Origin of the sequence: uncultured Aquimarina sp. (assembly GCF_947496855.1) — a bacterium.
Taxonomy (GTDB): Bacteria; Bacteroidota; Bacteroidia; order Flavobacteriales; family Flavobacteriaceae; genus Aquimarina.
In genome coordinates this window covers 288,356-403,698 of record NZ_CANMED010000003.1, presented here as the reverse complement: position 1 = coordinate 403,698, position 115,343 = coordinate 288,356, and the positions used below count along the sequence as shown (strand labels likewise).

At 32.3% G+C, this 115,343-nt stretch carries 92 protein-coding genes (1 of these 92 cut by a window edge); 24 read left to right on the top strand and 68 right to left on the bottom strand.

Going from position 1 to position 115,343, the window contains the following annotated elements; genetic code table 11:
• Positions 1–235 carry the 5' portion of a YdeI/OmpD-associated family protein gene (locus Q0921_RS11195; RefSeq protein ID WP_299256793.1) on the bottom strand. Its footprint begins 248 nt before the window's first position, so only the first 235 of its 483 coding nucleotides appear in the window; its start codon is at positions 233–235; its stop codon lies beyond the left edge, outside the window.
• A 501-nt stretch (positions 236–736) separates the two neighbouring features.
• Here Q0921_RS11195 and Q0921_RS11190 point away from each other — a divergent pair.
• Complete coding sequence (locus Q0921_RS11190) at positions 737–3,937, top strand: M36 family metallopeptidase (RefSeq protein ID WP_299256791.1); 3,201 nt, start codon at positions 737–739, stop codon at positions 3,935–3,937.
• A gap of 132 nt (positions 3,938–4,069) precedes the next feature.
• Here Q0921_RS11190 and Q0921_RS11185 read toward each other — a convergent pair whose 3' ends face one another.
• Entirely contained in the window at positions 4,070–4,525 is a 456-nt protein-coding gene (locus tag Q0921_RS11185; RefSeq protein ID WP_299256789.1) for a GNAT family N-acetyltransferase, read from the bottom strand.
• A gap of 67 nt (positions 4,526–4,592) precedes the next feature.
• The gene (locus tag Q0921_RS11180) at positions 4,593–5,453 is read right to left on the bottom strand and encodes a hypothetical protein (RefSeq protein WP_299256787.1); all 861 of its coding nucleotides are present in this window, start codon (positions 5,451–5,453) and stop codon (positions 4,593–4,595) included.
• A gap of 183 nt (positions 5,454–5,636) precedes the next feature.
• Between Q0921_RS11180 and Q0921_RS11175 the strand changes: the two genes are divergently transcribed.
• Positions 5,637–7,919 carry a fibronectin type III domain-containing protein gene (locus Q0921_RS11175; protein ID WP_299256785.1) on the top strand — a complete coding sequence of 761 codons (2,283 nt, stop codon included), beginning with the start codon at positions 5,637–5,639 and terminating at the stop codon, positions 7,917–7,919.
• A gap of 160 nt (positions 7,920–8,079) precedes the next feature.
• Positions 8,080–8,478: a hypothetical protein gene (locus tag Q0921_RS11170; RefSeq protein WP_299256783.1), complete on the top strand. Its 399-nt coding sequence runs from the start codon at positions 8,080–8,082 to the stop codon at positions 8,476–8,478.
• A gap of 100 nt (positions 8,479–8,578) precedes the next feature.
• Here Q0921_RS11170 and Q0921_RS11165 read toward each other — a convergent pair whose 3' ends face one another.
• The 5 genes from Q0921_RS11165 to Q0921_RS11145 form a co-directional block, all read right to left on the bottom strand.
• Positions 8,579–9,082 (bottom strand): MepB family protein, encoded by a 504-nt coding sequence (locus tag Q0921_RS11165; RefSeq protein ID WP_299256781.1) that lies wholly within the window; start codon positions 9,080–9,082, stop codon positions 8,579–8,581.
• Between the two features lie 40 nt (positions 9,083–9,122).
• Positions 9,123–10,334 (bottom strand): bifunctional alpha/beta hydrolase/OsmC family protein, encoded by a 1,212-nt coding sequence (locus Q0921_RS11160; RefSeq protein ID WP_299256779.1) that lies wholly within the window; start codon positions 10,332–10,334, stop codon positions 9,123–9,125.
• Between the two features lie 207 nt (positions 10,335–10,541).
• The gene (locus tag Q0921_RS11155; RefSeq protein ID WP_299256777.1) at positions 10,542–12,212 is read right to left on the bottom strand and encodes a SulP family inorganic anion transporter; all 1,671 of its coding nucleotides are present in this window, start codon (positions 12,210–12,212) and stop codon (positions 10,542–10,544) included.
• A 144-nt stretch (positions 12,213–12,356) separates the two neighbouring features.
• Positions 12,357–12,671, bottom strand: a complete 315-nt coding sequence (locus Q0921_RS11150; protein ID WP_299256775.1) for a hypothetical protein — start codon at positions 12,669–12,671, stop codon at positions 12,357–12,359.
• A 171-nt stretch (positions 12,672–12,842) separates the two neighbouring features.
• Positions 12,843–13,433 (bottom strand): aspartyl/asparaginyl beta-hydroxylase domain-containing protein, encoded by a 591-nt coding sequence (locus Q0921_RS11145; protein WP_299256773.1) that lies wholly within the window; start codon positions 13,431–13,433, stop codon positions 12,843–12,845.
• 468 nt (positions 13,434–13,901) lie between these two features.
• Between Q0921_RS11145 and Q0921_RS11140 the strand changes: the two genes are divergently transcribed.
• Positions 13,902–15,044 (top strand): N(5)-(carboxyethyl)ornithine synthase, encoded by a 1,143-nt coding sequence (locus tag Q0921_RS11140; protein WP_299256771.1) that lies wholly within the window; start codon positions 13,902–13,904, stop codon positions 15,042–15,044.
• A gap of 54 nt (positions 15,045–15,098) precedes the next feature.
• Here Q0921_RS11140 and Q0921_RS11135 read toward each other — a convergent pair whose 3' ends face one another.
• From Q0921_RS11135 to Q0921_RS11110, 6 genes are all read right to left on the bottom strand, one after another.
• Complete coding sequence (locus Q0921_RS11135; protein ID WP_299256769.1) at positions 15,099–15,560, bottom strand: hypothetical protein; 462 nt, start codon at positions 15,558–15,560, stop codon at positions 15,099–15,101.
• A 94-nt stretch (positions 15,561–15,654) separates the two neighbouring features.
• Complete coding sequence (locus Q0921_RS11130) at positions 15,655–16,113, bottom strand: hypothetical protein (protein WP_299256767.1); 459 nt, start codon at positions 16,111–16,113, stop codon at positions 15,655–15,657.
• Positions 16,114–16,411: 298 nt separating this feature from the next.
• On the bottom strand, positions 16,412–16,948 hold the full coding sequence (locus tag Q0921_RS11125) for a hypothetical protein (protein ID WP_299256765.1): 537 nt from the start codon (positions 16,946–16,948) through the stop codon (positions 16,412–16,414).
• A 163-nt stretch (positions 16,949–17,111) separates the two neighbouring features.
• Positions 17,112–18,239 carry a helix-turn-helix transcriptional regulator gene (locus tag Q0921_RS11120; RefSeq protein WP_299256763.1) on the bottom strand — a complete coding sequence of 376 codons (1,128 nt, stop codon included), beginning with the start codon at positions 18,237–18,239 and terminating at the stop codon, positions 17,112–17,114.
• Between the two features lie 107 nt (positions 18,240–18,346).
• Positions 18,347–18,952 carry an SMI1/KNR4 family protein gene (locus tag Q0921_RS11115; protein WP_299256761.1) on the bottom strand — a complete coding sequence of 202 codons (606 nt, stop codon included), beginning with the start codon at positions 18,950–18,952 and terminating at the stop codon, positions 18,347–18,349.
• 256 nt (positions 18,953–19,208) lie between these two features.
• Positions 19,209–20,303, bottom strand: coding sequence for a serine hydrolase (locus Q0921_RS11110; RefSeq protein ID WP_299256759.1), 1,095 nt, complete (start codon positions 20,301–20,303; stop codon positions 19,209–19,211).
• A gap of 457 nt (positions 20,304–20,760) precedes the next feature.
• Here Q0921_RS11110 and tssD point away from each other — a divergent pair, with 457 nt between their 5' ends.
• The 8 genes from tssD (at position 20,761) to Q0921_RS11070 (ending at position 30,044) form a co-directional block, all read left to right on the top strand.
• Positions 20,761–21,459, top strand: coding sequence for a type VI secretion system tube protein TssD (tssD, locus tag Q0921_RS11105; protein ID WP_299256757.1), 699 nt, complete (start codon positions 20,761–20,763; stop codon positions 21,457–21,459).
• Between the two features lie 3 nt (positions 21,460–21,462).
• Entirely contained in the window at positions 21,463–23,364 is a 1,902-nt protein-coding gene (locus tag Q0921_RS11100; RefSeq protein ID WP_299256755.1) for a hypothetical protein, read from the top strand.
• A gap of 7 nt (positions 23,365–23,371) precedes the next feature.
• Positions 23,372–24,283, top strand: coding sequence for a hypothetical protein (locus Q0921_RS11095; protein ID WP_299256753.1), 912 nt, complete (start codon positions 23,372–23,374; stop codon positions 24,281–24,283).
• Positions 24,284–24,558: 275 nt separating this feature from the next.
• Positions 24,559–25,602: a hypothetical protein gene (locus Q0921_RS11090; RefSeq protein ID WP_299256751.1), complete on the top strand. Its 1,044-nt coding sequence runs from the start codon at positions 24,559–24,561 to the stop codon at positions 25,600–25,602.
• 143 nt (positions 25,603–25,745) lie between these two features.
• On the top strand, positions 25,746–26,453 hold the full coding sequence (locus Q0921_RS11085) for a hypothetical protein (protein WP_299256749.1): 708 nt from the start codon (positions 25,746–25,748) through the stop codon (positions 26,451–26,453).
• Between the two features lie 61 nt (positions 26,454–26,514).
• Positions 26,515–27,462: a tetratricopeptide repeat protein gene (locus tag Q0921_RS11080; RefSeq protein WP_299256748.1), complete on the top strand. Its 948-nt coding sequence runs from the start codon at positions 26,515–26,517 to the stop codon at positions 27,460–27,462.
• A gap of 6 nt (positions 27,463–27,468) precedes the next feature.
• On the top strand, positions 27,469–28,320 hold the full coding sequence (locus tag Q0921_RS11075) for a hypothetical protein (RefSeq protein ID WP_299256746.1): 852 nt from the start codon (positions 27,469–27,471) through the stop codon (positions 28,318–28,320).
• Positions 28,317–30,044, top strand: coding sequence for a hypothetical protein (locus tag Q0921_RS11070; RefSeq protein WP_299256744.1), 1,728 nt, complete (start codon positions 28,317–28,319; stop codon positions 30,042–30,044). Before Q0921_RS11075 ends, Q0921_RS11070 begins: the two co-directional genes overlap by 4 nt.
• A gap of 157 nt (positions 30,045–30,201) precedes the next feature.
• Here Q0921_RS11070 and Q0921_RS11065 read toward each other — a convergent pair whose 3' ends face one another.
• Positions 30,202–30,867, bottom strand: a complete 666-nt coding sequence (locus tag Q0921_RS11065) for a hypothetical protein (protein WP_299256742.1) — start codon at positions 30,865–30,867, stop codon at positions 30,202–30,204.
• Positions 30,868–31,122: 255 nt separating this feature from the next.
• Complete coding sequence (locus Q0921_RS11060) at positions 31,123–31,818, bottom strand: hypothetical protein (RefSeq protein WP_299256740.1); 696 nt, start codon at positions 31,816–31,818, stop codon at positions 31,123–31,125.
• Positions 31,819–31,906: 88 nt separating this feature from the next.
• Between Q0921_RS11060 and Q0921_RS11055 the strand changes: the two genes are divergently transcribed.
• The gene (locus tag Q0921_RS11055) at positions 31,907–32,326 is read left to right on the top strand and encodes a helix-turn-helix domain-containing protein (RefSeq protein WP_299256738.1); all 420 of its coding nucleotides are present in this window, start codon (positions 31,907–31,909) and stop codon (positions 32,324–32,326) included.
• Between the two features lie 112 nt (positions 32,327–32,438).
• Here the strand turns inward: Q0921_RS11055 and Q0921_RS11050 are convergent, their stop codons facing one another.
• The 12 genes from Q0921_RS11050 to Q0921_RS10995 form a co-directional block, all read right to left on the bottom strand.
• Positions 32,439–32,822 (bottom strand): hypothetical protein, encoded by a 384-nt coding sequence (locus Q0921_RS11050; RefSeq protein WP_299256736.1) that lies wholly within the window; start codon positions 32,820–32,822, stop codon positions 32,439–32,441.
• A 65-nt stretch (positions 32,823–32,887) separates the two neighbouring features.
• Positions 32,888–33,454, bottom strand: coding sequence for a Crp/Fnr family transcriptional regulator (locus Q0921_RS11045; RefSeq protein WP_299256734.1), 567 nt, complete (start codon positions 33,452–33,454; stop codon positions 32,888–32,890).
• A gap of 221 nt (positions 33,455–33,675) precedes the next feature.
• Positions 33,676–33,948, bottom strand: coding sequence for a hypothetical protein (locus Q0921_RS11040; protein WP_299256732.1), 273 nt, complete (start codon positions 33,946–33,948; stop codon positions 33,676–33,678).
• A 362-nt stretch (positions 33,949–34,310) separates the two neighbouring features.
• Complete coding sequence (locus Q0921_RS11035; protein WP_299256730.1) at positions 34,311–34,820, bottom strand: hypothetical protein; 510 nt, start codon at positions 34,818–34,820, stop codon at positions 34,311–34,313.
• A gap of 29 nt (positions 34,821–34,849) precedes the next feature.
• On the bottom strand, positions 34,850–35,248 hold the full coding sequence (locus tag Q0921_RS11030; RefSeq protein WP_299256728.1) for a hypothetical protein: 399 nt from the start codon (positions 35,246–35,248) through the stop codon (positions 34,850–34,852).
• 56 nt (positions 35,249–35,304) lie between these two features.
• Positions 35,305–37,392, bottom strand: coding sequence for an acylase (locus tag Q0921_RS11025; protein WP_299256726.1), 2,088 nt, complete (start codon positions 37,390–37,392; stop codon positions 35,305–35,307).
• Positions 37,393–38,216: 824 nt separating this feature from the next.
• A complete protein-coding gene (locus Q0921_RS11020; protein ID WP_299256724.1) occupies positions 38,217–38,795 on the bottom strand; it encodes a cysteine hydrolase family protein in 579 nt (192 codons plus the stop codon).
• 23 nt (positions 38,796–38,818) lie between these two features.
• Positions 38,819–40,543 (bottom strand): FAD/NAD(P)-binding protein, encoded by a 1,725-nt coding sequence (locus tag Q0921_RS11015; protein WP_299256722.1) that lies wholly within the window; start codon positions 40,541–40,543, stop codon positions 38,819–38,821.
• A 230-nt stretch (positions 40,544–40,773) separates the two neighbouring features.
• Positions 40,774–41,451: a DUF2490 domain-containing protein gene (locus Q0921_RS11010; RefSeq protein WP_299256720.1), complete on the bottom strand. Its 678-nt coding sequence runs from the start codon at positions 41,449–41,451 to the stop codon at positions 40,774–40,776.
• 25 nt (positions 41,452–41,476) lie between these two features.
• Positions 41,477–43,426: a S9 family peptidase gene (locus tag Q0921_RS11005; protein WP_299256718.1), complete on the bottom strand. Its 1,950-nt coding sequence runs from the start codon at positions 43,424–43,426 to the stop codon at positions 41,477–41,479.
• Positions 43,427–43,437: 11 nt separating this feature from the next.
• Positions 43,438–46,671, bottom strand: coding sequence for a hypothetical protein (locus Q0921_RS11000; protein ID WP_299256716.1), 3,234 nt, complete (start codon positions 46,669–46,671; stop codon positions 43,438–43,440).
• An 18-nt stretch (positions 46,672–46,689) separates the two neighbouring features.
• Positions 46,690–47,463, bottom strand: a complete 774-nt coding sequence (locus Q0921_RS10995) for an MBL fold metallo-hydrolase (protein WP_299256714.1) — start codon at positions 47,461–47,463, stop codon at positions 46,690–46,692.
• 114 nt (positions 47,464–47,577) lie between these two features.
• On the opposite strand from Q0921_RS10995, the gene Q0921_RS10990 reads away from it, so the two are divergent.
• On the top strand, positions 47,578–47,811 hold the full coding sequence (locus Q0921_RS10990; protein ID WP_299256712.1) for a hypothetical protein: 234 nt from the start codon (positions 47,578–47,580) through the stop codon (positions 47,809–47,811).
• Positions 47,812–47,820: 9 nt separating this feature from the next.
• Here Q0921_RS10990 and Q0921_RS10985 read toward each other — a convergent pair whose 3' ends face one another.
• From Q0921_RS10985 to Q0921_RS10975, 3 genes are all read right to left on the bottom strand, one after another.
• The gene (locus tag Q0921_RS10985; RefSeq protein WP_299256710.1) at positions 47,821–48,174 is read right to left on the bottom strand and encodes a hypothetical protein; all 354 of its coding nucleotides are present in this window, start codon (positions 48,172–48,174) and stop codon (positions 47,821–47,823) included.
• Between the two features lie 269 nt (positions 48,175–48,443).
• Positions 48,444–49,589: a serine hydrolase gene (locus Q0921_RS10980; protein ID WP_299256708.1), complete on the bottom strand. Its 1,146-nt coding sequence runs from the start codon at positions 49,587–49,589 to the stop codon at positions 48,444–48,446.
• A gap of 24 nt (positions 49,590–49,613) precedes the next feature.
• Positions 49,614–51,080 (bottom strand): M28 family peptidase, encoded by a 1,467-nt coding sequence (locus tag Q0921_RS10975; RefSeq protein ID WP_299256706.1) that lies wholly within the window; start codon positions 51,078–51,080, stop codon positions 49,614–49,616.
• A 219-nt stretch (positions 51,081–51,299) separates the two neighbouring features.
• On the opposite strand from Q0921_RS10975, the gene Q0921_RS10970 reads away from it, so the two are divergent.
• Both Q0921_RS10970 and Q0921_RS10965 read left to right on the top strand, forming a co-directional pair.
• Positions 51,300–52,430, top strand: a complete 1,131-nt coding sequence (locus Q0921_RS10970; protein ID WP_299256704.1) for a VWA domain-containing protein — start codon at positions 51,300–51,302, stop codon at positions 52,428–52,430.
• Between the two features lie 38 nt (positions 52,431–52,468).
• Positions 52,469–53,932 (top strand): magnesium chelatase, encoded by a 1,464-nt coding sequence (locus tag Q0921_RS10965; protein ID WP_299256702.1) that lies wholly within the window; start codon positions 52,469–52,471, stop codon positions 53,930–53,932.
• Positions 53,933–54,006: 74 nt separating this feature from the next.
• On the opposite strand, the gene Q0921_RS10960 is transcribed toward Q0921_RS10965, so the two are convergent.
• The 10 genes from Q0921_RS10960 to Q0921_RS10915 all read right to left on the bottom strand — a co-directional run bounded on the left by Q0921_RS10960 (position 54,007) and on the right by Q0921_RS10915 (position 68,527).
• Positions 54,007–54,828, bottom strand: a complete 822-nt coding sequence (locus Q0921_RS10960; protein ID WP_299256700.1) for a DUF1853 family protein — start codon at positions 54,826–54,828, stop codon at positions 54,007–54,009.
• An 8-nt stretch (positions 54,829–54,836) separates the two neighbouring features.
• The gene (locus Q0921_RS10955) at positions 54,837–56,897 is read right to left on the bottom strand and encodes a transporter substrate-binding domain-containing protein (RefSeq protein ID WP_299256698.1); all 2,061 of its coding nucleotides are present in this window, start codon (positions 56,895–56,897) and stop codon (positions 54,837–54,839) included.
• A 3-nt stretch (positions 56,898–56,900) separates the two neighbouring features.
• Positions 56,901–58,991: a transporter substrate-binding domain-containing protein gene (locus tag Q0921_RS10950; RefSeq protein ID WP_299256696.1), complete on the bottom strand. Its 2,091-nt coding sequence runs from the start codon at positions 58,989–58,991 to the stop codon at positions 56,901–56,903.
• A gap of 136 nt (positions 58,992–59,127) precedes the next feature.
• Positions 59,128–60,138, bottom strand: a complete 1,011-nt coding sequence (locus tag Q0921_RS10945) for a pirin family protein (protein WP_299256694.1) — start codon at positions 60,136–60,138, stop codon at positions 59,128–59,130.
• A 3-nt stretch (positions 60,139–60,141) separates the two neighbouring features.
• Positions 60,142–61,641 (bottom strand): carboxypeptidase, encoded by a 1,500-nt coding sequence (locus tag Q0921_RS10940; protein WP_299256692.1) that lies wholly within the window; start codon positions 61,639–61,641, stop codon positions 60,142–60,144.
• Positions 61,642–61,653: 12 nt separating this feature from the next.
• Positions 61,654–63,099 carry an amidohydrolase family protein gene (locus tag Q0921_RS10935; protein WP_299256690.1) on the bottom strand — a complete coding sequence of 482 codons (1,446 nt, stop codon included), beginning with the start codon at positions 63,097–63,099 and terminating at the stop codon, positions 61,654–61,656.
• Positions 63,074–63,532, bottom strand: a complete 459-nt coding sequence (locus Q0921_RS10930; RefSeq protein ID WP_299256688.1) for a DUF3291 domain-containing protein — start codon at positions 63,530–63,532, stop codon at positions 63,074–63,076. Before Q0921_RS10930 ends, Q0921_RS10935 begins: the two co-directional genes overlap by 26 nt.
• A 30-nt stretch (positions 63,533–63,562) precedes the next feature.
• A complete protein-coding gene (locus tag Q0921_RS10925) occupies positions 63,563–66,859 on the bottom strand; it encodes an amidohydrolase family protein (protein WP_299256686.1) in 3,297 nt (1,098 codons plus the stop codon).
• Positions 66,860–66,954: 95 nt separating this feature from the next.
• Complete coding sequence (locus tag Q0921_RS10920) at positions 66,955–67,533, bottom strand: YdeI family protein (protein ID WP_299256684.1); 579 nt, start codon at positions 67,531–67,533, stop codon at positions 66,955–66,957.
• Between the two features lie 124 nt (positions 67,534–67,657).
• Positions 67,658–68,527: a hypothetical protein gene (locus Q0921_RS10915; protein ID WP_299256682.1), complete on the bottom strand. Its 870-nt coding sequence runs from the start codon at positions 68,525–68,527 to the stop codon at positions 67,658–67,660.
• A 384-nt stretch (positions 68,528–68,911) separates the two neighbouring features.
• On the opposite strand from Q0921_RS10915, the gene Q0921_RS10910 reads away from it, so the two are divergent.
• Positions 68,912–70,549: an ABC-F family ATP-binding cassette domain-containing protein gene (locus tag Q0921_RS10910; RefSeq protein ID WP_299256680.1), complete on the top strand. Its 1,638-nt coding sequence runs from the start codon at positions 68,912–68,914 to the stop codon at positions 70,547–70,549.
• A 7-nt stretch (positions 70,550–70,556) separates the two neighbouring features.
• Here Q0921_RS10910 and Q0921_RS10905 read toward each other — a convergent pair whose 3' ends face one another.
• The 19 genes from Q0921_RS10905 to Q0921_RS10815 all read right to left on the bottom strand — a co-directional run bounded on the left by Q0921_RS10905 (position 70,557) and on the right by Q0921_RS10815 (position 88,668).
• Positions 70,557–71,465, bottom strand: coding sequence for a DJ-1/PfpI family protein (locus Q0921_RS10905; protein WP_299256678.1), 909 nt, complete (start codon positions 71,463–71,465; stop codon positions 70,557–70,559).
• Positions 71,466–71,709: 244 nt separating this feature from the next.
• Complete coding sequence (locus Q0921_RS10900; RefSeq protein WP_299256676.1) at positions 71,710–72,693, bottom strand: DJ-1/PfpI family protein; 984 nt, start codon at positions 72,691–72,693, stop codon at positions 71,710–71,712.
• A 56-nt stretch (positions 72,694–72,749) separates the two neighbouring features.
• On the bottom strand, positions 72,750–73,280 hold the full coding sequence (locus Q0921_RS10895; protein ID WP_299256674.1) for a CIA30 family protein: 531 nt from the start codon (positions 73,278–73,280) through the stop codon (positions 72,750–72,752).
• A 33-nt stretch (positions 73,281–73,313) separates the two neighbouring features.
• Entirely contained in the window at positions 73,314–73,481 is a 168-nt protein-coding gene (locus tag Q0921_RS10890) for a Lacal_2735 family protein (protein ID WP_299256672.1), read from the bottom strand.
• Positions 73,482–73,635: 154 nt separating this feature from the next.
• Positions 73,636–74,139: an endonuclease V gene (locus Q0921_RS10885; protein ID WP_299256670.1), complete on the bottom strand. Its 504-nt coding sequence runs from the start codon at positions 74,137–74,139 to the stop codon at positions 73,636–73,638.
• A gap of 7 nt (positions 74,140–74,146) precedes the next feature.
• Positions 74,147–74,443, bottom strand: coding sequence for an ankyrin repeat domain-containing protein (locus tag Q0921_RS10880; protein ID WP_299256668.1), 297 nt, complete (start codon positions 74,441–74,443; stop codon positions 74,147–74,149).
• 11 nt (positions 74,444–74,454) lie between these two features.
• Positions 74,455–75,261 carry an arginase family protein gene (locus Q0921_RS10875; RefSeq protein ID WP_299256666.1) on the bottom strand — a complete coding sequence of 269 codons (807 nt, stop codon included), beginning with the start codon at positions 75,259–75,261 and terminating at the stop codon, positions 74,455–74,457.
• 11 nt (positions 75,262–75,272) lie between these two features.
• Complete coding sequence (locus Q0921_RS10870) at positions 75,273–76,913, bottom strand: M1 family metallopeptidase (protein ID WP_299256664.1); 1,641 nt, start codon at positions 76,911–76,913, stop codon at positions 75,273–75,275.
• 11 nt (positions 76,914–76,924) lie between these two features.
• Positions 76,925–77,863, bottom strand: a complete 939-nt coding sequence (locus Q0921_RS10865; protein WP_299256662.1) for an alpha/beta hydrolase-fold protein — start codon at positions 77,861–77,863, stop codon at positions 76,925–76,927.
• Positions 77,864–77,907: 44 nt separating this feature from the next.
• On the bottom strand, positions 77,908–79,248 hold the full coding sequence (locus Q0921_RS10860) for a M28 family peptidase (protein WP_299256660.1): 1,341 nt from the start codon (positions 79,246–79,248) through the stop codon (positions 77,908–77,910).
• Positions 79,249–79,531: 283 nt separating this feature from the next.
• A complete protein-coding gene (locus tag Q0921_RS10855; RefSeq protein ID WP_299256658.1) occupies positions 79,532–80,059 on the bottom strand; it encodes a hypothetical protein in 528 nt (175 codons plus the stop codon).
• A gap of 144 nt (positions 80,060–80,203) precedes the next feature.
• Entirely contained in the window at positions 80,204–80,503 is a 300-nt protein-coding gene (locus tag Q0921_RS10850) for a hypothetical protein (protein ID WP_299256656.1), read from the bottom strand.
• Positions 80,500–81,174 carry a hypothetical protein gene (locus Q0921_RS10845; RefSeq protein WP_299256654.1) on the bottom strand — a complete coding sequence of 225 codons (675 nt, stop codon included), beginning with the start codon at positions 81,172–81,174 and terminating at the stop codon, positions 80,500–80,502. Before Q0921_RS10845 ends, Q0921_RS10850 begins: the two co-directional genes overlap by 4 nt.
• Entirely contained in the window at positions 81,174–82,397 is a 1,224-nt protein-coding gene (locus Q0921_RS10840) for a PAAR-like protein (protein ID WP_299256652.1), read from the bottom strand. The genes Q0921_RS10845 and Q0921_RS10840 overlap by 1 nt, the downstream gene beginning before the upstream one ends.
• Positions 82,394–83,341: a hypothetical protein gene (locus Q0921_RS10835; RefSeq protein ID WP_299256650.1), complete on the bottom strand. Its 948-nt coding sequence runs from the start codon at positions 83,339–83,341 to the stop codon at positions 82,394–82,396. The genes Q0921_RS10840 and Q0921_RS10835 overlap by 4 nt, the downstream gene beginning before the upstream one ends.
• 16 nt (positions 83,342–83,357) lie before the next feature.
• Positions 83,358–85,139: a phage baseplate assembly protein V gene (locus tag Q0921_RS10830; RefSeq protein WP_299256648.1), complete on the bottom strand. Its 1,782-nt coding sequence runs from the start codon at positions 85,137–85,139 to the stop codon at positions 83,358–83,360.
• 187 nt (positions 85,140–85,326) lie between these two features.
• Positions 85,327–85,776, bottom strand: coding sequence for a GNAT family N-acetyltransferase (locus Q0921_RS10825; protein WP_299256646.1), 450 nt, complete (start codon positions 85,774–85,776; stop codon positions 85,327–85,329).
• Positions 85,777–85,871: 95 nt separating this feature from the next.
• Entirely contained in the window at positions 85,872–87,095 is a 1,224-nt protein-coding gene (locus Q0921_RS10820) for a tRNA modification GTPase (protein ID WP_299256644.1), read from the bottom strand.
• Between the two features lie 391 nt (positions 87,096–87,486).
• Positions 87,487–88,668: a nuclear transport factor 2 family protein gene (locus Q0921_RS10815; RefSeq protein ID WP_299256642.1), complete on the bottom strand. Its 1,182-nt coding sequence runs from the start codon at positions 88,666–88,668 to the stop codon at positions 87,487–87,489.
• Positions 88,669–89,153: 485 nt separating this feature from the next.
• On the opposite strand from Q0921_RS10815, the gene Q0921_RS10810 reads away from it, so the two are divergent.
• The 5 genes from Q0921_RS10810 to Q0921_RS10790 all read left to right on the top strand — a co-directional run bounded on the left by Q0921_RS10810 (position 89,154) and on the right by Q0921_RS10790 (position 97,070).
• Positions 89,154–89,903 carry a hypothetical protein gene (locus tag Q0921_RS10810; RefSeq protein ID WP_299256640.1) on the top strand — a complete coding sequence of 250 codons (750 nt, stop codon included), beginning with the start codon at positions 89,154–89,156 and terminating at the stop codon, positions 89,901–89,903.
• Positions 89,904–89,907: 4 nt separating this feature from the next.
• Positions 89,908–92,676, top strand: a complete 2,769-nt coding sequence (locus Q0921_RS10805) for a carboxypeptidase-like regulatory domain-containing protein (protein ID WP_299256638.1) — start codon at positions 89,908–89,910, stop codon at positions 92,674–92,676.
• A gap of 34 nt (positions 92,677–92,710) precedes the next feature.
• On the top strand, positions 92,711–93,916 hold the full coding sequence (locus Q0921_RS10800; protein ID WP_299256636.1) for a DUF4249 domain-containing protein: 1,206 nt from the start codon (positions 92,711–92,713) through the stop codon (positions 93,914–93,916).
• A gap of 80 nt (positions 93,917–93,996) precedes the next feature.
• Positions 93,997–95,232, top strand: coding sequence for a DUF4249 domain-containing protein (locus Q0921_RS10795; protein ID WP_299256634.1), 1,236 nt, complete (start codon positions 93,997–93,999; stop codon positions 95,230–95,232).
• Between the two features lie 53 nt (positions 95,233–95,285).
• The gene (locus tag Q0921_RS10790) at positions 95,286–97,070 is read left to right on the top strand and encodes a hypothetical protein (RefSeq protein WP_299256632.1); all 1,785 of its coding nucleotides are present in this window, start codon (positions 95,286–95,288) and stop codon (positions 97,068–97,070) included.
• A 13-nt stretch (positions 97,071–97,083) separates the two neighbouring features.
• Here Q0921_RS10790 and Q0921_RS10785 read toward each other — a convergent pair whose 3' ends face one another.
• Both Q0921_RS10785 and Q0921_RS10780 read right to left on the bottom strand, forming a co-directional pair.
• The gene (locus Q0921_RS10785; RefSeq protein ID WP_367183342.1) at positions 97,084–98,202 is read right to left on the bottom strand and encodes an MFS transporter; all 1,119 of its coding nucleotides are present in this window, start codon (positions 98,200–98,202) and stop codon (positions 97,084–97,086) included.
• Positions 98,203–98,257: 55 nt separating this feature from the next.
• Positions 98,258–100,462 carry a bifunctional alpha,alpha-trehalose-phosphate synthase (UDP-forming)/trehalose-phosphatase gene (locus Q0921_RS10780; RefSeq protein WP_299256630.1) on the bottom strand — a complete coding sequence of 735 codons (2,205 nt, stop codon included), beginning with the start codon at positions 100,460–100,462 and terminating at the stop codon, positions 98,258–98,260.
• Positions 100,463–100,554: 92 nt separating this feature from the next.
• Here Q0921_RS10780 and Q0921_RS10775 point away from each other — a divergent pair, with 92 nt between their 5' ends.
• Entirely contained in the window at positions 100,555–102,360 is a 1,806-nt protein-coding gene (locus Q0921_RS10775) for a glycoside hydrolase family 15 protein (protein ID WP_299256628.1), read from the top strand.
• A gap of 112 nt (positions 102,361–102,472) precedes the next feature.
• Here the strand turns inward: Q0921_RS10775 and Q0921_RS10770 are convergent, their stop codons facing one another.
• The 6 genes from Q0921_RS10770 to Q0921_RS10745 form a co-directional block, all read right to left on the bottom strand.
• On the bottom strand, positions 102,473–103,792 hold the full coding sequence (locus Q0921_RS10770; protein ID WP_299256626.1) for a DUF4302 domain-containing protein: 1,320 nt from the start codon (positions 103,790–103,792) through the stop codon (positions 102,473–102,475).
• A gap of 19 nt (positions 103,793–103,811) precedes the next feature.
• The gene (locus Q0921_RS10765) at positions 103,812–104,738 is read right to left on the bottom strand and encodes a substrate import-associated zinc metallohydrolase lipoprotein (RefSeq protein ID WP_299256624.1); all 927 of its coding nucleotides are present in this window, start codon (positions 104,736–104,738) and stop codon (positions 103,812–103,814) included.
• 8 nt (positions 104,739–104,746) lie between these two features.
• Positions 104,747–106,225 carry a RagB/SusD family nutrient uptake outer membrane protein gene (locus Q0921_RS10760; protein WP_299256622.1) on the bottom strand — a complete coding sequence of 493 codons (1,479 nt, stop codon included), beginning with the start codon at positions 106,223–106,225 and terminating at the stop codon, positions 104,747–104,749.
• 11 nt (positions 106,226–106,236) lie between these two features.
• The gene (locus tag Q0921_RS10755; RefSeq protein WP_299256620.1) at positions 106,237–109,686 is read right to left on the bottom strand and encodes a SusC/RagA family TonB-linked outer membrane protein; all 3,450 of its coding nucleotides are present in this window, start codon (positions 109,684–109,686) and stop codon (positions 106,237–106,239) included.
• Between the two features lie 628 nt (positions 109,687–110,314).
• Entirely contained in the window at positions 110,315–111,109 is a 795-nt protein-coding gene (locus tag Q0921_RS10750) for a sugar-binding protein (protein ID WP_299256618.1), read from the bottom strand.
• A gap of 227 nt (positions 111,110–111,336) precedes the next feature.
• On the bottom strand, positions 111,337–113,625 hold the full coding sequence (locus Q0921_RS10745) for a starch-binding protein (RefSeq protein ID WP_299256616.1): 2,289 nt from the start codon (positions 113,623–113,625) through the stop codon (positions 111,337–111,339).
• Positions 113,626–114,405: 780 nt separating this feature from the next.
• Between Q0921_RS10745 and Q0921_RS10740 the strand changes: the two genes are divergently transcribed.
• Positions 114,406–115,197, top strand: coding sequence for a hypothetical protein (locus Q0921_RS10740; RefSeq protein ID WP_299256614.1), 792 nt, complete (start codon positions 114,406–114,408; stop codon positions 115,195–115,197).
• The last annotated feature ends 146 nt before the right edge of the window (positions 115,198–115,343 follow it).

Here is a 115,343-nt window from a genome sequence, read left to right as displayed (position 1 = left end):
GAAAATAATCACTTGGAAAAACTCCCAATTGTTTTTGATATTTCTTGCTGAACATTACTGAGAATAGCTCTTTTCTTTTTTGTAATGCTGCGTGAAACTGAACAGACTTATTCTGATATTGTGCTTGAACAACAACTCTTTTATGATTTTGATTTATAAAAGACTCAGCAATTTCAGCCGGAATCAGTATACTATGTATAGATTGTAAGGAAGTTTCAAAAACAGGGCTTTTCATGTATTCATTTTTCTAGTTGTTTCGGATTTGGATAGGAGCCTTTTATTATAAATTGAATTAGCACTAAATCAATAGTGATATTTATTTTATAAACTCAAAAATATAGAAAAATTTTAAGCTAAAATATTTCCTACTTAGAATAAGTTGTTTAATCATTTCACCTATTTATTAATCAAAATATGCATAAATGACCTCTGGAGGTTATTTTTTTTGAAAAAATTAAGAAAAAATTCTACAGGTATACCGTAATCATAAAAAGGGATAGTTATTATTCTGATTTTCAGAACTCCAAAATAATCGGATAAAAATATTTTCTAAACTCTAGTGTTCATGTAGGTTAACTAACAATTGGTAGTTTGATGTTTTTCATTTGTTTTTGATGTTGAAAAATATTCACTTAAAATGTGAAATGATTGAGTTTTGTTTAGTGATATAAGATTTATGTAATAGATACTTCTGATTTTGTTAAATTTAGTTAACACAAATTCAAAATTTATATATATGAAAAAAATGTACTCGTTTGTCTTATTTACTTTGTTAATGGGACAGGCAATGTTTGCACAAAACATCATGGATGGTATTGTTAAAAACCACCTAAACGAAACAATCACTAAATCTGCTCTGACAACAGAAGACGTATCAGAGTGGAAAGTAACAAATGTAGTTCCTTCATTAAATCCTGCGATACAACACGTGTATGTTCAGCAGTATTTTCAGGGAATTCCAATACAGTATGCGACTTATAAACTTACTGTAAAGAACAAAGAGAAAGTAACTTGGGAGATTGATCAATTCATAAAAGATGTAAAATCCAAAGTTACTTCTGCAAAATCATCTTTATCAGCAGAAAGTGCGATAATGAATGTAGCAAGAGCTCATAATTTACAATCTCCACAATTAGTTAGAGCGAAAAGTAAAGCTGATGGAGTATTGGTATATGAGAATTCCGGAATTACTTTGGAGCCTATAGAGGCTAAACAAGTATATATCAAACAAGATGATAAACTGGTATTAACTTGGAGAGTAAGTTTATACCAGAAAGATGGACAGCATTGGTGGAATGTTAATGTTGATGCAACATCAGGAAAAATTTTATACACAGAAGATTGGGTGATTACGTGTAATTTTGGAACTCCAGACCATGAAACTCATAATCATGGAGAGTCTGTATTATTTGATAAAGATATTCCTACGGTTCCAACTAAGGCAGAAGCTTCTGCTGCACTAGCACCAGATTCTTATAATGTTTATGCGATGCCAATAGAAAGTCCAATTCATGGTAGTCGTTCGATAGTAACTGATCCTGCAAATACTGCAGCATCACCATTTGGATGGCATGATACGAATGGTAGTGCTGGGGCTGAGTTTACAATTACTAGAGGTAATAACGTTTGGGCTCAGGAAGATAGAAATGGTAATAATGGTACCGGTTTTTCTCCAAATGGAGGAGCAAGTCTTGATTTTAATTTTCCAATTGATCTTAGTCAAGGACCATCAACATATGATGACGCAGCAATAACCAATCTTTTCTACTGGAATAATATTATGCATGATGTATTTTATCAATATGGTTTTGATGAGGCAAGTGGAAATTTCCAAGAAAATAACTATGGAAATGGTGGAGCAGGAAGTGATTCTGTAAATGCAGATGCGCAAGATGGAAGTGGAAGTAATAATGCAAACTTCTCAACACCAGGTGATGGAGGAAATCCTAGAATGCAGATGTTCCTTTGGACAAGTCCAAATCCTGATAGAGATGGAGATTTAGATAACGGGATCATTGCTCATGAATATGGTCATGGTATCTCTATCAGATTGGTTGGAGGACCTTCTTCTAATAATTTAGGTGGTTCTGAGCAAATGGGTGAAGGATGGTCTGATTGGTTTGGATTAATGTTGACTATGAAGGCTGGTGATTCTGGAACAGATTCTAGAGGAATTGGTACATACGCACTAAATCAACCAACTACTGGTAATGGTATTCGTCCGACTCCTTATTCTATTGATAGATCTGTAAATAATACTGATTATGCAGATATAGGAGGATTAGCAAGACCACACGGAGTTGGATATGCATTTGCTACTATTTTATGGGATATGACTTGGGGATTGATGGATGTCGAAGGTTTTGATCCAGATTTCTACAATGGAACAGGTGGAAATAATATTGCCATGGCTTTAGTAATAGAAGGATTGAAAAATACAGCGAACAACCCAGGATTTGTATCTGGTAGAGATGGTATCCTTCAAGCAGACCAAGATTTATATGGAGGTCAGTACGAATGTGTAATTTGGAAAGCATTTGCTGATCGTGGCGTTGGTCAAGACGCTAATGAAAATAACAATGGTGGAACTAATGGACAAACTGATCAAACAGTATCATTTGTTAATCCTTGTGATGGCGGTGGACCTGGACCAGGTGGAGATGAATGTACAGGTGATATAGCATCATTCCCGTATAGTGAAAGTTTTGAAGGAAATATTGGAGATTGGTCTCAAGATTCTGGAGATGATTTAGACTGGACAGTAGATTCTAACGGAACTCCTTCTACAGGAACTGGACCAACTGGTGCTGTTGATGGTACTTCTTATATTTATGTAGAAGCTTCTGGAAACGGAACAGGATTCCCAAACAAAAGAGCTATCTTAAATTCACCTTGTTTAGACTTTAGTGGATTAACTTCTCCAACATTAAGTTTCCAATACCATATGGTAGGTAGTGCGATAGGGACTTTTGATGTAGAAGCAAGAACAGATAACACAGGAAACTGGACAAGTGTATTTAACAGGACTGGAGCTCAGGGAACTGATTGGAACACTGCTAGTGTTGATCTTTCAGCATATGCAGGAAATGCTAGTGTACAATTACGTCTTAATACAGTTACGGGAGATAGCTGGCAAGGTGATGTTACTATCGATGGTTTAAGTATTACTAATGGTACAACGGATCCAGGACCAACTTGTGATGCAATCGATTTTAATACTTTTTCAATTAATCCATTTGCTACTCAAGATTCTGTTGGTGACTTCTCTATTGTAAATGGTGGAGCTGGACTATCAATGTCTAATAATACTTGGAAATATATTCCATTAAGTTATACAGTGACTGCCAATACGGTTATAGAATTTGATTTCAGTAGTACTGCTCAAGGAGAAATTCACGGAGTTGCTTTTGAGAATGATAATACGTTAACTTCTACAAGAGTTTTCAAAGTTCACGGTACTCAGAATTATGGAGTGACTAATTTTGATAATTATTCTAGTGGAACAACTACATATGTAATTCCAGTAGGTAATTTCTACACAGGAAGTATGGATCGATTAGTATTCATTAATGATAATGATGCTGGATCAGGAAATACTTCAGTTTTCTCTAATGTTAAGATTTATGAAGGATCTTGTAATGGATCGGCTGTAGTAGCTGATTTCGGACCTACAGTACCTATCTTAGGAAATGAAGATGAAGAAGGTGTTTCTGCTTTCACAATTGCACCAAACCCATTAAAGAGTGGTGGTTTATTGCAAATTTCTATGAAAGACTCTAAGAATTCTGATAATGTGTATTCTATTATGAATATGGTAGGACAGATTGTTGGGCAAGGAACCATAAGTGGTAGCAAAACTATCAACGTTGGTAATCTTGAAGTAGGTATGTATTTACTAAAAGTTCAAGGAGAGACAAAACGATTTATAATCAAATAAATAAGATTATATACAAAGTTTTTATCAAGGAGGTTATCTGTTAAGGATAACCTCCTTTATTTTATGATTATTAAGCTTTTGTTGACGAAGTTATTATAGAAGAAGTAAGTTTATTTTCGAAGTTGATAGTTTTTATTCAAAATGTATTTTCATTCCTTCATGAGAATCTTTAAAGCCTAATTCTTCATAAAATTTAATTGCTTCGGGTCTTCTTTTATCAGTAGTTAATTGAAGTAAATGAGCATTTCGCTCTTTCGCCCGATTCATTGCCCAGATAAACATTGTTTTTCCGATTCCAAATCCTCTCTTATCTTTTCTAATTCTTACAGCTTCAATTTGAGCTCTTATTCTACCTTGATATGTTAAATATTGAATGAATGTTAGTTGTAATGTCCCGATAATTTCAAAATCCTCATTTTCAACTACTATCAATTCTTGGTTTTTATCTGAGTCAATCTCTTCAAAAGCTTTTAGATATTCCTTCGGTAAAGGAATTTGGAAGTTTTCTCTTGTTTTTCCAAGTTCATCGTCAGCAATCATTTGTACAATTGATATTATATCTTTTTTTATTGCTTTTCTAAACTTCATATGATATGTTTTTCGTTATTACAGGATAACTCTCTATATGTTATTGCTCGTCAAGAAAATTATCGAACTAGGCAACTTTTTTTATTTTATAGATACTGTTTTTAAGTAAAAGAATAACTAATAAGGGAGTTAATCCATGTGGAATTCTATATAAAACTTCGTGTAAATTCTGATGAATAGATTGTAAAGGAAAATCCCAATAGAAATTAGCAACTATTCTTGCCATAGCTGTTAATAACCCCCACAGCAAGGCATACCATAATCCATATATCTGAACTTTAGGAATAAAAATAAGAATAGCAAGTATAAAGTCCAAAATGCCAACTACATATAAAAAAGATATGGCAGTAGCTTCAGTAAATCCAAAGATTTGTATAGTCATGTCTATAAACTTTCCGGGAACAGGATAAAATCCAAAAGCATATAATCCGTGAGAAAAAAAGGTGAAAGCTATCAGAATTTTTAAAATAAAAATCAAGCTTTTATAATGTGATTTTTTGGAATAACTATATAACAATATAAATGGTAATCCGAATTGAATGCTGTGTTCAAAAAATTGAGCTGTATGGTAAAATTTTTCTTTTGTAAGTAATATGGTTAATATTATCAAACTGCAACCTCCTAAAAATATAGGAATACGAAACCACCTAACAGTAGTCTTTTTTATTACTAAGGTAGAAATGGCTGCAATAAGATATAAAAAACCATTGATTTTAATACCATTTTGTATCATTTGATCAGTACGATCACTAGTGGCATATTCTTGCCATGAAGTATTAAAAATTCCTTCAATTATAGGTCTTAATAAAGATTCATCCCAAAAAAAAGATCTATATGGAGCATCCCAAAAGAGATGTTGCCAAGCTCTACCAATGAAAATTAAAAATACTGATATTTTAAAAATAAGTTGAGTTTGTTCTTTAATCATAATGACAAAATAAAAAGGAATATTGTTAACTGATTACAAATTCAATATTATTTTATCTATAACATATAGTAAAAAATATTAATTCTTAATTAAGAATTAGTTAGAGTTGTTTTTTTATTCAATTAATGGACTAGTTTTATTTATTATAAACTAACTTTATAGAACCAACTTAATTATTTTTTCATGAAAAGAATACTAACCCTTCTTGTAATTTTTATAGGATTACAAGTTACCGCTTCCAATGACAAATATCGACTATCCCTAAGAGGAAATCCAGCAACCTCTATAGTAATAGGGTGGAATCAAATATCTGGTAGTAATCCTACTGTCTATTATGGAACAATCGATTATGGAACCAATTACAGTAATTATCCTAATGCTAAGTCACCAGATAGAACGGTTTCATACAAAAGTATGAATAATACCTTTGCAAGATTAACTGGATTACAACCCAATACAGCATATTATTTTGTAGTAAGAGATAGTCAAGGTACCAGCGAACGGTTCTGGTTTAAAACAGCGTCTGCTGATAAAAGTAGACTATCTTTTATAGCAGGAGGTGATTCTAGAAATAATAGGACACCAAGACAAAATGCTAATCGTTTGGTAGCTAAATTAAAACCACATGCGGTTTTATTTGGTGGAGATATGACAGATAGTGATTCTAGTAGTCAGTGGCAAACTTGGTTTAACGATTGGCAGTTAACTATAGCTGCAGATGGTAGAATGTTTCCGATTATTGCAGCACGGGGAAACCATGAGGATAGTAATAATAGTATATATAATCTTTTTGATGTGCCATCATCCAGTGTGTATTATGCGATCACTTTTGGAGATAATCTTGTAAGAACCTATACGTTAAATACGGAAATTTCAATTTCTGGTAATCAAACTACTTGGTTACAAAATGATTTGAATTCAAATAGCAACGTGTTATGGAAAATGGCTCAATACCATAAACCCATGCGTCCACATGTGTCTTATAAATCTGAGGGAAATAGCCAATATAGTAACTGGGCTCGGCTATTTTATGATAAAGAAGTGAAGCTGGTAATCGAGTGCGATGCACATACCGTAAAAACTACTTGGCCGGTGAGACCTTCTACAGGATCAGGAAGTGATGAAGGTTTTATTAGAGATGATCAAAACGGAACTGTATATGCTGGAGAAGGGTGTTGGGGAGCTCCTCTAAGATCTAACGATGATAATAAAAACTGGACACGGAACTCTGCAAGGTTTAATCAATTTAAGTGGATCTTTATCGATGAGGATAAAATCGAAACAAGAACCATCAGAGTAGACAATGCATCTCAAGTAGGATCTGTATCTAATAATAATGTATTCCAAATTCCTTCTAATTTAGATATATGGAATCCTTCTAACGGAAGTGTAGTGACTATTAATAAAGGAACAACGGTAGATCCAGATCCTGATAATGGTAGCATAAATGTAGCAATCATAAGTGGTGATGATGATGTAGAAGAAGCACAAGATGGAAGCTTGTATACCAATAGCAGTGATTTAGAATTGGTATATGATAGTAATGCTAATGCAGGAAATCAGATAATAGGATTGCGATTTAGGTCTTTGAATTTGCCTAAAAATGCAACAATAACCAATGCTTATTTACAATTTACAGCAGATGAAAGTAATAGCGCGAATGCAGCATTAGAAATTTCACTTCATAACAGTAGTAATTCTTCAGCATTTACGACTAGCGCTAACAATGTTTCTAGTAGACAAGTGTTTTCAAGTAAGGTTCTCTGGAATCCTAATTCTTGGTCTAGTGGACAGAGTAGTAATGCACAACGTACGCCAAATTTGAAAAATATGGTGCAAAGTCTAGTAAACAAAAGTAATTGGGCATCGGGTAATAACGCTTCTTTTATTATCAGAGGGAAAGGAGTAAGTTTAACTAATACATCAGCAAAAAGAGTAGCGGATTCTTACGAAGGAGGTGCAGGAAAAGCGACAAAACTTATCGTAAACTATACGACAGATGATAGTATTCCTGTTGATATTTGTTTAGGGATTTCTCCTTGGCAAAGCGGTATCAGTTATGTTACAGGAGATAAAGTAACATATCTAGACTATTTATACGAGCGTACATCATCAGGTTGGTCAAACTTGGGAGCTTGTGGAACATTACGCAGTAATGTAGATGTATCTAAAATACAGGCACCACCGTTAGAAGAGTTACAGAACGATTTGTTTTTTGTTATATCACCTAATCCTTTTACGGATCAGATTAGTATAAAAACCTCTTTATTTGAACCTAATAAAAAATATACAATTAATGTTTATACTCTTACAGGAAGAGTAGTTCATAAAGAAGATGTTTCCTCTAGACTAAAGAGTACTCCTATTAAATTGACTCCGAAGATTATACAAACGGGAATTTACCTGCTTTCTATTAAAGATGAAAATGGAAAGACCATACATACCAAAAGATTGGTGAAACAATAAGAAACTCCCTAATTGTTTTGAGCAAATAGCTTTAAAACCGTTAGCCAGTTATATGTTAACGGTTTCTATTTTGTTTATATAACATTTTGATAATCATTAGGTAAAGCGTATTCCAGTATTAATTTGGAAATTTAGATAATATTCTTAAAACCATAATTATATGAAACTGATAAAAAAAATTATACTGTTATTCATACTTTGTTTTTCGTTTTCATGCGAAACAGAAATTGACAGTATAGAGAATCAAACATCAACAGTTCAAGAAAAAAGTCAGGTAAGCTTTGATGTTGTGATTAAGTTAGTAGATGAATGGTCTGGTCAGGAAATTCCGGCAAGTACATTACCAGGATATGGAGCTACAAATATAGATACAGGTGAGATTTATTTTGACTCTCGATATGAAGTTGGACTTTTCGAAAGCCTTCCGGTAGGAACATATAGATTTGATGCTCGCGATGGATATTTTGATGGAGCATCTTCTGCAATTATTACCGTAAGTTCAGAAAATGAAACTCCAGAAGGTTGGATTGAAGTGACTTTGAAATATTGGTCAGAATAATAAGACCAGAAGATTTTATATACTTTTCATAATGATAAAAGGGAAGCATTAAGTCCTGTATAGCTTCCCTTTTTGACATGTATTAATATAAGAATTGGTATTACTCTTTTGAATATAGCTTTTGAGCAAGTTCAATATTTAGTGAATCATCTATCTGTAGAAAGTAATTCAGTTGCCATTTTTGAGTTCGTATAGCTTGAATGTTTTTAGCAGTATACCAAGGCGGATATACTCTAAAAGCTCTTTTTCCTTCTTTTTTATCTGTAGAAATAATTCCTTTTTCAATCAATTTAGATTTTGGAAAAACAAATTGACCAAGATGATCATCATGTTTTACATTTACTATAAAGTAATCTATTAAATCCGTTTCTTCAAAAGGTTCAATAGGACCCTTGTTTTTACGTTTCCAAAAGGTTACGAATTGCCCCACTTTTTTTGGCGTTATTTTAGCACTTCTACAAACAATTTTCAGATCATTTAAATGAAAATTACAGGCTTTATATTCTTTACTTTCGGACTCTAGGCTAAATTGTTTAATCATTAGCGCACATGGATCAAAGACTGATTGTTTTATATCTACAAGTTCTTTAGGAATATCGTTCAAGTGATTGGTATTAGGAGCATAACATAATTATAAACTTATTTTAAATCAATTTAGTAATCACTTGCGTTTCGCTATGTAATGTTTTATGAACAGGACATTTATCCGCAATCTGAAGGATTCTTGTGATTTGTTTTTCATCTAGATTTCCTTCCAGTTTAATTTCTCTTTCGAAAGTATCTATTTTGGCACTTGGATTTTCACAATTCTCACAATCTTCCATATGCTTTTTATCATAACTGGTATGTACTTCTACATTTTGTAAATCCCAATCCTTTCTGGCTACATACATTTTAATTGTCATAGCCGTACAAGCTGATAATCCTGCGGATACTAGTTCATATGGAGAAGGTCCAAAATCGTGACCGCCTACACTTTCAGGTTCATCTGCCACCATATAGTGATTTCCTACCTTCATTTGGGTAGTATATCCTTCATCATTCCCTAAAGTGGCTACCACATGATGTTGGCTTTTTAACCTGGTTTCTTCAGGAATATCAACATATCGAGATGACCAACCGGCAATTACCTTACCAGTATAGATAGAATCTTCTTTTTTCATTAATAAATGATCAGCTCCATCTAAAGTTACAAAACTTTTAGGATGTTTTGCAGCGTGATAAATTTCTTCAGCATTTCTAATACCTACTGTAGTGTCTTGTGGAGAATGCATCACCAATAAGGCTTTGTTTAAGTTTTTTGCTACTGTCGGTAATGATTTGTTCTCTAGATCATCTAGGAATTGTTTCTTGATAGTGAAATCTCTTCCGCTGAGGTTTACTACTGCTTTACCGTTCGCTTCAATTTCTTCTAGACCACTTCGTAATAAATGTTGTACGTGAGTAGGATCAGAGGGTGCACCTACCGTAGCTACAGCTTTTATAGAATTGATTTCTGCAGCTGCAAATATAGCGGCTGCACCACCTAGAGAATGTCCAATCAATAGAGAAGGAGCCTGATATTCTTGTGCTAAAAAATCAGCAGCAGCAATTAAATCCTCCACATTTCCTGAGAAATTAGTATCTGCAAAATCACCTTCACTTTCTCCCAAACCTGTAAAATCAAATCGTAAAACACCAAATCCTTGAGAAGTAAGTGCACGACTAATATTACGAACTGCTCCAAGGTTTTTATTGCATGTAAAACAATGTGCAAAAAGCGCAAAGTTATGTGGATGTTGATCCGCAGGTAATTCTAAACGTCCAGAAAGTGTTTGACCCTCTGCGTTGGTAAATGTAATTTTAGAAAGACTCATGTGATTCTTGTTTTTATTAAATGTCGTTTTTTTTGAGCTTTTCTAACTTTTTTATAAGGTTAAAAATGTGTTAAAGCAGATTCATGAACATTATCTGATCGATTTTAAGTTTTTTATAATTTTATTAAAAAACTAATTAGACTAGTTACTTAAAAGCACAAAATATGTTTTCTTTTTTATTTTGGATAACATATTTACTGTTCATAATTAAACAGTAGCAGAACGCTGTTTGAATTTCTCTCGTAAATAAGTGAAACTATCTTCGATATTTTCAAACAGATCATCTTCGGGAACAAGATCAGGGATAATATCTACAGCTCCCAGCATATCTTTGGGTTGTTCTTTCAGCCCTACAAGTATCACTTCAATATCTTGTTCTCTAAGATCAAAAATAATATCCTCTAAAGTGTAAATACCTGATTGATCTATATAAGGAACCCGATCCATTCTTAGGATAACTGCCCTAACATCATCTGGTAATGCTTTAATTTGATCCTTAAAATAAGAAGTGAAACCAAAGAACAATGGGCCATACAAATGTTTGATGATGACTTTATCTTTGTAGGTATTATAGAAATCGATTTCGTCTTGCCAAGGTTTTGAACCATCAAAATCGGCGATGTCTCCAACTTCCATTCCCTGTTCGCTTAAATCTCCAGCCTTTTTCATAAATAGTAAACAGGCTAATGCAACTCCAATACCAACAGCTTGTATCAAGCTTCCGAAGGTAGTAATGAATAATACCAGAATTAGCACAACGGCATCAGCTCGGGGTACTTTTAATAGGTGTTTTAAGCCTTTGAAATCTACTATTTTAAAACCAATAGGTATAAGTAAACCGGCCAATACGCAAAGGGGAATATGTGCTGCCAATTTTCCTAAACCTAATAATACAGCTAACAGAAATAGGCCGTGTAAGATTCCAGATAATTTAGTTCTTCCACCTGCATTGATATTCACTACTGTTCCTTTGGTAGCTCCCGCACCTGGAATACCACCAATAGCAGCGGCAAGCATATTACCTATTCCTTGGCCTATTAGCTCCCGATTACTATTATGACGGGTTTTAGTCATGTTATCCGCAACTACAGAAGTTAATAAGGAATCAATGCTTCCTAGAACAGCCAGTACGACACCATATTCTATAATGATTCCCAAAGCACTGGAATCTATAGCAAAAATACCATCTAACCGAAGTGAAGGTAATCCTGAAGGGATTTCACCAATTAAGGGTACATCTATTTTCATAAAATAAGCTACTAATGAAGCAGCGATTAAGGCTACCAAAGCACTAGGTATCGCTTTAGTTATTTTTGGGAAAAGATAATAAACAGCAATTGTAATACCCCCTAGTAATAAGGCATAAGGATTGGCTTCAGAAAAAAGCCTTGGTAAATCCTGCATAACTGATGTAGTAGATTTGGCCGAACCTAAACCGGCAAAAGGAAACAATTGAAGAATCACAATGATTAGACCTACACCACTCATAAAACCTGATACTACAGAATATGGAAAGTATTTTACATAACTTGCGATGTTCAAAAAACCAAATAGAATCTGAAAGAGTCCACCCAATAAGAAAGTGAGTACTATGATGCTCATCGCATTTTCTAATGAACCATTCATCTCTATTGCGGCAGCTATTAGGGTAGCAGAAACTACTGTCATTGGGCCTGTTGGACCACTTGCTTGAGTTTGTGTGCCTCCAAATAAAGCGGCAAAAATACCAACAGCTATAGCTCCATACAGTCCTGCAGTAGCCCCCATTCCTGATTGTACTCCAAAGGCTAATGCAAGCGGTAAAGCAACCACACCTGCGACAAGTCCACCTGTAAAATCACCTTTTAAATTTTTTATGTTATAGAATTTAGACAACATATGATTCTAATTAGTTTATGAAGCGTTAAATATACTTCATTTACCTTAAAATTGTGTGCGTTTTTGATTTAGGTTTAAGATCTTTAAAAGGAAGGTCATAGTAATTCTTAGTGGCACTTTGTAAAAGATTTTTTATTCTATTTTTCAGGTATTCTGTGTGTCATACTTTATGGATTCCACCATTCCATCTTTAAAATGAATAGAAATAGAACCATTTCCTTCCAAAGGATATACATAAATAGATGTGCCATCAGGTAAGGTAATTTGAAAATTTAATAGCTCTTTTGATTTTTGTTTCGGTCGTAGTTTCGAGATTATCCACTTTACAGAATTTGTAATTACATCATCAACTAATTTTTCTACTAATTTTTCTCCCAAATATTTTAGTCCTGGAACAAAGGCATAATTAAAAACATTAAGCAATGCATCTTTCCTATTATTATGAAGCTCTAATGCCATTTCCGAATCGTCGCTTATCTCTAGTGGACGATTATCTAATCTGCGATAGACTCCTAAAGTTAATTGATGTTCCTTATTATTAGTTTTTATTAATTATACTTAATAATTGTTGAAGGTTATCGAATGAACCTATATTCCTCTAAATATCATTTTTCCAAATGAGTAAATTATTTAAGATTCACTATCCAAAATTGTCTTTAATACCCAATCATTCGGGATCATATCGATCGTAAAATTCACACGTTCTGTAGCGCCAAGATTATCAATTTTATGGGGGTCAGTTAATTTCAGATACCAACACTCTCCCGGTAGCATTGTTACAGGTGCATTATTTAAATAAAAAGTGACGTCATTGCTAAATGTAATGGGTATGGTTAATCGTATTATAGATCGCTCTATTTCTAACCCTAGCGTTGGGTCTGTATGTTCTTTTACAATCGCACCAGGAGCCAAACGTAATAAGCGTACCAAAGTTACCTTGGTATGTTTACGAAAAAAATCTACCACGCTGGTTAGATACGGTGATTGTTGTAACGCTTTGGTATCCAACCAATCTGTCCAGGAACCATCTGCGTAATCATCTGCTGGTGGAGGAAAGGGTAGTGATGTATCTACTTGATGCGCAGGAGCTCGTAACGGAATTACATCATAATATTCGAAATGTTCTGGTGTAAAGGCTTTAAATTCTTCTAACATTTTCTCGGCATCAAAAGAGAACGGTAATTTAATTCGGTCGCTGGTTTGTGAAGTTATGATTGCCATTATTGTTATCTTTATTATTAGTCAGGATACGATAAACTCCAAGATAAATAATTTATACAGAACGATACTAAGGGGTTTTTACCTGAATTTTTTATTTCACTTACACAAGTTGCAACAATAAAGTATGTGGCACAATTCATTCCTACTGCTTTTGATATAGCTAACTAAAGACAAGCCCTTTACTTAGTAACAAACTTCTTAGGGTAGAGATACTTTCATTATAAATCATTAAGTACAATTAATTAGCGTAACTTCGACAATACAATTATTTATTCATTAGTATTGATAATGTTATTCACTGATTCTTAGTGAACAGAAAGGCTGATTTTTAGTATCCTTTTTTATTATTGACACACTTGTGGTCAAATTAATGCCTGATCGCCGGCAAATAATTCTTTATAACAATCTTATAAAATAGCCGTACTCATTTCATTAGTGGTGTTTGGTTTCAACTAAAAAGAGAATCATATGATTTTATCAAAGATAGGAGTTATTGGTACTTCAAAAAAGGAAGACGAAAGACGTGTTCCAATTCATCCGGAACATTTAAAAAGACTTCCAGAGGATATTCGTAGAAAACTTATTTTCGAAAAAGGATATGGTAAACCATTTAATATTGAAGATGAAGAAATTGCCAAGCAATCAGGAGGAATAGCCACAAGATCAGAGATATTGTCTGATATCGGGTCGGCGATCATTGCTAAACCGGTATTATCAGATTTAGAAGAATTGAAAACAGGAGGAGTTCTTTGGGGCTACCCTCATTGTGCCCAGCAGATGCAAATTACACAAACAGCTATTGATAGGAAGTTAACTTTAATCGCTTTTGAAGATATGTTTGTTTGGAGCCCAAATGGGAGAATTGGCAGGCATACATTTTATAAAAACAATGAAATGGCGGGCTATGCTGCAGTTATACATGCTTTACAACTGAAGGGAATAGATGGGCATTATGGAAACCAAAGAAAGGTTATTATTTTTAGTTTTGGAGCAGTTAGTAGAGGGGCTATTTATGCGCTAAAAGCACATGGATTTAGAGATATTACTATCTGTGTTCAAAGACCTGATCACGAGGTCAGAGAGGAAATATTAGATGTAAACTATGTTCGGATCAAAACTGGAGAAGCTAATGAACCTAGGTTAAAAGTCATTGAACATGATGGATCAGAGCGATCTCTTTTGGATTTGATTAACGAATCAGAAATAATTGTTAATGGTATCTATCAAGATACGGATCATCCAATCAATTTTGTGGTTGAAGAAGAAAAATCTAGATTAAAACCAGGAACTTTGATTATAGATGTTAGCTGTGACGAAGGCATGGGGTTTTATTTTGCCAAACCTACCACGTTTAAAGAACCAATAATATCCATAGATAGTATAGATTATTATGCAGTGGATCATACACCTAGTTATTTTTGGGAAAGTGCCTCTAGGGCTATTTCTGCGGCATTAATAGTACATTTAGAGTCGGTTATTGCAGGGCCAGTAAGTTGGAATAGAAATGCGACTATTAAAAATGCAATAAATATTGATAATGGAGTAGTGGTAAAAGAAGCTATTCTTAGATTCCAGAACCGTGAAACTGATTATCCTCATGTAGTGAGTTAAAATTATAAAATTCACGAGCTTTTCTGAAAGTATAAACCTTTATGTACACGAGTTTTAATTTTTCTCACTCCGTTTTCTATATATTTTTAGAAGGTAACTGAGTCTTTGTGTACTGATGTCAAGTTCATTGATGAGTATTTTCTCGTTCCTGTTTCTATGATCGTAGCTCAGATAATACTGTGATTTTCTTCCGGTGGAGGAAGGCTCAAAAATGATGTTCTCGTTTTTTATTTCTGACCATTTTTTGATGCGAGCTCCTTTATAGCCAATACCTTCTTTAGAGAGAATAAGTTGAACACTATTATCTTTTGTAAGTTTGTAATTGTTTCTTATTCCATAAACTGATATCGCAATGAATCCAATACCTATTAAGTAGCTTAAATAAAAAAAGACATAGATCCCAAAAATCAAAAATAGTATAGAAAATATCACATTGAATAGACTACTAGATTTTGAATAGTAGATAACCGTTTTTATAGGAGCTTTTTTGTTTTCGACAAATAGACTTTCCAGCATTTTTTTAAAATTTGCTAACCTTGATATGCTGATACGAACATAACCATGTATACAATATATTGATAATAAGGTTAGTACTAAGTGTGAGACTTTATTATTTCCTTTCTGTAATAATGATTTCTATTGATTCATTATAATTAAATACTTTTAAATGAAACTCATATTTATCCCAAAGTAAAGAATCATAATGTATATCAGGTTTACCTTCAATTCCATGAATAGAAAGTGATTCTTCTTCAATTAATTTATTTTTAGAAAGTATTATATATGCTGTTGCTTTTGTTGGGCCATTGACATAGGGATGTTTATGGGTAAAATATTTTAATAATATTGATAAGCCATCTTCGAATTGTATTTCTTCATTAATATTTACTTTTATGTTCGTGCCGTATTGATAATCCATTTTTGTTGTACTTTGATTATTATCTGTAGATTGGGAATTGATCAAAAGAGATGTAAAAAGAAGTACAAATAAAAAATGATTTTTCTTTATTATTATTTTTCGATTCTTCAAATCGAAAGTTTTTTTACTCTTTTTTTGTTCGGCATTCATTAGTTTTTGTTTAGCTTAGTTGTATCATCGATAAAAATCACATACAGTTACTAATATAACAATATCTCTAAAAAGAGTAATCGTATTTAAACTTTAAACTATTATTTTGGATTCTGGCCTGTACCAGAAAGACAAATTTTTACCTTTTTTTAGGTTTTTGTTATTCTAGTGCGGACCAGAATCCATTTTTATAAGCAAATGAAGAGAAAATTTGATGTTTATATCTAATTAAATTAACTTCAAAGCTAAAGAGTCTTGCATAGTGTTATATAGCAAAATGGCGAATAATTTTTTACTACTAAAATTGATATCCAATGCGCAGGTGTAAGTTTATAGCAGCTTCACCTTTGTTTTTTGTAAATCCAGAATTTTCAGAAAAGTAATGAATGTAACCTACCCCAATTCCGGTTTCATAATTAAAATGCTTACCTATATTCCGCCTAATCCCCCAAGTAGGAATTATAGATAGGTTAGATACTATTTTTGCAGTATCATCGCCTCCAAAATCGATAAGTAGATCATCCAGGCGTAAGGTTGTTTTAAGTGCAAAGAAATTACCACTGTTACCATCTATTCGCTTTGATTTATTACTACGCTTATTGAGGTTGTAGTACCAGCGTGGTTCAATAGAAGTAGAAGTTACGAACAAGAAACCAGCATCTGGGTAAAAATCATCATTATCATAGGCATCCAAACCTAATTCGACTCGCAATGCAATTTGGTTTAAGAGTTTAAATTCATTGTAAACCCATATTCCAGCAAACCCTGTTTGAATACCAAAAATTGATTTTTCTACACTTGGATCTTGTTTTTTATCAGTTGTAATTTGTGACATTGCGCTTAGTGTAATAACACAAAAAAATAAGGTCAATACGGTTTTTTTTATCATTGTTACTTTTTATTAAGTTAGCCACAAATCAATGAATTTATAAGGATTTAGATTGACCAATAGAAGCATTGGTATGTTATAATATGTTAAAAAAGATAACGCTACTTTACTAACATACTTTTTTATACTCAGAAGGAGGAAGTCCAGTTTCTTTTTTGAAAATTCTGTTAAAACTGGTTCTTGATTTAAAACCACATTCGCAAGCGATTCCAAAGAGGTTGTAATTTTTGTATGTATCTAAGTTTATTTTTTCTTTTACTGCTTGTACGCGATATTTATTTATCAAATCATAGAATGTAGTATTCATATATTGATTTAACATGGTAGAAAGTATCTTATCTGTTGTCGAAATTTTTTGTGCTAATTTTCCCAAAGTTAAATCTTGATCTAAATAGGTTTGGTCTGTATCTAAAACAAATTCAAGTTTGTTCTTTAAGGTTTCGAATGCTTCTTTTTTTGCGGCCGAAATTGTTTTGTTTTTTGCCTTACTAATTTCAGATGCTACCTCATTATGTAATAAAAAAGACGGCAATAATACTTTGGATTGATGTATACCATAATAACCTAAGTAAATGACTAGGGTGATCATAGCTAATACAACTAGAAAGTCTGTATTCCATATAAAATTACCATAAAATGATTCATATACCTTAATCCCTAAATCAACACTAATAATGCCTATAGCTGACAAAAGCATAATCTTAATCCAATTAAAGTCATAGTGTGTTAGATTCGAATATTTGTATTTTGTTAGCTTTCTATATTTTGATAATAACCCTAATGATATAAATAAATATAACAGGAAATATAGATTATCAATTCTTATAATAGAGCGAATCAAATCAGTATGCGTATATGCAAGTTCATCTATCCTTAAGATATTGAATAGTATGGTTGGAATTGTAATACTAATGGCAAATAGGAATGCGGGTATAAAATGAACTAATGTATTCTTTACTAAATTTTCTTCTTCTAAGAATAACGATTTTACATATAAGAATAATAAGGGGCCTAGCATCACGATAGTCATGTCATTAGGTAAAAAGAAAAGCCTGATCAGCCAAACAATGTCATGTAACAATGCATAAAAATAGAAGGCAACAGAAAAGAGAAGAAAAAAAAGTACAATTAATATTTTTTGAGGTAGTTCTTTGTTTTTTATTCTTAATAGTTGAAGTATAATTATAGAAATGGTGAAAATACCTCCCACTAAAAAGAAATCTAAAATTAAATTCATAAATTAATATTTGCCCTTTTAAATATTCGAAAACCCTTTTTGATAGTTAAGTTCGTATAGATCTGTTTTCATGATATATACATCTCGAACTTCTATTTTTATCTGGTTCAGTCTAATATATCTTCATCGATAAAATTATATTTGGCATCCATTAGCATCTTTAAATAGGTCTCAAAACTATCCGCAATTACTTTAAATTCATCTGGATCGTGCAAGAACCTTACAATTTGCCCTTTCTTTCCTTTAGTTGATGGACTAAAATCTATAAATAATTGAGAGGTGCCACCATTATTCATACAATCGGAAAAATGAAGCCATTTGATTTTATTTACATCATTGGTGATTTTATCATCGATGGCTACCTCTTCATGTTTTCTTTCAATATAATCAGCATAATATTCAATGGCTTGATGCTGATTTTCAATCATCTGTTTGGATGATAATAGATAATATGGATATTCATACATATCAGAACCTAGGAAATAAAAAGTGATTTTCTCTCCTGCATACGCTCTCCAATATGTGCCATCAACATATTCGATCATACCTATTAACTCATCGGGAATATCCTGATATATTTGTGTAAGCTTTTTTATATCCTCTTTACTCGCTCCATCTTTAGTTTTTTCAAAATGTTCCCATGATTCTTTCGAATTGTTATCAAAATATGCTTGCTTGAGTCCTAGTATATATTTTTCTACTGTAGTATTCATTTTTAAAAGTAACTGTTTTACATTTTCTTATCCATTCTCCTATAATAGATTCCTATTACTAGCATACAACAACTATATATCTTAACGAATATAGCTAGTAATGCGTTCTGAACAAAGTTATATATGTATATCCTTTTTTGTCGGCAATCACAGAAGAAATTTGATATCCAAATTTTATCAAATGAATTACAAGGCTGTAAATTTTGTTTAGCCGGAGGTTGTAGCCTGTAGTAATTATAACTTTTGTTATCTTTTCTTATTTTTCATTGAAAAACGTAGGTAGGAAGATGTCTTTCATTATCGCAAAAGGCAATTTATCCTCTTGTGAATTATAAGCGCCCCCAGTAAAGACAGCAACCATGTCAATCTCGGGGATTACCATAATATATTGCCCACCATTTCCAGTTGCTGTTTTGGCAACGACCGCTTTTTTGTTTATGTTAAATGGGATATTCCACCAAAAATAGCCATAGTCAATTCCAGTAATTTTTGTTTTTGGTGTGGTAGCTTCATTGACCCATTTCTCAGACACAATCTGTTTTCCTTTCCATGTTCCTTGATTAAGAATCAGTTGTCCAATTTTAGCGATATCTCGTGAGGTCATATACAATCTTTTTCCAGAAGGTATTACCTTTTTGTCTGAGGTGTGCCCCCAATTCACGTTTGTAATTCCCAATAAATTGAATAAGTAATTATCAGCGAATTTATCAATGGTCATTCCTGAAGCTTGACTTATTATTTCTACTATCAAAATCGCACCCATCGAACAGTAATTCGATACTGTTCCAGGATCATTTATCATTGGCAGATCAAGTGTATATTGGAGCCAGTCTTTTTTTCTATAAACTTTGTCTTCTTGTCCTTTTGATTTTTTGTTCCAATCGTTACAGTCAAGTCCACTAGACATAGTTAAAAGATGCTTAATTGTAATCTGCTCTTTTCTTCTGTCACGATTTTTATTTGGTATTGGGTCTTTAAGGTATTTTGATATTGGATCATTAACATCCTCAACAAATCCCTTATCAATTGCGATTCCCATTAAAATTGCTCTAATACTTTTAGTTGTAGAACGAAGGTCGTGTGGTTTCTCTGCTGAGTGCCCATTAAAATACTCCTCGATAATGAGTTGGTTATTTTTTACCAATAAAACACTATGGAGTTTATTTTCTCTATTTTTTATTTGGTTAAATAACTTATAAATCAATACTGTGTCAATCTGCTGTGATTTTAGGTTGTTCGTTTCCCATCCGTCACCAAGTTCTTTTGGAGGATAATATTCATAAGTATGTTGTCCATAACATAGAGTACTTATGAATAGTGCTAAAATTATTAAGTTTATTATGCTTTTCATAATAATGGGTTACAATCAGATATAGCTACGAATATAACTATATCTGTAATGTTTCCAGATCAAAATTATCATAAAACTTGCTAGCTATTTCAAGGGAAATTAAGGGGTAATGAATCATGAACTTTGATGTTGTCAGTCCATTGATGGTAATAATTTTATAGGCGAGTACCACTTTTTTCTGTAATCGGGTTAGGTTTTAGTCTTGTTAGAGTGTTGTATGACCTTTCTATGAAGGTAAAACATTGATTATCGGTCATTTTTAATGATTCAATATAGGAGCAAAAATAATTCAGCTATTTTTGAGATTGAAAACAATGTTCTTACAGTATAACTATTATAGTAATAATCATACTTTTCATCACGGGAAAATATCCCTACGTCGAAATAATAACAGTGTTAGCGTTTGTGAACGTTATTTTTAATATTTTTCTCTCACGAATACCAAATTATCACGCTTATGGCCTTTCAGGCAAAACTATGTATTAATGACCAAGAACGAAATGTGCTGGATAGTACATTTCTGTATCAACAACTTATTGATAGCAATGGTCGTCCCAAAACGAGTATACAAGATGGTAAAATCCGTTTGCTGATAGAATCCACAAAGAATGATGAGTTGTTCTATGATTGGATGTTTTCTACCCATAGCATGTACAATGGATATGTTCGTTTTTATAAACGAGATGGATTTAGTAAACTATTTGATTTCGAGTTTGCGAACTGTCATTGCGTTCATTTAGAAGAAAAATTTAACGCAGAGGGTAATAGTCCGTTAAAAATGGAATTGGTATTATCACCAGGTATACAGAAGGTACGTGGTCAGATTTTTGAAAAAAACTGGAACCCTAGTAATCCTTTTGAGAATGTAACACCGATTACGGAGCGGGAGGAGAAGGAGCCGGAGTTTTTAGGATATCATTTTGAAGATAAAGAAGGAGAAGTTTTAGAAAAAGATGAGATCGAAGTGGATGATGAAATTTACTTAGTAATCCAAACGCAAGATGCCGTTGGAGAGAGTATAACTATAGATTTGGATGATAAATCTATGGACTATGAATATCAGGGTAGAAGAATGGAAAATGATATTATTAGAAATATTAGTATCACTGGAGATCATACAAAGTTAAAGTTAAAAGCAGTTAAACAAGAAAACTAATTTATGGGAAGAGCGACTTTTGATAATTTTCAGGATAAGTTTTTAAGTATAGAATTTCCAACCGTTATAGAACCATTTCCTTGGGATGTAACTCGCGAAGGTGAAGATATAACTTTTACATTAGGAGCAGGAGAAGATGAAAAATCTGAAGTTCATAAAACAACAGACGTACGCGAATTTTTATTAAAGCATTTTAATTGGAATGGTATTGTACATTTTATGCATTTATTATCTGATAAAAATGATGATTTTACCTATACCAGACCTACAGATTTAAAAGGAATACCGACAGATGATGATATTTTGATCATACCAGATGAGGCCACAGAAGCTATAATTTATGAACAAGCTAAATATGCTATTGAGACTACTTATGCTGATGCTCCGGCGGATAATATTGAGAATATCCTAAAAGATGTAGATGGTAAGGCGAAAACGGACTTTTCTTCTGATATTTTAGAAACTACTTACGAGGATTTGTTAAAAGAGGAAGATAATACCGCAATGGAATATGATGGTAAAAGTTTTACAATGATTAATTTGCAAACAGCAAGTGAAACGGAATTGTATGATTTCCTTAAAAACTTAATGTTAGCGAGAAATGGGTTATGGTTAGAAGAAAATGGGCTAATGAACTTAATATCCATAAGGAGAGAAATGGTGACTTCAACTACCGAAGATGTAGGCTTTAATGATAGTATGATTTTAGCATGGAAAGATGGAGGAGTCAAAAAAGCCCAACAATATATAGCCACTACAGAGCCTTGGAAGATTAATAAAAATAATGGTAAAATGTTACCGCAAACCACAAACATGTTTTTAGGTTTACACAAGTTTGTTTCGTCGAAAGTAATTATTCCTGCTTTTAGGAGTAGAAATGTTTATAGAAAGAAACCGAAAAGTGATGATAATAAATTAGAAAGTAATGACAAAGGTTTAGATATACATTTTAAACTTATAAGTAATAGAAAACCAGTAGGCATCCCTTCGGAAGTTGATTCTTATGGAGTGGCTTATAATCGAAATAATGTGGATACATATTATGGAGATGATAGGGAAGCTTATTTAACAGTAGTGAAAATTTACAAGATTTTATCAGATTGGGGAGCAGGAAATAAACCTAAAGATATCACTTGTTATAAAAACCTCGAGAATTACACCAAAAACTTTACTTTATCTGGTATTTTAGGTTCTACTGATGCAGATAAAAAGATAGAGGTTAAAGACGGAGAAAATGTTGAAAAAACTATTAAGCTTAGTTCTTACCAAACTTATGTAAGTTCAAAATATGCAAGTAATAAAAAAGATGCAGTTAAATTACTTATGTATCACCATAAACAAGCAAATGATGGTACTTTAGAAAGTAGTTATGATGATACAGCGGTAGCAGACGTTTTAACGGAATTAAAAAAGGAAGGAGTTTTTGAAAGTATCGTTAAGTTACAATTTAACGAAGAAAAGAACTTTGCTAAAGTTGATGGACAACCTGGTAAAGGTACGATAATCAAATTGGATAGAACTGTGGTGCAAAAAACTACTGATACCAATGCTTACAATAAAAGAGTTAACAAAGCTACAACAGATTGGGATGCTATAACAGATGCTTTTGCGGTATGGGATACAAATTCAGTTTTACCAAAAGACTTGAAGAATAGATTTCAAAACACGGTTAAATTAGTAGCCAATGATTTAGAAGGAAAAGAAGTTACAACTATCGATAATTTTGGAGGTCAAGAAATTGATGATAATGTTAGTGGTTGGTCAACGGGATGCCAAGTTATTCCAGGAGTACAGGAATTTTTTCATTTTATGTACGATATTACAAAATATGTTAACACAACTAATCAAGAGCGTTGGTACTATACGATAATAGAATCTTCTTCATTAGGAATAACTTTAAATTAATATAAACATGAGATTATTAGTTGTTTGTTTAACATTGTTGTTTATAATAACGTGTAGTTCAGTTAAAATAGAAAGCCCAGAAGATGCTTCTATAGGTGCGGAAATCAAAAAGGACTGCATAGATACTTTAATCTTAGAAAAGAGAGAAAACAAAATTTTCAATCAATTTTTTGTAGATAACCAAAAAGATTCGGCACTTTCTATGATTACTGTAGCCATCGAAGATTTAGCGCTGTCGAAAGTGTTAATAAACAAAGAAAAAAATAGATTAATCAAAGCCTTTTCAAAAATTGAATCTATTAGTTCTGAAAACTTAAAAATAGTAAAACCAGCAAGCAGATGTGGTTTTTATTTTGATAATAAATTAAGTGTTGATTTGTTAGATGTGAATTCTGATTATAATTTTTTTAGACCTGATGGTTTTCTAAGTACGGAAGAAAAAGATAAAGAAGCTGCATTATTGAAAAAGTATATAGATTCATCAAAAGTATTCTTTCAAAGTGAGCCATTTTATGTAAATAAAGGTTCTTACTTTAAGTTAAATGAAGAAAAGAATGAATTTTTTTCTAAAAATTATGAGTTCTATTCCAATGATGGTGGTGATTTTTTTACCGCATATAAGATTTCAAATGTTTTGGATTATGATACAAGTGGTTGGTTAAAATCTGGAATAGTTCACCGTTCTTTTTTTAAACATTATTCCTCTGAAGAAAAAAGATTTATAAATAATCAAGAAGATGAAACTTTAGATGTAATACACCATTATACTTACTTCGAAACAAAATTAGATAAAAATAACTCTTTTATTAAAAGTATTATTATTTACTATGTTAGCCTTGAAGGTATGAACTCTTCTGAAAAAGTTGATTTTGTAATTAAAAAAGATTCTTTAGCGTTTAAAAATCCTGTCTCAAAGTAAACTACGTAGAATTTCTAACTTTCTAAATAATGAAGTAATTTTTAGTTGGCAGGAGTATTCTTTTAGAAAAGATTATTAACAAGTTTCCTAATAGAACTGTCGCGTATATTAATCTAGGAGATGCATATTGGGGATTCACAGAGGTTCTAGGAGGAAGCAATGCAATGTTCAATGGACTTGAAGATATAGTTCATAGAAGAAATGGATCCCATAATAACCATCTGCACGCAGGTAATTTCCCGGATAATAGGATTGATAACTTAAATGAATAAGCTATGCAAATGAAATATTTTTTCTTTACTTATATTTTAATTGGATTTATTTCCTGTAAAAAAGCAGCTTATAACTCACCTGTTAAAAGTGAAGTGATTTTAAGTAATAGTTCAAAGCAAATAGATGATCAGAATGAGTATCTAAAAACATATGAAGTACCATTTGGATCTAAAGAATTAGTGACAACTGAATTTCCAAAAGACACTTCATATGTTTTTGGTTACAATATGAAAGAAAGACCAGAAATAGAGAAGACAATAGAAAAAATTAATAAATATTATCAAATTTTTAATCTTTGGAGTAAAGAAGATAGTACTAAAGTTTCTAAAAGAAATGAAAAGGATAAATATAGTCCTGAATTGGATAGCTATAATTATTATGATATCCCTTTGGTAACGAATATTAGATCAAAACAAAAAGATAATGATTTCTTTTATTGTAGACCTTTAAAGTCTTTTGTCAAAACCGGAAAAATAACAGGTTTAGATGATTATGAACTTTTTACCTACACTACATTTCCAAAATACTACGGCAATAATAAAGAGATAAGGTGTGAAGGAGATAATCCTGTAGCTATTACGGATTTGGTAATCAAATCTAAAAAAGGGAAATTAATTGATATGCTAAATATTTATTACACTACTAATGAACCATATAACACATATCATGTATACCCATATATCGATGAGAATTATAAAATTATATTACAGGCAATTGTTGGAGGAGAAAGCTATGAATATATAAGAAATGAAAAATGGCAAATTAAACCAAATGGTAAATTCGTTCGATTTTATGAAAAGGATGGACGGTATACTAATAAAGAAGAACAAGGAGAAGTAAAGAATTCAATGCGAGAAGGCAAATGGATCGAAACTAAATCTAATGGTCGCGTAGATGAAATCACATATCTCGAAGCTCAATACAATGAAGGAGAGCCAGTAGGAGAATGGGAGTATTATTCTTTTAAAAATTTTAAAAAAGGAAAACTACTATATATAGAGATTTATAAAAATGGAGAGTTACAGAAAAGAACTTTTGTAGAGTAGCTAGATACCATGATTTATAGAGTTCTGATAATTATTACTCTTAAGTATTTAGAAGTTATGAATAATGATTGGGTAAAAGTATATTATAACGGTAACATAGTTTCTGGTGGATATATCAAACGATCAGATATAGAGGTTTTAGAATGATGCGAAAAAATTATCAATTATTACTATTTGTCCTACTCAGTTTTAATTCTTGTAAAGAAAACAATAAAGGTGAAATTGAACAAGTAAACAATGGAATCGAGGATTCAATTGCTTATTACCAGAAGGGTATTAGTATAGAAAAAAGCAACGATAGAGTTATTTGGAAAGACGAGAAGGTAAAGATTTATGCAAATCATTCTGTAATAGAAGAAGGAGAGGAAAAATTGTTACTCTATACTAATAAAAAAGATACATTATTAACATTCTTTCATGAAGATGGAGGTAAAATCACATTTCCTTTTGTCATAAATAGCAATGATGAAACTTTTATAAACTTTTTTGAAGTCTGGGAAGGTAGCGGTTTTTTGAGTTCAAAGAATTTTTATCATTTAAATACTAATAATTACTCTTTGGATAGAGTTGCCGAAGTCGATCATAAAAATCTTTTGCGTATTGTGAAGAAAAGATTTAATATTGAGGATAGTATATATACAAAGACAGGAGAATTTTATAAGAATTATTCTTTCGATAAAACTTGTTTCAACGAAAAAGGAGAATTACCCTTTACTGTAATACTATATAATTATGATCAGCCTGAACTTAACAAAGGTTTAGAAGGTTTTAAAACTATGAAAGGATTGTATAGCTTTGAAAAAGAGAAAGGTTATATTTTAAAACCAACTAAAATTGAACTTCAAAATTAATCATGATAGATTACTAGTCTTACTATTAATAAGTCTATTGTAGCCAGAATGATTTAAAATCATGAGATATATAATCATAATATTAATAATAACTTTTTCTTGTAAAGACAAAAATGCTGTTACAACTTCTCAAAATATTCCTGAGATAATTGAAAACGATCTTAGTAGGCATAAGACTTCAAAAGATTCTATCGTATATAGAATAACAAAAAAGTGCTTAAAAGATAATTATGAAATAGGACTAAATATTTCAAAAAAATCAATAATAATAAAAAGGAACAATGTTAATTTTGAAATACCTGCAAATAAGTTAGTAGAAGAAGTCTCAGATCAAGAAATGGTATCTGAGTTTATGATCATTTGTAATTGCCTTCCCAATGGACTAAGCATCAATTTTGAGTTTGACTTATTTCTTTATCAGTATAAGTCTATTCAGCACCGTGTGATTTTTGAAGATGATAATATTTATCTGACTAATGCATTTAATTTTTATAGCAATAGACAGCGAGAGATATTATTTGGTAATACTTATAAAAGTGAGGTATCTTATTCTTATGATGAATCGGTTGATTTAGAAAATGATACTACCCAATTAATACAATTTAAAAATTTTCAGGATGAAAATTACAAACAAAATATAGATGCGTACTTTAGTACAATCCAAAAATTGTTTTCTAATTCTGAATTTGATAAACTGGAGTTAATTACTGATGTCACGGTTTTAGAATTGGCACTAAAAAACGTCGAAATCAATGAGGAATTAATAAAGTATAATGATATAGCGTACTATCTAGAACAATCCAAAGCATATAAAGAAGCAGTATTTCTTTTAGAAAAGATAGTTAAAGAAGCTCCAAAAAGAACTGTCGCTTATATTAATCTAGGAGATGCATATTGGGGATTAGAAGAAAAAGAAAAAGCTAAAGAGGCATACAAAACGTATATAGACCAAATGAAAACTAATGGTAAAGAGACTAAAATTCCTAAGCGTATCTTAGAGAGGGTATAATCAAGTATGAGCTATTTTCAGTTTTTTATTCTTTTGTTGGTTTTGTGTTTACTCTCGTGTAAGCATAATGGTAACAAAAATATAGAAGCTAAAGATACTGCAAAAGAAGTTTCAAGTGAGACTATAAGCCAATTAGATCAAAAAGAATCAAAACATTCGATAAATGACTTTCAAGGAATTTGGGTAAGTTTTTCCCAGTATTTAGAACATGAATCAGCATTTAAAGATCATAATAAGAATACATATTACAAAATAGTAAATGGTAATGAAATCCTTGATATTACATTGATAGATGATGATGAAAGCAATGTAAGAATAGATGAACAATATTTAGGTTTTTTAGACATACTTAACTTTAATTTTTCTACAAATGAGGAAGAATTAGTAAGTAGTTTACAAAAATCTGGATCCACGTTAGTAAGATTTAAGAAAGGACAAGAAAAATACGATAAAAATGATATTGAAATAAGTTCTGGCTTTAATAGATATTATGAGATAACAGAAATATTGGATGATGGTTTTGATTATGATGAAAAAGACAAATATGTTAGTTTTAGGTCAGTATCATCATTGCCAATGGAAATTTTCAGTCTGTTAAAAACGACATCAAAAAAAGAGAATTTAGATTACATCAAAATGTATGATGTAGAAAACAAATCAAGTAAAGTAAGGGTAAAAGTGAGTAAAACCTTTTTCCATACCGAAATGTCATCGGCATCAAAAAGAAAAGCTTTTTTAGTAAAAGGAGACATTGCATACCTAGAAGAGATCAGTAATGATTGGGTAAAAGTATATTATGACGGTAACATAGTTTCTGGTGGATATATTAAACGATCAGATATAGAGGTTTTAGAATGATGCGAAAAAATTATCACTCATTATTTATTTTAAGTATTTCTTTACTTTTATCTATACTACTAGGTTGTCAAGACCGTAAAACGGTTTTAGATTATGATAAAGGAATTAAACTGAGTGAATTTACAGTATTAGTTGATTCTGATACAGAAGATTTTGATATTGTCGATAAGGATAAAGATACCGTATACATATATAAAGAGTTATACAGAACGCTAGATGGAACTTTGCTAAAGCCTAATAAAGGTATTACCATCGATAAAATAGAGGAGATATTGGAGATAGGTTATTATCAGAATACTATTGATGATAATCCAGGATATGATTTAGGAATAGCTATACATCAAAAATACCTAGAAAAAGATATTGAAAATAGTTATTTGATAAAATCAGTTGAAAATATAGATAAACAACTATTAGAGCAAAATTGGTTAAGAGTCAAACAAGAATCCCTAGAAAATCAAAAAGTTTTCTTTTCTAAATTACTACAAGAAAAAAAGAAATACGAGAAGTGTTGTCCAGAATATATAGAACAAGCATCGGATTTCTTAAAGAAAACGGAATCTGATTTTAAAACACATTATGATTTAAATATTGAAGCGTATGTGAGACAAAGAATTCTAAAAATAGAATACAAAATAAATAACCAAGTCAAACAAAAGACTATTTTATATTATTCTTCTAAGGATTTAAAAAGCAAATATCAGACAGAAGATGATGCTCTTGAGATAAAAAAAGAAACAAAACAAAGACGATCAAAGGACTCCATAGATAAGAATGTATCCAATCAATTATTAGAGTTAAGAAAAGAAATGTATGCTCAATACAAAAATAGAAAAGCAGATTTCTTACCAATATATGTATCTTTTTCTTATCAAAATAAAAAAAACGACTTGATCAATTTGGTACCGTTAACGGATAGCTATCGTTGGTCCGAACACAAAGATTCTTCAGTTGTAGCTAATCGTTATTTGAGAGATATCAAAATTAAAAACGACAATTACCATGAATTGAGCCCAGTTTATAGAGAACGGTTTCTACAAAGAATGAATATTTCTGAAAAACATAAAATATTCGTTTATAATACATCAAGTGATACGATTTTTGTCTATAATGTGAATGAGCAACCTGTGGTTGGAATTCTTAGTCCTTATGAATCTCAAGGCCCATTTAGGCAAGAGGATTATATCATTGGATTTGATCTGAATAATACACCGAAAAAAGATAGTAATAGTAACGAGCCTGTATTCGTTTATATAGGTGAGGAAAACCCATTTCAAGTGGGACATCTACAACCAATAATTTGGAATAAGATAGATTACTCATTTTTTGGTTCATACTTTAATCATACAGATGTTACAAATATCGATAGGAGTTTGATAAGAGAAGTTTATAATTTCTCTACGGATAGCCTTGATTACTTTATGTTAGATATTGGTACAAAAGAGCGGAATAGCCTTAAACGTTTGATTGTTTTTGATAAAAGTTCTAAAACGCTACTTACGGATTTGTTTCATAACGAAGGAGAAGGTCGTTCTTATACTCATATGGCTATCAACAAGGGAGAGAGCAAGAGTTTTATGACAGAACAAATGACGGGCAAACTATTCAAGGATAAACCCCCAGTATTTTTTGGATTGTTATATCATTCGTTTGGTTGTAGTAAAATATACTTTATTGAGAAAGAAAGAAATTTTATACGTTTGCGTTGCGATAATAGACATTAATAAAAAGAAATAGCATAGAGAATACTGATTAAATACCTGTCTGACTTTGGAAGAAGCTTTTTAGAAGTTTGGATTGTTTTGTACTCATTAACATCACTAGTCAAAGACTAGCTGGTTTTTTTACGAAAATTGAAGTTTATAGAGTAATGGTCACGGATTACAAATCCGCGCCTGTGGGGTTTTCAAGGATATCAGAGCAATCAATACTAGCATAGTTATAATTTTTAACTGGTGCTATTTTGTCTGTTTTAATCTCTTTTCTTTCCCAAATTTCCCCATTGTAGAATTCGATTTTGATAGGTCCAATTCCCTGTCCAATAGTAAGCACAGTTTTAATCCCTCCAAGCTCACTTACAAATATTTTAGTTTTAACCTCAACTCCTTTAACAATAATCGAACTCATATTTACCACAGAGGTCTCTGAGGTAATAATATCTTTAGTCTTACCAAGTTTTAGGGTAAAACTTTCCCCGTTATATGAATGCGTACTAGATGTATTCATTATTCGTATAGTATCATTCTCCCCAACCAACATTTGCGAAGATATATCATGACAACCACAGCCACCTTCTTCATTATCATTTCTAAGATACATATAATCTTCTATATGCGAAATGGATCTATTTATGAGATAAAATTTTCTTTCCTTATTCGAAGATTTATTGACGAAAATATATTCCGTAAGAATATCTCCTTGAAACCAAAATAATTCATTAGTTAAATGATATTTTCCACAAGTAACATTAACATAGTCGAAAATAATAGCAAGACAAGAAGAAAAAAATAGAAAAATGAAAAAAAGAATAAGTAGCTTGTACTTCATCTTATGAATAGTATTAAAATTAGTTTCAATTACAAATATTGAAACATTTTAAGATTTATTCTACCCTGAATCCAGTGAAAAAGTAAGCTAGGTAATTCCTCATAACGTGCTTTTGTATATTTAGTTGCGGGGTAAAAAATACAACTACCTTCAGATAACGATATATTTAATTAAGTACAATAATGGTTTGCATATTCACCCAAACCACTATTACTTTCACATTGTTGTATATCGTTTTTACTTACACTTCCTTAATTACTCTATCGTCTTAAATTTGGGCGCAAAATAATTCAAGCAATAAAGCATTGCTCCATAAGTAAAAATCAGGGTTGGCATATTCGTGTTAAAACCTAAATCAAATTCTGGAATGCTAAATAGGCCTCTAAAAGAACGTGTTGCGATGAGTAACATAAAAATAATTCCATAAGCGAAAACAGAAATAATGGCAACTCTATTTTTAGTGGTTCGTATAATTCCTTTTTTTGCTTCTTCTCTAAAGAAATACCAAAGTACTCCAACACTAAATATAGCTTCTATAAAAATTGCTAAATATGGGCTAGAAGCATACAAACCAAGACCAGCTTCCATTGTATCTGCTCCAAACAGATGATGTATATGACCAGAAAAGAAATCTAATACAAAGTGGACAGAGACTAAAGCCATACTTACTAATCCTATTTGTGTACTTTCGAATAACAATTTTCCAATTATGAATACAATAGCTAACCAAAATAATAGAGGCAACAAATCATGACTATATAGCATATCCACTGCCATATTACTTAAAGTTGCATCAAAAGCATCACTTGGATCAGTAGGTTCAATACCTAAATAATGAAAGGTAAACCACAATAAATCCTGTAATTGTGATATTATTAAAAAATAAAGTAAGGCTCCTTTCGGAAATTTTTGTTTTGCTATTAATGCTGTTGTAAAATGTCCTGCCAACATAATTTCTGTTTATTTTTTTTATTTTTGCTGTCGAATTGATAGCAAAAATAAAAATTACTATCGAATTGATAGTAATAATTCTTAGAAAATGAAAAAAGAATTTCGCTCAGGCTGTCCAATTTCATCTACATTAGATGTTATAGGTGATAAATGGTCTTTGTTAATCATTAGAGATATGCTCGTAAAGCATAAGAAAACCTTTAAAGAAATATCCAATTCGGAAGAAAAGATTGCACCAAGTATTTTATCTGCACGATTAAAATTATTGGAATCTTATAAGTTAATATCCAAAACAAAAATTTCTAAAAATAAAAAAGAGAATATTTATTTATTAACACAAAAAGGAATCCGTTTAACTCCAATGATCATTGAGTTCAGTTTGTGGGGCAATGACAATATGCGAGAGTTTAATAAAATAGATGACATTGCAGGCTTGAATTCAGATAAGTCCTATATCATTAAATCAGTTCAAGATAGTTATAATTCTATGGTGCTCAATTTACATTAAGGTTGCTCTCAAATGACTTACAACGTCTCGTACAAGAAACATAGGGAGAAAATAAAGAATACGTTTCAGGTTGGCAATAAGTCAAATATAAATATTTTGCTTTTATCTTTTTTTATTCATTATCGGCGGTAGTTTTTTTATTGAAAGCTCTAATTTGATTCACTCCCATTAATAATACAATAGATGCAATAATTCCGATTATTATATTTCCTAATGACGTAATACCAAACGGATTAAATAAGATTAAAATAATACTTCCTATTGCCCATAAAAAGTCTTGAATTATAATCCATAAAACAGCTGTTTTTCTTTGTTTGCTGATTTCATACCAAATAGTGATTGTGAAATAGATTAAAATTAATCCAACTATCCAAAAGATAGAACTATTGTCAGTTCCAAATAGCTTAGCAATTTGATTACTAAATAAAATCATTATTATACCTGAAATACTTGAGAATAAAGCATTAATCTTTAGGGCTTTTTGTAATTCGTTCATTTGATGAAAGTTTTGTTTTAGCAAATTTCTATAAACAAAATTTAATCTCTCTTGACAAATGATAGTTAATTTATTTTTCTTAATCTGCTTAATGATTCTGGAGTGATTCCTATCATGGAAGCTATATATTGTAGCGGAACATTTTTAAAAAGTTCAGGCTCTTCATTTAATAAATTATCAAAACGTTGTTTTGCTGTAGTATGTAATTGAGAGAACATATTCTTTTCCAACAAAGCAAAAGAATTCGCTAGTAGAAGATTATCAAATTCTAACCATTTAGGTTCTGTTTTATTTAAATTAAAGTGATTTTCTCTATTAATAATATATAGTTTACAATCTGTAATTGCTTGTATATTCCAATTGTTTTTTGTTTCAAAAATGAAGCTAGAAAGGGAGGTTATAAATCTATTTTCTGAACCAATCCACAATGTTATTTCTTTTCCGTCTACTATATCATACATTCTCATATAGCCTGATTCTATAAAAGCCATTTGTCTGCAGGTTTTACCCGATTTCAAGAAAAATTCACCTTTAGATATTTCTAATGGTTTAAAAACCGAAAGAATATTATCCATTGAGTTTTTATCAATAGATGACACTTGACCTAAAATACAGTTTTTTAGTTTCCTCATTTGGTTTAATTACCGTGGACGTCTCAGATATGTTTCGTTGCTAAAAAGACAAGTTAGTAAAAAGAACCGAACCATTGTTTAGCGACGCTAATTTTCCGATAAGAAAATCAGCAGCAATGAAATATACATAAGACGTACACTGAGTGTAGCCAAAGTGTATTATGTTTCTCAAGTTTTATGATTTCGTCATTCCTGTGTATATGGGGTCCATATCATGTTTCTTATGATGATTGTGAATTCCTATAAGTAGTAGCGTTTATATTATGATCACTAGTAAAATTTCTATTTCTAAAAACAAGAATGCTTAGAATAGTTCCAATAGCGTACCCGATAAATAGATAAGAGTCAAAATCTAAATGTTCTAAACTTATGGAGTTGTCAATTCCAGCTTGTGCGCTTATTTCAGAGATTTTTCGTAATCGATAATTAAGTAGAACTATTCGACATTGCCAACTAAGAATACCTCCTCCGATAATAAGTAGGTATGTTATCATTTTCTGACGAAGATCTTTTAGATTCGAGAAATAGTGAACCCACAAGTAAAACAGAGGAATAACACCGATCGATATCGCGAAAAACAGCCGAGATGAAAATCGTCCACCAATTGAGTTACTGAAAATCTTGACTTCTCCCTTGTTTAAAAACAAAAAGGAAATTTTTATAAAATAACTGTACAACATAAAGCCCACACAAAATAATACGATGATAATTCCTAAGTATAGTAAGACTTTTTTCATTTTATAATCATAACAAGGTCTAATATACAAATCAAACAAAGACTGATCATTACCAAAAATACAATAGCCAGTCGATTAAGCTCTTAGCTGTTAAGACATATATCACTTTGTACAACGCATTATTTACTTAATAAGGATTTCATTTTTTTATTAAAGATTTCAGTAATTTCATCCCATTTCATGTCCACTTCTGTCATACTACAATCTCCACCCAAATAAACAATTGCAACTTTTTTATTCAAAATTGTATCCATTCCAACTCCATAAATAGGAGCAATTCCGCCGGATGTTTTTACCAAAGTGTATTTTTTTGATTTATAGAACTCGGATGATATGTTTTTGACACGTGTTTTCAGTTCAGATATTTCATTTTCATCTAGTTTTAATTCTTTGCTGTTAGCATATGAATCCATGCACGAATAAATGGTGTTTAATTCTGATTTAAGCTTCTTTTTTAAACCCAGTGTCAAATCGTTGTCCTTTATATTCGAAACAGGGTTTTTGATTATGTGAAAAACCTGATTGTCTATATCGTCAATTCTATTCAATTCAGCCAACAGTTTATTTTCTTGTGCATTTACAGCGAAAGAACAAATCAAAATTAAAAATGGGATTAGACTTTTTTCCATATATTATCCTACAATATTTATCTTTTTTGTCAATTTTTTCCAAGTAATATTTGCGCCTTTTCTTTATTTGGCCACTTATCGGCGATCATACGTATTCGAATTCTTTCTATCCAATGATTTTTATCCGTAATGTCTCTAAATGTGGTCAATTGAGAATTGTTTTCATTCGAAAATTCAGTAATATTTTTTTTAAATACCAACTTTACAAATGTTATAGCTAAAACTTCTTTTGTAAGTTTCAAAGATCGAAGATTTTCGGGTAAAATATCCAATGTGCAAAACAATGAGTAATATAAATTAAATAAATCCTCATAGTTTAAAGAGGTTTGTAATTTCTGATTAAGAAAATTATAAAGTATTTCAGCACTATCTTTTTCAGACTTGGATTCTAATTCTCTTTTTCTTTTTAGAAAGTTGAATATCTTCATTTTCTTTTTTTATGTTGTATAACAAGAAATTGTGTATAACTACTCTTTATCTTTTACTATTTTTTTTCTTGAAATCCATTGTCAGTCATCATCTCAATTCGCTTCGTATTTGATTCTACTTCAGCTTTTGTAAACCAGGCATCACGTAGTTCTTTTTTAGAGAATAGTTCTAACTGATCTCCGTTATGCGGTGAATCTTTTTGAGTGGCGTTACCATACGACAATAAGACTTTTGCTTTTACAGCATCACCAAATTCAATGACACCGACCCAGGAATCTCCGCCACCTACGAACATATTGTCATCAGTAGCACCACCTGGCCAGGCAACACGAAATACACCCATAGATCCATCAGAACCGTTTGCCGGTAAATTTTTACCATTGTAGTTGATTCTATAATAGGTTCCCCAGGCAATGTCTAAGCTTCCAAACTTTGCTTCTAATTCCTGTACGGTTTTTTCTAATAATTGAATCGCACGTTTAGGATTTGCAATGCCATCTGGTGTGGTGTTGGGTTTGTCTAGCGTCCATTTTTCTTTGTAGTTAGCATTGTTCCAGACATTAAATTTTCGTGCCCAACTATAAAACAACAACATGCCCTTGCTATCTGCATCTGCGGTTCTGTCCCAGTTCTCTAAAACGACTTTAGCTTTTTTGGCTAATTCGGAATCAGAAGCATCTATCGCGGTAAACAAGTCATCTAAAATCCTGTCTGCAAATTCTAAGCGAGTAGATAATTTGTAATCCACTAATTCATCAAAAGTGATGGATTCATCTTCGATCAACATTCTTGCCGATCGCTGTGGTCTAAAGCTCATACTTTTTGGAGCCATATATCCAGGAAAATCACCAGGATTTAACGACATCGGTATGGTACTGGTCCACGGTGGGTCGTTGGCATTTTGTAACCAACCGTTTGTCGGGTTTTTAACCATGGGTAAATCAGCATACTTATGAACTTCTGTCCATACATCCGCAGATTTACCACCAGGAATGATGCGATCCCAATACGACCAAGCATCTTCCGTTCGTTTAGGTACCAAACCATTGAATAGATAGAAAATATTTCCTGTTTTATCGGCGTACATCACATTCCAAAAAGGAATTTGTGCCATTTGTAACGCGGACTCAAATTCATTAAAGTTGTCACTATTGATCATTTTCCACCATTGCAATAGCATATTAGGTTTGTCTAAACCAACCATGCGTAAGGCCAATACTTTATTTTCAGTTTTATTGACTACCGGACCGTGAACCGTTCTTAGCATCGGAATTTCCTGATCAACCATTGTACCGTCCTCTTGTTTTATCTTAATCGTTTTTGATGAAGTTTCAAACGCTTTCTGCTTACCATCCAATAGATAACCTCCTTTTGTGAGTTCTAATTCATAGGTATCGGCATTATCAATGGGGTTATTGGTATGGCTCCAGCCAAGATTCTCATTAAAACCAATTGCAATTCCGGGTAAACCGACCAGCGTGGAGCCGTACATGTTTTTACCTTTTAAATTAAGATGAGACTCGAAAAATAAAAATTCTTTCCACCAGGGTAAATGCGGATTCTGAACTAACATAGCATTCCCTGAAGCAGAACGACTGGGACCTACGGCATAGGCATTAGAACCTAGGTTTGGCCATTGCTGAACACGACCTAAATCATTTCCGGCAATAAAGCGTGTAAAAATAACATACATACTATGCATATTCACATCTTTTTCTGTTAATGGTAGGACCACTTTATTTTCTTTATCAATGGCTTCTGGATATGCTTTTGCATATGCATTCATTCCCTTTATAAAAGATGTATACATAATTTTGACTTCAGGGTCTTGACTTTTCCCCCATTCATCGGCTAGTTCATCAAAACCTAAGGTATGAACGAGCATATCATTATTGAATTCTTTTTGACCCCAGTATTCTGCTCCTTTTCCTCTAGAGCCTCCATAAAGTTTTAAAATGAGATTTGCGTGATTATGCATTTGAGCCCAGCCCTGTGCAAAGAACAATTCTTCAACAGTGTTTGCCGTAATATGTGGCACACCCCATGTGTCCCAGGCAATTTGGGTTGCTGCTTTTTCTACTTGAGCACGAGCGCTGGATAAAAAAGAAACTAGGATCAGCGTAAAGAAAAGTTTAGTTTTCATATTTTTCAATTAGAAGTTTATTATTAGTGCCTTACATAAATTTAATATGGGTATGCTTATCTATAATACCATATTTTTAATAAAACATACGTAGTATTTTTTACTAGATGCTATCGTTCCTTATAGGAAAACTACAACAGTTTGCTCGTATATTATTTTAAAAAAAAGTGAGAATTGGGAGTAATGCCTCTAAGCTAAACAATTATTCTGTAAGTTAAAAATACGGTTTCCTATTAGCAAGGCAAGCGAATTCAAGAAGGTGAAATTTTCTAAAAGTAATTTTGATTAAAATTGCAGTTAGATTATTACTAAAAATGGATTCCAGCCTACGTTGGAATGACAAAAAGCTAAAAGCTTATTATTCTGATCCTTCGACTTTGCTTAGGCTAAACTAAAGATTAGAATACAAAATAATACTTAAAGTTTATATGCGATTACCAGGTACTGTAAGCTTATTGGGAGTATTCTTTTTTGTTTACAGATTTTCTGTCAATGTTCAAGGGATTTGGTGAAGTAGGAGGTGAGATAGATTTTTTTTTCTCTTCGAATACACTGAGCTTAGTCTAAGTGTACCTAAACTGAAGAGCAAAGAATAAACAAAAATACTAGGTTGGTCAGGTATGAACATGTACTTGATATTTGTCCATCTCAAAAACAAGCTAAGTAGAGCTATCGAGACGGATTAAATTTTGTTGAATCTGTATTACCTCTACAACAGGTAGAAGATACTCTTACTGTTATTTTAGAACAACAAAAATATTTAGAACACTATCCTTACTTGGATTAAGAATAGCACCGGTCTCAAGAGAGAAACTTTTTGGTCGTTATTTAGAGAATATGTCTAGTATCTCTTTAGTGTTTATAATGGTAGCAAATTCATCTTTGAGATTAGCAATTTCGATATCGTGTACCATTTGGGCATCATACCGCTGACCATTGGCACCGACTTTATCAAAAGCCGCGACTCCATCTTCAATCAAAAACACATTAAATCCATAGTTAGAAGCCATTCTAGTACTGGTAGAGACACAATGTTCTGTGGTAAGTCCTACAATGACTACGTTTTTGATACCCGTATCTTTTAATTGTGTTCTCAGGTCTGTACCGATAAAAGCACTGTTTACATCTTTTTCGATCACGGGTTCGTTAGGTTCCGGTACAATAAAATCCTGAAAATCGTTACCGGGTTTTCCTTTAGCTAAAGGAGACTCTGGGTTGGTAGAGCAATGCTTTACGTGATAGATGGGTAGGTCTTCTGTTCTCCAGGTGTTTAGTAAGGCCTCTATGTTTTTTTCTGCTTCTGGATTATTGCGCTCGGTACCATAATATCCGGGACTATTGATGCCTTTTTGCACATCGATGAGTAGTAGGGCAGGCTTGTCTTTTTTTGTAAGTGAGTTCATATATTTTTATACTTTATATATTTCTAAATTCTTCGTACAGCTGATTCCGCCCAGTCTTTAATTCTGGATCCGAAACATTCTAAAATGGCATCCACGCCAATAACACTTCCTTTAGCAAGGCGGCCTAAAACAGAAAGCGAAATACTATTAATGCTATCAGGTAGCACCACACAACCATTTGTCTGTGTATGAATACCCAACTCAGAATGAATCGGAGAAATAATGTCATTAGATAGCAAACTCTTAATGATAGGTGATTGTACCTCTAACAATTGAGGAGCATCTAATACACTATTGATCATCACGTTTATTATACGTTCATTCTCTCCGTATCGAAGTTGCCAACCTTCTGAGAGAAACTCAATGTCTGGATTATTTGCGAAATCAAGAATAAGCACATCTGCCCTTACCAAAGCCATCATTTGTTGCATACTTTCTACCGGTGGGCCGTATGAGTAACGCTTACTTCGTTCATCTAACGAAATAACTTCTGCAATGATTTCATCGGGTAATGTAGGGTGTGAAAATTCTTTGTATAGTGTGGGCTGACAATGACGCCAAACCTGACCGATACAATAATCTAACGAAATTGGTGATTTGCCAAGAGCCATATTAATAAATGCTTCGATATTAACACTCGCCGGGTTATCAATAGGCTGTATTAGTGGATCTTGATGTGATTCATCTGTAAGCCAATTTGTTATAATTACATGCAATTGGGATGCATTCTTATTATGAGTAATACTTTTTTCTCCTAAATCTTGGTATATACGTGATGCAATATCTGCAATGACATTTTTTAAAAACCAAATATTTGATACTTTTTTAGATCCTTGAGCAATGGCGCTAATGGTATGTTTAAAAGTTTCAATTTCTGAATCAGTCGGTGTAAACCAGGCATCTATCGCAGCATTGATAGGCTTAGGAATCATAGGATTGCCATCCAAAGAAAAAGGGACTATACATTGCGTTGTCTTTTTGCCATGATGGTAGACGGATTCAAAAGTACTTTTATTTGTTATGGTAAAAGATCCTCCACAACCTATGGTAAGTGCTCTCATAACATCGATCATCGCAAGGCCGAATCCTCTTATACCAATACAAGCATCGGTATCGATGGGAGTATCGAGAATGTTTTTTACAGGATATGGATCTATAAAAACGTTGAGGTTATTATCCATAGCGTGTTTTTTCCATTGTTGCAACTGATCTGATAAAATCGTTGGTTGATGTCCGATGGTTAAAACAATTTCTTCAAATTGATATTGGGTATTTGTTATGTCCTTAATAAAAAACACGTTTTCCTTATAATCAATAGCCTCTATTGTAGTGTTTTTTAAAACGGCAAGCTTCTCTTTTTCAAGCACAGTAAAAATAGACTCGAATCGCTGGTTCAAATAATTTCCTAATTTTCTTCTTGGTGGAAATTGATCATAGGCATCCTCGGGAAGATTCTGTTCTTCTATTGGAAGCCAATCTGTATAAGAAGGAAAAGCAGGTATACCGAATTCATTTAAATGTATGGCAGGTCGTCCTTCTAGATTTTTTAACGCTCTTTCGGTAATATTCAGCCAATTCGTATCAGCCTGTCTAGTATTCCAGGCAGTTCCTGTTCCTGGTACATCTGAAGGCTCAAAAAGGGTAACCTTAATGTCTTTTTGTGGGTTACCTTTGGAAAGAATAACAAAGAAACTTTCTAATGCAGAGAGCCCACGAGGTCCGGTACCAATTATAGCTATTTGTCTCATTGTTTTTTCTAAAAATGATTTAGATTCTGAAATGTAATACGAACGAAATGTATGGTATTATTATAGTACTGATGTGCGTTATAGCATTTATTCTTCTCTCTAAAAACTTTCCTCAAAAAAAAACAGACAGATTTAGAACTTCAGGCAATCATATAAAATATGGAAATTATTATCGGTATATTTCTGGTACTTTCCAATACATTGAACGTAGTCGAAATATAACGATACAATTATCCTTTCTTTCTAAAGTCGGTATTATAGATAACACCTAACTGTAGTCGATCAAAATTTGCTCCAGTAAAATGATTTTTTAGATACCCTAATTGAATACTGAAATTAGATTTTACATTATATCCTACAGCTCCATACAATCGATTCTGACCAAAAATTGGTTCTTGTAGATTGATAAACACTTCGTCATAGACATTCAGAAACCATTTATCATTAAAAGGATAGGTGAGTTGCAGTCGATATCGTGCACGATGCTCTGTAAAATCATCAAACTGCGTGCTGATAAAACGTTGTTCTAATCGATATCGATGCTCGAACTTTACCTTCCCAACCTCATTTTTTAATATAAATTGCTGAAATATTCTATGCTCTTTGCTATTTTCTTCATCTGGGATATCGGCAAAAGTTCCGTCGGTATTAATATATCCATATCCAATCGTGGCAATGGCATTATCGGTAAGGTGATAATTTAAACCAGTACGTAGTAATAATTGATTAAATGTACTTGCTACCTCATAGAATCGAAACTGCGCTTCAGAATGAATACTGAGTTTGTCGGTTATTCGATTAGTGCCAAAATACATATACCAAGCGCCCAAGTCATCTTCTCCTGTTTCTTGGGCGTTAGTATTTAAAACGGTTATTAGTATTGTTACAACTATTATGATTTTTCTCATAAATATATTCGGTAATTAGATGTTTTTAAGAATCTGATTCTACTGTTTTTACTTCAGATTTCCCATCATTAATGACTTCGGATCCAGACTCTTTTAGGTATTTATCTAAGAATTTAAGAATTCTTCCGTATGCTTCAATTTGATTTTCCTTTTTTACAAAACCATGTCCTTCATCTTCGAATAACACATATTCTACAGGAACCCCATTTTTCTTAACTCCTTCTACAATTTCATCGGATTCTACCTTTAATACTCTTGGATCTTTGGCTCCCTGAAGTACAATTAATGGTTTTGTTACTTTTTCTGTATGAAATAGCGGAGAGATTTGACGTAATCTTATGGAATCTGCGGTATTAGGATCCCCCATTTCCGTATATAAAGCTTCTTTAAAAGACTCCCACCATGGCGGAATACTTTTTAACGTTCGTAACCAGTTCGTTACTCCGAAGATATTAACTCCTACTTTAAATTCCTCTGGTGTGTATGTAAGGGCTGCCATAGTCATGTATCCACCATAAGAACCACCAATAATTCCGATTTTATTAGCATCGATAATATCTTGTTGTGCCAGCCAATCTTTTCCTGCTACACAATCTTTTAGATCTTTATCTCCGTGATTTTGATCGTCCATTTTATAAAATGTTTTTCCGTAACCGCTACTACCTCTATTGTTAACAGCTAAGATCGCATACCCATGATTCACATAATACTGAATTTGGGAACTAAAACCTTGTCTGGATTGTCCTCCGGGACCTCCATGTACCCAAACCAATGCCGGAACTTTGTTGTCTGCAGTTGCTTGTTTTGGTTTATAATAAATAGCAGGAACTTCTAATCCATCAAAGGATTTAAAACGAACCACTTCTGACGCTACTAAATCCTCAGCATTGATATCTTTATTAAGTACATCCGTAAGTTGATGATATTCTTTTGATGCCAAATCATATGAATATACATTTCTTGGAGTACTTGATCCCGAAACATTTAAGAATGCCATAGACTCATCTCTGGAAAAACTCGCACTAGAAATTTCTTTGTTTTCGAACGAAGGGAATTCTATCGCTTTTCCAGTAGCTACCTCTTTTACATCCATCATAGTTTTAGCATCCTCATTAGTGAACATTACTTGATATTTTCCATTTTGGGTAAAATAAAATGAATTGATGTCCCAGTTTTTTTCTGCTACTTTTTCTTTTGTACCATCTGCAAGATTGTATTTCATTAAATAACTAAATTCTGCACTGTCATCGGTTGTATAATATAATGATGCATTATCCAGAGAAAAATCCTGAGGTCTATTACTACTTGTATTCTCATTGATTTTAGCTTTTTCTTTAGTTTCTGTATTCATTATATACAGATCGATATCATTAGTAGTAATTGCTTTGGTCAGCGCAATATATTTCCTGTCTTCGGACATACCGCCAAAATCCATTCCATCATTATTCTGATAGATCATTTTAGAAGTAAAGTCAGCAATATTCATTTCGTAATGATCCATATACTTAGAATCACGCTCATTACTTCCGTAAAAGAAACTTTTGCCATCTTTAGACCAACCTCTGAACAAGGCTCTTACATTTTTCTCTGGAGTTAATCGTGTAATTCCGGCACTGTCCTTAAGAAAGATCTTAAATATCTCATCTCCATTACCGTCCATTCTAAATAGGATTCTATCATCCTCAGGGAAATATGAAATTCCAAAAACAGAAGAACTATCAGATTTTGTAACCGGAATCAATTCTCCACCTGTAACCGATGTAGTGTACATATTATAGATACCAGAGCGGTTACTGGTCATTAATACTTTGGACTTATCGTTAGAAAATCCATTAGCAAATGCATTTTCATTATCCATAAATTGTTCAATTGAGTACTCTTCAATTGCAATAGCTTTCGCTATTTCTTCTTTCTTTTCTTTTTTACAGGAGTGGAGTAGTAGTAGTCCTAGTCCTAAAATGATAAGTTTTTTCATGTGTGAAAGTTTTATTTGATAGTGAATGTTTTGACTTCTTTAAAAGGAGAAGTTTTTAGTTTCTCTATAGATTCTTGATAAGGTTTCCAATCATTGGTAAAGAATATATTTGTTTTTTCTAATGCATCCATTAGCGCATCTTTAGCATGTTTTATCAGGGTTTTTTCTGTAGTCGTTAACCCATTTTTTCTACTACTTGTGTACCAATCAGCAGTACCAAGACGTTGCATTACTGTTATTTCTGGATTACGAGTGATTCCCTGTCTTTTGTCCTCTTTTCCTAAATACATAGCAACGGTAGAATCAATCTTTTTGATAATGTTTTTAGAAGCTTTGATCTGATCTTTGAACTTCTTTTTATCCAGTTTTTTCAATTCTTTCTCATATTTTGAAGCTACTTCCTTACTTTCTGCCAATTGCTTTACGGCATCTGCAGCTGTCTGTCTCATAGCCTCTAGGTTTTTAGAAGCGGCGTATACTTCGTTTATATTTTGCTGAGAAACTTGTAATCTTGGATCTGATTTTACCTGTATACTGGTTTCAGATTTCTGATCTCCGTATTCCATCACCAATTTATAGGTTCCTGGTTTCACATCAACACCGCCTGGTTCCTCTTTACGTTTCTGAATTTCTCTAGACGGGCGATCCACACCTTTTTCATCCATAAACCAACTTATTTTATGAATTCCAGTAGAGTCAGGAGTTTTTTGCTTTAATGTTCTGATCAATCGATCACCATCATACACTTTTAGGTGAATAGAATCCCATTTTACCTTTGTTTCTTCTTTTTCATCGTCTGCAGTATCTTCTTCCTCTTCATCATTTTCTTTTCCTGTTTCTTCACCGTCTTTATTTTCTTTAGACGCTTCTTTTTGTTCTACGGTTACAAAATAAGAGATATGAGCTCCAAAATCACGATTTTCGCCATTAAACAAAGCATCTCCACCAAAACGACTTCCGGTAGGTTGCTGATAAGCTGCCTGGTATCCAACGGGTGGATCGAATACTTTTATTTTTTGATTTAAGATACTTTTGTTTTTTGCTAAAGCACGCAATGGTTTGATATTGTCTAATACCCATGCAGCTCTACCAAAGGTTCCTATTACTAAATCATGTTCTCTGGGTTGAATGATTAAATCTTTTACAGAAACAGTTGGGAAACCAGATGTCCATTTTGTCCATTTGTTTCCGGCATCCAGAGAAATATATAATCCATCATCCGTTCCTAAGAACAGTAAGTTTTTCTCTAGAGGATCTTCTACGATACTCAAAGTATAGCTTTTTACATCATTACTATCTACAATGCGTTGCCAGGTTTTACCATAATCAACCGTTCTATATGCGTACGGCGTATAATTAAATCTTCTATAGTCATTAGCTACCAATAGTGCTTCTCCTTTTTTCTTATTAGAAGCTTTGATCTGTACAATCCAGCTACCAGCTGGTAATCCTTTGATATTTTTAGAAACGTCTGTCCAGTTTGCTCCTCCGTTTTGAGTAATATGAACGCGACCATCATCGGTTGCTGCCCAAAGCATGTTTCGCTCTAATGAAGAAGGTTCTATAACCAAAACGGTACAGTGATTTTCTGCTCCGGTAGCATCCATGGTAAGCCCACCACTTTCTCCTTGTTTTAGTTTTTCTGGATCGTTGGTTGATAAATCCCCAGAGATGATCTCCCAGGTTAATCCTTTGTCCGTACTTTTATGTACAAACTGACTTCCGAAATACAATGTATTATTATCAAAAGGATCAATATTGATTGCTGCATTCCAGTTAAAACGTAATTTTATTTCTGGATCTGGATGTGTGGGTTTCACTGTATAGTTATTACCTGTCATCCAATCATAACGACTTACAAATCCTTGTTGACTCATAGACCATCCATATCTGGAATCGTCTTTATCCGGTACTACATCGAATCCATCTCCAAAAGAAATCTCTTGCCAGTATGAGTTTCTGATTCCCTGAGCTTTCCAAACATACGCGGGTCCGCGCCAGCTGCCGTTATCCTGCATACCTCCGTATACATTATACGGGAACTCGTTATCCACATTAATATGGTAAAATTGAGCTACAGGAAGGTTTCCTATAAATCTCCAGGTCTTTCCTCCATCACGTGTGATATTTAATCCACCATCATTACCATCGATCATAAAATTACCATCTTGCGGATGTATCCACCAAGCGTGATGATCTGGGTGGACTCCATTATCCACTCCATAAGCAGGCATTAGTTGTGTGAAGTTTTTACCGCCATCTTCCGATACATTTACATAGGTAAATACAGAATAAACTCTATTTTCATTCTGTGGATCTACGTAGATTTCTGAATAATAGAATGGACGATTACCAATATCATTTTTATCGTTTATTTTTTTCCAGTTAAATCCTCCATCTTCTGATTTATAGAGGGCATTTTTTTTAGCTTCAATTAAAGCGTAGACAATATTTGGTTTATTTCTGGAAATAGCAACTCCAATACGTCCTAAATTTCCTTCGGGTAAACCATCTTTATCCGTTCGTTTTTTCCAGGTTTTTCCGCCATCGTGTGTAATATATAGTCCAGAGCCTTCACCTCCAGATTTAAAAAACCATGGATCACGTTTATGTTCCCATAAAGCAGCAATTAGTTTATTTGGGTTAGAAGGATCCATAATTAGATCTGCAGCGCCTGTTTTATTATTTGCGGAAAGTATTTTATTCCATGTTTCTCCACCATCTGTAGTTTTAAAAACACCTCTTTCTGGATGTTCTCCCCAAGGTGAACCTATTGCAGCTACGAATACCGTATTTGGATCTGTAGGATCCACAATTACTCTATGGATATGACGCGTTTTTTCTAGTCCCATCAGTTTCCAGTTTTTACCACCATCTAGTGATTTGTAAATCCCGTATCCTCCGTTAAGACTATTTCTGGGGTTACCTTCTCCAGTTCCTACCCAAATCACAGAAGGATTGGATTGCTGAATTGCTACCGCTCCAATAGATGCAGTAACTTGTTTATCAAAAATAGGCTTCCATTTAATACCTCCAGATGTAGATTTCCACAATCCACCCGATGCTGTTCCTGCATACATAATATCGGGATTAGAAGTAACCACATCTATGGAAGTTACGCGACCACTCATTCCTCCGGGTCCTATATTACGTGGGTTCATTTTTTTTACATAATCCATAGAAAATTCCTGAGCATAAATTCCCGAAACAAGGATAAGAGATATTAGAAATAGTAATCTTTTCATGTTGTAATAGTGAGTTAATTATAGTTGTATTCGTTGTTCTAATGTGGTTAAGAAATGTATTTCTGGATACCTTTCTCTCATATCCTCCAATTCTTGTTTTTTTATTTTGGGTGAGATATGTGTTGCGATGATTTGTTTAGGGTTTATGTTTTTTTTGATTAATGCAGTTGCATTATCTTCCAATAACATCCAGTAGGGCAGAATCGCAATATCTATGTTTTCATTTACCAGGTTCAATTGATTAAATAGATTGATTTCTTTCATCCAATTAGTGTCACCAACATGCAGGATTTTTCTAATACCAAAATTAACAATGTAACCAACATTCTCCACAGATAGATGTCTTTTACCTACGTGATTGATTTTTACTCCAGTAATTTTAAGATTTTTAATCTTGACCGTACGTTTTGTATAATCCGTGGTGGATATAGTAAATAACCTATTCTCGAAGTTTTTAATTTCTTTAGTTATCTGATCAGATCCAAACAAAACTGCTTTTTTATTGGATGCTAAATAATTATAAGCAAGTTCAGTACTGAAATGATCCCCGTGATAATGAGTAAAAAGAATGACATCAGGTTGTAGTTGGGTATTTATTTTGTGGACTAATGCTGATGGAGGAAAAAGATAATCATCCCCATATTTAGTATGCAATCCATCAATCAGAACAGAAGATTGATCATCTGTTATATATACACCCATATTTCCTGTATATATTAGAGATAGTTTCTTTTGGGAAAAGCCAGAAATACTAATAAATAGTAGTGTTAAAAGGAAAAATCTTTTTAACATTTTTTGATTGATTACTTGATTGTGAGCCTAAAGTTAAGAAAATGCAAATGCGAAACTCTTAAAGAGGTGTTAAGGTCAAAAAGAGGTAAATTAGGAAGCTTAAAAGATATACTAATGAAATTTATAGAACTTACCTTAAAGAATCATACTATTGTACACGGTTTCGATGCCAGTAACCAAGAAATTACAGAAGAAGTAACCGTAGCATCACCGTCAAAAAAGCTGGTGGCTGTAGATAGAATACTATCGGTTAGTGAACAATATATTTTAATCAAATATGCTTATGATAGAATTATATATTGGGAATACTTAGAGGAATATAATAATGTAAAAACGATGTTGCTCTAAGGCCTATATTTAAGGAACCATTATTTTAGTTTTTTTACTATTTCGAGCAGAGATTAACTGAAATTCTTTATTCACTTTAATAATAATCATATTTCCTGTATGTAGATTAATCATTTTCCACCTAAAACCATATGAGGTTTCGAAAATAGCTGATCGGGCTGTTTTTCTTAAATCGATTTCATCTATTTTTTCAATGACCTCTGCAGCTAATACGTCAAGTCCTCTTTTCTGAACTTCTTCGTCCGAAAGTTTACGATCTATTTGATTTTGAATAATATCTGCAAAAGATCGGTTAATAGAAATACTATTAGAGTGCAATATGCCGAAAGAGAATAATAAGAAAAATAGTATATATTGTTTCATATTTTAAAATTTAATGAAACTATATACTACGTCTTTGACATACTATATAGCTACTTGATTATTAATGTTGTAACCATACTTGTTGTTGCTATTTGTACTAAAATTTGACATTCTTAAACTAAGGGGAATTAAAATTAATTCATAAAAAGTCTATTTAGTATATATTTTTGTTAAATAAATATAAATAAATCATAAAACATGAAGTTTTAGACCGTATTTGTAGATTTTAATGAATAATTGTTAAAGAAATATACTTTTTTAATGTAAAATTATTTATTTCGAAGCTTTTCGAGATGATAGATTTTTCGCCCTAATTCTGCTAGAAAAGGAATGCCTATTTCATCGTATTCATAATAATCATCATTAAAAATTCCATTTTCATTTACGTGTATTGTAGCTGATAAGATAAATGTAATGTTATTCTTTGTATCCTTAATATATGCACAGTCTGTTAGATATCCGTATGCATATCCAACCTTATTATAGATTTCTATATGTTCTGGGATGTTTTCTTTTGTATCGCCAAACATAAAAAACTTCACATATCCATCGTAGTACTCCTTTTTATCGTGTCCTGCTTCACTAGGTAAAGTCTTCATAGTATTAATGACAAATTGGCGATCGTTCTCAGAGATATTAAAACCTTCTTCTTTACTGTAAGAATTAGGAAAATGAATACGTTTCATCGTTTCATGCAAAGACCGCAGGGGTAGATAGTTTTTTTTAGAAAAATCTTTCGGTTTTTCTATCAATGTATCATTGTATATGTAACCTTTTCCCTTTGATAGTTTATTAAGCGATAATTTCGGTTGAGTATTATTCTGGATGCTTTCTTGTTGGTATATAACAGTACTATCTTCTATATTCTTTTTAAAAAGAATAGATTGTGTTTTCAGGTTTTGAGCATAGGGGGCCGATAACCTATGCGAAATTCTACCTTTAAGGTTTTTAGATTGTAATTTTTGATTGATATAATCTTGTCCAAGGAATTCGAATAGTCGATTATATGCTTGGTTATCGCTTACCGCAAAAATCTTCCTAATTTCTTTTTCAATATTTGTATACAGAGTATCATGCTGCAGCATGAAATTAGTCATTCTATCTACCTTGATTTCTCTTTCCTTTAATTCTTTTAATTTCTCAAGAGCGATTAGGGCGACTGGAAATTTAACGGAACTTGCAGGGTAAAAATAAGTGCTATCTGAAACGTTGAATTCATAATCCGTAAAAATTACTTTTCCATCTTGATCTTGATCAATCTGGCTATACAAAATCTGAACTTCATGTTTTTCAATATTTTGCATTACCCGTTTTATCTGTTCTTTATCAGAATTCAGTATTTCATCGAGAGGGTTTTGTTGTCTACACGAGAACATTAAAAAGCTAATGATAATAATGGGAGCAATAGATCTCATATAAGTTAAAATTTAAATGATAATCTACTTTTTATTATATAATTTTTTACCAGCTTCATAATACTTATCACCTTCAACCCAAAAAGGAGTTTCAGGATTGTTAGCAATGTTTCTACAAGCCAATACATAGGATTGAAAGAATTTTAATAAATAATCATAATCTAACGTATCGGGATTATCGGTAACCTGGTGATAGTATTTGGTTATTTCTTCATCAAAAGCTGTAAAACCCATACTAAACGTTGGTGCAGGAATTCCTTTAGCAGCAAAATGTACATTGTCGGATCTATCAAATAAACCTTGTTCTGGAGCTGGATCATCAATAGCTTTTAAACCAAAAGGAGTTGCAGCTTTCTTTATATCATCTGATGCTGTTGTTCTTTCTAAACCAACTATTGTGGCAATGCTGGTATCGTTATACCCTCCATTATCACTGTTAAAGCAATATACCATTTGATGTAAAGGAATCATGGGGTGATTTACATACCATTTACTACCTAATAAGCCTTTTTCCTCTCCAGTAAATAGAATAAATAATGCAGATCTTTTTGTTGGATATTTAGCCATATTTTGTGCCGCAGATAATACGGTTACAGTTCCCACAGCATTATCTCTTGCACCATTATAAATAGAATCATTATCAACAGCTTTTCCGATACCTACGTGATCATAATGAGCAGAATAAATGACAAATTCATTCTTTAGTTTAGGATCTGTACCTTCCACCATTCCGACTACATTTTGGGATACAACGGTACTTTTTTTAATACCTTGAACTTCTACTGTGGCGTTAATCTCATTTTTATTTTCAAAAAACTTACTGATCTCTTCTTTCTGATCGTTGATCCATAAATAAGTGAAGTTGTTAGGCTCTTTTTCTTCAGAAACACTCATTTTTTCTCCATTAAAACTATGATCTAATTGTGACCAGGTTTTATCATCTATACTATTAACTTCTATAATTCCTACAGCACCTTTTTCTTTGGCTAATGTGATTTTTTCCTGCATCTTAGAAAAGGCAAATCTAAGATTGTTATTATCTTTTGTTCCGGAATATGTAACTACTATTTTTCCTTTTACATTTAAATTGTTGTAATCTTCAGCTAAACCATAATTGGCAAATACTAATGATCCTGAAAAGGATGTATTTGCTTTTTTTAGTGTTACTATTTTAGAAGTTGTAAAATCTCCGATGTTTAGTGATGCACTTTCGAATGAAGAAGTAGTATTTAGCGTAACTTTCTGAAAATAGTTTTTATTTTCTGTTACGGGTTGGGCGCCATATCCACGGAGCATATTAGCCAGGTATTGAGCGGCTATTTTATTTTCGGGAGTACCAGTCTGTCGTCCTTTTAGTTCATCTGATGCTAAAAAATAAATATGACCCTCAATTTCACTTTTAGAAACTGTGGATGTTACTTTTTCGATATCATCTTGTGCAAAATTGATGAATGGTAACGCTACTAGTAATGATAAATATATATTTTTCATAAGCCAATTAAGGTGTTTTGTTATTTGATGTCTGTAGTTTTTAGTATATAGATACAAAAAATAGAACTGACTTCCCAAAGATAAGAATTGTGGAGAGTTTATAAAGGGAGATCATAAAGAGTTGTTATCTGAGGCCAATTCTCCAAAACATTTGTTAATTCTATGTGATTACCTTCCAGTTCGAGCGATATCTTTTGTAAAATGTGTTAAATTTATATGATGAAAGAGAAAAAGGAAATTTTTAAAACAGGATTTGCTTTTAAGCATTATGAAGCTCCAGAACAATCTCCATTTGATAAACTTTTTGATATTTTTCAAGAGATCATCACCCATACTTCGGGTGATCTGGATGAAGCTTTGGATTGGTTAAAAGAACTGGATAAAGAATATGAACTTACCAGTGAAGATTACACGATGGAAGATTTCATTGAGGACCTTAAGAAAAAAGGATACATCCGTGAGGAAATTAAACCTGATGGAAAAGGAGGTATGTCTATAACTTCTAAAACTGAACGCGCGATCAGACAAAGAGCATTGGATCAAATTTTCGGGAACCTAAAGCGCAGTGGATCCGGAAATCATAGAACCAAATATACAGGAAGAGGCGACGAGCATGCAGGCGAATATAGAAACTATCAGTATGGTGATGCATTAGAACGAATATCTATAACTGAAAGTTTGAAAAATGCTCAAATCAATCACGGAATAGGAGAGCTAAATCTTACAGAAGATGATCTTGTAGTAGAGGAAACGCAGTTTAAAGCCCAGATGAGTACTGTATTGATGATTGATATTAGTCATAGCATGATTTTATATGGAGAGGATCGTATCACTCCAGCTAAGAAAGTGGCTATGGCACTTGCAGAACTTATCACGACAAGATATCCTAAAGATACATTGGATATTCTTGTCTTTGGTAACGACGCTTGGCCAATAGCGATCAAAGATTTACCATATCTACAAGTGGGACCATATCATACCAATACAGTTGCAGGATTGCAGTTAGCCATGGATATGCTAAGAAGAAAACGTAATACCAATAAACAAATTTTTATGATTACGGATGGTAAGCCAAGCTGTTTGAGAATGCCGGATGGACAATACTATAAAAACAGTAATGGCTTAGATACCCAAATTGTAAACAAGTGTTATATGATGGCGCAACAAGCCAGAAAATTACATATACCGATTACAACTTTTATGATTGCGCAAGATCCATACCTGATGCAGTTTGTAAGAGAATTTACGCAGGCCAATCAGGGTAAAGCTTTTTATACAGGCTTAAAAGGATTAGGTGAAATGATTTTTGAAGATTACGAGACCAATAGAAAAAAAAGAATTAAAGGATAAAAAATAGTACAAATTTAGAATTTTGCTTAAAAGAAAATATGAATACAAATACAATAAAGACATTTGGACAATTAAAGGAATCTGGATATAAAAGTAAAAGCATAAAAGATGAACTTAGAGATAATTTAAGAACTAAGATTAGTAATAAAGAACCTACTTTTACAGGGATCCATGGATATGAAAATACTGTAATTCCAGAATTGGAACGAGCAATTTTATCACGACATAATATTAACTTACTGGGATTAAGGGGGCAGGCAAAAACCCGTTTGGCCAGACAGATGATCAATTTACTAGATGAATGGATTCCTATTATCGAAGGATCAGAGATTAATGATGATCCATATCATCCTATATCCAGATATGCTACTAATTTAATTAAAGAAAAGGGTGATGAAACCCCAATAAGTTGGATACATAGAAATGATCGTTTTGCTGAAAAATTAGCAACACCAGATGTAACTGTTGCCGATATTATCGGGGATGTAGATCCGATTAAAGCGGCAAATCTAAAACTAAGTTATGCAGATGATCGAGTAATTCATTTTGGAATGATTCCGAGAGCTAACCGCTGTATTTTTGTAATTAATGAATTGCCTGATTTACAAGCACGTATTCAGGTAGCATTGTTTAATATATTACAAGAAGGTGATATTCAGATAAGAGGATTTAAGCTTCGTTTACCGTTAGACATGCAATTCGTATTTACTGCTAATCCAGAAGATTATACGAATAGAGGTAGTATTGTTACACCGCTAAAAGATAGAATTGGTTCTCAGATCCTTACACATTATCCAGAAACTATAGAAATTGCTAAAACTATTACGCAGCAAGAGGCACAATTAGATTCTAGGCAAAGTAACTTGGTTCACGTACCGGATTTAGCTAAGGATTTATTGGAACAGATTAGTTTTCAGGCTAGAGAAAGTGAGTTTGTGGATTCTAAAAGTGGTGTAAGTGCCAGAATGAGTATTACTGCTTATGAAAATTTATTAAGTACAGCAGAATATAGAGCATTAAAATCTGGAGACGAACAAACGCTATTAAGGCTGAGTGATTTTATGGGTATTGTTCCTGCAATTACTGGTAAAGTAGAGCTTGTATATGAAGGAGAACAAGAAGGAGCAGCATCTGTAGCGCATAATTTGATTTCGGATTCTATCAAAACATTATTTCCTGAATATTTCCCTAAAATCGAGAGATTGGAAAAAGAAAGTGAGCAGAGTCCTTATCAAGAATTGATTGATTGGTTTTTCGAACAAAGTGGTTTTGAACTTTTAGATGAAATTCCTGAAGCAGCATACAGAAAAAAGCTGGATGAAATTAAACCGTTAAATGATCTTATTAAAAACTATCAGCAAGATATAGATAAAAAAGATAGCTATTTTATGAAAGAATTTTTGTTATGGGGATTAGTAGAGCATAAAAAACTAAGCAAATATAAATTGTCTGAAGGATTTAGATTTAAAGATTTATATGGTAGTTATATTAGTGATTTATAGTAGATTGTTGATAGATTTCTGTTGATTGGAATATGGTTTAACTAAATAATTGACCCTTTTCTATCAACTAAAAATCACCACCATACAATAAAACATTTAGAAAAAGAATCTTCATTACTTTTTATCCACAGTAATGGAGATTTTTTTTTGATAAGTTGAGTATTTAACTGATCAGATATAGATGAAAATGGATGCCAGATTTCATTGTATTTGGGATCTGTTATCCAGTCCTTTTTCTGGGGGATATAATAGAGGTAAGACCCGTATTCTTCTTTTGTGAATTCTTCTGAGTGAATCCAATATCCCACAATGCAATCATTATTAAGATGAGAAAATTTCTTGTTTTGATGTGATAATGGAACGAATAAGTTTCCAAAGAAACAGACTTTTTGTATGATATCATTAGGCTGGATATCTAATTTTTGTAATGTAGTAATAGTTTCAGAACGATAGAGCAGTGGTAACTGTTTTTCTTTTAACTTGGTTATTTTGTCTAATAAACTGTCATTACGATTAGGACCAATCCACCTTTCTAGTGCTATTTGACTTTTTTTAGGATCATAGAGATAAAACTTATAAATGAATTCTATATGCAGAACTTGTTTTCGCTGTCGGTCTTCTATCAAAAAATCTAATTCGCCAATGGTTATTTTATCCTTAAATATTTGAAGATTTTTTAGGATGAGCCTATTGTTTTTACTGTTGTTAATGAAGTATTCAAAAAAATGTTCAATCCTTTTTCCTAAGACTTCATTTTCTGGGATTTCAATGGGCAGCTCATTAGGTATAAAATCATCAGAAATCTCTAAATCAAATTGTGCTAGCTCAAAAAGAGAAGCATTTTCCCATAATAACTTGCTGTCTAAAAAGCCAGCATATTGTTGTTTAATAGACATTAGAGTTATTATTCATTTCTAAAAAGAGAAATATATTTATCTAAGATAGGTCGTAATATTTTTCGATCCACTGGTTTAGCAACAAAATCATCACATCCAGCTGCCAAAGCTCTTTCTATATCCTCTTCTGTAGAATATGCCGTTTGTGCAACCACAGGTAAATTCGGGCGTATTTTTTTGATACGCTTTGTTGCATCATACCCATCCATAATCGGCATTTTGATATCCATTAATACCAAATCGATTTTGTCACTGTCTTCACATATTTCAACAGCTTCTTTACCATTCTTAGCACGATAAATAACAAACTCGAAGTCGATCATTTTGGTTAACACAGTTTTTAAAAATAAGAAGTTTATTTCTCCATCTTCTGCTATGAGCACCACATGTTTTTCTGGTATGGGATTCCCTTCTTTATTTGTAGACAGTTCTCTGTTATTTTGCATTGGGGTATAAGGAATTTTTAATAAGAAGGCACTACCTTCATTTTCTTTACTAACAAAAGAAATTTTTCCTCCGATTAAATCTGTGTATTGTTTAGCAATTGCCAGACCTAAACCAAGGCCTCCAAAATTTTTAGAAATCTCTTTTTCTGATTGAGAGAAGCTCTTAAAAATGATATCTCGATCCTTTTGTTTAATTCCGATTCCTGTATCTTTAATAGATATTTCTATAGAATCTTCTACAAGATAAGAAAAGATTGTTATTGAGCCCGTATTAGTAAATTTTATACCATTATCGATTAGACTATTGAGTGTTTTATAGAGCTTTGATTTATCGGTAATGATTAAATTTTTTTCTTCTGGGATTTCATTTTCTAAATGTATGATAAGATTTTTCTCTTTTGCTTTATGAGCGTATTCAGAGATTAATTTCAGTAGAAGTTCTTTTAAATTGGTTTCTGTAAATCGTAATTTACTTTGTTTGGTTTCGAGTAAAGAAATTTCTAAGATGTCATCTACTGAGGTAATTAAGTCTTTACCACTATCAATAATAATTTCGGTATATTCCTTTCTTTCTTCAGGTGTTAGGGAATCTGATTTTAGTAATTCTGAAAACCCCATAATTCCGTTCATCGGAGTTCTGATTTCGTGAGATATATTCTGAATGAAATTGGTTTTTATTCTGTTGCTTTCTTCTGCATTATCCTTTGCAATTTGAAGCTCTTTAGTTTTTTGTTTGATGATGAATTTTAAATAGAAGTGTACAAGAATAATACTAGCTAAAGCCGTGAAAAAAATAATCGATGAGATAATCCAGAATTTAGGCTTTTTATAAAAAGGCTTTACAGTAATGAATAGCCAATTATCGAGGATAGTTTGTTTCTCTTTGTTAGAGATATTGCGAGTCGCTTTAGCAATGATATTATTAAGCGTTTTATTTTCTTTATGGACCGCAATGCTTGGGATATAACTATGATTTATTTCTGCTATAACTTTTAAATCGTCAAGGCCTTCTGATTTTATTAGGTAATTTACTAGTGCTTTTCCTCCAATATATGCATTAGATTCTCCCGATTGAACACTGAGTAAACAAGTAATATCATCAGGGTAGTTTTTTATATTTAACTTAGGATAATTTTCTTTTAGATAGTCATCTATAGAATACCCTGTAGGTACCGCAATTTTTTTCTTTTGAAAATCTTTAAACTTTAATGCACTATCAACTTCTTTTCTAGCAACTAAAACAAAAGGGGTTTCAAAAAACTTCGTGTAAAAATTAAGATACTTTTGTCTTCCTTCTGTTTCCTGCATTTCCAGTACGATATCAATTTTTTTAGTTTTAACATCTTCCAGTAATTTGATCCAACTTGTGTAATATTTTTTTTGAAATTTATAATTAATTTTATTTTCAATAGAACTAAAATGATCCACTAAAATACCATCGATACTATCTTTTTTATTTATAAACTGGTATGGAGGATAATACGGATATACAGCAACATTTATAGCATCTTGCTGCAGTAGCCAGTTTTTCTCGGTTTTATTGAGAATATCACTATTCGAACAGGATGATATTCCAATAATCAGACATATGAAAAGAAAAGTATATGTTATCTTGTTTTGCATATGTTATTTTGAGTTGGTGATCTTATTTTTATTTCTTTTTAAAATTGGAAAATATTTATTTAGCATTGGTTTAAGTACTTTTCTATCTACAGGTTTGGAAACAAAATCATCACATCCAGCATCCAATGCTTTTTGCACATCTTCTTCTATAGAATATGCTGTTTGAGCTATGACTGGTAAATTGGGTCTGATTTTTTTGATATAAGAAGTGGCGTCATATCCATCCATAATTGGCATTTTGATATCCATAAGAACCAGATCAATATTATTGTTTTCTTGACAAATTGTTACTGCTTCCTGACCATTTTTTGCTCTATAAATAGTAAAATCATATTCATTCATCTTTGTGAGAATAGTTTTTAGAAATAAGAAATTAGTTTCTCCATCTTCAGCTATTAATATGATGTGTTTCTCAGTCTTTGAAAGTTGTTTGTCTTGGCTAATAACCTTATCTGTTTTGTTTTTAGATACAGTATTGTATGGTACTTTTAGGATAAATGTAGTACCCTTATTTTTATCGCTAAGCACTGATATTTGACATCCAATAAAATCAGCATTTTTTTTTGCAATGGTTAATCCTAAACCAATTCCGTTGTATTCTCCGACTGTGTTTTTTGTATTAGAAGCTAAACTTTCTTGTATTTTATCCTTGTTTTTTTCGCTAATACCGATCCCTGTATCTTCTATAGAAATATGTAAAAAATCATATTTTACTATACAGGAAATGGTTACAGAGCCATTACTTGTATATTTTACTGCATTATCAACAATAGCATTTAAAATTTTATTTAGTTTGGTACGATCCATGAATACCATGTTCTCAGAATTTTTCAAATTATTCTCAATGTAGAATTTGATGCCTTTTTCTTCTGCTTTAACTTTATAATTTGAAGCTAATGTTTGGAAGACATCCTGAAGATTTACTTCTACCAATCGTAGTGTAAATCTCTTTGTTTGTAATTGAGAAATTTCCAAAATATTATCGATTATTGACAACAGTTCTTTGCTATTCCCAATAATCATTTGAGTGTATTTTTTTCTTTCTTCTTGACTTAAGTTTTCTTCATTTAAAAACTCAGATAGTCCAATGATTCCGTTCATTGGAGTTCTAATTTCTTGAGGTATGTTGTTAATGAAATTTGTTTTTAATCGATTGCTTTCTTCTGCAATATCCTTAGCAATGATTAATTCCTCCGTTTTCTGCCTTATCTTGAATTTCAGATAATAGTTTAGAAATGCACCCAATAAGAATGCAAATATTGAAATTAAAGATATTATTATCCAAAATTTTGAGGTTTGATAGAACGGAGTTACATTTTGATAAAGCCAATTGTTAATAATAGATTCCTTCTCTTCTCGAGTTATACTAGTAAGGACTTTTGAAATAATATCATCTAGAATAGCATCATTTTTATTAATAGCGATACTAGGTTCGTAATTAAAATTAGTATCTGAATTTATTTTTAAATTGTCCAATTTTTTCGACCTAATAAAATAATTAGCGACAGCTCTTGGTCCTATGTATGCATCGTATTCACCCGAATTTAATTTTACTAAACATTCTAGTTCATCTTTGCGAGTTACAATAGTAAAATCAGGGTACTTGGAATTCAAGGTTTCGGTTATTCCGTAGTTTTTAGGTAGAACAATCGTTTTATCGTGTAGATTTTTTATGTTATTTCCAAACGTAACATCTTTTCGCGTAACAATAACTTGTTGAGATTCAAAAAGAGGAGGTTGAAATTTTAAGTAAGATTTTCTATTTTCTGTTTTTTGAATTTCTAGAATTAGATTGATTTTGTTTTCTTTTACATCCTGAATTAGTTTTGGCCAATCTTTATATTGTTTTCTTTTGAATTTATAATTTATTTTCTTCTCAATAATTTCGAGATATTCTATAAAAACACCATCAGCTTCATTCTGCTCATTAATGAATTGATAAGGCGGGTAATACGGATAGATAGCGACTGTAATACTATCATTTTTTTTCAGGAATTTTTTTTCTAAATCACTTAATACTAAGGTTTTTGAGCAAGAGCATACTACGGAGAGTAGAATGAAGAATGGGAATAAACATGGTAGTTTTTTTAGCATACATGTAGGTCATTTAAACACTTAACTTTTTTATTCCCTTAAATAAAGATAGTGTTTTAATAGTAGTTTTGAAAGGGGGGAATTTTAAAAACCATTATCAAAATAGCGTAAAGCTCTGTTTGTTAGTGCCTTATGGTTATTTATTAATTTCAGTGCCATCAGGATATAAAGCAAAACGACCTTTAGGTTTTTCATGAACATGATCATAACTAGGCCAAGGCCATCCACCGAATTCTGTTTTCTGATATTCTTGAATAGCTTCTCGTATTTCTGATTGACTATTCATAACAAATGGTCCTTGTTTTACCACTGGTTCTTCTATAGGCTTTCCTTGTAGTAGTAAGAAATGAGATTCAGTATTACCGTTTTTAATGGTTAAGTTTTTATGGGCGTATGTAATGATTTGGTGATTCACCGGAATGCTATACCCTTCACTTTCGATTTCATTTCCTTTAAAAAAATAAAGAGAACGATTTATTCCTTCAGAAGCATTCGGAAATGTATATTCAGCATTTGGATCCATTTTTATTGTCCAGATATTAATTTCATTCTCTGGATTGGCTGCCCAAGAATCTGGAGCAGGATCTACAGCTATTTTTTCTTCTGATTTTCCGGCAATTATAGTTATTTCTATAACACTTCCTTTTTTATCTTTTATGTTGACTTTTGGTATCTCCTCATTCCAGAGCATTTTAAAATGTGGGGCTACCATTTTTTTATCTCTAGGAAGATTGAGCCAAATCTGAAATAATAAAAATGGATTTTCTTTTTGTTCATTTAAAAGTGGAAACATTTCTGAGTGTTGTACACCTTTCCCGGCGGTCATCCACTGAACATCACCGTTACCAAAACGACCAGCAGCTCCTAGAGAATCAGAATGATCTACAAGTCCTTTTTGTACAATAGTTACCGTTTCGAAACCTCGATGTGGGTGTGCAGGAAAACCAGGTACGGTAGTGCCGTGATACATTCTCCAGCCATCTTTTGGAGTAAAATCTTGACCTATGTTTCTTCCAATGAGCGAGGCGTTAGGACCTAATTTTTCATTTCCCTTAGGATACTGATCCTCGTGATATGCACAAAATAGGAAAGGATCATTGGTTTCCCAGATGAAACCTAGCGGTTTAATTTTAATTATTGCATCCATAATTTAGTACTTTGATCCTTTGGTAATGTTGGATGAAGATTTTATAATAAAACTCCGGATATCTTCATTGGCTTGTATTAGATCTTCGTTACGTAGATACATCATATGACCACTACGATAACCATTAAAACTAAGTCGATCAGTTAATTTGCTGTTCGCGTTCAGTTGCCACATGATATATTTAGCGTTAAAATAAGTAGTGGCACCATCATAATATCCGGATTGTATCATAGTGTGTAGATTGGCATTCATAGCCATAGCTTCTCTAAGGTTTTCTCCTGTATGATTACCTTTAGTTCTATCCCAAGGACGAACTGGTCCAAACATATTATATTTTAGGTCTGTTTTAAAATTTAATTTTTGGTTGATGTAATAATTAATAGCAGGTGTAAAAGCGTGTAACCAAGCGGTTAATTCACTATTGTAATCAGGACTGTTTCCTGATTCTTTAATATCCATGCCTTTATATCTAGAATCTAATCTGCCAATTGTAAGTCCTTCTTTTTCTCTGAGAAGATCTTTCCAGAAGTAACTTTTAGGTACTTCAAGATTATTCTGGCGGATGGTTTTTTTGGATAATCCAGAATAATAGGCCATTTTGGTAATGACTTCTTCTTTTTTTGAATTCTTAAGATATCCACCTTTTACTAGAGCGGGAAGAAGTTCATTAATCGTATAGTTTTCTGCCTCGGGTAGTACTTCTAGTAGGTCTTTGTTTTGTAATTCTGGAGGTAACATTTTATGATACCAAGCAGCTGCAGTAAAATAAGGAAGACGGTTAGCGACTTCCACAGGCCCATCAAATTTGAAACCAATTTCAGTAGGAGATACCAAAATGACTCCATTAAGATACATCCATTGGTTGTTTTGTAATTCTAAAGCTAAACCAGAAACTCTTGTGGTTCCATAGCTTTCTCCTATTAAATATTTAGGAGAACGCCAACGATTATTTCTAGTGACAAATGTATTGATCCATGCTGCTAAGTATTTGATATCCTCATTAACTCCAAAAAATATTTTTTTATCTGGTAATTTACCTTCTTTATCCTCAATCATTCTAGAATATCCGGTGTTTACTGGATTGACAAAAACAATGTCTGCCACATCTAATACTGAATTGGGGTTTGACTTAATTCCATAGGGTTGAATAGGAAACCCTTCTTCATCAATTTTAAGGATTTGAGGTCCCGTGTAGGCTATATGCATCCAAACAGAAGCGGATCCAGGTCCGCCGTTAAAGGATATTAATAAAGGCCTGTTCTCATTATTTTTGATATCACTTCTTTTATAATAAGTATAAAATAGTGACGCGATAGGCTCTCGGTTTTCATTCCAAACGGGTTGAAATCCAGTCGTTGCTTGATAAGGAATTTTTTTTCCTTTGATTATTGTAGTATGGCTGGTAACTACAGTTGTATCTATAGGGACTTTTATTTTTTGGGCCTGCGAAATGGTAGTAATAATAAGTGTGATTAAAAGTATATATTGAATTTTGTTTCTCATAGTTGAAAATAGTTAGTTTTGGAAAGTAAAACATTCTGGACAATTGTATTGTTCTGCGATTTTTTTAGGGTTATAGACTTGATCACCTTTAATTACTCGATAAATATCGCGTGTGTTTTTAATGTTTAAAAGAGGGTTACTATTTAGAATTACTAAATCAGAAGCTTTTCCTATTTCTATAGTACCAGTAATTTTATCTTTTTTAAGATATTTAACTCCATTGTATGCCGAGGTCTGTATGGCTTCTAATGGTTTTAATCCTGCAGCGACCATTGCTTCTAATTCATCATGTAGCGAAACTCCTGAATAGGTGTATGAATTATAAGCGCCGCTATCGGATCCAGCAAGGAGCTTAACATCCGCGTCTTGTAGAGATTTAGTAAGCTCTTTAAAAAAAGCATTGAGATCTTTTCTTGATTTTTTAGCTTTATCAGATGTAGTTAGTGCTCGTTTGATCCGCCCATCATAGGTTTTAATAATTCCTTTACCAATGATTTTTAGATAGGAATCGTTGCTATGATCTACTTCATCAAGATAGCTTAATACGTTACCAATATGTAGAGTAGGTACAACGTAGGTATTATTGTTTTTTAATAACTGAAAGGTTTTTTGAGCGGTTGAATCACTATAGGTAGAAATCAAGCCATCCATAGCATTCCAAAAAGTAAGTTCTTTATTAATAATTGCTTGTGTAATTTCTTTTTCATTATCAGAGCAACCTTTTAGTATATAATAAAGATGTTCTATTGCTCCAATTCCTGTGTTTACGGCTTCATTTAGTTCAACAGTAAAAGGCATGTGACCTGAAGAAATCATACCTCTATCTGAAGCCTGCTTTAAAATTTCTAAATAGTTTTCTCTAGAAATTCTACTATCATATATTTTAACAAAATCAGAAGGTATTTTTTCTAAGGAGTCCAGAGCTTTTATAATATCTTCAGGAGAATCTACTACTAAAGAGCCAGCCCAAGTTGCATTTGCTCCATCTAGTTTAGGCCCCGAAGTATAAATAGTTGGGCCGATAAGACTGTTGTTGCTTATTTCTTTTTTCCATTGTAAAATTTCAGGCGTAAGATCTCCTCCTGCATCTCTCACTGTTGTGATTCCATTAGCAATAAAAAGAGGAAGCAAGTTTTTATTTTCCTCAATTAAAGAATCTCCGCCTCTAAGGTGAATATGGTTATCCCAAAATCCAGGAAGTAAAAATTTACCTCTACCATCAATTTTATTCTCAGTGATGTAATTATCAATACTATCTATTGTTTCAAGTTTTACGATTGTTCCATCATTGATGTATAGCGTTTTTGTTGCTATGTTTCCATCTTCAATTCGAATCAGACTGATATTAGAAATCACAATATCATATTGTTCCTTTTCCTTTTTGGAACAACTCAAAATACTTAAGAATAAAAAAGTGAGTACTATTATTTTATCACTTTTGGTAATTGATTGCATCATCTATCGTGTATTTACTTTTAAAAGAAAAAGCATATGGAGTTTCTCCGTATTCTTGAAGATAATAAAGGCGTTCCTTGGCTTCAGCAGGAGTTGGCTTATGACCATTTTCGATATACCAAAAAGCCATATGCATTCGAGGCATTTTACCAAACCATTCTTTTTTACGTTTCAGAATTTCTACGTGGTCTGTTTTATACGTAAAATTGAATAATGCATCCATACTTTCCCAAACAGACATGTTAATAATCAAGAAAAGATTATCAAATACGGTAATAGCCGTTGCATTTCCTTCGTCGTCTTTCAGTCTCCATACGAAACCATCGCTTTGTTCTGCTAATTCATTAATACGATCCAAGTTGTTTACAAAATCCTCCATAATAGGATCATTAATAGGGGCTAACATTTCAGCAATATTTACTTGTGCTAATTGCATAATTTTTGCTTTAAAATTATTTGTCTAGTTTTAATTATGTCCTAAATGGCATCCGCAGCCTGGTCTCATAAAACTCTGGGATTCTTCGTGCCAGGGAAAAGCAGTATTTGCTTTGGTATTCTCCCACCAGAATTTAGTTCTTTCATTGGTAATATTACCAATTTCATTCATAGTATCGGTATCATATAATCTACCATTCACCATAGTGTATTTTACAGTTTCAGTATTTCGGATATCTTCTAGCGGATTTTTGTCAAGTATAATCAAATCAGCTAATTTTCCTTCTTTAAGAGAACCAATATCATTTCCTGCGCCAATATAGTTAGCACCATTAATGGTAGCCGCTTGTAATGCTTGCATATTAGTCATTCCACCTTGTTGGAGCATCCATAACTCCCAATGAGCTCCAAGACCTTGTAATTGTCCGTGTGCACCAAGATTAACTTTTACACCTTCGTTGGTTAGTTTCGTAGCGGTTTTAGAAACTAAAATATGTCCGTTTTCATATTCTTCATCAGGAACCATGGTTCTATGACGTGATCTGGCATCAACAATTGCCCTTGGTGTATATTTTAATAGTTTTTCATTTTTCCAAATATCTTCTTTTTGGTAGAAGAAATATTCGCCATTCATCCCTCCATAATTTACGATTAGTGTAGGCGTATAGCCCGTTTTACTAGTTTTCCATAATTCGTATACATCTTTATATACAGGAGCAACCGGTATATTATGTTCGACTCCTGTATGACCATCCATAATCATGGTCATATTATGATAAAAGGTAGAACCGCCTTCTGGCACAACATTAATCCCTAACTCACGAGCAGCTTGCATCACTTGTTGTCTTTGTTCTCTTCGAGGTTGGTTATAGCTTTTTACAGATTTTGCACCAAAAGCTTTTGTTCTTCTTATAGAAGATCGAGCATCTTCCAGACTATTCACTACTGCTTTAAAATCTCCATCAGCACCATATAATATAAAACCGGTAGAATAGAGGCGCGGCCCTACCGTTTTTCCGCTTTTTATTAATTCTGAAATACTAAACACCGTTTCTGTATTGGCAGAAGGATCGTGAGCTGTAGTAACTCCAAAAGCTAGATTGGCATATAATTGCCAATGTTTCTGAGTGGTTAATCCATATCTAAAAGCTCCTACATGTGCGTGAGCATCTACAATACCTGGCATGATTGTTTTGCCTTTTACATCAAACACTTTTGTATCTTGTGGAATAGAGACATCGTTTGTTTTTCCTATTTTTTCAATAACATTTCCATTTATAATAATAGTTCCTTCTTCTATAATTTGATCACCTTCCATAGTAATAATTCGAGCATTGGTAAAAGCTATCTTTCCAGATGGTATATCTGTTTTTGTCACTAAATCAATACTAATGCCTTTTGATGTAACTTCTCCTATTTTTTCAGGAGAATTAGGTAAGAAAGTGAACCGATCCTTAATCTCATTAGAGAAATATTCATCACCTAGGGTCCAGAATACTTTTTTATTGTCTTTTGACCAATGTAAGTTGATTCCCGCATCTTTGGATAATTGTGATACTGGAACCAATGTAGATTTACTATCCAAATCAATTTCTTTTCCGTTTAATAATAATGGAGCGATATAAGCCTTATGTAAATGAGTAAAAGCAATCCATTTATTATCAGGGCTTGGTACTAATCTGTTAGCATGTTTTGATTTCACATGTGTCTTTTTATCTTTTCCGTTTAGGTCAACAGATTTTAATTCTTTAGTAAGATTTCCAAAATAGACTCCCCCTGTTTGATAGAAAATACGTTTCCCATCTCTGGCGAAAGTTGGGTAAGCTCCTTCTTTTGAAATTAGTTTTTGATTCGCTCCTGAAGATGACATAATGTACATCCCTGTTTTTTTATCAAAACTTCTTCCTTGGTCGTTATTTCCTCCTTCTTTTCTGTAGGTAATTAAATTGCCAGAAGGATTGTAAGCTGGTGTTCTATAGATCCCTTTCTCTACTGTTAGTTTAGTAGAGGAGCCGCCTGTAATAGGCACTTTGCAAATAGATCCCAGTGTTTCATCATTCCAGGTCACATATACTATATGCTGACCGTCTGGAGAGAAGCTTGGTTCAAACTCAAAATCTGATTTCTGTGTAGTAAGATGTTGAGGTTTACCATTGGGTAATTTTTTACTCCAAAGACGACCAAGAGCGCTAAACACTATTGTTTTTTCATCAGGAGAAGTAACCACATGGCGAATTACCTTGGCAGTAAATTCTTTGGGTGCTACTGGAGCATCAAAATGTACTGTTTCTGCAATTTTTAAAGTAGCATCAACATTAAACGGGATATTGGTTACTTGAGAATTTTCAATATTAATTTTATGAATCTTTCCTGCAGACCAGAATACAATTTCTTTGTTACCGGGCATCCAACTGAAATTTGGATACACGCCAAAAATAGCCCAAGCTTCTTGTTGGTCCTTATTTAATTGATCATAGATTGGCCATTCTTCACTTGTTTCTAGATCGTGAATATATAAAACAGTTTTTGTACGTACTCTTTTTACAAAAGCTAATCTTTTTCCATCTTTGGACACCTGAGGTCTGGCAGCTCCGCCAGGTCCTCCAGTTATTCTTGTAGTTTCTCCGGTTTTAAAATCGTATCGTTTAATCACATAGATTTGTTTGTTAGGATCTTTGTTATACTGGAAAAAACCTCCGGGGTACATATCTTCACTATAGTACAGATATTTTCCATCAGGAGAAATACTAGGTTCATTTACGTCTTGTTGGTCATTTTTTCTTTTGGTCAATTGTATTCCAGAACCTCCAGTAATATGATATTGCCACATTTCTCCCGCTCCTAATGAACGCTGAGAAGTAAAGTGCTTTCTAGCGATTAAATAATTACTATCTGGCATCCAGGCAGCATTGTTTAATAATCGGAATTTTTCTTTGGTAATTTGTTTAGCATCACTACCATTAGAATTCATCACCCAAATATTATCCCCACCACCAGCATCACTGGTAAATGATATTTTACTACCATCAGGACTAAATCGTGGCTGTACTTCAAATGGTATTCCTGTTCGTAAAACTTTTGCTTTTCCTCCAGAAATTGGTATACTATAAATATCTCCCATAAGATCGAAAACTATTGTTTTCCCATCCGGACTGACATCTAGATTCATCCAGGTGCCTTCATCGGTAGAGAATGTGTGTTCTTCATAATTAAATGCTCCTTGTGGATTGGAAACATCCCATTTCTCTTCTTTTTTGTCTTTTTGTGCTTGGGTATTAAATACTAGAAACAACCCTAGAATTAGGGTAGTGATGATGTGTTTGTGCATGGTATTCGAATTATCTGAATCGAAAATAATGAATTCGGGAACAAAATATCTTAAAGTGTTGTTAATGGAGAGATGTTTGCATTTTTGTAAAAATCTTATCTGCTATTATCTCTTGTTTTAATATTAGCTTTACAGAGCTTTATAATTTCTAGAATTCTTTTATTTCTCGTTTCTTGTCTTTTAGCTTGATTAAGCCAGTATAAATAATTTTTTCGATAACTGGGAGAGAAGTTTTTGTAATTTGTAAATGCTTCATAATTAGAGTTAAAGGCTTTTTTAAGATCTTCAGGAATAATACCTTTTTCAACATTATCTAAAGCTGTCCAAGAATTATTCTTTTTGGCAATTTTAATTATATCCAATCCGCTTTGATGCATTAAATCATTTCTGATAAGATCTATTATATACGTTTTATTCAGTTTGCTCCACACACTTTTTGGTTTACGTGGGCAAAAATATTGCCTTCTTCGTTCTTCGTCTAATCTTTTCACAGTAGAATCAATCCATCCATAACAGAGTGCTACTTTCACTGCTTCTTCCCAGCGCATACTGAGCTGCTTACTTTCTACTTTATAAAAAATCAAATAAACTCCATCAGAGATAGTATGATTTTCGTGCAGCCAGTGCCGCCATTCTTTATCATTTTTGAAATACAATTCTGGTTTAGTTTTCATAAAATGGTTTGAATTTGCTTTTGTGCTTTAACGGGTAAGTTACTAATTTTAGCCAAATAAAAGACCCATTACACATCCGTGAAAATGTATAATGGGTCCTACTTATTTTGTGTAATACGTTCTTTTAGTAAAATCTAGTATATGCTCTAAAAGAACCGCTGTTTGTTGGTCTTGTTCTCTTTACTTGTCTCTCAGTATTTGTAGAAGTATAATAGTAGTAATACCAGTATCCATTTGGTAAGTCAACCTGATATTTCAATACCCATTTCCAATCACTAAAAGGCCAAGAAGCAGTGTTTTCCCAAGCATAGAATTGTAATCTTGTTAATCCACATACTACATTAGTACGAGTATACGTATCATCAAGTTCTTTCCAATCTCCACCGTATAAAGAACTTCTGGTTAAAGAATTCCATAAGCCGTTATCACAGAATCTTATATCTGTAGGTGTAGAGGTAACAGGAACCCCACCACAGTAAATATTCCTAAAGTCAGTAGAACCAATATCATAACAGGCTTTTTGGATAGCAAAACCAGAGTATTTTGGATCATTGATTTCTAATAGAGTTCCACTTTTTTCTATATTTCTACCAGATTGGTTGAACTCAGAATCCTTTGCAGTTTTTACAATACGTTCAGGAATTGAAACAGAAGATTTTGTTAAAGAAATAAATAAATCAAATGGCGATTGATCTAAGCTATGGAGGCTTTCTTCAGCATTTTTAGCTGCATCACCATATAAGGTTTCCGCTACAATCATTTCTTCATCATCGCCTACAGCTATGAAATGATATTCATGGCCGTCTTTCTGAATTTTTGCTACTTCAAAAGAAGTTTGATCTAGCTCATTTAGATATGCTGCATTTTTGGAAGGTATTGGGTTTACCTCTTGTAATTGCTCATCTTGTAACTCTTCTTCTTTGTCTTCACAGGCTACTAATACTAGTCCTAGAGTCATGGCGATAGCCAATGTCTTGAAAATTGATTTTTTCATAATTAAAGGTTTTAAAAGTTTGTAATTAATTTATTAAGGTGTTCCAAAATCACCTTTCTGGGAGCAAATGTATTGTGTAAAGGTTTGTATATCAACAAGTAAAAAACGGTTTATGCATGGGTTTACAACCGATAATCTTAGGGTTTTTTACCCTTATTTGGTGTTTTTAAATTGAAAGCAAAGAGAATAAAGATGTGAGTTTATTATACAAATACATAAATACTTTCTTGTATAACGATGCTGTTTTGTTCCAGGTTTTGAATGTTGTTTTATAACGGTTCAATTGTTATTCACATAAATGCCTCATTAGAAACAACGATAATTTTGTATTTCCTTTGCAATGAGCTGCTTTTTTATAGTTTTGCATCTTCAAAATAAAATAATATGATTTCTGTAGACGGAATTGCGGTAGAATTTAGTGGCGAAACATTATTCAGTAATGTTTCTTTTGTGATTAATGAAAATGATAAAATTGCCTTAATGGGTAAGAATGGAGCTGGTAAATCTACGATGATGAAGATCGTTGCAGGTGTTCAAAAAGCAACCAAGGGACATGTACGTTGTCCTAAAGAGGCTGTGATTGCTTATCTTCCACAACACCTGTTAACAGATGATGATTGCACAGTATTCGAAGAAGCGTCCAAAGCATTCGGTCAAATTCACGAGATGCAAAGCGAAATGGATCGTCTTAACAAGGAACTAGAAACTCGCACGGATTATGATTCTGATGAATATATGGGGATTATCCAAAAAGTAACAGATTTAGGAGAAAGTTTTTATGCTATAGAAGAAGTGAACTATGATGCTGAGGTGGAAAAAGCATTACAAGGATTGGGTTTTAGAAGGGAAGACTTTACAAGACCAACTAGTGAGTTTAGTGGTGGATGGAGAATGCGTATTGAACTAGCTAAAATCTTACTACAAAAACCAGATTTAATTCTTCTGGATGAGCCTACGAATCACGTAGATATAGAATCAGTAATATGGTTAGAGGATTTTCTGCTTAACAAAGCGAAGGCAGTTATTGTAATTTCTCACGATAAAGCCTTTATAGATAATATTACTAATAGAACTATTGAAGTTACTATGGGTAGAATCTATGATTATAAAGCGAACTATAGTCATTATTTACAATTGAGAGAAGACCGACGTGTACATCAGATAAAAGCATATCAAGAGCAACAAAAATTTATCGCAGACACGCAACAATTTATTGATAGGTTTAAAGGAACGTATTCTAAAACAAATCAAGTGAGTTCTCGTGAGCGTATGTTGGAGAAGTTAGATATCATAGAAATTGATGAGATTGATACTTCTTCTCTGAAACTTCGATTCCCAGCTGCTGCCAGATCAGGAGATTATCCAGTTATAGCGAAGGATTTATCTAAAAAATACGATGACCACGTAGTTTTTAAAGATGCAAGTATGTCGATCGCAAGAGGAGAGAAGGTTTCTTTTGTAGGTAGAAATGGCGAAGGAAAATCCACTATGATCAAAGCTATTATGGGAGAAATTGATTTTGAAGGGCAATGTGATCTAGGTCATAACGCGAAAGTGGGATATTTTGCCCAAAATCAAGCATCGTTACTAGATCCTAATCTTACAGTGTTTCAAACCGTTGATGAGGTAGCAAAGGGAGATGTGAGAACACAGATCAAGAATATATTAGGACAGTTTATGTTTGGTGGAGATAATATTGATAAAAAAGTAAGTGTTCTTTCTGGAGGGGAAAGAACTCGATTAGCCATGGTGAAATTGCTTCTGGAACCGGTAAACGTATTAATTTTGGATGAGCCTACTAATCATTTAGATATTAGATCCAAAGACGTTTTAAAAGAAGCGTTATTAACTTTCGATGGGACATTAATACTCGTGTCTCATGATCGAGATTTTTTAAGAGGTTTATCCAATAAAGTTTTTGAATTTAAAGACAAAAGAGTTATCGAACATTTTGAAACTATAGATGCCTTTTTGGAAAGAAACAGAATGGAGAGCTTAAAAGAAATTGACCTGAAATCGTGATCATTTTTTACTTTAGTTTTTTATAGAGAGTATTATAATTTCTTGAGGATCTAAAACCGATCACTCTATTATTATCTTTTATAAAAGTGATCTCTTCTCCATTGAGATTGGTGAACTTATCTGTTGTTAAATAAAATAGAGGGTAGTTTCTTTTATCTAGAATCGCATAAAGGGATTTTTCTCGAGAGTTTATATCTAATGTTACTTTAGTATTATCAATATATTCATAGGTTCCTATATAATTTTCGAGATTTGGAATATTTATGAAACCATCATATGGATTGTCTGGCGACAAGTTTAAACCTTCTCCAGGTATCCATTTGTCGTATTCCATATGATACGCAATTTTTCTAGCCTCATTAAATCCTTGTAATTTGGCTACTAGATGCAGTGCCCCATCAATTCCTGCAGAAATTCCTGCGGTAGTTATTACCTTACCGTTATCCACAAAACGTGCATCTTTTACTACCGTTATTTCAGGATAATTTTTCTCTAACCCATCAAGAGCATTGTGAAATGTAGTAGCGGTCATACCGTTTAGCGTTCCCGCATTTGCTAAAGCGAATACACCAGTACATACAGAGAAGTGATATTCAATGTCTGGTTGCGATTGTATCCAGTTTATAATTTCTGGATCTTTGAAAGACTGTGCTGCATTACCTCCAAAAAAAGCTAAAATATCAGCTTTGGGTGCATCTTTTATACTGTAATCAGGCAGTACCGTTAAAATTCCCTGAGAAATAATAGGTTCTTTGGTTTTAGAAACTGTAAATATTTCGAAGTCTGCATAAGCAAAAACTTCCATCGGCCCTGCAAAATCTAATATTTCAATACCAGGCTGTAAATAGAAAGCAATTTTTTTCTTTTTTATCGCCTTATTTTTTTTACCCAATTCTTTTCTAGTAATTAGTTTCATTTCGCAATGGTTACATATTCCAGAGTTATTAAAAATTAAAGTATCACAAGAACTATTGCAGGGTGGGCAAACGTATAAGTTTTCGGGTTTAGAATATGATTGAGAATGTATAGTTATATAAGTCAAAACCGAGATGAATACTAATAACCTATTCATTACTTCTTTATTTAGAGATTGATATTTGGTAAAATTAGTAACTCTTTGGTCTACTCAAAAGGACAACAATGCGAAGGATCGGGACATTTTATAACAAAGATTTTGCATCTTTTGGTAATATGTCTTTGTGTTTTTTTAGAAGATTTCTTAGTTGATTTGTGCTTTTTAAACCACATTGGTCAGAGACATAATCTACCTTGTTTCCTTCTGCTAATAATTGTATAGCTCTATCAACTCGAAGCTTTTCTATATAATTTCCGATAGTTATTCCTGTGGCTTTTTTAAATAAACGAGTTAGGTTTCTGGGACTCATAAAAACTTTATCCGCAATGTCTTGTAGAACAAAAGAGTAATCAATGTGCTTAATCATATAATCCTGAGCATCATGGATTCTGGTATCTAGATGATTTTTGTATTGAAGAAAAATGCTTAGTTGTGGATCAGATTCACTTCTTCTAAAGTAAATAACTACTTCTTTAGCTACATCTGCGGCCAGTTTTGACCCAAATTCAGTTTCCAAAATATACAAAGCCAGATCAATACCGGATGTTACACCAGCACTAGAGTATAAGCGTTCTTCTACTACAAATAAACGATTTTTAATCAGTTCAATTTCTGGATACTTTTTATTAAATTCTGAAAAGTATTTCCAATGTGTAGTACAAGTTTTTCCATTTAATATACCAGATGAAGCTACTAAAAAAGTTCCAGTACATATAGAACATATATTAGCCCCATTACTGTATTGATCTTTTAACCATTCAAAAAAAGGCTTGTTAGTTAAGCGAAATTGATCATTAGAAATCAAAGAAAATTCTATCCCGGGAACAAAGACGAAGTCTTCTTCTGATAGCTGAAATTTATGAAAAGGATTTAATTTAGTAAAGTGTAATCCAGCACTACTATTAATTTCTATATCGTTACTTATTGTTACAAAATGCAGTTCGATATCTGCTTTATACTCCTTTGCTTCATAAAAAATATGGGCAGGACCTATGATGTCTAATAAATGAACTTTTGGTGGTATTATGAAAAGAATTTTTTTGATAATCTTGGATGAATTAAATTTCATCAATAAATATACTATTTATATCATCAGTTCTTTATTCCGTAATTTATTTTGAACGTTTATTTCAATTCTATTTTATCGATTTCTAATCTAAACTGCTCTGCTTTTTTATTACCTATAAGAAAGGCTATTTCTTGCATAGTTTCTGTTGGGTAATTCGCGAGATCTAACTTTCTACCTCTAAATGCTGGGTACATTTCTGATAATGAAACCTCGACAGTTTGCCAATCTCCAGTAGTTTTAAAATGAGCGATATAAGAATAACGATCAGAGCTATTGGTTTTTACTCTAAATTGATATTTTTTTTCATCTCCTTTTAGTCTTATTAGAACCTTGGTAAACCCCTTTACCTTTTTGGTTTCAAAACGATAACGTACAGACGAAAATCCGCCATTGTTTTCTAAAGAAACAGTTCCTTTAAAAATAGCATTGCCTTCATTGTTAATTTCAAAATCACTTTGGGATAGCCCGCCCATTACGCCATCGTTAACTACATTCCAATTGGATAAATCACTATCTGCATTAAAGTCAAAAATAATAAGGGATGATATCATTGTAAATAAATAGACACAAGACAATGCCGTTTTCATAATTTTATAAAAAATAGGTTTTACCAGTTACTCTTACTCCTGAAGTTGTTCTATCTTTTTTAATATTTCTTCAGCTTCAGCTTGTTTATCATCACTAGCTCGGCGATTTGTATGTGATAACTTATAAGATTCTTCCATTAAAGCTTTATACTTTTTCTGTAGTTGTTCTTTTTCCGATTTCTTTTTGAATAATGTAAACATAGGAAACGTTTTATTTTAAAGGTAGTACATAAGGCTTTAAACATATCAGAAAGTTATCTTAAATAATTTTTTTATAAGATCTCTGCGATGTAATGAACCTTTAATAGAATTCGATAATTTGCTTTTGACTCTTAAAGATGTTTCGGTTTTCTGTTTACTTTTCTTTGGTTTTTGAGTCTAGAATTTGCAATAGTGCAGGCATTCTATATTCGCCATGCATCATTTGTATGTTATTTTTGGCTTCATCCAAATCTAATCCTACAGCTGTAATATATAATGGTTTTGTACTTTCTCCTCGAATTACTTCTTGTACGTACTTTTTATTATCGTAAAAACTAGACTTAGCCACACCAATTATAGGGATACTGTTATTCAATTTTTCATATAAATAACCCCCTAACCCTAATTTTTTATCATTATTAAGGTACACATATCCATCTACTATAATAAGTTCTACATTATTAAGATTAATATCTTTTAAAATAGCCTGGATACAAGGAAGTTCTCTTTTGTAAAATTCACCAGGTACATAAGGATCAATATCATTTACTTTTTTTATTATAATTTCGGAAGGAGTTTCATCTTGCCAATTATTAAAAACTATACAAACAGATTTTGCATATGTTTCGTAATATTGAACATCAAAGGCTAATTTCATTGACATGTCACGGTTTTAGATAAAGATTCAATAAATCTAAGGCTTCTTGATTTTGTTTCTCGGTTGCTATTGATAAAGCGGTGTCTCCGCTAAAACCTTCTTTAGCGTATACATCAGCACCGTTCTTGAGAAGAAATTTAGCAATATCCAGATGTTCAAACCTAAAACTCTCAATGAGTGGAGTAGTCATAGCTTCAGGATGTTGGTAATTAATATCTATTCCTGTTCTAACATAATATTTTACTAATTCTAAATCTCCGGTTTGTGATGCTAATAACATATCTTTCCAATTGCCTCCTGACATAAATTCGTATATTATTTCATTAACAATTTGATAATCTTACTAATGGGTTTTAATTCTGTAGTATTTGTTGTAATGGATTCTAAAACACTACTGCCAACGATAGAGAAATTTTCTTGTAATGCTTTTATACAAGCTTCTGATTCAGAAATAGTTACTCCATTTGGAACTTGATAATAAGTTTTGTTGTAGTCTTTAGGTTCCAAACAATCAAAATCAAAATGTAAGTAAAGATTCGAGATGTTTTTCGATTTTAAAATCTTCACTAAATCTATTATATCCGTCTTTTTTGGAGCATAAATTTCATCATTGTCAATTCTTATTTGTTCTGCGTCATCAATATCTCTTAAACCCACATAATGTATTTGTGAAGCTTCTATCGAAGAGAAGAGAAGCGGATTCATATGATTAACACCTTCTCCTAGCAACGTTCTTAATGGCATACCATGAAAATTACAACTTGGAGAATCACAAGGTTTATTGATATCTGCGTGTGCATCAAACCAAATGACACCAAGATTTGGGTATTTTTGATTGAGATAGGAGACAGGAACTATTTCTAACCCGCAATCCCCACCAATGATTTTGATTGTTTTTGGTCGTGTCTGATCAATACTTCTTTTTAGACGATTCAATTGATCATATATTGCATCATAGTTGTTAATATAATACTTCTTTTCTCCATTTTTTCCAGCTACTATTTTTGATAATGGAATGTGAATGAATTCTGGATCATTTAAATAGTCTAAAATAGCTTTAGCTCCATTTTCTATGCTTTTTCCAGTTCCAGATCCTTGCCATTGAGGAAAGTAGATTTTCATGTGCTCCGTTATTAAATAGCTTTAGCTTTTATATAGAAATTCGGGTCAATGCTGATTTCATTTGCATTTACTTTTAGTGTTTGCCATTTTGCATTAGGTTGTATCCATTGATCTTTTCCATCTATTTTTAAGCGTACAGGCATATCAAAATCTTCTACAATATCGATATATCGATATTTCAGCCCATTATCATCAAAACCGTATTCTAAAGTGGGGATTTTGGTATCTCTTAAATACTGATTAAAGAAAGCTTTTAGATCGATTTTGGTTTTCTCACTAAGAAAGTTTTCGATTTGCTTTGTAGTAACCGTTTGATGATAAAATTCTTTGTTTAAACCTCTTAAAATGGATCTCCACTTATCATCATCTTCTAATAGCTGGCGCAAGGTATGCAACATATTAGCTCCTTTATAGTACATATCGCTGGATCCTTCGTGATTTACATCATATTGTCCAATAATAGGTTTGTCATTGCTAATACCACGTCTAGTACCAATTACATATTCTGAAGAAGCTTCTTGACCATAATGGTAATCTAGGAATAGGTTTTCTGAGTACGCCGTGAAACTTTCGTGAATCCACATATCGGCGATATCTTTATACGTAATATTATTTGCAAACCATTCGTGACCTGATTCATGGATGATGATGAAATCAAATTTTAATCCCCATCCGGTACCAGATAGATCATTACCAAGATATCCATTTACATACTTATTTCCATAAGTAACAGAGCTTTGATGTTCCATTCCTAAATAAGGAACTTCAACTAGTTTAAAACTGTCTTCATAAAAAGGATATGGCCCGAACCAGTGTTCGAAGGCTTTCATCATTTTAGGAGCATCTTTAAATTGTTTTTTGGCAGCTTCGAGATTATCTTTTAATACATAATAATCCATATCCAAAATTCCTTTTTCGCCTTCATACTTTTCGCCAAAATGCACATAATCCCCAATATTGATATTAACGCCATAGTTATTGATAGGATTGCTTACAAACCAGTGATATGTTTTTGTGTCAGGAGAACGCTCCTCTACTTTACGAAGTCTACCGTTAGAAACATTCATTAAACCTTTTGGAATTGTAACGCTTATTAGCATACTATCAACTTCATCATACATATGATCTTTATTAGGCCACCATACACTGGCTCCCAAACCTTGACAGGAGGAAGCAACGAAATGTTTTCCATTACTGTCTTTTTTCCAAGAGATTCCTCCATCCCAGGGAGCACGCACAGCTTCTCGTGGATTACCACTATAATAAACCTCTATCGTATTGATATTCCCCTTCGTTTGTTTTTTATTAAGTGTTACAAAATGAGCATTTTCTTCTGAAGTTACTTTTAACTCTTTTCCGTCTTGTACAACTTTTTCTATAACCAAAGGAGGTTGTAAATCCACTTGTAAGACATTATGATTTTCCAATACTTTATAATGTATGGTGTTTTTTCCTTCTATGGTTTTCTTATCAGGATCTACAGATATGTCCAGATGGTTGTAAGTTAGATCCCACCACGCTCTTTCGGGCGTAATAGAACCTCTTAGCGTATCTTGCCTGGTAAATTGTTGTTGCTGATTAAAAAGAGATGTTTGTGAGAAAATTGGTGATAATCCACAAACAATACATACTGTGAAGAAAAATTTATTCATTTCCGCGTTATTTATTTCAATAAAAATTCAAGAGGAATATGTACTCGTTCATTCCAACTTTTTTCATCATGAGATGCACCTTCAAACTTTTTAGTAATCCAGTTTTCACCTTTGGTATATCCCTTATCTATCATCATTTGATCCACTTGCTTTTGATAAGGTTCATACTGAGCGTCTAGTGTTTCAGTTCCAAAATCAAAATATATTTTATGCGTCTTTGGAGCTGGAAGGGTAGCGGGTAATGTTTTTATATAGGCTTCTCCTAAAACCGGAACTGGCCAATGTGTAGATACACATCCGGCAGCACCAAATACTTCGGGATATTTGCAGATTGCATATAGTGATATTAAACCTCCCATAGAAGATCCCATTATAGAGGTGTTTTCGGCTCTAGTAGATACATTATATGTTTTGTCTATAAAGGGTTTTAGTTCTTCTACTAAGAATTTTAGGTATTCATCCGAGTACAAATCATCAAAACCAGTATTTTGCTTCAAAGCAGCTTTGACTTCTGCACTATTCGTCATTTCGGCTGGAGCTTCAGGCATATATTCCGAAAAACGTTTTTTTACCGTATTCCAAGGTGCCACAACAATTGTGTTTTTAATCTTACCGATTTTGATCAAACTATCTATAGTTTCATCAACACCCCAGTCTATACCTGTATAAGATGTTTTTGAATTAAAGACATTTTGACCGTCATGCATATACATTACATTGTATTTATCTTTAGAATTTTGGTTATAACCATCAGGGAGAAAAACTTCCACATTTCTTGGGATAACATGTTCTGATGTAAAGTTTTCATGAATGATGACTTTACCTTTTGTTTTTATAGATAACTTTTCTGCGATATCTAGTTGCGCAGGTAATTTTCTTTTGATAGGTTCTTGTTTGCAAGAAAAGAACAGTAGCAGTATTAATATGGATATAAATTTAATAAGTTTCATTTAGTGCGGTTAGATTAATCACGGTTCAAACAATAAGAATTTGGTTATTTTCTAAAAATTCCTGAAGGAAATACTACAGGACTTTCATGACCATTCTTCCCTACCGTCGCTATACCAAAGAAGTAATTATCAATAACAATACCGTTTAGTATAAAGTTATCTACATTACCTACAAAACGGCTATGATCCCAAGTAGGAGAAGTGGTATCTCTCCAGTAAATTTTATATCCCTTTATGTTTGGATCATTCGCTTTTTTCCATTTGAACTTAGCAGAGGGTTCTACAATTCCTCCAATTTTCACTTCGGTTGGAGCAAGGGGAGCCCAGGCAATACCGGCTAAATTGATAGAATTCACAGCCGTTAATTTTGCTGCGTAGTCAAAATCCACATGTTCGACCACATCTCCATATTTAATACCATTTTCTTCTCTAATATCCTGATGTTGTTGTGTGTAATTCTCGTGAGCTTCCATAATACGTATTCCTGCGAAACCAGCGTCATTAAAAGGACGATGATGTCCACCACGACCAAAACGATCTAAGCGATACACCATCATTGGATTCATCTCTGGCATATACGTTTTCGTAGTTTTATGAATGTACCGCGCTAATTGACGCGAAATTCCGTCAACTTCACCACCATAAAAACGTCTCCTTTCTACCGTTTTTTTATCATCAGTAAGATTGGTAGGTTCGGAGAAAATCCTAAAGGTTCTGTTATCAATTACTCCATCTACTCCTTTGATGTTACCAATCATATCATTATTCATGATTCCGATGATGTCCCATTTTTTTTCTTTTGCATATTTAGCCAAGCCTTGGCCTCCAAATAGTCCTTGTTCTTCTCCAGATAACCCAACATAAATGATACTACTTTCAAACTTATATTTAGATAAAACCCTTGCTGCTTCAATAGCTCCTGCCATCCCAGTGGCATTATCGTTTGCTCCGGGAGCATCATCCGTAAAATTGGTTGGATCTGTTATACGCGAATCGATGTCACCGCTCATCATAATAAAACGGTTAGGGTATTTTGTGCCTCGCTGTATGGCAACAACATTTACTACCATAACATCTTTAACAATACGCTGATTAGTCCCTTTTTTCACCAAATCTTTTTGATAAAAAACTTCTAGACAATTACTACAATTTTTGGATATGTTATCTAACTCTGATTTAATCCACCTTCTTGCTGCACCAATCCCTCTAGTTTCAGAAACTGTATCACTTAGGGTATGTCTGGTTCCAAATCCAGCTAGTTTTTTTATATCTGCTTCAATTCTTTCTGAAGAAACAGCGTCAATTATATCGTATATTCTTTGATCGGTTTGTGCAGTTAAAATGATTGTAAATAAAAAGAGTGTTGAGGTAAGAATGATTTTCATTTGTGTTAATTTTGATCGCCTAATTTAAGTAAAAGCAATCATTGGATACTACTCCTTAACAAATTTATAAGACCAAGTACTATTCCTATCTTTCAACAAAAAATTCTTAGATATACTACATATACCATTACTGGAAGGATAAGGTCTATGAGTTTAAAACTAAAGTTAAGGCTATCTGTGGATATGGAAATTAATAAAATCACTAAAAATACCTTCCTGATTTTTATCCCTACTAATAATTTTTTAAATATTTTTTTTATTCAATATATTTTAGATAAATAACCTATTCGTAATACGTTATAGTACTATTTTTCTGTTCTATTTTTTGCTTAAAAAAAATACCTCGAATTAAGAAAATAATAAATAATGATAATGCACTTATTTTTATCAATTTAATATATTTTACTTCTCTTATATCTTCTTTATTCGATACATAAATAGCTTTTTTTCTATCATTGCAATTCCCGTTTTTATAATAAATAATATTGATAACTTCTCCTTCTTTTTTTGTGGTTCCTATAAATAAAAGATAGGGTGTGTCTACTACACTTTTAATCCAGCAGGATTTATCTTTGTTCAAATATTTGATGCCTAGGGCTACCTTATTTGGTGTACTCTTAAATCCATATATTTCGCTTATCGAATTAATTGTTGCTGTTGTAAATTTATATGAAAGAGAGTCTTTTAATTTTTTATTCTTTAAAAAAGACGATAATGATGGTTCTTTATATGGTTTAATAACAAACAACACATCTTTATACAAAAAAAACGTGGCCAATAAAATACTAAACGCTAATATCCCCTTTTTCATTTATAACTTTCTTGCATATACTTACTTGTACTCTAAATATTATGCGCTATATCTTCTATAATAGTTTATATGGCATTATTAATAACTCTATCAAATAAAGAATAAATGAGAATCAAAGTCACATTTTTAATTTATCATTCCAATCTATTTACCAGTGGTTAATTCAGGACATTCACTTTGTAACATTGTCATATATATTAATTTAAAATAAAATGGATGTACCTCATTTTTTTCATTAAATACAGGAAAGCCTTGTTCTTGATACTCCTTTTTTAATGCTTCTTTATTAGCTGTAATAACTTTAGTAGTACAAAATTTAGGATCTTTAGCGGGATCATTCTCAATACATTGACAAGCTTGCTTAGCTACCGTGGTAGTGATAGATTCTGAACAACTGGTCATAAAAAAAGTCAAACTTAAAATGAGTAATTGTATGTTTTTCATGATTTTAATAGTTGAATTATTAAATAAATACAAAAAAGACTCATAAATAAAGGTGTAAAAATTATTAAAAAACCTTCTAACTGTCTTTTTTTTGCAATAAACTCGTGTACACTTTGTAGATATGTAGCTTCTAGACTATGTTGGTCTTTTATAAACCTAAAAACCTTTATAGTGCTTATTTTCTTCTTTTCATTATAGTTATATTTTTTATGTATATTTTCAGTGTTCATAAAAACAGTGATCATTCTGTTTTTCCAACTAGATATGATATCATATACAGGCTGATGACCTATAGAACTAATTGTGATATACTTAGAAAGTTCTTTGTTAAAAAAAGTAATATAATATTCGTCAATATTTGCACCCAAACCATAATAGTTAAACACTTTTTTCTGAACTTCGACGGTTTCAACTTTATCAATCCTTAGAGAGATTTCTTGCCAACTGGATATTTCTTTATTAACTAATTTAGTATAATATCTTTCAACGATAACCTTTAGATATATCACGTATGCTATTACTGGAGTTATAAGGTATAGGAGTTTAAGGCTAAAATTAAAACTATCAGAAAAGATCGAAATTACTACTAGTACTAGCAATAAACCACCAAATAAAACTCCATAACTATAACCTATTTTAACGAGTAAGCTAAGTTTACTATTTTTAAACATTAGGTAGGAGATTGTGCGGATATTGTTCCTTGTCCGTTTATTAAATCCATAGAAGCTGCAATTGCTAATTCTTTCCTAGCACTTTCTGTAAACCAGGTGGAAACAAATGGGAGAATAAGAGCGACTACCGAAAATGATTCAATTTTTTTTGCTGCGGCTAGTCTGTTTCCTGTTCTTACTGTTTCAGAATTACTAGCTCTTTCTATTTGTACTTGATCTTTAGTAAGGCTTGTTCTTCCATTTTTTTCTATTGCTCTTGCTATTTCAGGATTTGTTTTTTTGAGACTTCTAAGTGCTGCTCTTCTTTGGGAACGAGGCATTCTATATAATCTTTCATAAATAGGAAGGTTTTCTTTTGCAACCCCTCTTTCTGTTAATATTTTTCTTGCCTCTTCCCAATTTTGAAAACTAAATATATCTCTTACATTTTCAGGATCACTAGGGTCTATAGTTTCTGGATCACTAATCCATTCTGGAACATAACTAAGACCTTCTACTTCATTCAAATTTTCATAACTTTCATTACCGTCTAAAGAAATTGATCGAATGATATCTTTTTCTGCTGTAGTTGCGAGTGAGATCAGTGGTGTACCTATAGCGGTAGTTAAAAACATTTTACCTACTGCTCCCCAACCTGCAGCACCAGCTGAAACCAAACCAAAACCAAACAAAAATGAAATTGCCATATTAGCACCAACCTCAACAGAGTTCCCAAAGGCAATTTCTTCGGCGGCCTTCTGTGCAAGACTAGGATCGAGAATTGGTTGCAGAATTCCTGATTTTCCACAAGTCATAATTGACATTTGGGTAACTGCCGGACTTTGGTCTAATTTTACAGTACTATGTTGCAAAGACCAAGCTCCAGCTTCTAGATTAGGAGTACAAGTATGTGATACCTTTGCAACGACATACGTTACTGCGCCAGCAGCCATAACGGCAGCTCCAACGGCTATAACAGCCCAACCTATTGGTCCTGATAAGATCAAAGCAGCTCCCAATAATAAGCCAGCTCCAAAAGCAAAAAGCGAACCTGCTAAATTCATAGGGATTTTACAAGCAAAAGCTACTTGTATATTTTTATCCGCTATAGTTAATAATGGTTCTTTCTTACTTTTATACATTACAGTAACGGCACTTCTAGTTACTATTAGTTCACTAGGAGCTGGGCTAGTTTGATATGTACAAACAACTGGTGTTTTATTAGGAATATATTTTGCACTCATATCTTTACCTGTTTAAGATTAAACTCTGTTATAAATTCATAGTTATTCTTAATTTGTTCAGAAAAAACAGCTTTTCCTTCAGTTATATAGCCTGTTTTCTTATCTATACGATAAGATTGTCTATATATGTAATTATATTCTGTAAAGTTGTACTGTATCATTGGTTTGTAAAACAAATTATACTGTCTTATGAGCTCCTCATTGTCTAATGTATCTCTAATTAGTGTTCCTACTTTTCTTTTATAAATAAAATCATTATCCTCTTTAATTGTAGTCTCTGAGATCTCCAATTTAACTTTTACTTTTTGAAATATCTGTGATATAAATGTCAAAGTAGTTACTTTTGTTTTATGATCTAAGTCTATTAGATAAGAATCAAGTAAAATATTATAAAAGACATTTTTATCTAATGTTTTTATGAGGTTTTTTTCATTTTTAAATTCAATATCTCCATTGTCAATAATATCCTTTGCGGCATTTTTATTAGCTTTTTTTAATTCCTGAAAAAAATCGGTGTCAGGCAATACTTTGGTTTTAAAATTGATCCAAGATTCTGATAAGTTATTTAGATTAAGAATTTGTTTTATTTTTCCATTCTCGTTTAATTGCAACGAAATATTTTCTTTCCAATATTCTAAATCTCGAAATGCATCCATTGCAATTTCAAAGTGCTTGGGTTCTGAACTATAAACATAATCTTCTAGAACAGAATTAAACACAATGTTTTTTTCTTTTTTCAGAAACTCTACGAGATATTCTTTTTTTATGTTTGCGTGGAAAATTATTGATTTATCACTGTGTGTACTATTTGTTTGTTCGCAACGATAACGTATTTTATTTGTTTTGTTTACTGGATTGAAAAAAGAATCATCATCAACTTGCACATTTCCCGAAGTTGTATCTTCTTCATCCAATAAAAAACTCAGTCTTTTTTTCTTAGACATTCCTTAACATTATTTTTTAATTAATATCAACATTAGAACCAATAATCTTTGCATTTCCATCCAGATAAACCTGGCTATTCTTAGAAATTACACTTATGTTATCGTTACCTGATAATCCTATAGTATCTCCGATTACAGTGATATTTTTACCTTTAAGTTCTATTGTTCCATCTTTTTTTAAGATCAAAGAACTTTCACCAACAACGACTTGGAATATTTCTTTTGCTACAATGTCAATTTTTCCGTCTTTATCCATGACCAGCGTACTAGATTTATCACCAACATTAACTTCAAATTTTTCATTAGCTTGTGATATTAAAAGTCCATTTCCATCTAGTTTTATACCAGCTGTTCCTTGATCGGTTATTGTTGTAGACCCTTCTTTATCATCCAATACTAATTTAGTTCCACTTCTGGATTGAATTGCTTTAATATCATTAGCATCACTCTGGAACGCTCCTGGCTGTGCTGCGCCTGTGTATAAACTTCCCATTACATAAGGTCGTTCTGCATTACCCCCTTCGAAACCTATAAGGACTTCTTCTCCTTTTTCTGGTATGAAATGAAACCCCTTCTCACCACCAGCATGTGGGGAAACAACACGCAACCATGGTGTAAGTTCTCCATATGGTTTTTGCCAAGGAAACTGAACACGAATTCTACTCAATCCATCAGGATCAACATTTTCCATTACCGTCGCGATCTGCGTTTCGCTTTTAGGAAATGCCATCATATCTGTATTGGGATATACATCCAACTCTGCAGTAATTCCTTCGAATTCATTCTGGTACTTACCATTTTCTGAAGCAGAGTGAGTAACTTTGATGATTCTAAAGGAGCCATATCCCGTCATATCATCCTGTATTGTAACGACATCTCCCAAATTAACGCCAGGATTATCGCTTTTTCCCTTCACGATAACTTGGTTTACTACGGTAGCTTTTTTCTGTTGTATAACGTGATTATCTAGTCGTTGTTTTAATTTTGCATCATCATATGAGTTGATATAAACGGCGGTTTCTTTTGCAAATATAGCTTCACTTTTATCATTGGTAAACTGGTTAAATCCATTGACTCCGGTATCAACTTCTGCAGTTGATTTCTCGTGTTGCGCATCCGTTAAATAATCATTCGTAAAGTATTTATACTTGTTAGGTTTTGGAGCTAATTTTAGAGAAAATTCTTGTAAGTCGATCCCATAAGACAGGGGAACTGTATCGTATTCAGTTTTTCCAAAAACTAAAGAGCCTCCATTGTAATAAAACCATTCGCTATATTGCGCGGCAAGTCGAGTTGCATATTCATAGGAGCTTTCATTTTGCTGTACACTATAATGTAAAGCATCTGTTTTTGTAGGGTCAAAAGCTAGAGCTAACATGGAGGTATCATATCCTTGAAATGTCTTTTGTAAGATATCAGATAAGGGTATGTCATTATGAGATGCATAATGTGGGCCATCATCTGCTATTATAGAACTACTCTTACCAGAAATTACAACGCTATCACCAGTACTGTTTTGAAATCCCTTGGTGCTATTTACAGAAGTAACTATTCCTTTGAATGCTAGTTCTTTATATCCTCCTGCGAAACCTAAAGCTTTTATTTGTACTATAAAGGACTCTCCTAAAAAGTTTTTAGTTTGAGATACCATTTCTCCAGATAGTTGTTCTAAAACATCTGTTCTACAAACTAACTCAAAATCGTGATGTTCCGTTATTTTTTGTTTAAGAGAAAAAGTCTTGAACGATGTTATAGGTGTTCCTCCGATGTAAATATCCAATTTTGATTGAAGTGCCATAGGCTATGGTTGGTTTAAGGTTTTTCTTTTAGTGCTATGATGAGCGTATTTGTTACCTAAATAACGGCTTTTTCCCTTTATTATTCAGTATTTTCGATAAGCTGCTTTAATTTTCGTTTAATAACACATTGCTTTACTTTTACTTACAATATACGAGTATCTGTTTTTTATTTTGTATGCTTTGATGTTACATTTTACTCGTTTTACAAAGAATCAGTACTTTTTCATCATACTTACTTTCAGAATTACACCACTTTAGTTTTTGAGTTATTTTTTCAGGAATTTTTACATGCTCACAATTTTGAAATCCGAATTTTAAATAGAAATTCGATAAGTTTTCAAAGGGTAAACACCAGATGGTAGCTATACCGAATGAGTTTTCCTTACATAAATGTTGAACTATCTTTTCTGCAACTCCAAAACCTCTAAAGTTTGGAAATACGTAAATTCCTCCAAGCTCTATATTATTGTTGTCAATTTGCACTAATCTACCGAGTCCAGCATTTTTATTTTCTACTTGAGCAATAATGATATACTCGTTTTCATAATTGGATTTCACAAAACCTACTTCAGAATATTTTACATTTATCCAATTTATTTCATTTTTCTCGGCTTGTTTTATTCTTATTGTCTTCATTTTAGTTTCCCGTTCGTTTAACAATGCATAAAGTATGGAGCTATTATTAGTTCCTTATTTAAGCTCTTAATTATGAGCCATTGTTATGCGTTTTTTTAGAATAGCGAATATCCAAATATTAGTGATAATGTTTTATATTTTGAACTCCAAGATGTATAGGTTCCTAAAATTTCTCTATCGGTTTGATACCTTACCTCTAAACTATATTTATCATTTTGTTTATAACCAATTCCCAAAGCAAAGTTTCTTCTTGTTTTAATTTCTAATGAATCTAAATTTGAACCATCATTTCTGGCAAAATCAATTGATGATTTTGAATTAATATCAAGAACGTAAGAAGCATTTATAAAAATTTTGGAGTTATTATTTAAAAAGAAATAATGTCTTAAACTTAAAGGGACTTCAATAGAACTGTAATTGACATTTGCTATTAATACTCCTCCAGAAATATTATTTACGTTAGTTGTTTTTTCGGACTTGAAACTTTGATAAGTTGGCTCAACAGAAATAGCCCATTTGTTTTTATTAAAAGGGAGTATAAATTCCGCTTCTATTCCAAAACCAAAACCTATTTCATTATCGAAATCATTATTTCTAGAATTAGAAACGGAGTTTTGTATTGTTAATGAGGAACTATTTAAACGAGGTCTGATTGTCAAATTAAATAAATCTCTTTTTTGTTTTTCTTCAAAATTGACAGACTCTTGATTATTACAATTATTATATTCTATAAAAAAATTGACCAACTCATTTTTTTTATAGTCTAAATTTTCAATTTTACTCATTTTAAAGCTTGAACATTTCAGATCATTCCATAGCTGTTGTTTAAATCTATTGTTTTTCCCAATTTTATTCTCGTTGGTTTTATATCTTTTAAAGATTAATTGTTCAATATTAGAGTTGTCTTTATTATAAAAATACCTTTCTATATTACCGTCAACGTATTGATATAATGAAGACTTACCTCCAACTAATACTTTTAAAAAAAGCTCTTCTTCTTCAAATATAGGTCTTTTATTAAAATATATATTATTGATGTTATCACTAGACCTGTCAATATTTACAGTATTTCTTATGTATTTTGAAATATTATTAATACCAAATTCTTTAACTGATTTTATTGTTGCGTTTTTAGATTCACTATTTTCGGATAGTTTATATTCAAATTTATTTGGATTATTTCTCCAGTCAATATTCTTGATTAGACAATTAATTTTTTGATTTGTATTATTAATATAATATCCTTTTTCATAAGTAATTTGTGAATAGCAATTCAGGCTTAAAATTGTCATTAAAACAAATAAAAGTTGTTTTTTCATTATTGTGTTAATTTGTGAAATTTATTTAGTTGAGTTCAAATGACCCATAGTATTTAATATATGTGTCTTAGCTGTGCAAAATGTTACCCTGTTTTTCGATTTATTTTGCGTAGTGGTTGCTATTTTTTACTTTTAAAAGTATTATACCTTGCCAAAAAAAATACAAAGACAATTCGATTCTTTAAAATAGCTGCTATAATCACATATATAGAGTTGTATAACGTTTTTTATTTTTTAGAAAACCATTCAGATATTCTATCTGAGAAGTTTCTATGTTGGATCTTTATATTTAAATTCTGGAGAATATTTTTTAATGACTTGGACACGTGAGTTATACCCAAAACACTTAAAAAAGAAAAATCAAGCGCTTTTATAAAGTTGATTAATAGATCTATTGTAAGAAGGTTACTTTAGAAATTTTTCCGTTTTTTACTTCATAAATAGCTACAGCTTTAATTTCGTTGCCATTGATGAGAACTAGTTCTTCATCAATTACTTTATTACCGTGAACAATTCTGTTTTTTATTTTACAATGTAAATCTGGTGTTTTGTCAAAAAATGGAGCATACATACTTTTCATTTTTTCTTTACCTTCATAGGTCAGTTTATTCGGGTAGTTATATACTTGTACTTGATCAGAATAGGTAGCTAAAAAGCCCTCAATATTTCTAGCATTATAAGCATCTAATTGTTTTTGGACTACATATTCTGGAGAAACATCAGAAACCAATGCAAGCTTGTTGTCAATTTCATTGGTGGTAATTCTACTAATACTAGCGATCTCTTTATCAAGAAAAGTATGACCCATACTCCAATTTGTATCGGTTTTAGGATTAAACTTATAAATGATGTTATTTTTTGGCATGAGGATAGTTCCATTACTAAGCCAACACATATCTTCTGCCTCAGGAATGCTATTAATTATTTTTTTTGTTTCTCCAGTAATGGGGTTTAATGATTTTATTTCCCATTTTTCATCTTCTTTATTGATATAACTAATAAGCTCAGAATTAGGGATTTTATGTAGTGACCTGCCGATTTTTTTTTGGAATGTTTTGTTAGTGTTGTCAGTAATATTAGAAACTACCAATGATAATCCACCTTCTTCCAGTACTGAAGAGACGAGTATGTTTTTGTTAAACCAAATATGATAGCCAATTACAAGATCTTTGATTAATACTTTTGGACTTCCTGTTTTGTAGTCATATTGATACAATAATTGCTTTCCAGTAGTATCTAATCTAATAGCCGATATTGCTTTTTGATTAGGAACTTTAATTGGTGAATATTCACTGCCTTGTAATGTTTTAGAAATCCAATCGATTTTGTCATCTATTATATTGTATTTCGCAATATCGGTCTGTCCATTTCTGGTAGCAGCAAATAATACGATATTATCATTGTAGAATGATGGTTGATTATCATAACCATCATTATTAGAAATGTTTCTTTGATTTTTTAATTCTAAAACATTTTCATTGATAGAGATATCAAATAAATAAATTTCAGTGTTTGATTGCGCTGATAATATAAAAACGTTTATCAGAGTTAGTAGTATGAAGCAGTTTCGCATACTTTTTGTTTTCTAAAATACACTGAAATATCAAGGATTTTCTTAAGTATTTGTTAAGAGTTATAAGGACTACAATAATCAACCTTGGAAACAATCCTAACTTGTCGGTTTCTGATAATTATAGATATTCTTAATAAGGCCACTTCGGCTACGGTTAGTGATATTTAGTACCATCAGATTTAAAATTTTTCTACTTTTTTAACTGTAATTATAGGGTTCTATCCATCGGTTTAGTGAATAGGGTCAAAAAAGAAGCATTCTTCTGTTAATTTTTTGTTTTTAATCTTTTCTTAACACTTATTGAAAATTTAATATTCATTATTTACTTAAATTAGACGCCTTTAAGAAACTATAGGGGATAGTTTTTAAATCTTTAATTAATTTATCGATTGACTTAGATATCCTTAAGGTACGTTTTTTTGTCCTTAAGCTTTATTACATAGGAGTTAAGCGTTCGTTATTTTATATCACAGATCAGTATAAATATGGGGAAAACTACTAAAAACACAATTGTTTTTTTATTCTTACCGTTTATTTTTTTTAGTCAAGTTAAAGAAAAGGAAAACCTTTATTACAATTGGTTTGATCAGGTTGTAGGGCAAGAACATACTGGATTATATAATGGAAAACAGTATGTGAATCTTGATGTTAATCGTATATATAAAGGAAAGCATTCATTCTTCCTAAGTGATGATGCTGTAACAGGATCTATTTCATATGATGGTCAGGTTTATTATAATGTAGATATGAAGTACAATCTTGAAACAGATAACGTTTTAGTAGCACTAAAGCCTGGTGCAGTAGCTTCCATTTTAGAATTGATACGTGATAAAGTAGATCGGTTTACTATCGAAGATTATTCATTTATAAGAATCGATGGATTTGAGGAGAATAATACTTTAGTAAATGGTTTCCACCAAGTGTTACTAGAGAATGCTTCATATTCTTTGTTAAAGAGACATAAAAAAATAAGAAGGAAAAAGATCGGAAATGTGGGAGATAACAAGCTGTATTTTGAATTTGTAAGTAAGAATGCGTTTGTATTGTTTGCTGATGGTCATTACAGACGCATTAAATCCAAAGGAGATATCATGAAGATGTATCCTGCTTTAAAAAAGGTAATTAATCAGTTTTATATTAAAAATAAAACGCTTAAAAAATCAAACCCAGATGGATTTATGCAACGATTATTCAAAAACATTATTAAAGAGTCATCACCACTAAAAGTAGTATAGTATTATGAGAAAATGTTTTATTTTATTTTTTTCGTTGCTAGTTTTCAATGGCTGGACTCAGCAAAACGATCCTTTATTAACTCTTTCTTTTGAAAATACTGATTTAATTTCTGTTTTAAATCAGATAGAGGAGAAAACTGATTATCATTTCTATTTTATTGATTCCTGGTTAACCGATTATAAGGGTATGTCAGGTAACTACGAAAATGTGTCTATGACTAAAGTTTTAGAAGAACTTTTCGGAAATACCATTGTTAACTTTTATATAATGGAGAATAACAAGGTAATTCTTGCTAAAAACAGTATTATATATGACACCTTACCTGATCGGTTTTTTGGCGAATATGAGAAAGATTCTGTTGAAATAGAAAAGGAAACCGCCAAAATAATTTCTCCTGTTTTTACATCAACTAAGAAAGCATTCAAGAATAGTAAAATAGAAACAATTACTATCGGTAGAGCACTTAGAGGTAATTCAAGGGAGAAGTTTAAGTTTTATGGTACCCTCATGAATATCCAAACTGGAAAGCCGTTACCTAATGCTATTATTGTAGTTAATGGGAATGATGTAGGAGCTGATACTAATGCCGAAGGATATTTTGAAACAGAACTAACTGTTGGATCAAATATCGTAGAGATTAGTGCTATAGGAATGGAGCGTTTTAAAAAGCGAGTGGTCATATATAATGATGGTAGATATGATATAGAGCTCAATGAGAAAATAGAGTTTTTGGATGAAGTTATTTTAAATGCAGAGGTTAATGATAATGTAAGTGAGGTAGTTACAAAAACTAAAATCGACGTAAAGGAGTCTAAGAATATTCCTTTGGCACTGGGAGAGCGAGATGTACTTAAAGTGGCAACAACCTTACCAGGTATTACTACTGCGGGAGAAGGAGCATCTGGTTATAATGTTAGAGGAGGAAAATCTGATCAGAACTTGATACTTCTAGATGATGCTGTTATATACAATCCTCAACACTTTTTTGGAATTTTTTCTGCCTTAAATCCATTTGCGTTAGGAGATGTTAGCATATATAAAAATAATATTCCAGCACAATTTGGAGGTAGGTTATCATCCGTTTTTGATTTAACCACCAAGGATGCTAGTGTTACAGAGTTTAAGGGAGAGGCTTCTGTAGGGCCGGTTACAGGAAACGTGCTCATAGAAACGCCAATTGTTAAAGATAAGGCGGGAATAATGGTAGGAGGAAGAGGAGCGTATGCCAATTGGGTTTTACGTTCTCTAGATGAAGAGTCTCTTAATGATAGCGAGGCCTCATTTTATGATGTGGTGGCAAAGTATAACCATCAGATTACAGAAAGATCAAAAGTAGAAGCCACAGCGTATCTAAGTAGAGATGATTTTAGTATTACTTCGGATTCATTATATGTATACAATAACAGAGCGTTTTCTTTAAGATGGAACTACCGTTTTAATGAGAAAAACACAGGGAAATTGGCTTTATCAAATAGCCAATATAAATTTGCTATAGAGTTTGATGGCCAATCAAATGATGATTTTGATTTGGGATATCGTATAGATGAAACCGAATTAAAACTTCAGTTTAAATATTTATATAGTAGTAAGCTTAAATTTGATTACGGTGTTTCTAGTAAATTATATGGTGTAAATCCAGGTAGCATTGATCCCAAAGGAGAGGAATCTATTGTAACTCCATTTGAGATCGAAAGAGAACGAGCGCTAGAATCGGCAGTTTTTTTAGCAACAGAAATAGATCTCACCAAAAACTTAACTATAGATGCAGGTATAAGATATTCTATATATAATTTTCTAGGAGAAGGAACGCAAAATGTATATCAAGAAGGAGCACCAAGAAGCGAAGATACAAGAGAGGAAACTTTATCATTTGATAAGAATGAGGTTATAGAAACATATGGCGGTCCAGAATTTAGAATATCAGGGCGGTATTTAATTGGAGAAGATTTTTCGGTAAAGGCATCTTACAATAAAACTTTTCAATTCATCCATACTCTATCTAATAACACTACGATTTCGCCAATCGATACTTGGAAACTTTCTGATCTTAATATAGAACCCCAGAGCTCGCAACAATATGCTTTAGGAGGGTATAAAAATTTTGATGGCGGTGCATATGAACTCAGTTTGGAAGGGTTTTATAAGGAATCTAAAAATATAGTTGATTTTAAAACCGGAGCAGAAATATTACTCAATGAGAACATTGAAACCGAAGTATTACAAGGAAATGGAAGATCATATGGCGTAGAAGTTTTACTCAAGAAACAAAAAGGAAGGCTTTATGGTTGGTTAGGATACACGTATTCTCGTTCTTTAATTCAATTAGATAGCGAGTTTAGAGAGGAACGAGTTAATGGTGGAGCGTTTTTTCCTTCTAACTTTGATAAGCCACATGATTTTAGTTTAGTCGCTAATTATAAATTTACTAAACGTTTTAGTTTGGCAACTAATTTTGTTTATCAAACAGGTCGTCCAGTAACTTTTCCTGTTGGTAGTTTTACTTTTAATGGATCAGATTTCACCGTTTTTAGTGATCGGAATAGGTTTAGAATTCCAGATTTTTATCGATTAGATATTGGATTTAATATAGAAGGGAATCATAAGAAAAATAAAGTAGGACATAGTTTTTGGACCATATCAATTTATAATGTTTTAGGTCGAAACAATCCGTTCTCTGTGTTTTTTGTTACAGAAGATGGAGAAGTCAAAGCATTGCAGACTTCTATTTTTTCTGTACCCGTACCTTCTATTACTTATAATTTTAAATTTTAAATACGTGAGACTCTTTGTAAGATATAGTAAATGTATGATAAATAGGAGAATTTTAATTCTGCTATGGATTTGTAGTATGATGTCTGGATGTATTGATCCTTTTGAAATAGAAACTGAAAATTTTGAAAATATACTGGTAGTTAATACTACGATTACAAATGAAATGAAAAATCAAGAAGTTCTATTAACAAGAACTTTTAGGTTCGAAGATGACGGTCCAATTTCTGAAGAAGGTGCTATCGTAAAAGTAATAGAAGATGCTAGTGTAGAATATCTTTTTGAAGAAAGCTCTCCTGGAACATATCGTTCTGTACAGGAATTTGCAGCAAGCTCAGGTAAAGAATATCAATTATCGCTCCAGACTGCAGATGGAAAGTCTTATGTTTCAGACAAGGTAATTTTACCACAAGAAACATCAATTGAAAGAATTTATCCTCAGAGAATTACTAATGATAATGGGGGAGAAGGTTTAGGGATATTTGTCGATACGTTTGACCCAACAGGTAATTCACAATATTATCGTTATGAATTTAAAGAAACCTATAGAGTAGTTCCACCTAAATGGTATCCTTTTGATCTTATTGTAACTAGGGACGGACCAGGATTGTTGTTTTTCGATTTCGATTTTGTAGAAAGACCAGAAACTCAAAAAATATGTTACGCCAATAGTATATCCAATAATATCAAGATAGTAAATACTGCTATTTTGGAAGAAGACCGTATAATGGGTTTAGAGGTTAATTTTATACCGGCAGAAGATATAAGAATTAAAGATAGGTATAGTGTATTAGTCAGACAATATGTGCAATCTAGAGAAGCTAATGGGTTTTATCAAATATTAAGTAGTTTTTCGGAATCGGAGAGCTTGTTTTCTCAAATACAACCTGGATTTGTAACCGGCAATATTATTTCGGAAAATAACCAAGATGATAAAGTATTAGGTTATTTTGATGTTTCCTCTGTTTCAGAACAACGTATTTTTGTCGATCGTGATGATTTTTTAGCGGATTTACCATCGTTCGAATTAGAGTGCGATATATTTAGACCTGAACAAGGGTTTGGTACCTTGCTTGAGTACCATATGCTTATTAGAGATTTTATAGATAGTAATACTGTTAGATATTATTCTGATGTACCACTTCCTCCTGATGGATCTATTCCCTTTACTTTTGTTCGTAGAGTTTGTGGAGATTGTACAACATCAGGAGTTAGTGAGGCCCCGGATTTTTGGATAGATTAATGGTTGATATACCTATAATTGAAGGAGCGGATTTTGCGTACGGTATCATAAAAGATAAATAATGTTTTAGAAGTTTTAGAATGGTAGAAGTATTTAAGTTTATAAGGTGGGAGCAAATATTAGTCGTCATGTTGGTATGCGGTACTCTGAATAGCTGTATCGATCCTTTTGAAATAGAAACTGAAAACTTCGAAAATATTTTAGTAATAAATGCTACTATTACTGATGAGGTAAAAAACCAAGAAATCCTATTGTCTAGAACATTTAGATTCGAAGATGATGGCCCTCTTTTAGAACAAGGTGCTATAGTAAAAGTGATAGAAGACGCTGGAGTAGAATATCTTTTTGAAGAAGAGGCTCCTGGAACATATCGTTCTGTACAGGAATTTGCAGCGAGTTCAGGTAAAGAATATGAATTGTCATTACAAACATCAGACGGGAAATCCTATGTTTCGGATAAGGTAACTTTACCACAAGAGACATCAATTGAAAGAGTTTATCCTCAAAGAATTACTAATAATAATGGAGTAGAAGGGTTAGGGATATTTGTTGACACATTTGATCCAACAGGAAATTCACAATATTATCGTTATGAATTTGAAGAAACGTATAGAATACTTACTCCTTTATGGTATCCTTTTGATCTTGTAGTGACAGCAGAAGGAGCAGAAAGTTTTGAGTTTGGTTTAGTAGATAGATCTGTAAATGAAAAAATATGTTATGCAAAGAATGTATCTAATAATATAAAAATTACAAATACAACAATTTTTGAAGAAGATCGTATAACGGCGCTAGAGGTTAATTTTATACCAGCAGAAGATATACGAGTTGATAGTAGATATAGTATATTAGTTAGACAATATGTACAATCTAGAGAGGCTAATGGGTTCTATGAAATACTAAGTAGTTTCTCTGAATCAGAGAGTTTGTTTTCACAAATACAACCTGGATTTATAACTGGAAATATTACTTCAGAAAGTAACCAAGATGATAAAGTGTTAGGCTATTTTGATGTTTCTACCGTTTCAGAGCAACGTATTTTTGTGGATCGAAGTGATTTTCTTACGGATTTACCACGATTCGCCTTAGAATGTGAGTTAATAGAGCCAGAGCAAGGTTTAGACAATCTTATAACTTTTCATCAACTTATTCGTGGATTTATAAATAGTAATGAGGTTAGATATTTACCAGATACGTCACCGACTCCTGGTGAACCTATAGTGCCAGAAGGTTCTTTTCGTTTTTTTTTACCTAGAGCTTGTGGAGATTGTACTGCATTAGGAGTTAGTGAAGCTCCGGATTTTTGGGTAGATTAAGCGATAAAATACATTGTTAGAGAAATGAGAAATTTTAATATAAAATTAGACTAGTGAGAATATTATCAATTATATGCGTCCTGTTTTTTTTAACGTGTAGTACTTACGGACAACGACAGTCGGTGTTAAAAACCAATAAGGATGTTTATGGCTATACTCTTGTTCCTCAAGAGAAGATCTTTATACATTATAATACATCATTATTGTTTTCGGGGGAATATTTTTATTATCGCGTATATTGCTTTAATGCCAAGAGTAATGCTCTGAGTACTATAAGTAAAGTTGCTTACTTAGTGCTTTTAGACGAAGATGAAAAGGCTGTGTTTAAGCATAAAATAAGTTTGGAAAACGGCCTAGGACAAGGTGATTTTTTTGTCCCAGTATCTATCCCGTCTGGAAACTATAAATTAATTGGTTATACACAATGGATGTTAAATGAGGCTTCTCGTTTTTTTCAAGCAGATATTAGTATACTAAATCCATACCAAGGCAATCAAAGTAAAATTCTTTCTGCTGACATTGCTAAAGATTCTTTAGGCAACCCTATAACAGAATTTTCAAAAGGAAGTGAGCTAATCAATGCGCCAGAAGAGAATACTAAAATCGATTTAAAACTAACCACAGACACTAAATCTTATAATAAAAGGAGTTTGGTGAAACTTAGTATAGAAAACTCCCAATTAAATACAGCAGAAGGTAACTATTCTCTTTCGGTAAGGAAAAAAGATGTATTTGCAAAAGCATTACCAGTAAGAGCTAAGGATTTTTCTACCTTATATAGTAATCGTATTGATAGTCCAACTAAAGCAGTTGGAACTTCTATTTTTTTACCAGAAATGAGAGGAGAATTACTTTATGGAAAGATTCTTCCTAAAGAAACGTCCTTTTCAGTTTCAGAACAGTCTGTAGGCTTATCAATTCCAGGTAAGACTAGTGATGTGAAAGTTGTTTTAACCGACAACAAAGGTAATTTTGTGTTTAATTTAAATAACAGAAATGATAGGGATGAAGTATTGATTCAGGTTTTAGGAAAAGATAAAGAAAATTATACGGTACAAATTTTTGAAATACCAGAAGTACAAGCTGTAAATTTGGAATTTTATCAATTTAAAATTTCTCCTTCTTTAAAAGATAAAATAGTAAAGAGAAGTGTTTATAATCAAATTGATAATGTTTTTTATAGTGTGAAACCTGATACGCTACAGGCGCTTACGAACGCTTTTGCTTTTCACGGAACTGAAATAGAAACTTATGAGCTAGATGATTATACCAGGTTTGGAACGGTTAAAGAAACAATAGTAGAGGTTGTAGAAAGTGTATGGACTAAAAAAGATGAAAATGAAAATGAAGTCTTTGTAGTAAGAGGATACTACCCTACTGTGAAAAAACAAAGTTTTTTACCATTATTAGTTGTTGATGGTGTTTTTGTTCAAGATCATGAAAGTATCATAAACTATGATGCAAGGAAGATTAAAAGTATTAGTTTTATTCAAGATCGATATTATTTAGGGCCTCAAATCTTCGAAGGGGTAGTTATAATTGAAACAATAGCAGGAGATTATTTAAATTCAATTAATACTAGTGCTAAAATTACTTTATCGTCTTTACAAGCAAGTAAAAAATATTTTAAACAAAAATATAGTGATGACAAGTCAAACAATAAAATTCCTGATTTTAGGAACCAATTATTATGGCAACCAAATGTAAAAATGACAAAAGGGAAAAGTAGTATCGAATTTTATACATCCGACGTTGTTGGAGATTTTGAAATATGTTTAGAAGGGTTTAAAGATAATGGATTTCCTATCTCAATTAAAACATATATAACTGTAGAGTAATATATTATATTCGCTATTTTCGGGAACTATATAACCCTAGGATAGGACCTATTGCCAAAAATAAAAATAAATAAGTAGGATTTATTTTGGTGGTTAAATATGAAAGTAACTGAATGCTTATAATAGTAATGGCAAAACCAATACAATTCACTATAGTAAGCCCAGTTCCTCTTAACTCTGCAGGAGCTGCGGCAGCGACCAATGTAGAAAACTGAGGAGAATCTGATATAACGACCATACCCCAAATACAAAGCAGGGTTAAAAATATCTCTGTTGGTAGTTGGAAAAGTAGAGGAGAGGAGAGGCAAAAGAGCCCTGAAATAATAAGCGAATTTCGAGCTACTTTTCTACTTCCTGTTTTTAAAGAAATATACCCTCCTAAGATGCAAGAAAAAAAGCCAATTGCTATAACAATAAATGACCAAAAAGATATAGGAAGCCCAATTGGGTTTTGTTCCACATATGTTTTTAACAGCACAGGAATAAATCCCCAGAAAGCATATAATTCCCACATATGCCCAAAATAACCTAAAGCTGCTTTTCTAAAACTAACGATACTAAAAAGCTCCGTGATTACTCCTAATTGTAGTTTTGTTACAGGTTTTCTGTGAGGGCCATTAGGGACAAATAAGAAAATTAATAAACCACCAATGAATGAAAGTATGCTGGTTGATTGGATGACCGCTTTGTAATCACTGTTCCAAGAGATTTCTTTTAATAAATGAGGTAATGCGGTACCCAAAACCAAAGCGCCTACTAAATATCCTAGTGCTTTTCCTAATCCGTCTTTATAATAATCTGAAGCTATTTTCATGCCAACAGGATAAATTCCGGCTAGAAAAAACCCTGTGCCAAAACGTGCAGTTAATACATTTAGTACAGTAATATTTGGGATTAATAAGGCAATATTACATAGTGCTCCCAGAATAGCAGATATCATAAACACTTTTGAGGGAGGAAATCTATCAACTAAAGTTAACAAAGCAAAGGTTAGCGTACCTACTATAAAACCAAATTGAACTGTAGATAATAGATATCCAAGAATATTAAATCCTACGTTAAACTGAGCAGAAAAATCATCAATAACTGCATTTCCCGCAAACCATAAAGAAGTACAGAAAAATTGAGCAATTATAATTACGGGAAGTATATAGAATTTTGGTTTCAGAGATGTACGTTTACTAGATTTAATTAAATTCTTTTAATAATTCGTGTACTTGGTTAGTGCCTTCTACATAGTATTTAGCTATTGTTTTCTTTAATCCCACTTTTACTGTATATGAAGACGAAGGTAATTCTTTAAACATATATTCATCTGTCCAATCATCTCCAATAGCAAAGATAAAATCATAATCCTTTTCTACTAGCATTTTACAAGCCGATTTACCTTTATCAATTCCGCTTATCTTTATTTCTAATACTTTATCACCTTCTAGAATTTCCAGATTATGATTTGCTATTAGATGTTGTATGGTAGTTTTTAATTCCATAGATCTTAATTTTCCTAAATCTGGATCTACATTTCTAAAATGCCAAGCTAATGAATAATTTTTTTCTTCTATAAGAGAACCAGGTGTTCTGTCCGTAAATGATTCTAATACCGGTGCAATTGATTCGAACCAATCGTTACTAACACGTTCTAAAAGTTCCCAGTCTTTAGTAGGCTCTTTTAACCAAGCTCCATGTTCTGTTATTAGGGTATAGTCTTTATGTCCAAACCATTTATTGAAAGTAAATTTATCTCTTCCTGTTATTAGTATAATTTTAGTATTCTTATCTTTTTGCAACGTATCTAAAATATCAAATATTTCTGGAGTTGGTTTTGCATTTTCAGGAATTTTTTCGAAAGGAGCTAGTGTTCCGTCATAATCTATGTAGAGAATTCTATTTTTAGAGTCTTGAAAATCACTAAGCATCTTTTCTTTAATTGATGAAGTCAATTTCTTAAGAGAATATTTTTTAGCTCTTGTTTTTGTAGCGTCCAAAGACTCCATGAAATCATTCGCCCATTTTTCTACGTTGTATCTTTTTAACCTTTTTTGTAGCGCTTTGTTTCTCTTTACTTGTTCCTCTTCCGGCATTTCTAAGGCAAATTTTAGAGTGTCTGCTATTTCTTCAAAGTTATTAGGATTTATAATCAATGCTTCACTCATTTCTTTTGAAGCTCCAGTCATTTCACTCAGAATAAGTACACCTTTCTGATCAACTCTAGAGGCTATATATTCTTTTGCCACCAGATTCATTCCATCCCGAATAGGAGTTAGTAATGCTACATCACTAGAAGTGTAGAGATCAATTAAATTTTCAAAAGGCATAGAACGATAAAAATACCAAATAGGTGTCCAGCTAACTTCAGAAAATTTACCATTGATCCTACCTACTAATTGATCTATTTCATTTTTTAGTAATTGATATTGCGGAACATTAGATCTGGATGGAACAGCAAGCATTACCAATCTTGCTTTACCTTTAAATTGAGGATACTTGTCCAGAAAATATTCAAAAGCTCTTAATCTGTTAGCAATTCCTTTGGTGTAATCTAGTCGATCAATGGATAATATAAGTTTTGCTCTATCTCCACTTATTAAATGTTCATCTATCTTTTGTTGTATCTCAGTTTGATCTTTTTTCTCTTTCTCATCGTGTATTTTAGCAGCGTTATGAAATTTTTCATAATCAATTCCCATAGGGAAAGAATCCACCTTCACTATTCTATTGTCCATATGAACATTATTGAAGTTGATTTCTAACCCTAAAATTCTTTGTGCAGAACTCAGGAAATGACGTTCGTAATCATATGTATGAAAACCAATTAAGTCAGCTCCTAAAAGCCCTTTTAATAATTCTTCTCTACAAGGAATAGTTCTGAAAACTTCGTATGAAGGAAATGGTATATGTAAAAAGAAACCTATAGTTACGTTTGGTTTCTTTTTACGAATCATCTCAGGTAGTAATAGTAGTTGATAATCATGTACCCAGATAGTGTCATTTTCTCCAAGATTTTCAATAATTATATCTGCAAATTTTTGATTTACCTGTTGGTATACTTCCCAGCTGTCTTTATCAAATTCTGTATATTCCATAAAATAATGGAATAATGGCCATAAGGTATTATTGCTAAAACCATAATAAAAACCATCTATTTCAGGTTCAGTTAATGGTACACCAACACACTGATGTTTTTTTAGTGCTTTTTCAACTAGATTTCTTTTTTCAGTGTCTAATTGTTCTTCTGTTAGTCCACTCCATCCGATCCAAATACTATCGCTTCCTGAGTGAACTGACTTCATTCCGGTTGCTAATCCTCCAACACTTGGTATTGCATTGATCGAATTATTATCAATTTCTAATTGTAAGGGTAATCGATTTGAGATTATGATAGTTTTACTCATAAAGCGTGGTGAAAGTTGGTTGACTAATTTTGATTTATTAAATTTCGGTTTGGAGAATAAAGGTACGTTTATTTAAAAGAACTACGAGTTATATGAACAATTTAGACTACGGGATTATTGGAAATTGTAAAAGTGCAGCATTAATTTCAAAAGCAGGGGCAATTGATTGGTGTTGCTTACCAAATTTTGATTCTTCTTCTGTTTTTGCAAAAATTCTTGATGATAAAAAAGGAGGTTCTTTTGAGATTTTAGTTTCTGAGGAATACACTATTTCTCAAAAGTACATTGATAAAACAAATATTCTGGTAACTGAATTTAGAAATGGGAATGATGTTTTTGAGAGTATTGATTTTATGCCTCGATATAAAGAAGCGGATGGCTCTTTTTACGCACCGTCGGATATTATACGATATATAAAACATATTTCTGGAGCTCCTGTTTTTAAAGTAAAATACGACCCTAAGCTGGAGTATGCTAAAGAGGAAACTTATTTTAAAACAACTGATAATTATATAAAAAGTATAACGGATAAAGATAAGTATGATACTTTATATCTTTATTCAGATTTAAATTCAGAAGAGATTCTGAGTGGAAAAGAAATTCAATTAACAAGTCACGCATATTTCTTAATTAGTTATCATGAGAAATTGTTGGAGCAATCTTTAGAACGTTGTTATCTAAAGTTGCAACGTACGAGAGTCTACTGGCTAAACTGGAGTGAGAATACTACTTCTTATAAAGTTTATAATGATCAAATTTTGAGAAGTGCCTTAGTACTTAAATTGTTAAGTTATGAAAAGTCTGGAGCGGTATTAGCTGCTGCAACTACTTCATTGCCAGAGACTATAGGAGAGGTTCGTAACTGGGATTATAGATTTTGCTGGATTAGAGATGCATCCATGGTAATTAAAGTGATCTCTGATTTGGGTCATAAAAGATTAGCACAACGTTTTCTTCAGTTTATAATCGACATTATTCCTGATAAAGATGAGAAAATACAGATTATGTATGGAATCAATGGAGAAAGACAATTAACTGAAAAAACTTTGGATCATTTAGAAGGATATAAAGGATCGAGTCCAGTGCGTATTGGTAATGCAGCATACCATCAAAAACAAAATGATATTTATGGGATTTTGATGAATGTGATATATCAACAGTTTGTAAAATTTGATTGTGACTTAGATAACAGTGAGAGTTTATGGACTATTAGTAAAAGTATTGTCCATATTGTTAATGTTAATTGGGAAAAACCAGATAAAGGTATTTGGGAGTTTAGAACTGAAGAAAGACATTTTACATTTTCTAAATTATTGTGTTGGGTAGCTGTAGATAGAGCAATAAAAATAGGAGAATTAATAGGTAAAACGAGTAATAACTCTAGATGGATTGAACTTAGAGATCGAATTTACAATGATATTTATGAAAATGCATGGAACGAAGAAGTGCAAGCATATACACAGTCTTACGGTTCTTCAGATCTGGATGCCTCTACGTTGTTAATGGAATCTTATGGATTCATTGAACCTATGGATCCTAGGTTTATAAGTACGGTAAAAGCTACAGAAAAGGAGTTATGCAATGATGGATTACTATACCGTTATAAAAACAAAGATGATTTTGGATTACCGTCTTCTTCTTTTACTATTTGTAGTTTTTGGTTTATTAATAGTCTTTATAAAATAGGTGAGGAAGAAAAAGCAAAAACAATGTTTGATCAATTGTTGTCTTATAGTAATCACTTAGGATTGTTTAGTGAAGATATTGATTTTAAAACCAAAAGATTATTAGGGAATTTTCCTCAAGCATATTCTCATTTAGCATTGATTGAAACTGCAGTTAATTTTTCTAAGGGAATAACTAGTGAACAAAAGCTAAAGAAAGTAGTAGAGCAATGAAAAATGCAAATAAATAGTACAAAGTACTAATTACATACAGCTCCTTTTTTTTAAGTAAAAATCTTCGGGAAATTTATTCCCGAAGATTTAAAAAATAGGCTAATTCTCTTTATTACAGTCCGTAAACAGAGAAATTAAGATTAGGGGCAATAACACTTGTGAATTTGTATGAAGGATTTGAAGCAAATCGACTTTCGTCTGTTTGAGTCATGTAAAATCCATCAGTACTAAATAGTAATGCGAATATATTGATTAGGCCATCTGTGTCTCCAAAGAATTGAGAAAATGTGAAAACTACTCTTTCGTTTGCTATCACTTCTCTGGTAAACGTTGCAAAATTTAAACTTCCATCATTCATATTAAAAATGAAATATGATTGGTTAGAAAAGTTTGGATCATCAAGAACCATATCTATTCGAAAAACGTCACTTGCCTTCGCTAGATTTTTGAAATTCTCTGATGTTTGATTAAGAAAACTACTACCAAAAGATTCATCGAAATATGAATATGTTGAAAAATCAACTCCAAATGAATTTACATCTGGAGAAGCAAGTTCAGGAATTATTGCGGTAGCCACAGGAGCTAAATCATAGCCAATAATTGTAGTTACACCACTGTCTGTAGAAGTGTAAGTACCTAAGTCTTGATCATAGATAAAAGAAGAAATACTTAAATCTCCAAGGATTAAAGGTGCTAAAAAATTAAACCCAGTTGTTGTTATACTGATTGGTAATATTTCTGTAGAAATTTCACCTGTTTCTGAATTAAAGTCAGTAACACCTGCAGTTCTTTCTAAATCATCAACGTACGTAAAGGTTCTATTGTATAGAATATTATTGGCATCATCTAACACAACTAAATTTCTAATAAATCTAAGCGTATTTGTATCATCCTGAAGTTGATCATAAAACGCTCTTAAGTTTTCTATATTTTCTTGATCTTCTGCTGTAGCTTTTTCAAAAATTATTTCCGTGGGATTAGAAATATCGGTTTTACTTCTAAATTTGATTCGATCTTCACTTACTTCCTCAAAAATGAATTCAAATTCAGCACCTAAATTAAAGTTTTGAGCTTCAAATAAAGCGTGGAAAGTGGTGTAGTTTTCGAATACTAATTCGGGAAATTGACTAATTCCTACTCTAAAAGTTGTTTCTAAATCATTTTGACCTCCTAGTACATCTGAAACGATATCTACCGTCTTATCTTCATTAAATTTTAAATAAATATTGTTTCCTCCAAAATTGGTTCCTGGTTGATATACAGTTTTCCATCCAAATTCTGAATTAATTAAGGTCTCGCGATAAGATTCTAATAGTATATTTACTCTTGTATCAGAATCCTGTTCGAATAAAGGTTGAACATCATCGTCACTACACGCAAAAACTGCTAATAGTAAAAACAACAATGAATTGATTTTTATATTTCGTAACATATTATTATGTTTTGTATTATTAATTAAGGGTATTTAAAAATTCATCTCTAACTATTAATAAATCAATACCAACATCTTCCTTCATATATCGTAATACAGCGTTGTATTTCTCCTGAATTCTTTGACGTCCAATATTTCTTTGAAAACAATCTTCATCTCCACCAGAACAGCTTTCCAGAGTTATATATGTATTTTCAAATTCAATAGGATCTGTTGTAATTATTCTGGAAACAATCTCCGCAAAATCTTCAGCTACAGAAGAAGTCCCATAAGGTGTAACCATACCGCGTGAGATAGCATTGTTTATGGACTGAGTACTGTTTTCACTTCCGGAAATCAAAGTAGTCCAGGTGCCTGGAGAGGTGTAATCTTCTCCTGAAATTTCATAGAATGATTCTACATCAAAGTTGAAGTTTTGATCTATGATGTGAGCAAATTCATGATGTAATGTCCTAAATGATTGTATAATCCAGTCATTATTGTCAGGACTATAATCATTAACCTGAGTCAAAGTAACTCTTACACCGGCATCTGCTGTACCTAAAGTAATAGTACCATCACCATTATACAAGGGCGAACCTAAAAATACGATCTCTGCAGGAAAATATCTCTTCAAAAAGTCCTCTCCTTCATCGGAACCCATATTGTAAGGTTCAATCCACGCTTGTTTTATTAATTCTGCAACCGGCCTTACAACATCTCTTCTTGGAGGTACGGCGGTTCGATTAGCATCAATATAGCGATCTACGAATTTATATATGATCACACTTCCATAAGGATCTCTAAACTCTTCTTTTAAATAAATATCTAGAGGATCTGTCGATTCCTGCTCTTGTTCGAAAATACTTTCGGCAGTAATACTTTTTTCTCTTTCACAACTAATTAGTGTAACACTTAATAAAGAGATTGTAAAAAGCTTTTTTATAAAATTATTTGTTTTCTTCATGTCTAATATTATCTAGGATTAGGTGTGATTCCAAAATCAATTGCACTATCTGGGATTTGAATTGCTTTTCTTAAATCATTTGTAGTAAGTTCGAATGTCTCTCCACCAAGATTTTCAGGTAATGTGTGTGAAATAGAAAGGTTAAATCTTTTTATGTCAAACCAACGAAGACCGTGATCCCAAAATTCTTTTTTTCTTTCATCAAGAATTAATTGTTCGATTGCATCAATTCCATCGGTAGCATTATAATAAGTAATTAACTGATTAATATCGTTATATTCTTGATTGTTATATCTCAGCCTTGCGAGCACATTAATGTCTGACAAAGCTTCGTTCTGGGCTCCTGCAAATAGTTGTGCTTCTGCACGATTTAGTAAAACTTCTTCACCTTTTAGCTCTATAGAAACGTGGTAAGGTAATCCAGAGTTAGAACTTAAATTTTCTCTGAAAAAATATTCTCTTAATCTGGCAGTGTATCTTGCATCTGTTCCTACATTCCAGATACCGGTAGAAGTTCTTTCGTCGAAAGTATTTAAGGGGTTGTTAAATAACACACCTAGATCTGTGATGTTTAGTCTAAAACCTGTTCCTACTCTTTGATGATTACTGAATTTTTGCATAACCAATACGTTGCTATCATCGGTTGTTTCATTGTATTTATCCGCAATGTCGTTATACGTTGATCCTTGTAGCTCATCATATTTTTTTACATACAATTCTGGATTTCCATCAAAGAAAAGGTCGCTATATTTAATACAATTTATATAATCTTTTTTCCAAAGATAAAAACGCGAAGCAAAAGCGAATCCTGCCTTTTTTGTAAAATGATATTTTTTTGATCCAGAGAAAAACTGATCATCTATTAGCGATAATCCTTCTAGAAGATCTTTTTCTACTAAATCATAAACTTCTTCTACTGTATTTCTTTCATAATCCGGAAGAAATCTTGTTTCTGGCTTAAGTACATATGGTATACCTAAATTTGTAGATGCATTTTGATCATAATGTAAAGCAAAGACATTAACTAACATAAAATGGCTATAAGCTCTAGAGAGTAATGCTTCTCCTTTAATGGCATTTTTAAAATCGGTAGTTCCCGATAAATCATCTATTGCAACCAATACTTCATTCGTTTGGGCAATTGCTTCATAAGATCTGTCCCAAAAATAAGTTGGCGTGTCCTGTGCGATTCCGTCTACATCTTCCCAGGTATATAGCTGAAGCGAATTTTGATCGATAAAATTACCTCCTGCATTTGCTACTACGCCGCCATTTTCTATTCCAGTCGGACCAGCCAAATCTGTGTACATATCTGTAAAGGCGTAACTCCCTTGTGAATAAGAATCTGCAACTACTTTTGCTGCTTTTTCGGCAGTATCTAGCTCTAATCTGTCATCTGGTAATTCGTCTAAATAGTCATCACATGATGTGAATAACAAAATAAAAGAAACCAGTATTGTATATGGTGTTAATTTATATTTATTCATCTTTTTAATTTTTAGAAACCAACGTTAAGTGAAAATGTAAATGATCTAGATACCGGTAAGGCTGTTCCTCCTGAATTAAAAAATTCTGGATCCTGACCATTAAGAGCTTTATCAGAATAAATAAGGAATAAATTTTCTCCTTGAATTCTAAATTTTGCAGATTCAATTCCTAAACCTTCTACATAGTTTTTTGGAACATTAAATCCTAATGCCATTGATCTCATTCTGGCATATGTGCCATCAGCAACTCTCGCATCGCTAATATTGTATAGATCATAAGCATTATCAGCACCTAATTGGTTTTGTATGGTTCTGTCGCTTAAGATAGCAGGTATGTTAGTTGTATTTTCGTCTCCAGGAAGCCTCCATCTATTTACCAAATCACCAGATAGCGAGTTGAAATCAGTGTAGGTAGGTCCAAAGTTACTATTCAAGCGTATTTTATAATCAAATTTGAATGTAATATTCGCACTTAATGTAAAGTTTTTGTACTTAAATGTATTATTAAAACCACCTGCACCTCTTGGTTGCGTTGGTCCTTCATACTTGAGTATTTGTTCAAGATTTTCTCTTTCCTGAAGATTGATATTTGTTACTATATTATTGTTTTCATCAAAAAATGTAGGAATACCAAACTCATTTAATCCTGCAAACCTAGTTGAATATAATGCAGATATCTCTCTTCCTGAAAATGGAGCTCCAGATGGTTGTGTCAACTGAACCAAAGTAGGGTCAAAAAGCAATTCTGTAATTTGTTCTGTATTATAACCTACATTAATATTTGTATTCCATTGGAAGTTAGATGTTTTTACATTTACTGTAGAAATTCCGAACTCGTAACCTTCTGTTTTTAAATCTGCATAATTTCCGCTCTGGAAAGATTGTCCGCCAACACCACTTGTTTTTACGATGCCGATCAAGTCAAATGAATTTCGATTGTAATATCCGATTTCTCCACTTAGTCGATTATCGAAAAAAGAAAACTCTAATCCCGTACTAAACTCTTTAAGTTTTTCAAACGTTAAATCGTCATTCGCTAGTGAATTAATAGCAATTACAGTTTCTTGATCAGTTGGTCTTAAAGGAACTCTACTTCGAAGGTCTAAGGTAGCACTGGTTAATGGACCTCTACCTCCAGAAAGACCATAAGTAGCTTTTAGTCTTAATTGATTAATCCAATCTGAAGTAATGAAATTTTCTTTATGGATGTTCCAAGCACCACTTACATTATAACTGGTAAGGTATCGTGATTTAGAACTAGTTCCTTGTAAATTAGATCCGTCGTAGCGTATTGTACCGTTCAAGATATATTTGTTTTTTAACGTATATCCACCATTTGCAAAGAACCCTACAAATCTATCTTTTAGATTACTTATTCCAAAATATTGATCATTTTGACTGGTTAATTGATCAATCGCATCAGGATTTGTATTTACAATATATCCGTTATCATAAGAAATACCAATACCTGTATACTCTCTAGAACTTCTGGTCGAAGATTTTATTTCTTGACCAACTAAAAAAGTGAATTGATTATCGTAATTTATTTCTGGATTCCAACTAATAGAGTTTCTGATATAAAAATAATTTAGGATATCTTCATTGTAAATGTTTAAACCACCTTCTGGTAAAATGGAATAAGCAGGCCTAGTAGGATTATCTGGATCTTGAAATAAAAATGGATTAATGTTAATTAATACTCCTTCATCAGCTCTAAATGCTTCTGACTGATTAGAATTATCACCTATTATGTGCTCTCGTCTAGTAATGGCTTGTCTATAATTTATAATAGAATTAAAAGTTAAATTATCTTTTAATTTATAATCTAAATCTAGTTGAGCAGAAATATCAGCGACGTTGATATTGATCTGATTATTATTTAACTCATTTATTATATTGAAAGGAGCATAGTTTTTTCTAAAATATTCTAGATTACCGTTTTCGTCATAAGGAGTAACACTTCGACTATTAGTAAGTGAGTAACTATAAGGGTTGATATCAAATTCGCGGTTATACTCACCAGTAATAGGGTTAAATGTTCTGTTATTTGTTCCTGGAACAATTTGATCTCTAATACTAAGGGCTACTGTTGTACCTAAAGTAAGTTTTTCTGAAATATTAAAAGTGTTTTTTAATCTGGTAGTTAATCTTTCGGCTTGGTCTCCGATAGTTATACCTTCATCTTTTAAATACCCTAAAGAAAATAAGTATGTAGCATTATCAGATCCTCCTGATAAACTTATTGAATGATTTTGAAGAGTAGTTACATCGGTAAACAATACTTTAAACCAATCTGTGTTTGCGGTTTGATATCTTCTAAAAAACTCATCAGATAACTGTCCATTAGCTCCTATTTCCACATCATTTGTTCCTCTTGAATTAAAATAGCTTCCTAAAACTCCATAAGATTCAGCGAATTGTGCTGTTGTAAGATCAATTAAGTTTTTGTCTACTAATTCGGCATAAACAGAAAGTTCTTGTTGTGAGTTTAAAACATTAAACTGCTCATAACGTGGTCTTAATCTATAAGAGAAATTACCAGAGTAATTTATTTTTAAAGCGCCATTTTTACCTTTTTTTGTGGTGATTACAATTACACCATTTTTTGCTCTTGCACCATATAAGGCAGTAGCTGAAGCATCTTTTAATATAGAAAAGGATTCTATATCATCTGGATTTAATCCAGCTATTGAAGATCCGATTACAGAGCTAATATCTCCAGAGCCTAACTCATTTTGGGATAATTCTATATTATCTTCTAGAATAACTCCATCAATAACCCAAATAGGATTATTATTGCCATTTAAAGAAGTGTTACCACGAATTCTAATACGAGGAGACGCACCAAAAGTTCCTGATAAATTATCCACAACTACTCCTGCATCTCTTCCTTCTAGTAGTCTTGAAGCATCTGGAGTTCCATCAATTTTAATATCCTCGGTGTTTAATATTGTAGCTACACCGGCAAATAATTTTTTATAACTTTTTCTATATCCATCAGTTATTATAACTTCATCAAGAGATTCAACAGCTGATTCTAACTGAATAAAGAATTCTTTCTTATTTCCAGTTAATAGGATTTCTTGATCTATAAATCCTAAATTTTGGATTCTTATGGTTTCTCCTTTGGAAACAGAAATAACAAAGTTTCCATCAAAATCGGTTATTATACCACGTTGCGTTCCAATAACGGAAATTGTAGCTCCAGGAATAGGCATTCCTCTGTCATCTGTAATTTGTCCTTTTATTTCATATTCCCCTTGAAATAAAAAAACTTTAGTGGATTTAAAAAAATTTTTATGTATTAATGAAAGTCGTTCTGAATTGTTTATTTCATTTACACGACTTTCTCCTTTAGTAACATTAAGAAATAATAAGATGAAAACAGCAGAGAATAAAGGTCTACTTTTTTTCATGCTTAGATCGATTCCACAATGAAACTTGAGTAGTTTTTTTTTCATAAGATTTGTAGGTTTAAAAAATATATTACAATTTTTATTGTAGGTAAAAAGCTACTTATTTTTTATTGATTTGCTTAGGGCTGCTTTTTACAGATTGCAAATTTAATCAATTTTAACACTTTTTAGTATTTTTTACTTGTTTTTTTTATGGTTAAACCATAATTAGTGTTTTTTTAATCAAAAATAAGATACCGTGAAGTTTTCGGAGTAAGTGTAATTAAGCGGATTTTTAATTTGTTTTATCGATTTTAAATTTGTTTGTTTTATGTGGAAATTGCATTCACATTTTGATTAATAATAGGGTAGATGTTTTGTTTTTCATGAATGATGAAGAGTTTTTATTCCTAAAATAATTTTGTATAATGAAAAATATTTCCTTTATAATCTTTATGTAAAAAAAATATGATGCCATACACTTTTAATGATATGACATCATATTTTTTTAATAGAGTTACAGATTGGCTTCGCTTTTTTTGTTAATTAAATTTAATACGGTTAGCCGCTATATTATTTAGTAGTAATTATGAAGGTTTCCAAAGGAGTCATAATACACTCGAATTTTGTGAAGGGTGTTTTTGATTTTAGAATACAAGCTTAAGCTTATCATGATTTTTAATATCTTTCATGCTTATTCTATTAGTACAATAGTTCCAAAAATATCTGCATTGATCCAGCCTTGATTTTTATCTTCTCCTGGGACAAAGACAGAGCCCATAAAATTTTCTCTTTCTTTGCTTGTATCATTGTCATTATATGCAATTGCGAAACCTAGTTTTTGATTTTTAGATAGTACAATAGGATCATTTGTTCTACCTTCTTTATATGTATGATCATACACTGTAAGTTCAAATTCCCAAACAGAAACATCACCCTCAGTTTTACGCTTAGTTCTTACGTGATTATTATAAAGCACTGGTTTTTTCTGAGAATCCATATCTACAACATTTCCATCTAACGCTACGTGGTATGCAAACGCATTGTTGTTGTATTGATGTCCACCGCCAGAGTTATCAGCATCTATGAATATTTCTACACAATCATCATCCCACCATAATTTTAGTGGATCCTTATGTTGATCATAAAGTATGTCATCTTTAACTTCAACTAAAATATAAAGTGCTTCAGTAGTCCAAGCTATTTTATACCTACCTAAAAAATCCTGAACAGTAGGAAATTCTCCAATCCAGTTTTGATCCATTGGATACCATTTTGTTTGATTCCAAATAGGGTCATTCATGTCTCCATCTAAATTTGGAGCTATTTCCGCCTTTTTTATTTCTCGGATTTGATGATCTTTTTTTGCTTGTGGAGTATCTGTTAGTTGCTGTTTTTTATCAATAACTGCCTTTTCAGAATCCTTATTCCCTTCCTTTTTACAGCATATAGTTAAAGCTAAGGCTAGTATTATGGTTATTTTTTTCACAATGATAATGTTTCGATATTAATTTTACTTTTAAAAAAGAATGGAAAGATATTAAAAACATTTACTATTTAAAGGTAGATATAGTGAAGTTAAGATTTTGTAAAGTTAAAAAACAGCATAGTATTAGTGAAAAGTATCTAAAAGAAAAAGCGATCGTTTAGTGCTAACGATCGCTTTTTACTAAAATATTAATTCAACCTATATGCACTATAGCAGGGGCAAAAAAATTATCTTTTTATAACTTTTAAACTCTTTAGTTTTGTGCCATTTAGCTTCACTGTGTAAAAGTACATACCTTGGCCTCTCATATGAGAGCTATTGATTTCTATGTTTTGATTTCCTGCTTGAGTGTGTTCTCTATATACAGTTTTAGTTTGTCCTAATATATTAGAAATAGATACTTCTAGAAGTCCATTTTTTGATGTATTTACGCTAAGTGTTCCATCGTCTCTAGTTGGGTTTGGCCAAAAAGAAACACTGCTTTCACTAATCGGAGAATTTTCTTTATCTGTATTATCTGCTAATTCCATAGCTCTGTTAGAAGGGCAGTCATTTGTACAATTGTTAGACCAAGTTCCTGTTCTTTTTCCGTTACTACTACCGGTAACTCTGAACCATCCATCTGCACCTCTAGTAAGGTCAACAGTTTGTTGCCCATTTCCATTATTGAAAACTGCTCCAACATTATTGGCGGTAACTCCGTTTGGTAGTGTAAAAGTTTTTCTGGCCCAAGATGTACCACTTAGGTTATTCATGCTTGCTCCAGGCCAACCTGTAGTACCAGAAAGGGTTTGATTTGTAGATTTATTATACAGATACATATTAGTGTTATTACCCCATCCACTTGGTTTTTGGAAGTTTAATGTAACATCATTAGAAGTTCCAGATCCATTACTACTGCAATCACTTGGACACGTATTACTCCAAGTATTTCCTCTGTACCATCCATCTATACTCCTAGATAGATCATCGGTTTGATTATTTCCATCATTAAAGATTACTCTAAGGTTATTTGCAGATACTCCAGCTGTTGGTGTTATAGTGAAAGAATACCAATCAGTTCCTGAAATATTAGTCATATTGTTTCCTGGCCATCCACTAGTTCCAGGAAGTGTTGCATTTACTCCAGCATCGTATACATATGCATTGACATTAGATCCCCAACCGGATGGTTTGAAAAAATTAACAGTATATTGAGGTACAGTTTCTCCACCACCTGTTGTAGTGCCTTGTGTCCATACTGCATAGTCAGTACCAGAAGTCTGTAATGTCCATCCACTTCCATTTGGAGACCAATTTCCAGAACCTAATTTCATGGCTAGTGTTCCGGATTTTCCATCGATGTAAGCAGCGTATAAATCTCCTCTTGCTTCATCGATACTGATAGTTGATCCAGAATGTACTCTAACGCTTTTTCTTGCAGAAATAAGATCTTTTATTGCATTACGTACTCCGGTTCCTCCATCAAAGAAATGCGTCCAGAATACCATTGGATTTCCTGGGTGAGTAAGAATATAAGCATACCCTTTTCTAAGATTAGTTTCTCCACCAGGGAAAACATAATTAGAGCCACAACATTGTTGGGCAAATCCAGTATCATGATTATCTAAAAAAGTAACAGATTTAGAAGGGTTAATACCCATCATACCAGAAGGTCTACCTTGACCATCTCTCAAATATGATAAATTGTTGTCTCTAATTGCATTTTGCAAGCTTACTTTTGTGTTAAAATCAAATGCAGAGGAAGATTGTTGTGTTCTATTAACAAAATTATTAGTTTGTACTCTACTACTTTCTAATAACTCTCCAACGGCAAAATATGGATTAGTAGCATCATTGTATTCTTTATTATAGATAGGATCATACCCATGTACAAAGTCATATCTCCATCCATCAAAACCAATATCGTTTTTTAAGAATCTCATCCATTTAATAATCTCAGCTCTTACTGCTGGATTTTGGTGATCAAGATCTCTAGCAGCTGCAAACCCTCCGCTTGATCCATCAGATTTAAGGTCAAAACCAGGAACAAAATCTCCGTTGATACTAAATTCTACGGGACCGTTTACAAAATTTCTACCTTCATCATCTGCGGTGATATAAAATGTAGGCCATGCAGGATTTGTAAAAGTAACCGCGTCATTAGAACCAACCCTATGATTGATTACAATATCACTAATTACTTTCATACCTAAACCGTGATATTGATTAATTAACGATACTAACTGGTTTTGAGTTCCATAAGCACTATTTAGATTGTTTAATTCTCTAGGTAAATATCCTTGTGGTGCTGCCGAATTACTTGGTGGTGGCATCCAGATTACATCGATACCTGCATCGTTAATAGTGTTTCTGGCATTAGATACTACATTATACCAAGTTTGTCCTGCAGGTTGATTTTGAACATTCCAGTCGAATGCCTGAAACATTACATCTTCGTCTTGAGCCTGTAGTCCTATAAATGGTAAACAAAATAAAAGGCTTACAAGGGTTCGTAATATGTTTTTTCTTTTCATTTTTAAGATTTTTTTCGTTCTATTAGGAACGATAATTTGTAATAAGTGAGTTTGTGTTTTCTCTCAAATCTTCGTTACGAGAAAAAATAGAAATCTGAAGTAAATAACTTAATAGAACTGTAAAAGGTAAACCAGCAGTATTTTTCTACCTAAGGAAGAATTGACGCTGATTTATTATTGTAGTTTATAGAAAGATACTGGTTTGAGTATTATTCGATAACAATAGAATTAATTATGACGGTTATTATTAAGTGATTTTTTTCAGAGGTTAAGATTTAAAAACTATTCTATGTTGTTCTGACTGAAATTTTTAAGAATAATTTCGTTTAATTAAAGTAGCTCAAACAATTTTGAAATTTTCGGTGGAAGAGGTGTTGATTTCATAATTCATAATTTTTAGTTTGTAAAAGTGTTTCTTGTGTTATTTTTTTACTAAGTTATTACGAATTATTCAATTTTGGCATTTGCAAAGGTTACTACAACGTTTTCGTGTTGATAAATTCTAAATATTTTGCATAATATATTGAAAAGTAAGCTTTAATTAACAGTTGTTTATTGCATTTAGAAAATTTGAAAGCTCTTTTAATCAGTATACTAATTTTTCTTAATGGGTTATTTTGTAACTATTTATTCTTTGTTTTTGTGATTTCCTAATTAATTATAATTTATGATGATTCCTTTCTCTATGTTAAATTAGATTAATGTTATGATAATCATTTGGTAGTAAGAAAATTAGATTTGTGAAGTATTTTAGTATAACCAACTTAAATATTTTAAATCATGAAAATTCAATTTAGATTTCTAGTAAGTAGCTTTTTATTTTTATTACTATTAAACTCTTGTGATAATCAAGAGGATTCTAATAATGGTGAAACAATTGGGTTAGAAATTCACAAAGAATATCAATTAGAAGGGCAAAAAGAACTTAACGGCTTCCAGATTGCATACAAAGTCGCAAAAAAATCGAATTACTATACTGTTAAAGTAGCAATAAATGATGTAAGGCTAATTGCTTCAATAGATTATGACTCAGAATTTATTGAGATCGATGGTAAGAGTGTTGTGTTATCTAGTAAAGAAAAGGAAACATTATTAATGATAGGAGAAGAGATCTCTGAGTATTTGTTTAAAGATGGTTCTGTAGCTGATTTTACGATGGCAGAATTTACCTTATTAAAATTACTAGAATATTGGGCTAAATCTCCAAGCAATTATAGGTATGAAAAAATTGTTTTTAAAGGGAACCAAACCAATCTAGTGAAGGGGAATGATGATGGAATAGCATGTATTAGAAAAAATACATTTGTTACAGCTGTGTATGACGATAATGGAGGTCAGACATATAGAGATCGCGAATTAGTAAATGGTGATCGTTGTTTAGGTCGATGTGGTTCTGGTTGTCCGGGTATATTTTCTATCGCTAGTGCTTGGACTAAAGATTGTTTAGATCATGATCAGTGCGGACGTGTATTAGGCGGAAGTACGAATCCTTTTGATCGTAATTGTGGAGATGAATATGGACAAGCTGCTGATGATTTCCTTTTTGGAGTATTACGCGGATGTAGCGGATAATAGGGTAGTGTGTTAAATATAAGTAACCGTCTTTCCATTTCAGAAAGACGGTTACTTAAATCAAAATTAAAGAACTTCCTAGCTTTAATCCTTGTGACAGGATATAGTATTAATAAGCAATACGATTGAAAGTCATAGCTGGTTAA

Bases quoted from the DNA above. Each gene is read 5' to 3' on its own strand.
- Q0921_RS11190 (WP_299256791.1), top strand. From the start codon at position 737: ATGAAAAAAATGTACTCGTTTGTCTTATTTACTTTGTTAATGGGACAG.
- Q0921_RS11185 (WP_299256789.1), bottom strand. From the start codon at position 4,525: ATGAAGTTTAGAAAAGCAATAAAAAAAGATATAATATCAATTGTACAA.
- Q0921_RS11180 (WP_299256787.1), bottom strand. From the start codon at position 5,453: ATGATTAAAGAACAAACTCAACTTATTTTTAAAATATCAGTATTTTTA.
- Q0921_RS11175 (WP_299256785.1), top strand. From the start codon at position 5,637: ATGAAAAGAATACTAACCCTTCTTGTAATTTTTATAGGATTACAAGTT.
- Q0921_RS11170 (WP_299256783.1), top strand. From the start codon at position 8,080: ATGAAACTGATAAAAAAAATTATACTGTTATTCATACTTTGTTTTTCG.
- Q0921_RS11160 (WP_299256779.1), bottom strand. From the start codon at position 10,334: ATGAGTCTTTCTAAAATTACATTTACCAACGCAGAGGGTCAAACACTT.
- Q0921_RS11155 (WP_299256777.1), bottom strand. From the start codon at position 12,212: ATGTTGTCTAAATTCTATAACATAAAAAATTTAAAAGGTGATTTTACA.
- Q0921_RS11150 (WP_299256775.1), bottom strand. From the start codon at position 12,671: ATGGCATTAGAGCTTCATAATAATAGGAAAGATGCATTGCTTAATGTT.
- Q0921_RS11145 (WP_299256773.1), bottom strand. From the start codon at position 13,433: ATGGCAATCATAACTTCACAAACCAGCGACCGAATTAAATTACCGTTC.
- Q0921_RS11140 (WP_299256771.1), top strand. From the start codon at position 13,902: ATGATTTTATCAAAGATAGGAGTTATTGGTACTTCAAAAAAGGAAGAC.
- Q0921_RS11135 (WP_299256769.1), bottom strand. From the start codon at position 15,560: ATGCTGGAAAGTCTATTTGTCGAAAACAAAAAAGCTCCTATAAAAACG.
- Q0921_RS11130 (WP_299256767.1), bottom strand. From the start codon at position 16,113: ATGAATGCCGAACAAAAAAAGAGTAAAAAAACTTTCGATTTGAAGAAT.
- Q0921_RS11125 (WP_299256765.1), bottom strand. From the start codon at position 16,948: ATGTCACAAATTACAACTGATAAAAAACAAGATCCAAGTGTAGAAAAA.
- Q0921_RS11120 (WP_299256763.1), bottom strand. From the start codon at position 18,239: ATGAATTTAATTTTAGATTTCTTTTTAGTGGGAGGTATTTTCACCATT.
- Q0921_RS11115 (WP_299256761.1), bottom strand. From the start codon at position 18,952: ATGAATACTACAGTAGAAAAATATATACTAGGACTCAAGCAAGCATAT.
- Q0921_RS11110 (WP_299256759.1), bottom strand. From the start codon at position 20,303: ATGAAAAGCATAATAAACTTAATAATTTTAGCACTATTCATAAGTACT.
- tssD (WP_299256757.1), top strand. From the start codon at position 20,761: ATGGCCTTTCAGGCAAAACTATGTATTAATGACCAAGAACGAAATGTG.
- Q0921_RS11100 (WP_299256755.1), top strand. From the start codon at position 21,463: ATGGGAAGAGCGACTTTTGATAATTTTCAGGATAAGTTTTTAAGTATA.
- Q0921_RS11095 (WP_299256753.1), top strand. From the start codon at position 23,372: ATGAGATTATTAGTTGTTTGTTTAACATTGTTGTTTATAATAACGTGT.
- Q0921_RS11090 (WP_299256751.1), top strand. From the start codon at position 24,559: ATGCAAATGAAATATTTTTTCTTTACTTATATTTTAATTGGATTTATT.
- Q0921_RS11085 (WP_299256749.1), top strand. From the start codon at position 25,746: ATGATGCGAAAAAATTATCAATTATTACTATTTGTCCTACTCAGTTTT.
- Q0921_RS11080 (WP_299256748.1), top strand. From the start codon at position 26,515: ATGAGATATATAATCATAATATTAATAATAACTTTTTCTTGTAAAGAC.
- Q0921_RS11075 (WP_299256746.1), top strand. From the start codon at position 27,469: ATGAGCTATTTTCAGTTTTTTATTCTTTTGTTGGTTTTGTGTTTACTC.
- Q0921_RS11070 (WP_299256744.1), top strand. From the start codon at position 28,317: ATGATGCGAAAAAATTATCACTCATTATTTATTTTAAGTATTTCTTTA.
- Q0921_RS11065 (WP_299256742.1), bottom strand. From the start codon at position 30,867: ATGAAGTACAAGCTACTTATTCTTTTTTTCATTTTTCTATTTTTTTCT.
- Q0921_RS11060 (WP_299256740.1), bottom strand. From the start codon at position 31,818: ATGTTGGCAGGACATTTTACAACAGCATTAATAGCAAAACAAAAATTT.
- Q0921_RS11055 (WP_299256738.1), top strand. From the start codon at position 31,907: ATGAAAAAAGAATTTCGCTCAGGCTGTCCAATTTCATCTACATTAGAT.
- Q0921_RS11050 (WP_299256736.1), bottom strand. From the start codon at position 32,822: ATGAACGAATTACAAAAAGCCCTAAAGATTAATGCTTTATTCTCAAGT.
- Q0921_RS11045 (WP_299256734.1), bottom strand. From the start codon at position 33,454: ATGAGGAAACTAAAAAACTGTATTTTAGGTCAAGTGTCATCTATTGAT.
- Q0921_RS11040 (WP_299256732.1), bottom strand. From the start codon at position 33,948: ATGATAACATACCTACTTATTATCGGAGGAGGTATTCTTAGTTGGCAA.
- Q0921_RS11035 (WP_299256730.1), bottom strand. From the start codon at position 34,820: ATGGAAAAAAGTCTAATCCCATTTTTAATTTTGATTTGTTCTTTCGCT.
- Q0921_RS11030 (WP_299256728.1), bottom strand. From the start codon at position 35,248: ATGAAGATATTCAACTTTCTAAAAAGAAAAAGAGAATTAGAATCCAAG.
- Q0921_RS11025 (WP_299256726.1), bottom strand. From the start codon at position 37,392: ATGAAAACTAAACTTTTCTTTACGCTGATCCTAGTTTCTTTTTTATCC.
- Q0921_RS11020 (WP_299256724.1), bottom strand. From the start codon at position 38,795: ATGAACTCACTTACAAAAAAAGACAAGCCTGCCCTACTACTCATCGAT.
- Q0921_RS11015 (WP_299256722.1), bottom strand. From the start codon at position 40,543: ATGAGACAAATAGCTATAATTGGTACCGGACCTCGTGGGCTCTCTGCA.
- Q0921_RS11010 (WP_299256720.1), bottom strand. From the start codon at position 41,451: ATGAGAAAAATCATAATAGTTGTAACAATACTAATAACCGTTTTAAAT.
- Q0921_RS11005 (WP_299256718.1), bottom strand. From the start codon at position 43,426: ATGAAAAAACTTATCATTTTAGGACTAGGACTACTACTACTCCACTCC.
- Q0921_RS11000 (WP_299256716.1), bottom strand. From the start codon at position 46,671: ATGAAAAGATTACTATTTCTAATATCTCTTATCCTTGTTTCGGGAATT.
- Q0921_RS10995 (WP_299256714.1), bottom strand. From the start codon at position 47,463: ATGTTAAAAAGATTTTTCCTTTTAACACTACTATTTATTAGTATTTCT.
- Q0921_RS10990 (WP_299256712.1), top strand. From the start codon at position 47,578: ATGAAATTTATAGAACTTACCTTAAAGAATCATACTATTGTACACGGT.
- Q0921_RS10985 (WP_299256710.1), bottom strand. From the start codon at position 48,174: ATGAAACAATATATACTATTTTTCTTATTATTCTCTTTCGGCATATTG.
- Q0921_RS10980 (WP_299256708.1), bottom strand. From the start codon at position 49,589: ATGAGATCTATTGCTCCCATTATTATCATTAGCTTTTTAATGTTCTCG.
- Q0921_RS10975 (WP_299256706.1), bottom strand. From the start codon at position 51,080: ATGAAAAATATATATTTATCATTACTAGTAGCGTTACCATTCATCAAT.
- Q0921_RS10970 (WP_299256704.1), top strand. From the start codon at position 51,300: ATGAAAGAGAAAAAGGAAATTTTTAAAACAGGATTTGCTTTTAAGCAT.
- Q0921_RS10965 (WP_299256702.1), top strand. From the start codon at position 52,469: ATGAATACAAATACAATAAAGACATTTGGACAATTAAAGGAATCTGGA.
- Q0921_RS10960 (WP_299256700.1), bottom strand. From the start codon at position 54,828: ATGTCTATTAAACAACAATATGCTGGCTTTTTAGACAGCAAGTTATTA.
- Q0921_RS10955 (WP_299256698.1), bottom strand. From the start codon at position 56,897: ATGCAAAACAAGATAACATATACTTTTCTTTTCATATGTCTGATTATT.
- Q0921_RS10950 (WP_299256696.1), bottom strand. From the start codon at position 58,991: ATGCTAAAAAAACTACCATGTTTATTCCCATTCTTCATTCTACTCTCC.
- Q0921_RS10945 (WP_299256694.1), bottom strand. From the start codon at position 60,138: ATGGATGCAATAATTAAAATTAAACCGCTAGGTTTCATCTGGGAAACC.
- Q0921_RS10940 (WP_299256692.1), bottom strand. From the start codon at position 61,641: ATGAGAAACAAAATTCAATATATACTTTTAATCACACTTATTATTACT.
- Q0921_RS10935 (WP_299256690.1), bottom strand. From the start codon at position 63,099: ATGATGCAATCAATTACCAAAAGTGATAAAATAATAGTACTCACTTTT.
- Q0921_RS10930 (WP_299256688.1), bottom strand. From the start codon at position 63,532: ATGCAATTAGCACAAGTAAATATTGCTGAAATGTTAGCCCCTATTAAT.
- Q0921_RS10925 (WP_299256686.1), bottom strand. From the start codon at position 66,859: ATGCACAAACACATCATCACTACCCTAATTCTAGGGTTGTTTCTAGTA.
- Q0921_RS10920 (WP_299256684.1), bottom strand. From the start codon at position 67,533: ATGAAAACTAAACCAGAATTGTATTTCAAAAATGATAAAGAATGGCGG.
- Q0921_RS10915 (WP_299256682.1), bottom strand. From the start codon at position 68,527: ATGAAAAAATCAATTTTCAAGACATTGGCTATCGCCATGACTCTAGGA.
- Q0921_RS10910 (WP_299256680.1), top strand. From the start codon at position 68,912: ATGATTTCTGTAGACGGAATTGCGGTAGAATTTAGTGGCGAAACATTA.
- Q0921_RS10905 (WP_299256678.1), bottom strand. From the start codon at position 71,465: ATGAAACTAATTACTAGAAAAGAATTGGGTAAAAAAAATAAGGCGATA.
- Q0921_RS10900 (WP_299256676.1), bottom strand. From the start codon at position 72,693: ATGAAATTTAATTCATCCAAGATTATCAAAAAAATTCTTTTCATAATA.
- Q0921_RS10895 (WP_299256674.1), bottom strand. From the start codon at position 73,280: ATGAAAACGGCATTGTCTTGTGTCTATTTATTTACAATGATATCATCC.
- Q0921_RS10890 (WP_299256672.1), bottom strand. From the start codon at position 73,481: ATGTTTACATTATTCAAAAAGAAATCGGAAAAAGAACAACTACAGAAA.
- Q0921_RS10885 (WP_299256670.1), bottom strand. From the start codon at position 74,139: ATGAAATTAGCCTTTGATGTTCAATATTACGAAACATATGCAAAATCT.
- Q0921_RS10880 (WP_299256668.1), bottom strand. From the start codon at position 74,443: ATGTCAGGAGGCAATTGGAAAGATATGTTATTAGCATCACAAACCGGA.
- Q0921_RS10875 (WP_299256666.1), bottom strand. From the start codon at position 75,261: ATGAAAATCTACTTTCCTCAATGGCAAGGATCTGGAACTGGAAAAAGC.
- Q0921_RS10870 (WP_299256664.1), bottom strand. From the start codon at position 76,913: ATGAATAAATTTTTCTTCACAGTATGTATTGTTTGTGGATTATCACCA.
- Q0921_RS10865 (WP_299256662.1), bottom strand. From the start codon at position 77,863: ATGAAACTTATTAAATTTATATCCATATTAATACTGCTACTGTTCTTT.
- Q0921_RS10860 (WP_299256660.1), bottom strand. From the start codon at position 79,248: ATGAAAATCATTCTTACCTCAACACTCTTTTTATTTACAATCATTTTA.
- Q0921_RS10855 (WP_299256658.1), bottom strand. From the start codon at position 80,059: ATGAAAAAGGGGATATTAGCGTTTAGTATTTTATTGGCCACGTTTTTT.
- Q0921_RS10850 (WP_299256656.1), bottom strand. From the start codon at position 80,503: ATGAAAAACATACAATTACTCATTTTAAGTTTGACTTTTTTTATGACC.
- Q0921_RS10845 (WP_299256654.1), bottom strand. From the start codon at position 81,174: ATGTTTAAAAATAGTAAACTTAGCTTACTCGTTAAAATAGGTTATAGT.
- Q0921_RS10840 (WP_299256652.1), bottom strand. From the start codon at position 82,397: ATGAGTGCAAAATATATTCCTAATAAAACACCAGTTGTTTGTACATAT.
- Q0921_RS10835 (WP_299256650.1), bottom strand. From the start codon at position 83,341: ATGTCTAAGAAAAAAAGACTGAGTTTTTTATTGGATGAAGAAGATACA.
- Q0921_RS10830 (WP_299256648.1), bottom strand. From the start codon at position 85,139: ATGGCACTTCAATCAAAATTGGATATTTACATCGGAGGAACACCTATA.
- Q0921_RS10825 (WP_299256646.1), bottom strand. From the start codon at position 85,776: ATGAAGACAATAAGAATAAAACAAGCCGAGAAAAATGAAATAAATTGG.
- Q0921_RS10820 (WP_299256644.1), bottom strand. From the start codon at position 87,095: ATGAAAAAACAACTTTTATTTGTTTTAATGACAATTTTAAGCCTGAAT.
- Q0921_RS10815 (WP_299256642.1), bottom strand. From the start codon at position 88,668: ATGCGAAACTGCTTCATACTACTAACTCTGATAAACGTTTTTATATTA.
- Q0921_RS10810 (WP_299256640.1), top strand. From the start codon at position 89,154: ATGGGGAAAACTACTAAAAACACAATTGTTTTTTTATTCTTACCGTTT.
- Q0921_RS10805 (WP_299256638.1), top strand. From the start codon at position 89,908: ATGAGAAAATGTTTTATTTTATTTTTTTCGTTGCTAGTTTTCAATGGC.
- Q0921_RS10800 (WP_299256636.1), top strand. From the start codon at position 92,711: ATGATAAATAGGAGAATTTTAATTCTGCTATGGATTTGTAGTATGATG.
- Q0921_RS10795 (WP_299256634.1), top strand. From the start codon at position 93,997: ATGGTAGAAGTATTTAAGTTTATAAGGTGGGAGCAAATATTAGTCGTC.
- Q0921_RS10780 (WP_299256630.1), bottom strand. From the start codon at position 100,462: ATGAGTAAAACTATCATAATCTCAAATCGATTACCCTTACAATTAGAA.
- Q0921_RS10775 (WP_299256628.1), top strand. From the start codon at position 100,555: ATGAACAATTTAGACTACGGGATTATTGGAAATTGTAAAAGTGCAGCA.
- Q0921_RS10770 (WP_299256626.1), bottom strand. From the start codon at position 103,792: ATGTTACGAAATATAAAAATCAATTCATTGTTGTTTTTACTATTAGCA.
- Q0921_RS10765 (WP_299256624.1), bottom strand. From the start codon at position 104,738: ATGAAGAAAACAAATAATTTTATAAAAAAGCTTTTTACAATCTCTTTA.
- Q0921_RS10760 (WP_299256622.1), bottom strand. From the start codon at position 106,225: ATGAATAAATATAAATTAACACCATATACAATACTGGTTTCTTTTATT.
- Q0921_RS10755 (WP_299256620.1), bottom strand. From the start codon at position 109,686: ATGAAAAAAAAACTACTCAAGTTTCATTGTGGAATCGATCTAAGCATG.
- Q0921_RS10745 (WP_299256616.1), bottom strand. From the start codon at position 113,625: ATGAAAAGAAAAAACATATTACGAACCCTTGTAAGCCTTTTATTTTGT.
- Q0921_RS10740 (WP_299256614.1), top strand. From the start codon at position 114,406: ATGAAAATTCAATTTAGATTTCTAGTAAGTAGCTTTTTATTTTTATTA.